This window comes from Streptomyces sp. JH14 (assembly GCF_029428675.1).
Taxonomy (GTDB): Bacteria; Actinomycetota; Actinomycetes; order Streptomycetales; family Streptomycetaceae; genus Streptomyces.
This window is the reverse complement of record NZ_JAJNEL010000001.1, coordinates 4,919,019-5,033,609: the sequence shown is the minus strand read 5'-3', so window position 1 is coordinate 5,033,609 and position 114,591 is coordinate 4,919,019. Positions and strand designations below refer to the sequence as shown.

Below are 114,591 nucleotides of genomic sequence, written 5' to 3'. Positions count from 1 at the left end.
CCTCGTACCTCGCGAACGTCAGTCCGTACGGTTTGACGACCGCGTCGACCTCGGCGAGCAGGATCTGCTGCGCACGCATGATCGAGGTGATCGCCCCCATCGAGGGGACCGGACCCCAGCGCTGCTGCCAGAGCTCGTCGGCGCGGGCGATGGGGTCGAACGGGAGACTGAGCGGCTTCGGCACGGCACCGACCTTACCCACTGGTCATATGCTGGTCAGCCCCGTCTCGAACTTCGGTCCGATCATCGTCCGAGTGCGCTGCCGCCCGAACGCCGCGAACCCCCGGCCTGGCGGCGCGGGGGTTCGCGGACGGTGCTGCGGTACGAGGAGTGTCAGCCGGCGAGGTGGCGCTCGATCGTCTCGACCTTGGAGGTCAGTCCGTCGGTGACACCGGGCCGGATGTCGGCCTTCAGAACGAGGGAGACGCGCCCCGCGCGGGCCTCGACGGCAGCGACGGCCCGCTTGACGACGTCCATGACCTCGTCCCACTCACCCTCGACGGAGGTGAACATGGCGTCCGTGCGGTTGGGCAGTCCGGACTCGCGGACGACCCGGACGGCGTCGGCGACATACTCACCGACGTCCTCGCCGACACCCAGCGGACTGACGGAGAAGGCGACGATCATGCGCCGACCACGCCTTCCCGGCGGGCCCGGGCGGCGATGACGCCGTCGGCCTCGTAGCGCTTCAGCACCTTGTCGCCGTACAGCCCGCCGAACGGGAGCACCGCCAGCAGGAAGAAGAACGCGATCCGCTTCAGCGGCCACTTGGTCTTGGACCAGACGTCCAGCAGCAGAAGGACGTAGATCACGAAGAAGACGCCGTGCAGCATGCCGAGCGGCATCATCAGGAAGTCGATGTCCGAGACACGGCTGAGGATCGAGCCAAAGATGATCAGCGCCGGGAAGGAGAGCGCCTCGGGAACCGAGATGAGGCGCAGCCGGTGCAGGGCGGTGGCGGTCTTGATGTCCACGAGGGCACCTTCGGTGGGAGGGTCGTGACAGCTTGTGAATACAGGCACAAGCGTCCCCCATTGTGGCATCGCGCCCCACCGGCCCCGGGGGCGGGGGCCGGTACCCACCCCGGGGCACGTATCGGCGCATATCAGGGTCGGCTCAGGGGCCGGACAGGACTACAGACCCTGTCCGGAGCCCGGCCCGGGCCGCTACCGTCTCTGCGTGGCAATGTTCCGACTCCAAGGCAGCAAGACGCTCGCCGTCGACCTCACCGGCGATGCCGTCAAGGCGAAGAACGGCTCGATGGTCGCGTACGACGGCCGGATGGCGTTCAAGAAGATGTCCGGCGGCGGTGAGGGCATCCGCGGCATGGTGACCCGCCGGCTGACCGGCGAACAGATGACCGTGATGGAAGTGACAGGTCAGGGCACCTGCTACTTCGCCGACCGCGCGAGTGAGATCAACCTCGTCTCGCTGCGCGGCGAGAAGCTCTACGTGGAGGCGAGCAATCTGCTCTGCACCGACGCCGGGCTGCGGACCGGCACCGCCTTCACCGGGCTGCGCGGCGGAGCGACCGGCAACGGCCTGTTCACCACCACCGTCGAGGGCACCGGCCAGGCGGCGATCATGTCGGACGGCTCGGCCGTGGTGCTGCGGGTGACGCCCCAGTACCCGCTGTGCGTCGACCCCGGCGCGTACATAGCCCACCAGGGCAACCTCCAGCAGCACTTCCAGTCGGGGGTGAACTTCCGGACCCTGATCGGGGAGGGCTCGGGCGAGTCGTTCCAGATCCGGTTCGAGGGCGAGGGGCTCGTCTACGTCCAGCCGAGCGAGCGGAACACCATCGGGGGCGATGTCTGATGCCGTTCCGCGAGATCAACTCGAAGATGGTCGAGGCGACGGTCGTCCCCGGCCAGAAGATGTACAGCCAGCGCGGCGCGATGCTCGCGTACCGCGGCGAGGTGTCGTTCACCCCGAACATCCAGGGCGGCCAGGGCGGCCTGATGTCGATGATCGGCCGGCGGGTCGCCAACGAGGCGACCCCGCTGATGACGGTCGAGGGCAACGGCACGGTGATGTTCGGCCACGGCGGCCACCACATCCAGGTCATCAACCTGGCCGGCGACACCCTCTATGTGGAGGCGGACCGGCTGCTGGCCTTCGACGGAACGCTGCAGCAGGGCACGATGTTCATGGGTGCGCAGGGCGGGGTCATGGGCATGGTGCGCGGCCAGGTGACCGGTCAGGGCCTGTTCACCACGACGCTGAAGGGCCATGGCGCGGTCGCGGTGATGGCGCACGGCGGGGTCATCGAGCTGCCGATCACTCCCGGCCGCGAGGTACATGTGGACCCGCAGGCGTATGTCGCGCACCACGGCGACGTACGCAACAAGCTCTCCACCGCGCTCGGCTGGCGCGACATGGTGGGGCGCGGCTCCGGTGAGGCGTTCCAGCTGGAGCTCAGCGGCAGTGGCGCGGTGTACGTCCAGGCGTCGGAGGAGAAGCTGTGAGCACGCCCGTGATTTTCGACCCGATGACGCTGCCGTCGGACGACAACGTCAATGCGTACACCTTCTGCGTGGAGCTCAAGGGGAGCCAGTGGTTCCTGCAGAAGGGCAAGATGATCGCCTATTACGGGCGGATCGACTTCAACGGCATCGGCCACGGCCGCTTCGAGCGGCTGATCCGTACGAGTTTCCACTCGCCGCTGCACGCGAGCGACTGGGTGGTGGCCGAGGGCAGCGGAAAGATGCTGCTCGCCGACCGCGCCTTCGACGTCAACTCGTACGACCTGGAGGACGGGAACCTGACGATCCGGTCCGGCAACCTCCTGGCGTACCAGCCGACGCTGGCACTCAAGCAGTCGATCGTGCCGGGATTTCTGACGCTGATCGGTACGGGGAAGTTCGTGGCCGCCTCCAACGGTCCGGTGGTCTTCATGGAGCCGCCGCTGAGGGTCGACCCGCAGGCGCTGGTGGGCTGGGCGGACTGCCCCTCGCCGTGCCACCACTACGACCACGGCTACATGACCGGGGTGATGGGCGGCCTCAGGTCGCTGACCGGGATAGGAGGGACCTCGGGCGAGGAGCACCAGTTCGAGTTCGTCGGCGCCGGTACGGTCCTGCTCCAGTCGACGGAGGTCCTGATGCCCGAACAGGCGACGGGGACGACTCCGCACCAGGCGGGTGTGCCGGGCGGCGGTCCGCATGCACCCGGCGCAGGTCAACCCGGCTCCACGCCCCGTCTTCCGGGGCAGCTGGGGGACCTCCAGCGCCGCTTCGGTTTGTGAACGGTAGTCTGCGGAGTGTGACGTCGAACGTCTGCGCCCAGCCCTGGAGCGGATTCCCGACCCGGCTGCGGGGCCGGTGCCGGACGTCACGCCTCTCGCACTTCGTCCAGATTTCAACTTCTTAGGTAGAATCCATACATGGAGACCGAGACCGCCACCCGTTGGCTGAGCGACGCGGAGCAGCGCGCCTGGCGCACCCACCTGGACGTCAGCAGGCTGCTGATGCACCAGCTGGAAAAGGATCTCCAGCCGTTCGGGCTGACCAACAACGACTACGAGATTCTGGTGAACCTCTCGGAGTCGGACGACCACCGCATGCGGATGAGCGACCTGGCCGCGGCGACACTGCAGTCCAAGAGCAGGCTCTCGCACCAGATCACGCGGATGGAGTCGGCGGGGCTGGTCCGCCGCGAGAACTGCGAGTCCGACAGGCGCGGGCTGTTCGCGGTGCTCACGGAGGCCGGCGCGGAGATGATGCAGAAGGTGGCGCCGCACCACGTCGCTTCCGTGCGCAAGCACTTCATGGACCTGCTGACGCCGGAGACGCTGGAGGATCTGTACGCGGCACTGGCGCCGGTCGCGGATCATCTGCGGGGGCGGCGGGGCAAGGGGTAGCGCCGGCGCGGTTCCGGTCTGCGGGGTTGCGCAGGGCCGACCCCGCTCCGTCCTCGATCGCCGGGCGGCTCGATCCCGCCCGGCGTGACTGCGGGCTCACGCATGTGCCGCGAGGCTCATCGGCAGGCGCAGCTCGAAGCGGGCACCGCCTTCGCGTGCCCGGGTCACGGTCAGGGTGCCTCGATGCCTGTGGGCCACGTCTCTGGCGATGGCCAGCCCCAGGCCCGCGCCGCCCTCGTCGCGGCTGCGGGCGTCGTCCAGGCGCACGAACCGCTCGAAGATCCGCTCGCGTTCGGGCTCCGGGACCCCCGGCCCGTCGTCGCTGACCGCGACCACCACCCAGTCGGGTTCCGTACGCACGGAGACGGTGACGGAACTCTCCGCGTGACGCTCCGCGTTGTCCAGCAGATTGCCGACGACTCGCGCCAACTGCCCACGTGAACCCGTGACTTCGAGAAGTGCCTCAGTCGTCACATGCACTGCCACCGGTATCCGGTCGCCGGTGCGCTGCGAGACCTCCTCGTGGACCAGCGCGCCCACGTCGAGCCGACTGCTCCCGGGCTGCTCCCCCGCGTCCAGCCGGGCCAGCAGCAGCAGGTCCGCGGCCAGCGCCTGGAGCCGGACGGTGTCCGTGACCGCGCCCGGCACGTCCAGCAGGTCGGGATGGGCCGCGCCCACCTCCAACTGGGTGCGCAGCGAGGCGATCGGGCTGCGCAGCTCGTGCGAGGCGTCCGCGACGAAACGCCGCTGACGCCCGACCGAGGCTTCCAGCGCGGTCAGGGTCTCGTTGGTGGTACGGGCCAGCCGGGCGATCTCGTCACGCGAACCGGGCTCCGGCACCCGCCGGGAGAGGTCCTGGGATGCCGTGATCGCGGCCAGCTCCGCCCGGAGGCCCTCCACCGGACGCAGCGCGCGCCTCGTCACCAGCAAGGTCACAGCGGCGACGATCAGCAGCATGACGGGCAGCCCGATCAGCATCGCGCCGCGCACACTGCCCACCGCTTTCTGCTCGGTGGCCAGCGGGGCCCCCGCATGGACGGTCAGCGTCACACCGGCGCCGGTGGTCGCGGACACGGCGGCGAAGCGGTAGTCGGCCGTGTGTCCACCGACGGTGGCGGTGCCGTTGGTGAAGTCCGGGTCATCGGTGGAGACTTCGCCGCGGGCGGGGGTGCTCCCGTTCGCGTGGTCGTCGTCGCCGCGGTTCTCGCCGCCGTGGCGGTCGCCGCTGCCGTCGTCGTCGCCGCTGCCGTCACCGCCGCCGTCGCCGGCAGCCGTGCTCGTCGGCGCGGCGGACGCCTGGGGGGTGACCCGGCCGGTATCCGTACCGGTGATCGCCTTCAGGTCCTTGGACACGGCCACCAGCTGCCCGTCCTCGTCGGTCACCTGGACCGGATGCTCCGCCACGTCGGGCAGGTCCAGCTGGTCGTACGGCACGTCGAGGGCCAGCCGGCCGGCGACCTCGCGGGCCGCCACCTCCGCCTGGAGGCCCGCCTGGTCGGTGAGGTTGGCACGCAGGACGAGGAGTACGGCGAGCCCGGCGCCGATCAGTGCGACCGCGACGACCACCGTTGCACCGAACGCGGCCCTGGCCCGTACCGATCTCACAGCGCCTCCAGCCGGTAGCCCGCGCCGCGCACCGTGTGGATGGCCGCCGGGGAGAGCTTGCGCCGCAGCGCACTCACGTACACCTCGACGATGTTCGGGTCCCCGTCGTACGCGAAGTCCCAGACGTGCTCCAGGATGTCCGCCTTGCTGACCACCTGTCCCGCCCGCAGGGCCAGCTGCTCCAGCACAGCGAACTCCTTGACCGTGAGGGCGACTTCGTCCTCGCCGACGTGGACACGGCGGGCGGCGGTGTCCATCCGCAGTGCGCCGGCGGTGAGCACCGGCGAGGCGGAGCCGCCCCGGCGCCGCAGCAGTGCCCGGATCCGGGCGACCAGCACCACGTACGAGAACGGCTTGGTCAGATAGTCGTCGGCGCCGGTGTCGAGTCCCTCCGCCTCGTCGTACTCCCCGTCCTTCGCCGTCAGCATCAGGATCGGCACCTCGTGGCCGGCGGCGCGCAGTGCGGCGCAGACCCGGTAGCCGTTCATCCCCGGCAGCATGATGTCGAGGACGACGAGGTCGTACACGCCCTCACCGGCCCGGTGCAGCCCTTCGAGGCCGTCGTGCACGACGTCCACGGCGAAGCCCTCGGCGGTGAGTCCCCCGGCCAGGGACATCGCCAGCCGCTTCTCGTCCTCCACGATCAACAGGCGCATACGCACAGAGTGGCAAAAGGAACCTGAAGACGTCTTCAGGTCGCTTCAGGCTGCGTTCAGCATCACCGCGGCAGAGTGGATGACATCGCACGACAGGCCAACTCATCGGGGAGGAAACCCTCATGAAGCGCAGCATCGCCATCGCCGCCGTCACCGCGGCCGTACTCGTCGGCGGCGGGACCGTCACGGCCGTCGCCTTCGCGGACGGCAGCGGCCGGAGCAGCCACGAGATCAGCCACGGGAACAGCCGTGGGAGCAGCCACGGCGAGGTCCGCGGCAGCAACGTGTCGCGGGTCGGCGTCAAGGACGCCGTTGCCGCGGCGGTGAAGGCCGTACCCGGCACCGTCACCGAGGCCCGTCTGGACGACAGGAACGGCAGGAACGTCTGGCAACTCGATGCGTACGGCTCCGACCGCGTCCGGTACGACGTGACGGTCGACGCGGACACCGCGAAGGTGCTCGGCAGGCACACCTCCGACGACCGCGGACGGCGTACGCCCCCGTCGGCCCCCGTCACGCTCTCCGCGGCCGTGGACGCCGCACTGCGCACGGAGGCGGGCACCGTCACCTCGATCGAGCTCGACGACGCCGACCGCAACGGTCGTGCGCTGCACTGGGAGGTCGACGTCAGGGACGCGAACGGCATGCACCACGAGCTGAACGTGGACGCAAGGACCGCCCGGGTCACCGCGGACGACCCGGGCGACGGCCGGAACGGGGACGACAGCCGCAACAGGACCGCTCCACAGGGGGACGACCGGCCCGGGGACGACCGGCGCCACGGCTCCCACGCCGACGACTCCCAGGCGGACGACCGGGGCACCAACAGCCCGCACGCCGACGACTCCCAGGCGGACGACCGGAACAACAGCTCGCACGGGGACGACCGGCCCGGGGACGACCGGCACCACGACTCCCACGACGACGACTGATCAGCGCGTGCGCCGACAGCACCGGCCGCCGGCGACGGTCACGGACACCGAGTCACCGTTCGCGACCGGCCCGGGCCCGGTCCTCACGGGTGGCCGGCCGGGAGCAGCGCCCGGGGCGTGCGGGAAGCGGCCCGCACGCCGCTCCCGCCCCGCCCCCGGGATCACGCTCCGCCGGTGATGCCCGCCACGAGTTCGTCCGCCGCCGCGTACGGATCCAGACGGCCCGCCACGATGCGTTCGGCGAGGGCGTCCAGGCGGCGGTCGCCGTGGAGGTCGCCGATGCGTTCGCGGAGTCTCGTGACGGCGATCGTCTCGACCTCGCCCGCCGCACGCGCCGTGCGGCGATCGGTCAGGACGCCGTGCTCCTCCATCCACGCCCGGTGCTTCTCCAGAGCCTCGACGACCTCGTCGATGCCCTCGCCCCGGGCGGCGACCGTCTTCACGATCGGCGGCCGCCAGTCGCCGGGCCCTCGGGACTCCCCCAGGCCCAGCATGTGGTTGAGCTCACGCGCAGTGGCGTCCGCACCGTCCCGGTCGGCCTTGTTGACGACGTACACATCGCCGATCTCCAGGATTCCGGCCTTGGCCGCCTGGATGCCGTCGCCCATGCCCGGGGCGAGCAGGACGACGGAGGTGTCGGCCTGGGAGGCGATCTCCACCTCCGACTGGCCGACGCCGACGGTCTCCACCAGGATCACGTCGCAGCCCGCCGCGTCGAGCACCCGGATGGCCTGCGGAGCCGACCAGGCGAGGCCGCCCAGATGCCCGCGGGTGGCCATGGACCGGATGTAGACCCCCGGGTCGGAGGCGTGCTCCGACATCCGGACCCGGTCTCCGAGGAGCGCGCCCCCGGAGAACGGCGACGACGGGTCGACGGCCAGCACGCCGACACGCTTGCCGGCCCGCCGGTACGCCGAGACGAGCGCCGACGTCGAGGTCGACTTGCCGACACCGGGCGAGCCGGTCAGGCCGACGACGTACGCGTTCCCCGCCAGCGGCGCGAGGGCCGCCATCACCTCGCGCAGCTGCGGCGACGCCCCCTCCACCAGCGAGATGAGCCGGGCCACGGCCCGCGGCCGGCCCTCGCGGGCCTGCTCGACCAGGGTGGGGACGTCCACCATTACCGCTCCGTTCGGTTTCGCTCTGCAGCTGCGTACGTACGACTACTTCTTGCCCGGAACCCGGATGATCAGCGCGTCGCCCTGGCCGCCGCCACCGCAGAGTGCCGCCGCACCCGTGCCGCCGCCGCGCCGCTTCAGCTCCAGCGCCAGGTGCAGCACCACGCGGGCGCCGGACATCCCGATCGGGTGGCCGAGCGCGATCGCGCCGCCGTTGACGTTCACCTTTTCCGGGGAGACGCCGAGGTCCTTCATCGACTGGACCGCGACGGCCGCGAACGCCTCGTTGATCTCGATGAGGTCGAGGTCCTCGACGGCCAAGCCGCCCTTCTTCAGCGCGTGCTTGATCGCGTTGGACGGCTGCGACTGCAGCGAGTTGTCCGGGCCCGCGACATTGCCGTGCGCGCCGATCTCGGCGAGCCACTCCAGGCCCAGCTCCTCGGCCTTGGCCTTGCTCATCACGACGACCGCCGCGGCGCCGTCGGAGATCTGCGAGGAGGTGCCCGCGGTGATCGTGCCGTCCCTGGTGAAGGCCGGGCGCAGCTTGCCGAGGGACTCCGCGGTCGTCTCGGGGCGGATGCCCTCGTCCTTGGCGAAGAGGACCGGCTCGCCCTTGCGCTGCGGGATCTCCACCGGGGTGATCTCGGCGTCGAAGAGACCGTTCTTCTGGGCGGCGGCGGCGCGCTGGTGGGACAGGGCGCCGATCTCGTCCTGGTCCGCGCGGCTCAGGCCGAGGCGGGTGTTGTGCTTCTCAGTGGACTCGCCCATCGGGATGTTCTCGTAGGCGTCGGTGAGACCGTCGTACGCCATCGAGTCGAGCATCTCGATCGCACCGTACTTGTAGCCCTCGCGGGACTTCGGGAGCAGGTGCGGGGCGTTGGTCATGGACTCCTGGCCGCCGGCGACGACGACGTCGAACTCGCCGGCGCGGATCAGCTGGTCGGCCAGCGCGATCGCGTCGAGCCCGGACAGGCACACCTTGTTGACGGTGAGCGCGGGAACGTTCAGCGGGATGCCGGCCTTGACGGCGGCCTGGCGTGCCGGGATCTGCCCTGCCCCGGCCTGGAGCACCTGCCCCATGATCACGTACTCGACCTGGTCGCCGCCGATGCCGGCCCGGTCCAGCGCGGCCTTGATGGCGAAGCCGCCCAGCTCGGCTGCGGAGAAGCTCTTCAGGGAGCCGAGAAGACGCCCCATGGGCGTACGGGCGCCCGCGACGATCACTGAGGTGGTACCGGTCGTTCCAGACATGAGGCACGGCCCCTTGGATTAGATGTGAACGAGGGTTTACTCGAATGTACTGAGCGGTACCCCGCCCGTCATCCGGCAGCCAGTGTGATCGCGCGCACGTTGCGTAACCATCGGCGTAGCGCTCCACTGGTGTCCATGCTGACGCGAATCGACCACATCGGGATTGCCTGTTTCGACCTCGACCGCACGGTCGAGTTCTACCGCTCGACCTATGGCTTCGAAGTGTTCCACTCCGAGGTGAACGAGGAGCAGGGCGTCCGGGAGGCCATGCTCAAGATCAACGAGACCTCGGACGGCGGTGCCTCGTACCTCCAGCTGCTCGAGCCCACCCGTGAGGATTCGGCCGTCGGTAAATGGCTGGCCAAGAACGGCGAAGGGGTGCACCACATCGCGTTCGGCACCGCGGACGTCGACGCGGACGCCGCGGACATCCGGTCGAAGGGCGTCAGGGTGCTGTACGACGAGCCCAGGACCGGATCGATGGGGTCCAGGATCACCTTCCTGCACCCCAAGGACTGCCACGGCGTGCTGACCGAACTGGTCACGTCCCGGGCGGAGCACTGACCTCCGGATACCTGGGCCGGTAGAGTGGGCGGTTCCGGGCCGGGGCCGGGTCGGGGCCGCACCGCGTCCCCAGCCGTTGATCTGTCACCATTCCCCGGGGGACCGTTCGCCGGCGAACGGTACTCGTTTGGAGAGTTGCGACCAGGGGACGGATGGGACCGCGCAGTGCGGGGCTACGAACGCCAGGAGAGCCACCGAGCTGACGACGACCACCTCTCGCGGTTCGAAGCCGAGATGGATCGGCTGAAGACCGACCGGGAGAAGGCCGTCCAGCACGCCGAAGACCTCGGTTACCAGGTCGAGGTCTTGCGCGCCAAGCTGCACGAGGCTCGGCGCAATCTCGCGACCCGTCCCGCGTACGACAGCGCGGACATCGGCTATCAGGCCGAGCAGCTGCTCCGTAATGCCCAGATCCAGGCCGACCAGCTGCGCACCGACGCCGAGCGCGAGCTCCGCGACGCCCGGGCGCAGACGCAGCGGATCCTGCAGGAGCACGCCGAGCACCAGGCCCGGCTGCAGGCCGAGCTGCACAACGAGGCCGTGCAGCGGCGCCAGCAGCTCGACCAGGAGCTGGCGGAGCGCCGCCAGACCGTCGAGTCGCACGTCAACGAGAACGTCGCCTGGGCCGAGCAGCTGCGCGCCCGGACCGAGTCCCAGGCCCGCCGCCTGCTCGACGAGTCGCGGGCCGAGGCCGAGCAGTCCCTGGCGGCCGCCCGCGCCGAGACCGTCAGGCTCGCGGACGAGACCCGGCAGCGGCTCGGCTCCGAGGCGGAGTCCGCCCGCACCGAGGCCGAAGCGCTTCTGCTGCGCGCCCGCAAGGACGCCGAGCGGCTGCTCAACGCCGCATCCAGCCAGGCCCAGGAGGCCACCAGCCACGCCGAGCAGCTGCGCTCGTCGACGAGCGCGGAGACCGAGCAGACCCGGCAGCGGACCACCGAACTGAACCGGGCCGCCGAGCAGCGCATGCAGGAGGCCGAGACGCAGCTGCGCGAGGCCCGCCTGGAGGCCGAGAAGGTCCTCGCCGAGGCGAAGGAGGCCGCGGTCAAGCGGCTGGCCGGCGCCGAGTCGCAGAACGAGCAGCGCACCCGTACGGCCAAGTCGGAGATCGCCCGGCTGGTCGGCGAGGCCACGAAGGACGCCGAGGCACTGAAGGCGGAGGCCGAGCAGGCGCTCGCCGACGCCCGCGCCGAGGTGGACCGGATCACGTCCGAGGCGACGGAGAACGCCCGTACGGCGGCCGCCGAGGACACCGCGGCCCAGCTCGCCAAGGCCGCCAGGTCGGCCGAGGAGGTGCTGACCAAGGCGTCCGAGGACGCGAGGTCCACCACCCGGGCGGCGAGCGAGGAGGCCGACCGGATCCGCCGTGAGGCGGAGACCGAGGCGGACCGGCTGCGCGGCGAGGCGGCCGAGCAGGCCGACCAGCTCAAGGGCGCGGCCAAGGACGACACCAAGGAGTACCGGGCCAAGACGGTCGAGCTGCAGGAGGAGGCGCGCAGGCTGCGCGGCGAGGCCGAGCAGCTGCGCTCCGAGGCGGTCGCCGAGGGCGAGCGGATCCGGGGCGAGGCCCGCCGCGAGGCCGTCCAGCAGATCGAGGAGGGCGCGAAGACCGCCGAGGGGCTGCTGGCCAAGGCGAAGGCGGACGCGGAGGAGCTGCGGACCGCCGCGGGCACCGAGAGCGAACGCGTCCGTGCCGAGGCGATCGAGCGTGCTGCGGGCCTGCGCAAGCAGGCCGAGGAGGCCCTGGAGCGTGCCCGGGCCGAGGCCGAGCAGCTGCGCACGGAGTCCGAGGAGCAGGCGGCGTCCACCACGGCCGCGGCCGAGCAGGCGGCGGCGGATCTCCATGCCGAGACCGAGCGTGCGGTCGAGGCCCGCCATGCCGAGGCGGCCGACGATCTGACCCGGCTGCACACCGAGGCCGAGACCCGCGTCACCACCGCCGAGCAGGCGCTCACGGATGCGCGCGCCGAGGCGGAGCGGATCCGGCGGGAGACGAACGACGAGTCCGAGCGGCTGCGCGCGGAGGCCGCCGAACGGCTGCGCGCCCTGCAGGAGCAGGCGGAGACCGAGGCCGAGCGGCTGCGCGACGAGGCCGCGGCGGACGCGTCGCGGTCGCGTGCGGAGGGCGAGGCCGTCGCCGTACGGCTGCGCACCGAGGCGGCCACCGAGGCGGAACGGCTCAGGACCGAGGCGCAGGAGAGTGCCGACCGGGTGAGGTCGGAGGCCTCGGCCGCCGCCGAGCGGATCGGCACGGAGGCCGCCGAGGCGCTGGCCGCCGCCCAGGAGGAGGCGAACCGGCGTCGCCGCGAGGCCGAGGAGACCCTCGACGCGGCACGCACGGAGGCGACTCAGGAGCGTGAGCGGGCCCGCGAGCAGAGCGAGGAGCTTCTCGCCTCCGCCCGCAAGCGGGTCGAGGAGGCGCAGGCCGAGGCCCAGCGCCTGGTCTCCGAGGCGGATGCCCGGGCGACCGAGATGGTTTCCGCGGCCGAGCAGACCGCCCAGCAGGTGCGGGATTCGGTCTCCGGGCTCCAGGAGCAGGCCGAGGCGGAGATCGCCGGGCTGCGCTCCACCGCCGAGCATGTCGCGGAGCGGACGAAGGCCGAGGCGCAGGAGGAGGCGGACCGGGTCCGCGCCGACGCGTATGCGGAGCGGGAGCGAGCGGGCGAGGACGCGGGCCGGATGCGCCGCGAGGCGCACGAGGAGTCCGAGGCCGCGAAGGCGATGGCCGAGCGGACCGTCAGCGACGCGATCACGGAGTCGGAGCGGCTGCGCGCGGACACCGCGGAGTACAGCCAGCGGATGCGCACCGAGGCGTCGGACGCGCTGGCCTCGGCCGAGCAGGACGCCGCGCGCAGCCGGGCGGAGGCCCGCGAGGACGCCAACCGGATGCGTTCGGAAGCCGCGGCCCAGGCCGACCGGCTGGTGGGCGAGGCGACGGCCGAGGACGAGCGGATCCGTACCGAGGCGGCGCAGCAGGCGGCCGAGGTCACCGCGGACGCCACGGCGCGGGCCGACCGGCTCGTCGGCGACGCGACCGACGAGGCGGAGCGGCTGCGCGCGGAGGCGGCGGCGACCGTCGGCTCGGCGCAGGAGCACGCGGCCCGTACCCGCGAGGAGTCGGAGCGGGTGCGCGCCGACGCGGAGGCGGCGGCCGAGCAGATGCGTGCCGAGGCCCGCGAGGAGGCGGACCGGCTGCTCGACGAGGCGCGCGAGGCGGCGTCGAAGCGCCGCGCCGACGCGGCCGAGCAGGCCGATCAACTGGTCAACAAGGCCCAGGAGGAGGCGTTGCGCGCCGCCACCGAGGCCGAGAAGCAGGCCGACACGATGGTGGGCGCGGCCCGCCAGGAGGCCGTGCGGATCACCTCGGAGGCGACCGTCGAGGGCAACTCCCTGGTGGAGCGGTCCCGCGCCGATGCGGACGAGCTGCTGGTGGGCGCGCGCCGGGACGCGACGGCCATCCGGGAGCGGGCCGAGGAGCTCCGTGCCCGCCTGGAGAGCGAGATCGAGGAGCTGCACGACCGGGCACGCCGCGAGACCGCCGAGCAGATGAAGACGGCGGGCGAGCGGGTCGACAAGCTGATGAAGGCAGCGACGGAGCAGCGCGAGGAGGCTGCGGCGAAGGCCAAGGAGCTGCTGTCGGAGGCCAATTCCGAGGCGAGCAAGGTCCGGATCGCCGCGGTGAAGCGGGCCGAGTCGCTGCTGAAGGAGGCCGAGCAGAAGAAGGCCAGCATGGTCCGCGAGGCCGAGAAGCTGCGGGCCGACGCCGCAGAGGAGGCGCAGCGGACGGTGGACGAGGGCCGTCGCGAGCTCGACGTGCTGGTGCGCCGGCGTGAGGACATCAACACGGAGATCTCCCGTGTCCAGGACGTGCTGGAGGCGTTGGAGTCCTTCGAGGCGCCGGGCGGCGGCAAGGGTGCGGGCGGCGGTAGCGCCGGCGGCGTCAAGGCCGGGGCCTCGGCCGGCACTCGATCGAGTGGCAAGTCGTCCGAGGGGTAGTCGGCCGCCCGTGTCCCATGCCTTCGACAAGGACGTTCAACCCTCCGGGTGGCAAGGGTTCCGGGGGTTAGCCACTCAAAAGGGGTGTCATTCTCCAGATCAAACGGGCATCCACTCGATGACACGCCGCTCAGGCCCCTAGGATTCCCTCTATCACCTCACCGGTCTTACTTCGACAGGAACCCCATGAGTGACCCTTCCTCCCCCTTCGGCTTCGAGCTCGTGCGGCGTGGTTACGACCGCGGTCAGGTGGATGACCGCATTACCAAGCTCGTCGCCGACCGTGATAGTGCACTGACCCGCATCACGTCTTTGGAAAAGCGCATCGAGGAGCTCCACCTCGAAACGCAGAACGCCCAGGCCCAGGTGAACGACGCCGAGCCGTCGTACGCGGGTCTCGGCGCGCGCGTCGAGAAGATTCTCCGCCTCGCCGAGGAAGAGGCGAAGGACCTGCGCGAGGAGGCCCGTCGCGCCGCCGAGCAGCACCGCGAGCTCGCCGAGTCGGCCGCCCAGCAGGTGCGCAACGACGCCGAGTCGTTCGCCGCCGAGCGCAAGTCGAAGGCCGAGGACGAGGGCGTACGCATCGTCGAGAAGGCCCAGGGTGAGGCCACCGGGCTGCGTACCGAGGCGCAGAAGGACGCCGCGCAGAAGCGCGAGGAGGCGGACGCCCTCTTCGAGGAGACCCGCGCCAAGGCCGCCCAGGCCGCCGCGGACTTCGAGACCAACCTGGCCAAGCGCCGCGACCAGTCGGAGCGCGACCTCGCGTCCCGTCAGGCCAAGGCCGAGAAGCGCCTCGCCGAGATCGAGCACCGCGCCGAGCAGCTCCGCCTGGAGGCCGAGAAGCTCCGTACGGACGCCGAGCGCCGGGCGCGTCAGACGGTGGAGACCGCGCAGCGTCAGGCCGAGGACATCGTCGCCGACGCGAACGCGAAGGCCGACCGGATCCGCAGCGAATCGGAGCGCGAGCTGGCGGCGCTCACCAACCGCCGCGACTCGATCAACGCGCAGCTGACCAACGTCCGCGAGATGCTGGCGACGCTGACCGGTGCCGCGGTGGCCGCCGCTGGTGCGCCGGTGGACGACGAGCCCGTCACCCGTGGGGTTCCGGCGCAGCAGACCCGTTGATCCCGCAGCACCCCGGCCGTACCCCTTGCGCGCCCGGTTCCGCCTTTGTGGTGGCGCCGGGCGCGCAGGCGTTCTAGCGTGTCCGCATGATCGAGCTTGATGGCCTCACCAAGCGTTTCGGCAGCAAGGTTGCGGTCGACCGGCTCTCGTGCCGGATCAGACCAGGAATGGTGACGGGCTTTCTGGGCCCGAACGGGGCGGGCAAGTCCACCACGATGCGGATGATGCTCGATCTCGACAATCCGACCAGCGGATCGGTGCGGATCGACGGCAAGCACTACCGTGAACTGTCGGAACCCCTGAAGCACATCGGTGCGCTGCTCGAAGCCAAGTCGATGCACGGCGGCCGCAGCGCCTACAACAATCTGCTGTGTCTCGCGCAGAGCAATCGCATCCCGGCGAGCCGCGTCGCGGAAGTCCTCGACACCGTCGGGCTGAGCGCGGTGGCGAAGAAGAAGTCCAAGTCCTTCTCCCTCGGTATGGGCCAGCGTCTCGGAATCGCGGCCGCGCTGCTCGGTGATCCCGAGATTCTGATGTTCGACGAACCCGTCAATGGTCTGGACCCCGAGGGAATTCACTGGATCCGCAATCTGATGAAGACGCTCGCCGCGGAAGGCCGGACGATCTTCGTCTCCTCGCATCTGATGAGCGAAATGGCGCTCACCGCGGAGCACTTGATCGTCATCGGTCAGGGCCGGCTGCTCGCCGACACGTCGATGGCCGACTTCATTCACCAGAACTCGCGCAGTTATGTACGGATGCGCTCACCGCAGCAGGAGCGGCTGCGCGATGTGCTGCACGCGGAGGGCATCATCGCGGTCGAGTCGGGAAGCGGTGTGCTGGAGATCGACGGCGTCGCCAGTGAGCGGCTCGGGGAACTGGCCGCGCAGCACCAGATCGTGCTGCATGAGCTGAGTTCCCAGCGGGCCTCGCTGGAGGAGGCATTCATGCAGATGACGGCGGACTCCGTGGAGTACCACGCCCATGCGGATCACGTCGGGGGGGCCGCCGCCCGGGGGCCCTCAGTGGGGCGACCAGTGGAACCAGCAGCCCGGCACCCCCGGCCCCGGAAAGGGTGCGTGACGACGATGGCATCGGTACCCGCGGTCCTGAACTCCGAGTGGACCAAGATCCGCACGGTCTCCTCGACCACCTGGACCCTGATCTCCGCGTTCGCCGTCACCGTGGCGATGAGTGCGGCCCTGTGCGCACTGATGAACTCCCAGTTCGACGATCTCCCCGCGCCGGAGAGGGCCACCTTCGACCCGACCCTGCTGAGCTTCTCCGGCATGATCCTCGGTCAGCTGGCGATGGTCGTCTTCGGTGTCCTGGTGGTCGGTACGGAGTACAGCTCCGGCATGATCCGCACCTCGCTGGCCGCCGTACCGCAGCGCGGCTCGTTCCTCTTCGGCAAGATCCTGGTCGCCGGGGTCCTCGCCCTGGCGGTCGGCCTCGCCACCAGCTTCGTGACGTTCTTCCTCGGCCAGGCCCTGCTCGGCGACCACCGTACGGACATCGGCGCGGAACACGTGCTGCGCGCGGTCTTCGGCGGCGGCCTCTACATGGGCCTGATCGCCGTCTTCTCCATGGGTGTGGCCACGATGCTGCGCAGCTCGATGCTGTCGCTCGGCATCCTGATGCCGTTCTTCTTCCTGGTCTCGCAGATTCTTTCGGCGGTCCCGGGCGCCAAGGACGTGGCCCGTTACTTCCCCGACCAGGCCGGCTCGAAGATCATGCAGGTGGTTCCGGAAGCCATGAACAGCGATCCGGCCCCGTACGGCCCGTGGGGCGGGCTGGGCATCATGGCGGCGTGGGTGGTGGCCTCGCTGATCGGCGGCTATCTCGTACTGAAGAAGCGGGACGCGTGACCCGCCGGAAGCGGACGAAAGCAGGAGAAGGAGACCCGGCCCGGTCCGTCGCGGGGAGGACGCGCCCCCGCAACGGCTTGGCCGGAACCGTCAAGGCCTGGATATCCTCCTAACTCTTACGGGGGGCGTGCGGCCGGACGGCCTGTGCCCCGACGACAGATAAGTCGATGGGGCTGGAGCATGATCGAGGCAGTCGGCCTGACCAAGCGCTACGGCGCGAAGACGGCCGTGTACAACCTTTCCTTCCAGGTGCGGCCGGGTGCCGTCACCGGATTCCTCGGTCCGAACGGGTCGGGCAAGTCCACCACCATGCGCATGATGCTCGGCCTGGACCGGCCGACGTCGGGTCATGTCACCATCGGCGGGCACCCCTTCCGCAGCCTGCCGAACGCCCCGCGCCAGGTGGGCGCGCTGCTGGACGCCAAGGCGGTGCACGGCGGCCGCAGCGCGCGCAACCACCTGCTCTCGCTGGCCCAGCTCGCCGGCATTCCGGCCGCCCGGGTCGACGAGGTGCTCGGCGTCGTCGGCCTCCAGGATGTCGCGAGGAAGCGGTCCAAGGGCTTCTCGCTCGGCATGGGGCAGCGGCTCGGGATCGCGGCGGCGCTGCTCGGCGACCCGCAGGTGCTGCTCTTCGACGAGCCGGTCAACGGCCTCGACCCCGAGGGCATCCTCTGGGTCCGCAACCTGATGAAGATGCTGGCGGCCGAGGGGCGCACGGTCTTCGTCTCCAGCCACCTGATGAGCGAGATGGCGCTCACCGCCGATCATCTGATCGTGATCGGGCGCGGGCAGCTGCTCGCCGATATGAGCGTCACGGACTTCATCTCCGCCAACTCGGCCGATTTCGCCCGGGTGCGGGTCCCGGACGCGCAGCCGGAGCACCGGGAGAAGCTGACCGCCTCGCTCACCGAGGCGGGCGGCCGGGTCATGCCCGAGCCGGACGGGGCCCTGCGGGTCACCGGACTGCCGCTGCCGCGGATCAGCGACCTGGCGCACGAGTCTGACGTCCGGCTGTGGGAGCTCTCGCCGCACCAGGCCTCACTGGAGGAGGCGTACATGCGGATGACGCAGGGCGCCGTGGACTACCGCTCGACCGTGGACCAGAAGGCCGGGCTGCAGCAGCCCGTGCCGGTCGGGGGTCACGTGCAGCCGCCCGTCCACGAGGTGCCGCAGCAGGGCTGGTACGCCCCGCCGCCGCCCGGAGAGAACCCGTACGCGACAGCCCCCGTGGCCCCGGCCGCAGCCGCCCGCCCCGCAGACCCGACCCAGCGCGACACCAGCGAGGACGCCCGATGACAACGCCGCCGACCCCGCAGGCGCCGTACCAGCAGCAGGCGCAGCCGTACCCGCAGCAGCCCCCGGCCGCGCAGCCGATCCGGCAGGGGGCGGTTGCCGCCCACTACGCCTCGCCGATCCCGCAGCGCCGGGCCACCCTCGGCGACGCGCTCGCCTCCGAGTGGACCAAGATCCGTTCCGTGCGCTCCACGATGTGGACGCTCGGCGTCATGAGCGCGCTGCTGTTCGCCATCGGGCTTCTGTCGGCCATCGCCGTCAACGCGTCCGGCATGGCGCTCAACGAGACCCCGGTGCTCAGCTTCGGCTTCTTCGGGGTGCTCCTCGGTTCGATCTGTGTGATCACGCTCGGTGTGATGACCATCGCCTCCGAGTACGGCACCGGCATGATCCGTACGACGCTGACGGCCTGCCCGAGCCGCGCCCGGGTGCTGACCGCGAAGGCGATCGTCTTCTTCCTGCTCACCTTTGTGATCACGACGGTGATGACCGCCCTCGTCGGCGTGCTGCAGACGGCCGTCCTGGACGGTGTCGAGCCCAGCGGCGGCGAGTGGCTGCGCGCCACGGTCGGTGTCGGCCTCTACATCGCGACGCTGGGGCTTCTGTCGCTCGCGGTCGGCGCCCTCATCCGGCACTCCGCCGGTGCGATCACCATCATGATCGCCGTGGTGCTGCTGCCTCTGGTGCTGGCGATGTTCATGTTCTCGCAGTCGCTCGCCGACGTGCAGCAGGCGCTCTTCGAGTACTCGATCCCCAACCAGCTCGGCGCGTTCTACGACGCCTCGGTCGCCTCGTCGGGGCCGTCCGGCTGGGAGCCGCTGTGGATCATGCTCGGCGTCACGGCCGTGGCCATGGCCGGCGCCTTTGCGGCGCTGGACAGGCGCGACGTCTGACCGTCGCCCGCCGGCCCGGTCCGCTCAGTAGCGCGGCGCGTTCCTGGACCGCTGCACCCGTGTGGTGCGGCGGTCCTTCGCGTTCCAGCAGGCCTTGTGCCAGTGTCTGCGGTCGTCGATCCCGCCGTACTCGGACCAGGCGACGAGGTGGGGGACCCCGGACGGGATCTCCTGGTCGCAGCCGGGGCAGCGGTACCGCTTGCCCGCCGCACTCGCCCCGCTCACCGGGCGGACCGACCACTGCTCGCCCTGCCACTCCTCGGCGCGCCCTCCCCCGCCGTACCGGTCCCAGGACTCGCTTGCGCTGTCGGTGGGACTCTCGCCGCCTCGGGGGCGGTTGCGGCGCGGGGACACGTGACACCTCACTGGGCAGACTCGGAAGTTCCCGTCCAGCGTAGGGCCATTCGGTGGGGGCAGGCGTCCAGTGGGGGGACAGGACGGAGCCCGGGACAGGACGGGTTACCGGAAAATCGCAACAACTTCGCCGTGGACCGTGCCTTTGGCACGTGTCAGACGTTGTTGCCAGTAGGGGAGAGCCGCGTCGGCCACAAGGAGGTAATTGGCGATGCGTGTAGGAACGTTCGTACTGGCAGCCCAGTTTCCGGGCCAGGGGCCGGGGGAAGCGCTGCATCGCGCCGTCCGGTCGGCCGAGGTCGCGGAGGAGTCCGGACTCGATGCGGTCTGGCTGGCAGAACATCATTTCGTGCCGTACGGGGTCTGCCCGTCCGCGGTCACCCTGGCCGCGCTGCTGCTCGGCCGCACCCGCAGAATCCGGGTCGGCACAGCGGTGAGCGTGCTGCCGAGCCAGCACCCGGTCGCGCTCGGCGAGCAGGCCGCGCTGCTCCACCTCACCAGCGGGGGCAGGTTCTCCCTCGGCGTGGGTCGGGGCGGCCCCTGGGTGGACCTGGAGGTGTTCGGAGGGGGCCTGGAGGCGTACGAGAAGGGCTTCCCCGAGTCGCTGGAGCTGCTGCTCGACTGGCTCCGCAAACCGCGTGTGGCGGGCCGTGGGGAGCGATTCGGCTTCCGCGAGGTCGCGGTGGTCCCCCGGCCCGACGACCTGCTCGACGAGCCCGGCGGGGACGTACCGCGGGGATCGGGCGGCCCCGAGGTGATCGTCGCGTGCACCTCGCCGAAGAGTGTGAAGCTCGCCGCCGAGAAAGGCCTGCCGATGCTCCTCGGGATGCACTGCGGGGACGAGGAGAAGGCCGAGATGGTCGCCCTGTGGCGCTCCACCGCGCTGGCCGCGGGCCGTTCCCCGGAGAGCGTCCGGGACGCGGGCCATGTCTCCGCGGGCGTCGCCCAGATCGGGGACCGCCGCGAGGAGGCCGTGGAGACACTGGTGAAGGCGATGCCGGGCTGGCTGCGGCAGGGGCTCGGCGCCCATGTGACGGTCGACGGCCGGCACCGGGTGATGCGCGATCCCGTCGCGTACACGGAGCTGCTGTGCGGTCTTCATCCGGTGGGCCCGCCCCGGCTCGCGGCCGACCGGCTCGCCGCCACTGCCGAGCGGACGGGCATCACCAGGTTCGCGCTCCTGGCGGAGGGTTCGGGAGATCTCGCGGCCACGGAGGAGAACGTAGCGCGGCTGGGCACCGACGTACTGCCACTACTGACATGACCACCCGTAGGAGTACGGGGGAGCTGCCGCCCCGGGCCAGTTGCACCTCCCGCGGCCCGGAGCGGCAGCAAAAGCGTTCAGCAGTCCCGTAGTTCGGGCGACTGGTTGAGCAACTGGCCTCTCACCGAGGTGAATCGGGCCAACCGCTCGTCGACCGAGGCGTCCAGCGGGAACACCGCGACGCGGTGGCAGTTCTGGAATGCCAGGCGCACCCCGAAGTGCCGCTGCAGAGCGCCGCGTATCGCATCACTCGCGAGCGCGCGCAGCAGCTGACCACGTGCCTGCTCGTCCGGCGGCGGCGTCTGGTTGTCGGCGAACTCTCCGCCGTCGACCTTCAGCTGGGCCACCAGAGAGCTGATCATCTCCCATGCGTAGGGCAGGGAGGTCCGGACGCAGTCGACGAAGTCGGCTTCGTCGACCTCGCCTCGCTCGGCCTGTTCCAACAGCGCCGGTGAGACGTCGAGCGACATGGGTACTCCTCTCGCGACCCCGGCGAACGGCCGGGACCTTACGGGCAGGGAAGGAGGACGGCGACGCAGCGTACACACACGGCGACCTCCTGCTTCCACGGTAAGGGCGCAGTCCGGGCCGCACCAGGAGATTGGGAACACAACCGGCCAATAACGAAGGTGCGCAAAGAGGGGCAAGCCCACGGGGCGCACAGGGGTGGGGCGGGCGGTGATGGTGGGTTGCCGGAGGGAGAATCGCGTGGAGCGCCCCTCGTCGAGTAGCGTTGCCGACCATGCGTCTCGTCATCGCCCGCTGCTCCGTGGACTACGCGGGCCGGCTCACGGCCCACCTGCCCTCCGCTCCCCGTCTCATCCTGGTCAAGGCGGACGGGAGCGTCTCGATCCATGCCGACGACAGGGCGTACAAACCCCTCAACTGGATGTCACCGCCCTGCACGCTGAAGGAGGGCGCCGACGACAACGAGGGCGTCTGGACCGTGGTGAACAAGGCGGGCGAGAAGCTGATCATCACGATGGAGGAGATCCTCCACGACTCGTCGCACGAGCTGGGCGTCGATCCGGGCCTCATCAAGGACGGCGTGGAAGCGCACCTGCAGGAACTGCTCGCCGACCGGATCGAGATCCTCGGTGAGGGCTACACACTGATCCGCCGCGAATATCCCACCGCCATCGGCCCGGTCGACATCCTCTGCCGGGACGCCGACGGGAAGACGGTGGCCGTCGAACTCAAGCGCCGCGGCGACATCGACGGGGTGGAGCAGCTGACCCGCTACCTGGAGCTGCTCAACCGCGATCCCCATCTCGCCCCGGTGAAGGGCATCTTCGCGGCGCAGGAGATCAAGCCCCAGGCCCGGGTGCTGGCGACGGACCGCGGAATCGGCTGCGTGGTGCTCGACTACGACGCCATGCGTGGCATCGAGGACGACAAGCTGCGCCTGTTCTGACCCGAGTCACCCGCATGCGCGAGGCCCCGGACCGCCGATGTGCGGTCCGGGGCCTCGCGCATGAGCGGCCCCGCGACGGGCTCCCCATGGGTCGTTCCCGCTCAGGCCACCGTCGGCTCCACCGTCGTACCGGACGCGCTCGCCGTCGTCGACGGGCCGCTCGCCGAGTCGGACGTGGCCGGCGAGGTCGTCGGCGGGCCCGTGGGTTCCGAGGTGTCGGTCGGATCCGGCTCCGGCGTGGGCGGCGGCGACGAGAGGGTCGGGGGCTTGCTGGTCGTGGGCGACGTCCCGGTGGGCGTGCTCGACGTGGTGGGCCGGCCGGTCGGCGGCCTGCCCGTCGACGAGGGGCTGTCGCCCGGCCCGGCCTCTCCCGTGGACTGCGTCTGACCGGCGCTCGGGACGGTCGGGCTGCCGGACGGGCCCGGCGCCGACGACTTCCCGCTCGGCGAGGCCTTGCCCGGCGCCGTGGCGCCCGTCGGCTCGTCGGCCGGGAACCCGTTCTCGGTGTCGTCCTCGTCGGCCGGCTGCTCGGTCGTGACGGAGCCGCCGTCCCGGGCGTCGCTGCTGGACGTCATACCGAGCGTGACCACCGTGCCGAGCACCCCGGCCAGCAGGACGCCCGCCCCCGCCGCGACGAGGTTGCGCCGGGCACCGCCGAGCAACGCCGCCTTGCGGCCGCCGGACGCACCGGGGCCGGCCGCCGGGGCGATCCGGGATATCAGCGCGGTCTCGTCCTCGGACGTACGCCGCGCGGCCGTGGCCCCGGCCACCGACAGGCCGACGGGCGACGCCGGCTCCTCGTACCGCGAGGCCGGCATGTCCTCGCCCGCCGCGATGAGCCCGCCGGAGACCGGTCCGCCGGAGCGGTCCGCGACCAGGGCCAGCGCCCGGCGTCCGGCCACCGCACCGGACTTGTCGGCGAGCGCCCCGCGCATGCCGATCGAGGCCTCGAGCTCGGCCCTGGCCCGGTCGAGATTGCCGGTGCAGAGCGCGAGCACACCCAACTCATGGTGGAAGTACGCCTCTTCGGCGACCTCGCCGCTGATCCTGGCGGCCTCCTGGCCGAGCCGCAGGGCCTTCTCCCAGCCGCTCCAGTGCAACCCCGCGGCGAAGGCGGGGGCGGCGCTGCGGGCCAGCAGAACGGCGGCGCTGGCCTGTCCGGCCGCATCGCCGGGGACCAGCCGCGCCATGGCCGCGACGATCGCGTCGGCCTCGGCGACGACGCGGGCGGGGACGACCGAGGGATGCCCGGCCCACCACGCGTAGTGCTGGGCCGCCGTACGGGCACGGTCGGCGGCGTCCTCCCCGTACCCGGCGGCCTCCAGCTGCGCGACGACACCGGCAGCCAGCCGGTAACGGGAACCGGCGGGGGAGAGCAGTCCGCAGCCGGCCAGCTCGCCGAGCGCGGCATCGGCGTGGGTGTCCCCCACGAGCGCCGGCAGATGCGCCTGGTGCGGCACCTCGCCACCGAGCGCCACCGCGAAGTGCAGGGTGTCGCGGGCGGGCCCGCTGAGCCGGGAGGCGAGCAGAGCGGCAGGTGCCGCACCCTCGCCGAGGCTGGGCAGGGGTATGTCGTGGGGTGTTTCGTCGCTGTCCTGCCCGAAGGAGTCGTCGACGGGCCGGCCGTCGAAGTAGCCGAACTCGTCGTACGCGGCGGGGTCGGTGTGCAGCATGTCGCGCTGGCGCAGCAGGGCGCCCGCCTGGACGAACCGCAGCGGCAGCCCCTCGGACTCGAACCAGAGGTCGCCCGCCCAGTTCGCCTCCTCCTCGGTGAGCGGCCGCTCGACGACGTGTTCCAGGAGTTCGACCGAGGCACTGCGGTCCAGCCCGGCGAGGAAGACCTCCTCGAGGTGCGAGTCGGCACCGGGAGCGGCGACGTCGGGAGTCGCGGCGAAGAGGAACGCGCACTCGGGGGTCGCGTCCAGCAGCTCCTCCAGCGGTGCCCCGCCGAACTCCAGGTCGTCGAGGACCACGACGGCGCCGATGCCCTTGACCTTTTCCAGGAGTTCGGCGCGGTCCGGGCGCAGCAGCGGTGCGTCGAAGACCGCCTCGAAGAGCCCGTACAGCAGGTCCGTTGCGGTGCGCTTGTGGCCGGAGAGCCGTACGACTCCGTCCGGTGCGAGGTCCGCGCAGTCGGTGGCGACGGCGTTCAGCAGCGCGGTACGCCCGGAGCCGGCCGGTCCGGTGACCCGCACCGATCGGCCGCGTGCCAGCAGACGCACCAGCCGCTCACGCTCCTGGGAGCGTTCCAGGAGTGGCACCTGGGGAACGGGCGGACCGGGCGGTACGGGCGGTGCGGCGGCGCGCTCGCGGTCGGTGCGCTCGGCGGCGGTGCGCCGGACCGGATCGGCGGGCTGCTCCCCCGGCGGGCACAGCTCGACCTCGCTGCCGTCGACCGGATTGACGGTGAGGAGGAAGTCTCCGGGGAAGAGCTGCACGATGCGGGCCTGCTGCAGGGACTGCTGGCCGAAGTCGGCGATCAACGGCTCGCGGGACTGCCGCCGCCGGCCGCTGTCCTCTCCGTAGCCGTCCATGTCATGACCGAAAACCTCCGGCCCCCGGTGTGTCGGGTCCATCGCCAAAGCCCCCCAGACGCGTCGCGCACGGTTGCCCCTCCGGCCTCGCACGCCCTGCTGTCGCCTCTGGTCCGGTGTCCGCCCCTTGGGTTGTGTCAATCGGCGGACGGCCGAACCCTAAACCTTCGCACAGTATCTACGCACCATCGGGGTGCCGCGCCGCCCGGGACATCACGATCCGGTGGGGATTGTGTGTGTTCGTGCACCCGGCTCGAACCGAAGGGAAGGCTCTACACCCGCGGCAGGGAGTCTGCGGCGATTCCGCCCTCGATGGCCAGGATGCGGTGCAGTCGCGTTGCCACCAGCAGGCGCTGCATCTGCGGCGGTACACCGCGGAGCACCAGCCGTCGTCCGGCCCGGCCGGCCCGCCGGTGCGCACCCATGATGACACCGAGTCCGGTGGCGTCCCAGGAGTCCAGCTCGGTCAGGTCGAGGATGAGGTCGCCGACCCCGTCGTCCAGGGCCGAGTGCAGGACCGTACGGGCGTCCGCCGCGCTGCGGACGTCGAGGCGGCCCCCGACGACCAGCTCGGCATGGTCGCCCCTGATGTGCATAGCTGCTCCCCTGGAATGCTCCATGGACGGTCGTCTGTCTGTTTCTGTCTCTGCCACAACTGACTGCGGCAACGACAGGGAGGTTTCCGTCTGTGAGCGAACCGATATCTAATTCACTCCGTGGAGTGACAACGGCCCGCTGCACGCCCACCGCCGCCGGGGCGTGACCCCCGGCCGCCCCGGGCGTGATCGACGGCAGATCAGGCGCCCGGGGACCGGAAACGATCAGTAGGTATAGAAGCCCTGCCCGCTCTTGCGCCCGATGTCACCTGCATCGACCATCCGGCGCATCAGCTCGGGTGCGGCAAACTTCTCGTCCTGCGACTCGGTGTAGATGTTGGACGTGGCGTGCAGCAGGATGTCCACGCCGGTGAGGTCCGCCGTCGCGAGGGGACCCATGGCATGGCCGAAACCGAGCTTGCAGGCGATGTCGATGTCCTCGGCCGAGGCGACGCCCGACTCGTACAGCTTGGCGGCCTCGACGACGAGCGCCGAGATCAGCCGGGTGGTGACGAACCCGGCGACGTCCCGGTTGACGACGATGCAGGTCTTGCCGACCGATTCGGCGAACTCCCGTGCGGTGGCAAGGGTTTCGTCGCTCGTCTTGTAGCCGCGCACCAGCTCGCAGAGCTGCATCATCGGGACCGGCGAGAAGAAGTGCACACCGACGACGCGCTCCGGGCGCTCCGTGACGGCCGCGATCTTGGTGATCGGGATGGCGGAGGTGTTCGAAGCGAGGACGGTGTCGTCCCGCACGATCTTGTCGAGGGCGCGGAAGATCTCGTGCTTGACCTCGAGCTTCTCGAAAACGGCCTCGACGACGACATCCGCGTCGGCGACCGCGTCGAGGTCGGTGGTCGTGGTGATCCGGGCGAGCGCGGCTTCGGCGTCGGCCGCCTCCAGCTTCCCCTTGGAGACGAACTTGTCGTAGGAGGCCTTGATGCCGTCGCGCCCACGGGTCAGGGCCTCGTCGGTCACATCGCGCAGCACGACGTCCCAGCCCGCCTGGGCAGAGACCTGCGCGATACCGGACCCCATGAGTCCGGCGCCGATGACGGCGAGCTTCCTGGCCACGTTCGCACCCCTTTTGTGTCAGTCCTCGACGGCCGTCGTCCGTGACGGCTCCCCGGACGATCCCTTAACAGTTGTTCACATGCTCTCCGGCGGACATTAGTACCCGTGAGGCACGCTGTGGCCGCGAAGAGATGCGCGTCACGTCTCACATGACGGACATCACATCGGGACGCGTCATGCGGCGGCGCTCCGCGCGCAGTTGAGCGCCCGACCGCTCGGGACCGCGTGAGCACCGGCACACGCGCGCTCCGGACCGCCGGAGACCGAACCGCCCCCGATAGTCTCGGCCACATGGTCAATCTGACGCGTATCTACACCCGTACCGGCGACCAGGGCACCACCGCCCTCGGCGACATGAGCCGCACCGCCAAGACCGATCTGCGGATCTCGGCGTACGCCGACACCAATGAGGCCAATGCCGTCATCGGTACGGCGATCGCACTCGGGCAGCTGCCGGAGGAGGTCGTGAAGGTCCTCGTGCGCGTGCAGAACGACCTGTTCGACGTGGGTGCGGATCTGTCGACTCCGGTCGTCGAGAACCCGAAGTACCCGCCGCTGCGGGTCGAACAGCACTACGTCGACCGACTCGAGGCGGACTGCGACCACTTCCTGGAGCAGCTGGAGAAGCTGCGGAGCTTCATCCTGCCGGGCGGTACGCCGGGGGCCGCGCTGCTGCACCAGGCGTGCACGGTGGTCAGGCGGGCCGAGCGGTCCACCTGGGCGGCGCTGGAGGTGCACGGCGACGTGATGAACGCGCTGACGGCGACGTATCTCAACCGCCTCTCCGATCTGCTGTTCATCCTTGCGAGGACGGCGAACAAGGAGGTCGGCGACGTGCTGTGGGTGCCGGGCGGCGAGCGGTGAGCTCGCGCCGGCCCGGCGGTCGGGGCCACCGCCGGGCCGGCCGCGACTGACGGCGCCCGGCCCGTCCGGCGAGGTGCCCGTTCCAGGAAGAGCCTGCCGCTCCCGCCGTGATCACATCTGCGGCGACCCCCCGCACCGTCCTCCGTCGCCGGGCCGCCGGCGAAGCGGGCTCCCCGCCGCCGCCGCACCGGACCGCCGTCTGCAGCGCCACCGGCGCGATCGCCACGGCGGTCACCCGCCGCGCCGTCTCCCGTCCCGCGCGGACGACCCGTGCCGCACCTCGGCGATCCGGCGGCTACGGGCCGAACTGCCCTACAGAGAGGCGGCGGACGGCGCGGCGACGATGCGGCCCGCCCATGAACTGAACCCGCTTCCCGCGCTGATGGTTGTTCAGGCGCCCGCACCGGCAAGGGTGTCGGCGACACGGCGGATGCGGCCGGAGGGCCCGTCCCCGTTCCGGTTCTTCCATCGCCTGCGATCCGGGCGAGTACCTCTTCGGCGTGCGGACGACGCACGTCAGACGGCCGCAGCGAAGGTTCTGGCTGCGCGACCGGACCCAAGCGGCATTGCTCGCACAGGAGTTGGGCATTCGAGGTTTACTTCCGATCTTTGGTCCAGACCTCTTGACGATTGGTCCAGACCTTCCTAACCTCACCGAACACACTGCGGTGAGCTCGCCATGACAAAGCGGGCTCAGGGCGGCGCAGGGTTTGCAGTCCACGGACCACCCCCCGTTTGTCCGGACCTCACCCGAGGAGCACCGTTGACCACCGAAACCCCCCAACGCCGATCCAGATTCAGATTCGGCGTGGCCACCACCACCCGTACCCGAGCGATGGCAGGCCTCACCGCGCTGCTGCTCCCCCTCGCCGCAATGGTCGGACTGGCCTCACCCGCCGAGGCCGCCACGTCGGCCACCGCCACCTACGTCAAGAAGTCCGACTGGGGCACCGGCTTCGAGGGCCAGTGGACGGTGAAGAACACCGGTACCACCTCCCTCAGCTCCTGGACCATCGAGTGGGACTTCCCCTCCGGCACATCGGTCACCTCCGCCTGGGACGCCACCGTCACCAGCTCCGGCACCCACTGGACCGCCAAGAACGTCGGCTGGAACGGTACGGTCGCCCCCGGCGCCAGCGTCAGCTTCGGCTTCAACGGCGCCGGCCCCGGCGCCCCCAGCGGCTGCAAGCTGAACGGCGCCTCCTGTGACGGCGGCAGCGTTCCCGGCGACAACGCGCCCTCCGCACCCGGCACTCCGACCGCGAGCAACATCACCGACACCGGTGCGAAGCTCACCTGGTCGGCTGCCACCGACGACAACGGCATCAAGAACTACGACGTGCTGCGCAACGGCAGCAAGGTCGCCACGGTCACCGGCCTGACCTACACCGACAGCGGGCTGACCGCCGGCAGCGACTACTCGTACACGATCCAGGCGCGTGACACCGCCGACCAGACGGGCCCGGCCAGCGGCTCGGTGTCCGTCCACACCACGGGCGGCGGCACAAACCCCGACCCCGGCAGCAAGGTCAAGCTCGGTTACTTCACCAACTGGGGCGTCTACGACCGCAACTACCACGTCAAGAACCTGGAGACCAGCGGCAGCGCCGCCAAGATCACGCACATCAACTACGCCTTCGGTAACGTCACCAACGGCCAGTGCGCGATCGGCGACGCCTACGCCGACTACCAGAAGACCTATGACGCGGCCTCCAGCGTGAGCGGCGTCGCCGACACCTGGGACCAGCCGGTGGCCGGCAGCATCAACCAGCTGCGCGAGCTCAAGGCCAAGCACCCGGGCCTCAAGGTCATCTGGTCCTTCGGCGGCTGGACCTGGTCCGGCGGCTTCGGTGCGGCTGCGCAGAACCCCACCGCCTTCGCCAACTCCTGCTACAACCTGGTCGAGGACCCGCGCTGGGCCGATGTCTTCGACGGCATCGACATCGACTGGGAGTACCCCAACGCCTGCGGTCTGTCCTGTGACAGCAGCGGCGCCTCGGCCTTCAAGAACGTGGTCTCCGCACTGCGGACGAGGTTCGGCAGCTCCAACCTGGTCACCGCGGCCATCACCGCCGACGCCTCGTCGGGCGGCAAGATCGACGCGGCCGACTACGCGGGCGCGGCGCAATACGTCGACTGGTACAACGTGATGTCGTACGACTTCTTCGGCGCCTTCGACGCGGACGGCCCGACCGCTCCGCACTCCCCGCTCACCTCGTACAGCGGTATCCCGCAGGAAGGCTTCAACACCGACGCCGCGATCACCAAGCTCAAGGGCAAGGGCATCGCGGGCAGCAAGCTGAACATCGGCATCGGCTTCTACGGGCGCGGCTGGACCGGCGTCACCCAGGCCACCCCGGGCGGCACCGCGACCGGTCCCGCCCCCGGCAAGTACGAGCAGGGCATCGAGGACTACAAGATCCTCAAGACCAGCTGCCCGTCCACCGGAACCATCGCCGGCACCGCCTACGCCAAGTGCGGCAGCAACTGGTGGAGCTACGACACCCCGGCCACCATCGCCGGGAAAATGACGTACGCGAAGAACCAGGGCCTCAAGGGCGCGTTCTTCTGGGAGTTCAGCGGGGACACCAGCAACGGTGAACTCGTCAGCGCGATCGACAGCGGTCTGAGGTAGTCACCGCGGTCCCCGTTCCGTTCAGCGCGTGACCCCGCACAGCAGCCGGGGAGACAGGTCCGCCCCCTGTCTCCCCGGTTTTCGTCGTGTCCGTACGGGTGCCCCTGATCGGGCCCGTACGGTACGGGCCTCAGGCCACGTTCACTCTCTGGCCGGGCGGAGCCGCCTCGAGCCAGGCGAGAAAGCCGGTCAGCGCGTCCTCGCTCATCGCCAGCTCCAGACGCGTCCCCCGGTGGAGACAGCCGAGCACGATGGCGTCGGAGAGCAGCGCCAGCTCCTCCTCGCCCTCGGGCAGCCGGCGGGCGACCACCTCGATGGCGGAACGCTCGAGAACCCGGCGGGGCCGGGGAGCGTACGAGAAGACCCGGAACCAGTCGATGCGGTCGCCGCTGTAGCGGGCGACGCCGTACACCCAGCCCTTGCCCGAGACATCGGGCTCGTCCGACACATTCCACCGCACACTGCAGTCGAACGTGCCGCCGGAACGCTGGATCAGCCGTCGGCGCAGGCCGAAGACGAAGAGACCCACCGCGACCAGCACGACGACCAGGCCGCACACCCACAAAGCGAGGACCATCTCCACCGACCTCCTCGCATCGTCGAGTAACGGATACCTTCAGGACTGCACCTGCAACTGCACCTGCATCGCCTCAGCCGCGGCACGGTCTGGAGAATTCCAGCTCGGGCCGCGGCTGAGGGTAAAGACACTCGGCGGGGTGCTTAATGCACCGCCACCGCACGGAGTCGCACTTCGGCGCGCCGCTCGGAAGCAGCGTCCGTGTCCGACTTCGCACGCTCCAGCGCACGCTCGGCGCGCTGGACATCGATCTCGTCCGCCAGCTCCGCGATCTCCGCGAGCAGCGAGAGCTTGTCGTCCGCGAACGAGATGAAACCGCCGTGCACAGCGGCGACCACGGTCCCGCCGTCGCTCGTACGGATCGTCACCGGGCCCGATTCCAGCACACCCAGAAGCGGCTGGTGACCGGGCATGACGCCGATGTCGCCGGACGTGGTGCGCGCGACGACCAGGGTGGCCTCGCCGGACCAGACACTGCGGTCCGCGGCGACCAGCTCGACGTGCAGCTCAGCAGCCAAGGGTGGCTCCTCGGGTCACCACCCGGCCGTTCATGCCGGGTGTTGGGTCAATTCTACGGGGCGTGGTGAGGGGGACGGGACGCACCCGCCCCCCTCGGTGAGCCATGGGCTCAGGAGACGCCGAGCTCCTTGGCGTTGGCCTTGAGGTCCTCGATGCCACCGCACATGAAGAACGCCTGCTCCGGGAAGTGGTCGTACTCACCGTCGCAGATCGAGTTGAACGCGGCGATCGACTCCTCGAGCGGAACGTCCGAACCGTCCACGCCGGTGAACTGCTTGGCGACGTGGGTGTTCTGCGACAGGAAGCGCTCGACACGACGGGCACGGTGGACAACGAGCTTGTCCTCCTCGCCCAGCTCGTCGATACCGAGGATCGCGATGATGTCCTGGAGATCCTTGTACTTCTGGAGGATCCCCTTGACACGCATGGCCGTCGCGTAGTGGTCCTCCGCGATGTAACGCGGGTCCAGGATCCGGGACGTGGAGTCCAGCGGGTCCACGGCCGGGTAGATGCCCTTCTCGGAGATCGGACGGGAGAGAACCGTCGTCGCGTCGAGGTGGGCGAAGGTGGTGGCCGGGGCCGGGTCGGTCAGGTCGTCCGCGGGGACGTAGATCGCCTGCATCGAGGTGATCGAGTGACCGCGGGTCGACGTGATGCGCTCCTGCAGCAGACCCATCTCGTCGGCCAGGTTCGGCTGGTAACCCACTGCGGACGGCATACGGCCGAGCAGCGTGGAGACCTCGGAGCCGGCCTGGGTGTACCGGAAGATGTTGTCGATGAAGAAGAGCACGTCCTGCTTCTGCACATCGCGGAAGTACTCCGCCATGGTCAGACCGGCAAGCGCGACCCGAAGACGGGTGCCCGGGGGCTCGTCCATCTGGCCGAAGACAAGCGCCGTCTTGTCGATGACGCCCGAGTCGGCCATTTCCTCGATGAGGTCGTTGCCCTCACGGGTGCGCTCGCCGACACCGGCGAACACCGACACACCATCGTGGTTGTTGGCCACGCGGTAGATCATTTCCTGGATCAGAACGGTCTTGCCGACACCGGCACCACCGAACAGACCGATCTTTCCACCCTTGACGTACGGGGTGAGAAGGTCGATGACCTTGACGCCGGTCTCGAACATCTCGGTCTTCGACTCGAGCTGGTCGAAGCTGGGCGCCTTGCGGTGGATCGGCCAGCGCTCGGTGACCTCGGCCTCGGCCTCGGGCTTGTTCAGGATCTCACCGAGGGTGTTGAACACCTTGCCCTTGGTCATCTCGCCGACCGGCACCGTGATACCGGCGCCCGTGTCGGTCACCGGGGCCTGGCGGACCAGACCGTCGGTGGGCTGCATCGAGATCGCGCGGACCAGGCCGTCGCCGAGGTGCTGGGCGACCTCGAGCGTCAGCTTCTTGAGCTTGCCGTCCTCGGCCGGGTCGGCCACCTGGACGGTCAGCGCGTTGTAGATCTCCGGCATTGCGTCGACGGGGAACTCCACGTCGACGACCGGGCCGATGACCCGGGCGACGCGGCCCGTGGCAACGGCCGTCTCAACTGTGGTCGTCATTACTTGTCACTCCCCGCGGTCGCGTCGGCCAGCGCACTGGCACCACCGACGATCTCGCTGATTTCCTGGGTGATTTCGGCCTGGCGGGCCGCGTTGGCAAGCCGGGAGAGGCTCTTGATGAGCTCTCCGGCGTTGTCGGTGGCCGACTTCATCGCGCGGCGACGGGCAGCGTGCTCGGAAGCAGCGGCCTGCAGCAGTGCGTTGTAGATCCGGCTCTCGACGTACCGCGGAAGCAGGGCGTCGAGGACGTCCTCCGCCGACGGCTCGAAGTCGAAGAGCGGCAGGATCTCGCCCTTGCCCTCTTCGCCCTTCGTCGTGTCGAGGCTGAGCGGCAGCATCCGGTCGTCCACCGGGTTCTGCGTCATCATCGACACGAACTCCGTGAAGACGATGTGCAGCTCGTCCACGCCGCCCTCGGCGGTCTCCTGGGTGACCGCTTCGATCAGCGGGGCCGCAGCCCGCTTCGCATCCGCATACGTCGGGCTGTCGGTGAAGCCGGTCCACGAGTCCGCGATCTTGCGCTCACGGAAGCCGTAGTAGGCGACACCCTTGCGGCCGATCACATACGTGACGACCTCCTTGCCCTCACCGCGCAGACGCTCGGTCAGTCGCTCCGCCGCCTTGATGGCGTTGGAGGAGTAACCGCCGGCCAGACCGCGGTCGCTCGTGACGAGCAGGATCGCGGCCCGCGCCGGAGCGTCGGCCTCGGTGGTCAGCGGGTGCTTGGTGGTGGAGCCGGTCGCCACCGCGGTCACCGCACGGGTGAGCTCGGTCGCGTACGGCGTCGACGCCGCCACCTGGCGCTGCGCCTTGACGATGCGCGAAGCGGCGATCATCTCCATCGCCTTGGTGATCTTCTTCGTGGCGGTGACGGAGCGAATGCGGCGCTTGTAAACGCGAAGCTGAGCGCCCATCGATCAGCCCTCGCCCAGGAGCTTGCCGTCCGAGGTCTCGAACTGCTGCTTGAAGGCCGTGATGGCGTCAGCGATCGACTGCAGCGTGTCGTCCGACATCTTGCCGCCCTCGACGATGCTGGTCAGGAGCTCCTTGCGCTCGCGGCGCAGGTACTCCAGCAGCTCGCTCTCGAAGCGGCGGATGTCCTCGACCGGGACGTCGTCCATCTTGCCGGTGGTACCGGCCCAGACGGAGACGACCTGCTCCTCGACGGGCATCGGCTGGTACTGGCTCTGCTTCAACAGCTCGACCATGCGCTTACCGCGCTCCAGCGAGGCCTTCGACGCGGCGTCCAGGTCGGAACCGAAGGCGGCGAACGCCTCCAGCTCGCGGTACTGGGCGAGGTCGACGCGGAGTCGGCCCGAGACCTGCTTCATGGCCTTGTGCTGGGCGGAGCCACCGACACGGGAGACCGAGATACCGACGTTCAGAGCCGGACGCTGGCCGGCGTTGAACAGGTCGGACTCCAGGAAGCACTGACCGTCGGTGATGGAGATGACGTTGGTCGGGATGAACGCCGACACGTCGTTCGCCTTGGTCTCGACGATCGGGAGGCCCGTCATCGAACCGGCACCCATGTCGTCGGAGAGCTTCGCGCAGCGCTCCAGCAGACGCGAGTGGAGGTAGAAGACGTCGCCCGGGTAGGCCTCACGGCCCGGCGGACGGCGCAGCAGAAGCGACACGGCGCGGTAGGCGTCGGCCTGCTTCGAGAGGTCGTCGAAGATGATCAGGACGTGCTTGCCCTGGTACATCCAGTGCTGACCGATGGCCGAACCGGTGTACGGCGCCAGGTACTTGAAGCCGGCCGGGTCGGACGCCGGGGCGGCGACGATGGTCGTGTACTCGAGCGCGCCGGCCTCTTCGAGGGCACCGCGCACGGAGGCGATGGTGGAGCCCTTCTGACCGATGGCGACGTAGATGCAGCGCACCTGCTTGTTCACGTCGCCCGAGCGCCAGTTGTCGCGCTGGTTGATGATCGTGTCGACGGCCAGAGCGGTCTTACCCGTCTGACGGTCACCAATGATCAGCTGACGCTGGCCGCGGCCGATCGGCACCATGGCGTCGACGGCCTTGTAGCCGGTCTGCATCGGCTCGTGCACCGACTTACGGACCATGACGCCAGGGGCCTGCAGCTCGAGGGCGCGGCGGCTGTCGGTCGCGATCTCGCCGAGACCGTCGATCGGGTTGCCGAGCGGGTCGACGACGCGGCCGAGGTAGCCCTCGCCGACACCGACGGAGAGCACCTCACCGGTGCGCTGCACCGGCTGGCCCTCCTCGATTCCGCTGAACTCGCCGAGCACGATCGCACCGATCTCGCGCTCCTCGAGGTTGAGGGCGAGACCGAGGGTTCCGTCCTCGAACTTCAGCAGCTCGTTCGCCATGGCCGAGGGAAGACCCTCGACCTTCGCGATGCCGTCGCCGGCAACGCTGACCGTACCGACCTCCTCGCGCGAGGCCGCGTCCGGCTTGTACGACTGGACAAAGTTCTCCAGCGCGTCCCGGATCTCCTCCGGCCGGATCGTGAGCTCCGCCATCTGGGTTCCCTGCTCTCCTTGTTGGGCCCGAAGTTTCTTAAGGGGGTCTGGGGGCCGACCCCCAGGAATCTTCTGCAATTTCTGCACGGCCCAACCGGGCCGCTGGTCTTGCTTGTTCTGTTGCTGCGCTTGTCAGCCGGCCATGCGACGGGTCGCCTCGTCGAGGCGCTCCGCGATGGTGCCGTTGATCTGCTCGTCACCGACGCGCACCGCGATCCCGCCGAGGACCGTCGGGTCCACATCGAGATTCAGGTGCATCGGCCGACCGTAGATCTTCGCCAGTGCGGCACCGAGGCGCTGCTTCTGCTGATCGCTCAGCGGCACTGCCGACGTGACCACGGCGACCATGCGGTCCCGGCGCTCCGCGGCAAGCTTGGAGAGGGACTCGAGTCCCGCTTCCAGGCTACGTCCCCGGGGCTGGGTCACAAGCCGCACGACGACGCGCTCGGTGGCGGGCCGCGCCTTGCCGCCGAGCAGGCTGCGCAGCAGCTGGCCCTTGGCAGCGGTGGACGCGGACCGGCTGGTGAGCGCGGCGCGCAGCTCGTTGTCGGACGCGACGATCCGGCCGAACCGGAACAGCTCGTCCTCGACGTCGTCGAGGTCTCCGCTGCGCTGGGCAGCGGTGAGGTCTGCGATGTTCGCCAGTTCCTCGACCGCGTCGACCAGGTCGCGCGACTGCGACCAGCGGGAGCGGACCATGCCGGAGATCAGGTCGACGGTCTCGCCGCCCACCTGACCGCGCAGCAGCCGTCCCGCCAGCTCCGCCTTGGCCTCTGCGGCCTGCGACGGGTCGGTCAGGACCCGGCGCAGTGAGACCTCGCGCTGGAGCAGCGCCGTGACGGCGGCCAGCTCCTCGGCGAGCTTCGCCACGTCGACCGACGTGCTGTCGGTCAGCGCGTCGAGACGCTCACGTGCGGCAGCCAGTGCCTCGCGGCTCGCGCCGTTCATCGGACGGCCTCGGCCTTCGCCTCGAGCTCGTCGAGGAAACGGTCGATGGTGCCGCTCTGCCGGGCGTGGTCCTCGAGGGACTCGCCGACGAGCTTGCCGGCCAGGTCGGTGGCGAGCTTGCCCACGTCCTGACGCAGCGCGGAAGCCGCGGCCTTGCGGTCGGCCTCGATCTGGGCGTGACCGGCAGCGATGATCTCCTCGCGCTGCCGCTGGCCTTCGGCCCGCATCTCCTGCAGGATCACGGCGCCCTGCTCCTGAGCCTCCTGGCGCAGGCGCGCGGCCTCGTGGCGGGCCTCGGCGAGCTGAGCCTTGTACTGCTCAAGAACGCTCTGGGCCTCGGTCTGGGCCGCATCGGCCTTTTCGATACCGCCTTCGATGGCCTCGCGACGCTCGTCCAGAACCTTGTTGATGTTCGGGAGGAGCTTCTTGGCGAGGAAGCCGAAGACGATGAGGAAGGCGATGAGGCCGATGACGAGCTCGGGAATCGGCGGGACGAGGGGATTCTCCATCTCCTCGGCCGCGACCGTAAGCAGCTGGCTCACATCAGTGCCTTTCGTCTGAGTGGCTGGTCGTGGATCCGAAGATCACTTGCCGTAGACGAACGGCATGACCAGACCGATGAGGGCGAGCGCCTCACAGAAGGCGAAGCCGAGGATCTGGTTGGCGCGGATGAGACCCGCAGCCTCGGGCTGACGGGCGAGAGCCTGGGTGCCGTTACCGAAGATGATGCCGACGCCGACGCCGGGGCCGATGGCGGCGAGGCCGTAACCGATGGAGCCGAGGGAGCCGCTGACGGCAGCAAGGGTCTGGGACATGCCAGTTCTTCCTTCTCTTTCACGGACCGGTGGGGGTTGGCCACCGGACGAATAAGGGTCGGAGCGCGAGATGCTCAGTGGTGCTTGGCGAGCGCGCCCTGGATGTAGGTGCAGGTCAGCAGTACGAAGACGTACGCCTGAAGCGCCTGGATGAAGAGCTCGAAGGCGGTCATCACGATGGTCATCACGAAGGACACGCCGGCATAGGCGATACCGATGCCGTTGAGCAGATACCAGCTGGCGATCGTGAACAGCAGCAGCAGGGTGTGGCCTGCAAACATGTTCGCGAAGAGTCGCACCGCGTGGGTGAACGGCCGGACCAGCAGGTTCGAGAAGAACTCGATGGTCATGGCCAGCGGCAGCACCGGGCCGAGCGACTTGTCGTACCCGGTGAAGTTCTTGAAGGCACCGACGAAACCGTGGCGCTTGAAGGTCAGGCTCACCCACAGGACGTAGACGATCACCGCCAGCACGGCCGGGTACGCGATGATCGCCGTCACGGGGAACTGGGCGACGGGGATGATCGACCAGAGGTTCATCATCCAGACGAAGAAGAACAGCGAGACCACGAGCGGGACGTACTTCTCGCCCTCGCGCTTGCCGATCGTCTCGTAGACGATGCCGCGGCGGATGAAGTCGTAGCCGGCCTCGGCGACCATCTGCAGCTTGCCCGGGACGACCTTCGGCTTACGGAAGGCGGCCCAGAAGAAACCGACGATGATGATCGAGCCGAGCAGAGCCAGCAGCATCGGCTTGTTGAAGTACAAGTTGCTGCCCGCTTCACCCCACAGGGGCTCGAACAGGAACGAGTGCAAGCCGGGTGCCGGGAAACCACAACCGTCGAAGATGTGGCAATCGGTCTCGAAGGCGAGCACCTGTGTCGGGTCAGCACTCACCGCGGGCTCCTTCAGCGTGGCGCATAGGTACGGCATCCTCGTTGTGTCGGCGCGGCGCGCAGCCGCGGTTCGGCACTGGACTGGTGTTACGGATGTGTGAGCGGCAGTCAGGCATTGAGCCTCGCGATCGAGCAGGCGTCAGCTCTCATGCCCGCGCCCGCAGTGCCGCAGTTGGAACCGGACGATAGCAGGGTCCCGAACGTGCACTTATTCCGCCCCTACCTTTCACGTCTTCGAGCCCGTGTTCTTGGGCTTGTCACCCTGTTCGGACTCGGGTTCGACGTAAAGGATCTTGGCCTTCATGTGCGCACGCGCCTGTGCGCCGATCCACACGAGTGTCGTCGCGACCAGTGTGATCGCGAAGGCCTTCGGGTTGAACAGCGTCGTGTTCTTGAATGCGGCGACAAAGATGAACAGCAGCAGGAGCTGAGCCGTATACAGCATCAGCCCCATCGCCTGGAACAAGTGGGGCAGGGACTTCGCGGTCCGTTGCAGGACCACGAGGCCGATCCCCATGAAGAGGATCACCACGATCGTCGCAACGACCGCGCCCAGGGCACCCTTGCCGCCGGCGACGCCACCGCTGATGGCGGCGGCAACAGCGCCGGCGACAGCGGTGGGTACGGCGGCGTGAAGGAGAGTCCGGACGTCGTTGGACGGCATGGCGGCAGCTCCGCTTGCAGGGGGTGGGCAGTGTGTCGTCATGGACGAGCGTAGGCCCGGTCCGGGGCGATACCTCGGGCCGATGGACCGTCTCACTTGGGTCCTTCGGCTCCGTCACCGGGCTTAGTGAACGGTATCACAAACTATTTGATGAGGTCTTTACCAAGAAAGTGTGGTCGCCGTCACACATGAGTGTGAACCCGCGCGTGTGAGCAAGACAACGCGGCACCCTGTCTGATATGGCCGGTGATGCCCGAATTGTCAGCGGGCTGAATCAGCCTTGTGCCTGTTCGGGAAACGCGAACGGGGGCCGATCGCGGTCGCTCCATTGACGCCCGAGACCCCGACGACGACCGGAGCCCGGTCGTGGGGATCGTCCATGTCCTGGTCCATCCGGGTTTCCCGGGACTCCTGCTCCTGTTGGGCCCCGTGCGCCGCCGCGGGGGCCGCTGCGCGACGGTTCCGGCGGCGGTACCGGGGCGGAACGAAGCGTTCCGCCCAGCGCGGTGCACGCGGGGTGAAGCGGGGCATCAGCAGCAGGATCAGACCCACCGCGCTGAGCCCGACGATCACCAGCACGATCCACAGCGACGCCGAGTGCACGGAGTAGCCGACCGTCCCGAAGGCGATCAGGGCCGACCAGAAGTACATGATCAGCACGGCTCTGCTGTGCGAATGGCCGATCTCCAGCAGCCGGTGGTGCAGATGGCCGCGGTCCGCCGCGAACGGCGACTGGCCGTTCCACGTACGCCGCACGATCGCCAGCACCAGGTCGGCGGCCGGGATCGCGATGATGGTCAGCGGCAGCAGCAGCGGGATGAACACCGGCAGCATCGCGTGGGTGGCCTCGCGCTCACTGCCCGCGAAGAGCTTCATCGCGTCGGGGTCGACCTGCCCCGTGACGGAAATCGCACCGGCCGCCAGCACCAGACCGATCAGCATCGATCCGGAGTCGCCCATGAAGATCCGGGCGGGGTGCATGTTGTGCGGCAGGAAGCCGAGACACATGCCCATCAGGATCGCGGTGAACAGCGTCGCGGGGGCGGCCGCCTCGATCATGTGCCCGTACCAGAGCCGGTACGTGTAGAGGAAGGACGCGGCGGCGGCGATGCACACCATGCCGGCCGCCAGGCCGTCCAGACCGTCGACGAAGTTGACCGCGTTGATCGTGATGACGACGAGCGCGACGGTGAGCAGCGTGCCCTGCCACTGGGTGAGGGCGACCGTGCCGATGCCGGGGATGGGCAGCCACAGGATCGTCAGACCCTGGATGACCATGACCGCGGCGGCGATCATCTGCCCGCCGAGCTTGATCAGCGCGTCGATCTCGAACTTGTCGTCGAGGACGCCGATCAGCCAGATCAGGGCGGCGCCGGAGAGCAGCGCCCGGGGTTCGTTGGAGAGCTGGAAGACGCCGTCGAGGTTGTACAGGTGGTCGGCGACGATCAGTCCCGCGCACAGCCCGCCAAACATCGCGATGCCACCGAGTCTCGGTGTCGGTTCGCGGTGGACGTCACGCGCCCGGATCGCGGGCATCGCTCCGACCGCGATGGCGAACTTCCGCACCGGACCGGTCAGCAGATAGGTCACCGCGGCTGTGACACACAGTGTCAACAAGTAATCACGCACGGGCTGCCCCACAGATTTCGCCGGCCATCTCAGCCCACACCTTAACCACGTCGGCCTCATGGTTGAGGACACACAGGTACCGGTGAAGGTTGCACAGGCCGCGTCTACCCCGGATAGGGAGGATATTTCCCTGACAGTTCCTTCACCTCGGTGTGGACGTCACCTTCCTCACGTACGGCCGCGCCGAAGAGCACCGCGATCCGTGCCATGTCGGCCTCGTCCATGCCCTGGGTGGTGACGGCGGCGGTGCCGAGCCTGATGCCCCGGGCGTCGCCGTACGGCAGGGCGCAGGTGTCCAGCACGACGCCCGCCGCCGCGAGCCGCTCGCGGGCGGTACGGCCGTCGACACCGAGCGGCGCCGGGTCCGCGACGATCAGATGGGTGTCCGTGCCGCCGGTGGTCACGTCGAACCCCTCGGCCTCCAGACCGGCCGCCAGCACCCGCGCGTGCGTCACCACCCGATGGGCGTACGACGCGAAGGCCGGTGTGGCCGCCTCGCCGAATGCCACCGCCTTGGCCGCGACCGTGTGCATCTGCGCGCCGCCCTGGGTGAACGGGAAGACCGCCCGGTCGATCCGCTCGGCCAGCTCCGCGCCGCACAGGATCATCCCGCCGCGCGGCCCGCGCAGCACCTTGTGCGTGGTGGCGCACACCACGTCGGCGTACGGGACGGGACTGGGCGCCGCTCCCCCGGCGATCAGCCCCATCGGATGCGCGGCGTCGGCGATCAGATACGCACCGACCTCGTCGGCGATCTCGCGGAACGCCTCGTAGTCGGGGTGGCGGGGGTACGAGATCGAGCCGCTGACGATCGCCTTGGGGCGATGGGCCCGGGCCAGGGTGCGCACCTGCTCGTAGTCGATCAGGCCGCTGTCGGAGTCGACCCCGTAGCCGACGAACTCGAACCAGCGTCCGGAGAAGTTGGCGGGCGAGCCATGGGTGAGGTGTCCGCCGTACGGGAGCCCCATCGCGAGGACCGTGTCGCCGGGCCGCAGCAGCGCCGCGTACGCCGCGAGGACGGCCGAGGAGCCGGAGTGCGACTGGACGTTGGCGTGCTCGGCGCCGAAGAGGGCGGTGGCACGCTGGACGGCGATGAGTTCGGCGGCGTCGGCCAGCTCGCAGCCGCCGTGGTGGCGGGCGCCGGGATAGCCCTCGGCGTACTTGTTGGCGAGCGGAGAGCCGAGGGCGGCGAGGACCGCGGGCGAGGTGAAGTTCTCGGCGGCGATCAGCTGCAGTGTGCTCGACTGCCGGTACAGCTCCCCCAGCAGCACATCGGCGATCTCCGGGTCCTGCCGGACGAGGGCGCCGAAGTCCTGCGGCAGGGCGGTGACGGGGGCGGAGGTGGGTGCGGCGGGGGTGGTGACCGACATCGGACGGCTCCGGGCCTCGGGAGGGGAGTGCGTGGCGTCGCATCCAATGTAGGCCGGTACCCGCGCGGCCGCCCGCTGCCCCGATGCGTCAGTGCGGCGCCGGTACACCCGTCAGTGCGGTGACCACCGGGTCGAGGGCCTGGTTGATCTCGTCGCCGATGGAGCGGAAGAACGTGATCGGGGCGCCGTACGGGTCGTACACCTCGTCGGCCTCGGCCGTGGGTGCCAGCAGCCAGCCGCGCAGCGCGGCCGCGGCGCGGACCAGCGCGCGGGCACGTTCGACGACACCCTCGTCGCGCGGATCGGGCAGGGTCGCGGGGTCTATGGCGCGGACCAGCCGGGTGAATTCCTTCAGGGTGAAGGTCCTCAGGCCGGCCGAGTGACCCATCGAGATCACCTGGGCGCGGTGGTCGCGGGTGGCGGTGAGGACCAGGTCGGCGCGGATCACGTGTTCGTCGAGCAGTTCGCGGCCGACGAAGCCGGAGGCGTCGGCGCCGAAGTCCGCGAGGACGATCTCGGCGTTGGCCTCCATCGGGGCGCCTTCGTGCCCCCAGGTGCCGGCACTCTCCACGATCAGGCCGCCGCTGAGCGGGTCGCCGAGGCGGTCCACGAGGGCATGGCGGGTCAGCCGCTCGGTGATCGGCGAGCGGCAGACGTTGCCGGTGCTGACGTGGAGGATGCGGAAAGTGTCGGCCTGCCCCGCTATGCCACGCCCCTCAGGGGCGGTCAATTGGCCACCTCGAGGTCGGGTACCACCTTGCGGAGTTCCTCGACGGAAAGCGCACCGGCGCGCAGCAGTACGGGCACCTTGCCGGTGACGTCGACGATGGAGGACGGCACGATGCCGGGCGTCGGGCCCCCGTCGAGGTACACGGAGACGGAGTCGCCGAGCATCTCCTGGGCGGCGTCGCAGTCCTCGGGGGACGGGTGTCCGGTGAGGTTGGCACTGGAGACGGCCATCGGGCCGACCTCGGTGAGCAGCTCGATGGCGACCGGGTGCAGCGGCATCCGGATGGCGACGGTGCCGCGGGTGTCGCCGAGGTCCCACTGCAGCGAGGGCTGGTGCTTGGCGACGAGCGTGAGGGCCCCGGGCCAGAAGGCGTCGACGAGCTCCCAGGCCTGCTCGGAGAAGTCCGTGACGAGGCCGTGCAGGGTGTTCGGGGAGCCGATCAGGACAGGGGTCGGCATGTTGCGGCCGCGGCCCTTGGCGTCGAGCAGGTCGGCGACGGCCTCGGCGCCGAAGGCGTCCGCACCGATCCCGTACACGGTGTCGGTGGGCAGCACGACCAGTTCGCCGCGGCGGACGGCGGACGCGGCTTCACGCAGACCCGTCGTACGGTCGGTCGCGTCGTTGCAGTCGTATCGCCGTGCCATCAGCCGGCCTCCTCAAGCGTGTACGTGTAGGGCGGGTACGGGTGGTGCGGGGCACCGGTCACGGCATGGCCTTGCGGGCCGTGGCGAACCGGGGGCGCCCGTTCAGGTCGGGGTGGTCGGCCGCGTCAGCCCAGCCCCGCTCCTCGGTGAAGATCCACGGCACCTGGCCGCCCTGGGTGTCGGCGTGCTCGACGACCACGAGGCCGCCGGGGCGCAGCAGGCGGTGCGCGGTGCGCTCGATCCCGCGGATGGTGTCCAGGCCGTCCTCGCCGGAGAAGAGCGCCATCTCCGGGTCGTGGTCACGGGCCTCGGGGGCCACGTACTCCCACTCGGTGAGCGGGATGTACGGCGGGTTGGAGATGACCAGGTCGACCTGGCCGTCGAGCTCGGGAAGGGCCGTCAGGGCGTCTCCCCGGTGCACGGTGACCCTGGACCCCTCGGCGTTCTTCCGCGTCCAGGTGAGGGCCTCCTCGGACAGCTCCACGGCGTGCACGCGCGAGCGCGGCACCTCCTGGGCCATGGCGAGGGCGATGGCACCCGAACCCGCGCAGAGGTCGACGATCAGCGGCTCGACCACGTCCATCGCACGGACGGCGTCTATCGCCCAGCCGACGACCGACTCGGTCTCCGGGCGGGGGACGAAGACGCCGGGACCGACCTGGAGCTCCAGATAGCGGAAGAAGGCGCGGCCGGTGATGTGCTGGAGCGGTTCGCGGGCCTCGCGGCGGGCGACCGCCTCCCAGTACCGGGCGTCGAAGTCCGCGTCGGGCACCCGGTGCAGCTCGCCCCGCTTGACGCCGTGCACGAACGCGGCGAGTTCCTCGGCGTCGAATCGCGGTGAGGGCACACCGGCGTCGGCCAGCCGCTGGGTGGCCTGGGCCACCTCGGCGAGCAGCAGGTTCATCGCGGTTCTCCGTACGGGTTCACGGGCGGGGCGGGGTGGGGCTCATGCGGCAGCGAGCTTGGCGGCGGAGTCGGCGTCGACACAGGCCTGGATGACCGAGTCCAGGTCCCCGTCGAGCACCTGGTCCAAGTTGTACGCCTTGAATCCGACGCGGTGGTCCGAGATCCGGTTTTCCGGGAAGTTGTACGTACGGATCTTCTCGGAACGGTCGACGGTGCGCACCTGGCTCCGGCGGACGTCCGAGGCTTCCTGCTCGGCCGCCTCCTGGGCCGCTGCCAGCAGTCGCGACCGCAGGATACGCATGGCCTGCTCCTTGTTCTGGAGCTGGCTCTTCTCGTTCTGGCAGGAGGCGACGACACCGGTCGGCAGGTGCGTGATGCGGACGGCGGAGTCCGTGGTGTTGACGGACTGGCCGCCGGGGCCCGAGGAGCGGTAGACGTCGATACGGAGATCGTTGGCGTGGATCTCGACGTCGACCTCCTCCGCCTCGGGCGTGACGAGGACACCGGCGGCGGAGGTGTGGATACGCCCCTGGGACTCGGTGGACGGCACCCGCTGCACGCGGTGCACGCCGCCCTCGTACTTCATCCGGGCCCACACGCCCTGGCCGGGCTCGGTGGCGCCGTTGCCGCCCTTGGTCTTCACTGCGACCTGGACGTCCTTGTAACCGCCGAGCTCGGACTCGGTGGAGTCGATGATCTCGGTCTTCCAGCCGACGCGCTCGGCGTACCGCAGATACATCCGCAGCAGGTCACCGGCGAACAGGGCGGACTCGTCGCCGCCCGCGCCCGCCTTGATCTCCAGAAGCACGTCCTTGTCGTCACTGGGGTCGCGCGGGACCAGCAGGAGGCGGAGCTTCTCGGTGAGCTCCTCGCGCTGCTTCTCCAGCTCCTTGACCTCGGCGGCGAAGTCCGGGTCGTCCGCCGCGAGCTCGCGCGCGGTCTCGATGTCGTCCCCGGTCTGCTTCCAGGAGCGGTACGTACCGACGATCGGGGTCAGCTCGGCGTAGCGCTTGTTGAGCTTGCGCGCGTTGGCCTGGTCGGCGTGGACCGCGGGATCCGCGAGCTTCTTCTCAAGATCGGCTTGTTCGCCGATCAGTTCCTCGACCGCCTCGAACATCGGTGGCTCCTGGGGTGGGGTGTCCCCTGCTCGTGAGAGCTCGGGGAAGTGACTCGACGTGCCTGCTGGACGACGTGGGGCTGTCCGGGCGGGGGGACGGGGACGGCCCCGTACCCCCGGCCGGAAAAAAAACGCCGGTCCTGGCGCCCCCGGGAAGAGGACGCCAGGAACCGGCGCAAGGGCTCGCTACTTGCTGGCGGAGCCTGCAGCCTTGCCGAAGCGGGCCTCGAAGCGGGCCACGCGGCCACCGGTGTCGAGGATCTTCTGCTTGCCCGTGTAGAACGGGTGGCACTCGGAGCACACGTCGGCGCGGATGGTGCCGCCGTCGATGGTGGACCGGGTGGTGAACGACGCGCCACAGGTGCAGCTGACCTGCGTCTCGACGTACTCGGGGTGGATGTCGCGCTTCAAGGGTGTCTCCTAGGTTCGGGAGGGCGCCGGGTCGTACGCGCGGATTTGCGCATCCGTGAACCGGGGCCGACGTACCAGTCTGCCAGGACCGGCCGTATCTCCCAAAACCGGGGTCGGGCCGCAACTATTCCCGGACGTCCGGAATCGTTTATTCCCGGACGTCCGGAATCGTTCCCTCCCGGCCGGACCACCGTACTGGGGGCCGTCCGTCATCCCTGGCGGGCGCACGACGACAGCGGCGGCACCTCGCCGCATTGACGGACGCCCTGATACGCCCCATATGGGGAAGCTCCTCCGCCGTACGGTGCACCGCATCCGACGCCGCGCCCCGGTCCACCGGGGATGACGGGACTGCCCTCAGCGCACGACCTTGCCGGCATCGCCCTTGTCGCCCGCCGACTTCGCGGTGGCGGAGGCGGGGATCGGCCTGTCCTGCTCGAGCGCGCTCCACACCTGCTTGGCGGACTCCTCCAGCGGCACGACGCGGTTCGGGTCGGCCGGATCGTACTGCACGGGCAGCGTCACCATGCTGACGTTCCTCGCTCCCAGGCCCTTGAGGCCGTTGGCGAAGCCCGTCAGCTTCTTGACCGAGCCCAGGTCGGAGTCGGTGGTGAGGGCCTTCGTCGCCGTGTCCGCGAGATCGAACAGCGTCTTCGGGTTCGAGAACACCCCGACGCTCCTGGCCTGTTCCATCAGCGCCTTGATGAAGGCCTGCTGAAGCTGGATACGGCCGAGGTCACTGCCGTCGCCGACACTCTTGCGGGTACGGACCAGGCCGAGCGACTGCTCGCCGTCGAGCGTGTGGGTACCGGGCTGCAGATGCAGATGGCTGTGGGAGTCATCGATCGCCTCGGTGGTGGTGATCCCGACACCACCCAGCTCGTCGATGAGCTGCTTGAAGCCGGTGAAGTCGACCTCGACGTAGTGGTCCATGCGGATACCGGACATCGATTCGACGGTCTTGACGGCGCAGGCCGGCCCGCCGACCTCGTACGCGGTGTTGAACATCGCGCGCTGCTCGCCCGCGACGGCCTCCCCGCTGGTGTCGCTCGTGCAGTCCGGGCGGGTCACGAGGGTGTCGCGCGGGATGGAGACGACACTCGCCGTCCGGTGGCCCTTGTTGAGGTGGACGACCATCGCGGTGTCCGACCGGGCGGTGCCTTCGTCCGCGCCGTACTCCGCGTTCGCGCCGGAGCGCGAGTCGGAGCCGAGGACGAGGATGTCCTGCGAGCCGTTGTCGACGTCGGCCGGGCGGTTCTTGCCGAGCGCGGCGTTGATGTCGACGGCCTTGAGATTGCCGTTGAGCTTGGCATACGCGTAACCCAGCCCCGTACCGCCCACGACGACCGCACCCGCCAGGGTCCAGGCGGCCACGACCGCCGCCCTGCGACGGCGGGACTGCTGCTTCCGGCGCTTGCCGGTGCCCCGTATTCGGCCGCTGCTGTTCGCACTCCGCCCGGTCATCCGTCTCCTCGCTCCTCGCCTGCTCCCGGCTACCCCCTGCAGTGGTGCGGGCACTGGTTTTATCGCTTTGCCGACACTTTGTACGACGTGGGGACTCGAAGAAGGGTTGCACAGCGACATGTCGTGACGAGATGAGGGCGAACGCCGCACATGGCGACCGGGAACCACCGGTCACACCTCGCTCACCTGCGGTTTCTTGCCCGATACAGGCATCGCCGGGGCGGACGGCGCCGCGGTCGCCGTGTGGCAAAGGTCTCGGGCCGGGCGGAGAAGGACCGGAAAAGGGCCGGCCCCGTCACCGAAGTGACGGGGCCGGCCCTGTGACGACTGTCCGAGCGGTACGACGTCAGTCGTTGCCGTTGCCCGGGGCGGGCGTCGTCTTCTGGATCTGGAGCAGGAACTCCGCGTTGGACTGGGTCTTCTTCATCCGGTCCAGGAGCAGCTCGATCGCCTGCTGCTGGTCGAGCGCGTGCAGCACCCGGCGCAGCTTCCAGACGATGGCCAACTCGTCGCTGCCGAGCAGGATTTCTTCCTTACGGGTGCTGGACGCGTCGACGTCCACCGCCGGGAAGATGCGCTTGTCCGAGAGCTTCCGGTCGAGCTTGAGCTCCATGTTGCCGGTGCCCTTGAACTCCTCGAAGATCACCTCGTCCATGCGCGAGCCGGTCTCGACGAGCGCGGTGGCCAGGATGGTCAGCGAACCGCCGTCCTCGATGTTGCGCGCGGCACCGAAGAAGCGCTTCGGCGGGTACAGCGCGGTCGAGTCGACACCACCGGACAGGATGCGGCCCGATGCCGGGGCCGCGAGGTTGTACGCGCGGCCGAGGCGGGTGATCGAGTCCAGCAGGACGACCACGTCGTGACCCAGCTCGACGAGACGCTTGGCGCGCTCGATGGCCAGCTCGGCGACGGTGGTGTGGTCCTCTGCGGGACGGTCGAAGGTCGAGGAGATGACCTCGCCCTTCACCGACCGCTGCATGTCGGTGACCTCTTCCGGACGCTCGTCGACGAGAACGACCATCAGATGGCACTCGGGGCTGTTGACGGTGATCGCGTTGGCGATCGCCTGCAGGATCATGGTCTTGCCGGTCTTCGGCGGGGCCACGATCAGGCCTCGCTGGCCCTTGCCGATCGGCGCGACCAGGTCGATGATCCGCGTCGTCAGGACGTTGGAGTCGGTCTCCAGGCGGAGCCGGTCCTGCGGGTAGAGCGGGGTCAGCTTCTGGAACTCCGGGCGGCCGCGGCCGCTTTCGGGCGCCATGCCGTTGACCGAGTCGAGGCGCACCAGCGCGTTGAACTTCTCGCGGCGCTCGCCGTCCTTGGGCTGACGGACCGCACCCGTGACGTGGTCACCCTTGCGCAGGCCGTTCTTGCGGACCTGGGCGAGCGAGACGTACACGTCGTTCGGGCCCGGCAGGTAACCGGAGGTCCGGATGAACGCGTAGTTGTCGAGGATGTCCAGGATGCCCGCGACGGGGATCAGGACGTCATCGTCGGAGACCGGCGGTGCGTCGCTCGCGAAGTCGTCGCGGCCACGGCGGCCACGGCGGTCGCGGTAGCGGCCGCGGCGACCGCGACGACCGCCTGCCTCGTCGTCGTAGCCGTCGTCCTGCGGGCCGCCGCCACCCTGCTGGCCCTGGCCCTGGCGCTGCTGGCGCTGGCCGCCCTGCTGGCTCTGGCCGCCGCCCTGCTCGTCGCCCTTGCCGCGGCGGTCGCGCTGACGGTCACGACGGTCGCCGCGCTCACCGCGGTCGCCTCGCTGGCCGCGGTCGCCCCGACGGCCCTCGGCGGTGTCCACGGCGGCTTCGGCCTTCGCTTCGGCGCGGTCGTCGCTCTTCGGCTCGGCCTGCGTCTCCACCTTGGCCTCGGCCTTGGTCTCCGACTTGACGTCCGGGCTGCCCGCCTGCGCGGTCGCACGGCGCCGGCGACGCTCACCCGTGGGCTGGTCGTCGCTGGCCGGCTGGCCGGGGATGTCGATCTGCTGCTGAGCCGTGGCCTTCTCGGCGGGCGCGGCGGCGGACTCGTCCCCGGTGCGCGCCTTGGAGGTGGTGCGGCGCTTCGGCTTGGTCTCGGCGTCCGCGGCGGCGGGCGCTGCGGCGGCCTTGGGCGCGCCGCTGCCGGCCTGCGCCTCCTTGATGACCTCGATCAGCTGGCCCTTGCGCATCCGCGCAGTGCCCTTGATGCCGAGGCCGGACGCGACCTGCTGCAGCTCGGCCAGGACCATGCCATCGAGGCCGGTGCCGGAGCGGCGGCGCCGTGCGGTGGTGCCAGTGGCAGCACCTTCGGCGGGCGCGGCGCTGTCGACACTCTTGTCGGCAGTCACGCCCATCAGATCGGTGGTGTCGCTCACGAAGGGTCCTTCCCTGGAGCGGACGTCGGCCTTCTGGCTCGGCGACCGGTTGTGCTGTCCGACTGCGGTCTTTTGATCTTGCGGACCGTGCCGGGGCGGTGGTCCGCCGGGTACGGCGGAGAAATGAATGTGCAAGGGTCCGACGCGAGCATCCCCCTGCTCGGCCCACTCCTGGACGAGCGAGGGGTGTCGTGCCGGTTCCGGAGCGTGCTCGAAACTGCTCAGGCAGGCTGCTCAGGCAGTTGGGGAGGCTCTCGGAAGAAATGGTGGCCCCTGAAAGGGACACGAAGCAACGCGCCAATTAGACGTCGGTTGCAGACTTGAGGTTAACACTACCGGGTCCAACAAACATTCCCCCTCTCACTCACCGGCAATCACTTCTCGCTACGGGGCGAGCGGCAGAACGCTCGCGCCCGCGGCGTCGAGAGTGAGCCGATTGGCCGCCCAGCCCTCGCCCGCCAGCCGTGCGACCTTGTCGGCCGCACCGTCCTCGGCCAGCGCGAGCACGGTCGGCCCGGCACCGGAGATGACTGCAGGGACGCCGTCGGCGCGCAGTCGGTTCACGAGTTCCACGCTCTCGGGCATCGCGGGGGCCCGGTATTCCTGGTGCAGCCGGTCCTCGGTGGCGGCGAGCAGCAGCTCGGGGCGCCGGGTCATCGCCTCGACGAGAAGCCCGGCGCGTCCGGCGTTGAAGGCGGCGTCGACATGCGGGACGGTGCGCGGCAGCAGTCCACGGGCAGTCTCGGTGAGCACCGGTTTGCCCGGGACGAAAACCACCGGAACGATGGAATCGGAGGGATCCATCTTGATCGCGCGTGCGGACGCGCCGTCCATCCAGGCCAGCGTGAAGCCGCCGAGCAGGCACGCCGCGACATTGTCGGGGTGGCCCTCGATCTCGGTCGCGAGCTCCAGCAGCGCCGCATCGTCGAGCCGGGCGTCGCCGCCGGTCGTGACGGCGCGGGCCGCGACGATGCCGGCGCAGATGGCGGCGGAGGAGGAGCCGAGGCCGCGCCCGTGCGGGATGCGGTTGGCGCAGACGATCTCGAGACCGCGCGGCTGTCCGCCGAGCAGGTCGAAGGCCGAGCGCAGGGAGCGTACGAGGAGGTGGCTCTCGTCGCGGGGCAGCGTGTCCGCGCCCTCGCCGGCGATGTCGATGTGCAGCCCGGAGTCGGCGACGCGGACGACGACGTCGTCGTAGAGCCCCAGCGACAGGCCGAGGGCGTCGAAGCCCGGGCCCAGGTTGGCGCTGGTAGCGGGGACGCGCACCCGGACGGCGGCGGCTCGGAAGGCGGGACCGGCCATCGCTTCGACGACTCTCCTTATGAGGCAGTGGGGGCTGTTGCTGCGGGGATTTCTGCGGGGAAGGGTGGTGCCCGTACTGGAGTGGCGCAGGGGGTGTGGCGGTGGATATGTCGCACGCCGGTGGAGAACCCGATGGCCACGGCCTCACCACCGCGGCAGGTGCGGCGGGGCGGGTTGAGTACAGCTTATCGAAGGAAGGTTCTGTGTCGACATAGGGCGCACGGGAGGCGCACGATGCGTGTCGCGCACCTCCCATGCGCTCTCCACCCCGGAAAAGGGCGGTTGAGCTGCCGATGTCGGTTTTTTACGCGAGGCCCAGCTTCTCCGCGGCGGCGGCCGCGTCGACCGGTACGGTGACCGGCTGCGGGGCGCCCGCGACAGCCCAGTCGGGGTCCTTGAGGCCGTTGCCGGTGACCGTGCAGACGATCTTCTGGCCGCGGTCGACCTTGCCCTCTTCGGCGGCCTTGAGCAGACCGGCCACCGACGCGGCCGAGGCGGGCTCGACGAAGACGCCCTCCTGAGAGGCCAACAGGCGGTAGGCGGCCAGGATCTGACGGTCCGTGACCTCGTCGATGAAGCCACCCGACTCGTCGCGGGCGGCCAGCGCGTACTGCCAGGAGGCCGGGTTGCCGATCCGGATCGCGGTGGCGATGGTCGACGGATCCTTGACGATCTCACCGCGGACGATGGGCGCGGAACCGGATGCCTGGAAGCCCCACATGCGCGGCGTGTGCGTGGACATGGCGTCCGCCGCGTACTCCGTGTAGCCCTTCCAGTACGCGGTGATGTTGCCCGCGTTGCCGACCGGGAGGACATGGATGTCGGGCGCGTCGCCGAGCGCGTCGACGATCTCGAACGCCGCGGTCTTCTGGCCCTCGATACGGACCGGATTGACCGAATTGACCAGCGCCACCGGGTAGTTGTCCGAGAGCGAGCGAGCGAGCGTCAGGCAGTCGTCGAAGTTGCCGTCGACCTGCAGGATCCTGGCGCCGTGGACGAGCGCCTGGCCCATCTTGCCGAGTGCGATCTTGCCCTGCGGCACGAGGACGGCGCAGACCATGCCGGCCCGCACCGCGTACGCGGCGGCGGAGGCGGAGGTGTTGCCGGTGGAGGCGCAGATGACGGCCTGCGCGCCCTCCTCCTTGGCCCGGGTGATCGCCATCGTCATGCCGCGGTCCTTGAAGGACCCGGTGGGGTTGGCGCCCTCCACCTTGAGGTGCACCTCGCAGCCCGTGCGCTCGGAGAGGACCTGAGCGGGGACGAGCGGCGTACCGCCCTCACGAAGCGTGACGACCGGCGTCGTGCTCGTGACCGGAAGACGGTCCCGGTACTCCTCGATGATGCCGCGCCACTGGTGGGTGCCCTTGCTGGTCATGGGTCCTTACTCCCCTTCAACACGCATGATGCTGGCGACACCGCGCACGGTGTCGAGCTTGCGCAGCGCCTCGACGGTCGCCGAGAGGGCGGCGTCGGGCGCGCGGTGGGTGACGACGACGAGAGAAGCCTCGCCGCCTCCGTCCTGGCGGCCTTGCTGGCGGACCGTATCGATGGATACGCCCTGTCCGGCGAAGACCGTTGCCACCTGGGCGAGTACGCCAGGCTTGTCGGCCACGTCGAGACTGATGTGGTACCGCGTGACGACCTCGCCCATGGGGCTGACCGGCAGCCGCGTGTACGCGGACTCGCCGGGGCCGGTGGCCTCGCCGAGCTTGTTGCGGCAGACCGCGACCAGGTCGCCGAGGACCGCGGAGGCGGTCGGCGAACCACCCGCGCCGGGGCCGTAGAACATCAGCTGCCCGGCGGCCTCCGCCTCGACGAAGACCGCGTTGTACGCCTCGCGGACGGAGGCCAGCGGGTGGCTGAGCGGGATCATCGCCGGGTGCACGCGTGCGGTGACGGACTGGCCGTCGGCGGCGCGCTCGCAGATGGCGAGGAGCTTGACGGTGCAGCCCATGCGGCGGGCCGAGGCGATGTCGGCGGCGGTGACCTCGGTGATGCCCTCGCGGTGCACCTCGCCGATCTTCACCCGGGTGTGGAAGGCGATGCCGGCGAGGATCGCGGCCTTGGCGGCGGCGTCGAAGCCCTCGACGTCGGCGGTCGGGTCGGCCTCGGCGTACCCGAGGGCCGTGGCCTCGTCGAGCGCCTCTGAGTAACCGGCACCGCTGGTGTCCATCTTGTCGAGGATGAAGTTCGTCGTGCCGTTGACGATGCCCAGCACCCGGTTGACCTTGTCGCCGGCGAGGGACTCGCGCAGCGGCCGTACCAGCGGGATGGCACCGGCGACGGCCGCCTCGTAGTAGAGGTCCCGGCCGTACTGCTCGGCGGCGGCGTGCAGGGCGGCGCCGTCCTCAGCGAGCAGCGCCTTGTTGGCGGAGACGACGCTCGCGCCGTGCTCGAAGGCGGTGGTGATGAGCGTGCGGGCCGGCTCGATGCCGCCGATGACCTCGATGACGACGTCGATGTCGCCCCGTTTGACCAGGGCGGTCGCATCGGTGGTGATCAGCGCGGGGTCGATGCCCTCGCGCACCTTGGAGAGCCGGCGGACGGCGACGCCGGCGAGCTCCACCGGCGCGCCGATGCGCGCGGCGAGGTCGTCGGCGTGCGTCGTCATGATGCGCGCCACCTCTGAGCCGACCACACCACAGCCCAGCAGCGCCACCTTCAGCGGACGCGTACGCATCATCCGACCTCGTTTCTCATGCATGCTCATGTGTGGACCAGTCTCACTCACCGGACGGGAGTTTCTGCTACGCGTCCGGATCCTGAGACATCTATTTCATCAACCGACATCGAGACGCAGGAGATCTTCCTCCGTCTCGCGCCGGACGATGACCCGCGCCTCGCCGTCGCGCACGGCGACGACGGGCGGGCGCAGCGCGTGGTTGTAGTTGCTCGCCATCGAGCGGCAGTAGGCGCCGGTGGCGGGTACCGCGATCAGATCGCCGGGCGCGAGGTCGGACGGCAGGAACGCGTCCTTGACCACGATGTCCCCGCTCTCGCAGTGCTTGCCGACGACACGTACGAGCATCGGCTCGGCATCCGAGCGACGCGAGACCAGCGCGACGGAGTACTCGGCGTCGTACAGCGCGGTGCGGATGTTGTCCGACATGCCGCCGTCGACGCTGACGTACGTACGCAGCCCTTCGAGGTGCTTGACGGTGCCGACCTCGTACAGCGTGAACGCGGTGGGGCCCACGATGGCGCGCCCGGGCTCGACCGAGATCCGCGGAGTCGCGAGGCCGGCCGCCTCGCACTCGCGGCTGACGATGTCGCCCAGCGCCTTGGCGATCTCGTGCGGCTCGCGCGGGTCGTCGTCGGAGGTGTACGCGATGCCCAGGCCCCCGCCGAGGTCGATCTCCGGCAGCTCGACACCGTGCTCGTCGCGCACCTCGGTGAGCAGCTGCACCACGCGCCGGGCGGATACCTCGAAACCGGCCATGTCGAAGATCTGCGAGCCGATGTGCGAGTGGATGCCGACGAGTTCGAGGCCGTCGAGGGTGAGCGCCCGGCGGACCGCCTCGGCGGCCTGTCCCCCGGCCAGCGCGATACCGAACTTCTGGTCCTCGTGGGCGGTGGCGATGAACTCGTGGGTGTGCGCCTCGACACCGACCGTCACCCGGATCTGTACGCGCTGGCGCCTGCCGAGCTGCTGCGCGATGTGCGAGACGCGGACGATCTCCTGGAACGAGTCGAGGACGATCCGCCCGACACCGGCCCGGACGGCCCGCTCGATCTCGGCGACCGTCTTGTTGTTGCCGTGGAAGGCGATGCGCTCGGCGGGCATTCCGGCGTCCAGCGCGGTGGTCAGCTCGCCGCCGGAGCAGACGTCGAGGTTGAGCCCCTCCTCCTTGAGCCAGCGCACGACGGCGCGCGACAGGAACGCCTTGCCGGCGTAGAAGACATCGGCGTCCGCTCCGAACGCGTCGGCCCAGGCGCGGCAGCGGGCGCGGAAGTCGCTCTCGTCGAGGAAGTAGGCGGGCGTGCCGAATTCCTCGGCCAGCCGGGTCACTTCGATCCCGCCGACGGTGACGGCGCCGTCGTCGCCACGGGAGACGGTGCGGGCCCAGACCTTCTCGTCGAGGGCGTTGAGGTCGGCGGGCGGGGCTGCGTAGTGCCCCTCGGTCAGGACGTCGGCGTGACGGGGACCGGCGGGGTGTGCGGATCGGCTCATGGTGTTGCTCTGCTCTCTCGGATCTCTCAGAGGTGTTCGGGTGCGCGGATACCGAGCAGGGACAGGCCGCCGGCCAGCACCGTCCCGGCGGCCTCGGCGACGGCCAGCCGGGAGCGGTGGGCGGCCAGGGGTTTCTCGTCGCCGACGGGCAGCGGGGATGCGCAGTCCTGGAAGTCGAAGAAGGCGTGCGCGAGGTCCTCGAGCTGCCGGGCGAGCCGGTCGGGCGCGCGGTGGCGGGCAGCGGCGGCGAGGGCGTCGGGGTAGTCGGCCAGCGCGCGCATCAGTGCGGGTGCGTCGACGTCCTCGTCGTACGAGCCCTCGAAACCCAGGAGCGCGGCGCCACGGGTGAGGGCGCGGATCCGGGAGTGGGCGTAGCGGACCAGGAACAGCGGATTGGCGACCGTCTGCACCAGCAACTCGTCGCCGAGCGTGGCCCGGTCGTGCCCGGCCGGGCGCAGCAGTCCCCACCGGGCGGCATCCGGTCCGAGCCGCTCCAGCAGGTCGGCGGCTCCGGCACCGGCCGGTACCGGCCGGACGACGGTGAGGGTCCCGTCCGGCTCCCCTGCGGCGTCGGCGCTCACACCGAGCCGCGCCCAGTCGGGGTCGGGCGTCCCGTCGCAGCCGGTGCGCGCCAACGCGCCCTGGGAGCGCGCGATCGCTCCCAGCGCGTGGGCGGTGACCGCGGCCCGGGCCTCGCGGGCGTGGCGCAAGTGCAGGCGGTGCCCGGCGAGCGCGTCTGCGTGCCCGTAACGGGCCCCACGCTCCCGTACGTCATGGATGAGCGCTTCCCGCACGCGGGCGTCGGCCGTCGCGTCGAGCGTGAAGTTCAGGAACCCCGGTCCGGTGACCTCGACCCGCCCGATCCCCGGCACACCGGCCACCCGGTCCCGCAGGATCGCGGCCACTTCCCGGGCCGGCCGCGCGGCGGCCCCGGCCAGCTGGAGAGCGACGGCGCAGGCGTAGTCCCCGCTGCCGCCGGGCCGTGTCCGCTCCACCCGCACGCGCGCGGGCACGGGCGCGCGCAAGGCGTCCTCGTCGACCGCGCGGCGCACAGCGTGCAGCACGGTCCTGGAGAGATCGGCGGGGGTCACGGGACAAGCCTAGAGGAGAAAGGGGGGCGTTCCGCGACCCGGTTTCGCCATGCGGTCAGCCCGCGGCGCTCTCGGCCCTTCCGGCACCGTGTCTGCCGTCGAGCGGCGTCGGCTCCTCCTGGTTCGCCAGCTGCCGTACGAGCCGCACCAGTTCGCTCGGCTCGAAAGGCTTCGCCAGGAACGCGTCGACCCCCGCTGCGACACCGTTGTCCACCTCGTACTGCGTACAGGCGCTGACGATCGCGACGGGCAGATGTCTGGTCCGCGGGTCGGACCGGAGCCGGGTGGCGGTCTGCAGGCCGTCGAGCCGGGGCATGACGACATCGAGAGTGATCACATCGGGGCAGACCCGATGCACCAGATCCAGGCACTCGACACCATCGGCCGCGGTCACGACCTCGAAGCCCTCCAGCTCGAGATTGACCCTGATCAACTGCCGGATGACCTTGTTGTCGTCGACAACAAGCACGCGGCCACACGCCCCTGACACACTCCGAGGGTAGGCGGGGCGTAGGGGCTGCGTCCGGGTTTTGCCCATTTCCGGCCTCGGACGGGTGCCGGTCGGGGGGCTCCGCTGCAGGTACGGCGACGCTCCCGCGCAGGCGGGCCGACGCCGCAAAGACTGCCGGAGCCGGGGCGCGGCGAACGGGAGGACGCGGATGGTGACCGCGTGGAAATACCTGTTCACGGACACCCTTCGGAAGCTGGTAGTGTTTCACCTGTCGCCGAGCAGTACAGCGATACGCCCCCGTAGCTCAGGGGATAGAGCATCGGCCTCCGGAGCCGGGTGCGCAGGTTCGAATCCTGCCGGGGGCACCGCAGTCCGGACAGCGTGATCAAGCCGCTGACCAGGCAAAGTGCCAAGTACAAAGGGTCGGACCCAGTCTCACTGGGTCCGACCCTTTGTCGTTGTGCGTCACTGGTCACGAGTGAGTGGCGAGCGGGCGCATCTCACGTACGGCTGAGACCCGCCCGGGCGGGCGACGGTACGGCAGGCAGGGCGTCGGTCTCCTCGGCACTGCCCTCGGCCGCCGCGCGGCGCCGCGCCACGTACGCGCTCGCGACGAGCAGGAGTGCGACGGTCCCGGAGAGCGCCGGCCAGTACACGTAGCGGAAGTTGGACTCGGGCGCCGTGGGCAGGTAGGCGAGGATGTACACGAGCGAGCTGGCCCCGATGAGCCGCAGCTCTCTGCTGTAGGGGCCCGGCCGGCGGCGCAGCACGAGCGCCAGGGAGACGGCCAGCCAGAACCAGCCCTGGAAGAGCATCGGCAGGTCGCGGACGGAACCGGTCACATAGTTCTGCAGGGCGGACCTCAGCGACTCGTTGACGGGATTCGCCGCCGCGATCTCGTGCAGGCGGCCGCCGGGCTCGGGATAGGTGCCGTTCTGGAAGAACTGGTTGTCCTGGAAGAGCAGCTTGCTGAAGACCCGGACCCGGTACTCGGCATAGCCCTTCCAGTGCTTCGGCATCTGCTGCGTCCACATCCGGACCAGCACGTCGGCGTGCCGGCTCAGCTCCGTCGCGTCGAACGGCCGGTCGTAGGGAAAGCACTGCAGGTACGCGTCGGACGGGATGTTCCGCTTCCGGCAGTCGAGGGCGGCGGTGACCATACGGTCGCGGAAGTCCGCGCTCCCGCCGGCCTGTTCGGCGGCGGTGCGCACCTGGGCCGGGGTGAGCACATGGACGAGGTCGTCCACCGGGATCACCGCGTACACGCGGGTGGCCAGCGGATGAGTGGCCGCGGACACACCGACGCTGCCGGCGACCGTGACCGCGGCGAAAACACCGATGGCGGCCAGCCAGCGGCGCCGGCCCGGGGCCGGCCACATCGCGAGGACCAGCAGGGCGAAGACCGGGAGCACGGCGGGGAATCCGTTCTTACGGACCATGCCGGCGTACACGATGAAGAGCACGCCGAGCACCAGCAGGGCCCAGCGGGGCCTGGTCCGGCCCTCCGGCAGCTCACGTGCGGTGAGCGCGACCGCGCAGGCCGCGAGGAGTGCGTACGCCAGGTGCACGTCCTTCCACACCACCCCCGTGAAGTTCATGATGTGGGGCGCGAGGCCGACGGCCAGCATCGCCAGGGAGAGGCCGCGGCTGCCGGTCTTCTTCCAGACCAGGCGGGCGAGCACCCACAGCGACCCCCACAGCACGGCGGTCTGCAGGGCGGCCATGGCCGAGACGGCTCCCGTGGTCTGGATGAGGATCCGCCACACCAGTGCCAGCACCGGCGGATGCCAGTCGCTCACCGGCTGCTCCCCGAGCGCCTGCAGCAGCTGGTATTTGCTGTCCCTGCTGAAGTATCCGGGGTGGAAGACGGTGGCCACGGCGTAGCCGCAGACCGTCGCGACGGCCGCCAGGCACCATGGCCACAGCGTGCCGTGCCGCCAGGCCCCGCGCAGTGCCGTGGTCACCTGATCGATCGTTCTGGGCATGGGGGCCGAGACCTCTCCGGGGTGGGTGACGAAGCGCAACCGGGCGTCGGCGTGCAGGCGCTCCGACGCGGTGGCGGATCCACCGCGACACGTCCAACTGCCCGTTATCGCACGAGTTGTCCGCATCACCACAACGTCACGCGGAGGTGCGAACGGGGTCACCCCTTCGGCCCAACGGGCTCGAAAACCACACCCACCCCCCTCCCGTCCCGGGCAACCGCGTGTGACTCCCCGTGCGCCCCCGTTGTCGGCGCGGGAGTTCAGCGGCACCGGGCGCAGGCATCCGGAGCGGTCCGTACGGCCCTACCCCAGGCCCGTCTGCGGAGTGCAGACCGGGCACGGCTCGATGTCCGGCTCGTTCATCGCGATGATCGCCTCCTCGCGGTTGATGAACCCCATCTGCGCGGTGTACGCCGCGCAGCCACCGCGGTGCAGCAGCGCAGGACCGCCGGACCGTTGGGGCTGGAGCTTCCACGACAGCTCGGCCCTCGCCCGCTCGCGGCGCTGCTGCTCCTGCCGCTCCTGGACCTCGAGCTCGCGGACCCGGTTCCGGGTCTGGCGCAGCTGCCAGTCCAGCCACTCCTCAAGAGCCCGGAGCTTGTCGAGGCGGGATATCGACCCCGGATCGGGCACGGCTACACCGCCTCGTCCGCGGTCTCGTGGGCGTGCTTGAGAGCCATCCGGGCGTCCACTACACCGTGGTCGAGCGTCGCCCAGTACGGGTGGGTGGCCACCTGGGTGCTCAGCCGGAGCAGCTCCGCCTGATAGCGGGCCACGTCCGCGGCCTGCTCCGCCGTGTACCCGGGGCTGTCGGCCTTGCCGGAGCGGAAGCTGGTGTGCGACTGCTTCTCGCCCTCCCAGCCCGGCATCGGCTCGGCCGACCACGGCAGACCGGCGGCGTACTGCTCGTATGCGGCGCGGGTCCGGTGCAGCGCGAGCTGGGCGTCGCGCAGGTCCTCGGGGAAGTCGTACGTGGGCACACGCGAATGGTACGCGTGTTCGATTTTGAGATGCGAGCGGCGCGCCGCGTGCGCAGGTGCGAAACCTGGAGGGGCACCGGAGAATCGGGTGCCGTGCAGAACCTCCGATCAGCCGAGAGGCTGTACGGGGGTGTGCATCATGCACCCCTGCAGAGCATCCTGGTCCCGTCCCGCTGAGGTTGTACGCACTCCCCCGCCGGACCACGCCTGATCGCCTCCACGACTGCGTCCCGTCGATGGAGTGCTGGGTATCCGGTTCGGAGAGACGATGGAGGAGGCCGCAGCGAGGTGGGAGAGGCAGGGCGCGGCCGGGCCGGGCCGGCACGAGGCTGCCGTGCAGGTGAGCGGAAGGAGTGCCGGGGATGAGTACGGCCGACGCGTTCCGGGCCGGGCTCCGCCAGGCGGGTGTGTCGGCGCCCGGGGGTCTGCTGGATGTGTTGAGCCTTGCCGCGGTGGTGCTGGACGACCGCGGACGGATCGTGTTCTGGAGCCCGCAGGCCGACGACCTGTTCGGCTACTCGGCCGAGGAGGCGCTGGGGGAGTACGCGGCACGGCTGCTGGTGAGCGAGCAGGATCTGGAGACGGTGATCGAGCTGTTCGCCAGGGTGCTGGAGAGCGGGCAGCCCTGGGCGGGGAGTTTCCCGATCCGGCACAAGGACGGCACCACCCGGCTGGTGGAATTCCGCAACACGCGGCTGCAGGACGAACAAGGGAGCCTCTACGCGCTGGGCATCGCCACCGACGAGGGCACGCTGAACCGCGTGGAGCAGAACCTGTCGCTCTCCATGCGGCTGGTCTCGCAGTCCCCGTTCGGTCTGGGCGTCATGGACACCGAACTGCGGTTCGTGCTGGTCAACCCGGTGCTTGCGCGCATCGACGGCCTGCCGCCGGCCGTGCTGGCGGGGCGCCCCGCCAGCACGGCGCTGCCCTTCCTGAACGAGGCTTCCATCGAGTCGGACATGCGCGAGGTCCTGTCCACCGGTGTACCGCTGCTGGACCGGTTCGTGGCCGGCCGCAGTCTGGGCGACCCCGGCATCGACCACGCCTGGTCGGTGTCGTTCTACCGGCTGGAGGATCCCGGCGGGCGGGTGCTGGGGCTCGCCACCTCGGTGGTGGACGTCACCGAGCAGCACCGGGCGGCCGCCGACGCCGCCCGGGCCCGGCGCAGGCTGGCTCTGATCGCCGACGCCTCCGTGCGGATGGGCACCACCCTCGACCTGGAACAGACCGCCCGCGAGCTGGCCGAGGTGTGTGTACCGGAGGTCGCCGACCTGGCCACGGTGGATCTCCTCGACTGCGTCGTACTCGGCCACCGCACCAGCGCGGACACCTTCGGCCCGGCGCGGTTCAGGGCGCTGGCGGTGGCATCGGCCTACCCGACCGAGGCGACGCGGGCCGTCGATCCCCCCGGCGACATGGCCCAGTACGACGCCGACCGGTTGATCACTCAGACCGTGCTCACCCGCCGTCCCGTTCTCAGGGCGAAGGTGACCGGCCACGATCTGCGCCGCGTCGCCCGGGACCACGAGGCCGCGGCGCTCCTGGACACGGCCGGGGTGCACTCGTATCTGGCGGTTCCGCTGATCGCCCGCGGCGAGGTGATCGGGGCCGTCGGCCTGATGCGTGCCCGCAACCCGGCGCCCTTCGACGAGGACGACACCGTCCTGGCCGGGGAGCTGGCTGCCCGCGCGGCGGTGTCCATCGACAACGCGCGCCTGTTCCAGAGCCAGCGGCACGCCGCCCTGACCCTCCAGCGCAGCATGCTTCCGCAACGGCCGGCCGACCGGCTGGGCCTGGAGATCGCCCAGCGCTACCAGCCCGCCGGCGCCACCAGCGAGATCGGCGGCGACTGGTTCGACGTCATCGCCCTGACCGATGACAAGACCGCCCTGGTCATCGGCGATGTCATGGGCAGCGGCATCGACGCCGCCGCCACCATGGGCCAGTTGCGCACCGCCACCCGCACCCTGACGCAGCTCGACCTCGATCCGGCCGATGTCCTGCACTATCTCGACCGGGCAACCGCCGATGTGGAACACACCATCGCCACCTGCGTCTACGCGGTCTTCGATCCCCACAGCTCGCTGTGCCGCATCTCGCTGGCCGGCCACCTGCCACCGGTCCTCATGCGGCCGGGTCACGCCCCCGAGCTGCTCGATCTGCCCACCGGCGCCCCCCTCGGAGTGGGCGGCGTCCCCTTCCACACCACGTGCATCGATCTGGATCCCGGTGATCAGCTGGTCCTGTACACCGATGGCCTGGTCGAAACCCGCGACCAGGCCATCGACGACCGGCTCGATCTCCTGCTGTCCCTGCTCGCCGGCGCCCACCGCGACCTGGAGGAGACCTGCGACCTGCTCCTGCGGGCACTGCGCCGCCCCGGTGATCCCGATGACGTGGCCCTGCTCATCGCCCGGCTGCCCGCGGATGCGGCGCCCGGGGCCGGTCAGCCGACCGGCAGTCCCGGTGCCGGGTAGGCGTCCATCAGGTTCTTCACCTCGGCGCGCACCTTCTCGACGGCGGCTTCGTCGCCCGTGCGCGCCGCCTCCACCACCCGGTCGATCCACTCCGCGACCGTGCCCATCTCCTGGACGGGGATCCCGCGCGAGGTGAGGGCCGGGGTGCCGATGCGGATGCCGGACGGGTCGAAGGGCTTGCGGGGGTCGTACGGAACGGTGTTGTAGTTGACGACGATCCCGGCCCGGTCCAGGGCCTTCGCCGCGATCTTGCCCGGCACGTCCTTGCCGGTGAGGTCGATCAGCAGGAGGTGGTTGTCCGTGCCGCCGGAGACCAGGTCGAACCCCCGGGACGCCAGCTCCTCGCCGAGGGCGCGGGCGTTGGAGACCACCTGGTGGGCATAGGCGCTGAAGTCGGCGGTCGCGGCTTCCTTGAGAGCCACCGCAATCGCCGCCGTCGTCTGGTTGTGCGGGCCGCCCTGGAGGCCGGGGAAGACGGCGCGGTCGATGGCGCGGGCGTGTTCCGCCCGGCTCAGCAGCATCGCGCCGCGCGGGCCCCGCAGGGTCTTGTGCGTGGTGGTGGAGACGACGTCGGCGTACGGGGCGGGTGAGGGGTGGGCGCCGCCCGCGATCAGGCCGGCGATGTGGGCGATGTCGGCGACCAGGACCGCGCCGACCTCGTGGGCGATCTCGGCGAAGGCGGCGAAGTCGATCGTCCGGGGCACGGCGGTGCCGCCGCAGAAGATCATCTTGGGACGCTCGGCTCGGGCCAGGTCACGGACCTCGTCCAGGTCGATCCGGCCGGTGTCACGCCGGACGCCGTACTGCACCCCGCGGAACCAGGTGCCGGTCGCGGAGACGCCCCAGCCGTGCGTGAGGTGACCGCCCATCGGCAGCGACATGCCGAGCACGGTGTCGCCCGGCTCGAGGAACGCCAGGTACACGGCGAGGTTGGCGGGCGAGCCGGAGTACGGCTGCACATTGGCGTGGTCCATGTGGAAGAGGGACGTGGCCCGTTCGACGGCCACCGTCTCCACCTGGTCGATGACCTGCTGGCCCTCGTAGTACCGCTTGCCGGGGTAGCCCTCGGAGTACTTGTTCTGAAGCACCGTGCCGGATGCCTCCAGCACGGCCGCGGAGACGTAGTTCTCACTGGGGATCAGGCGCAGGGTGTCGGCCTGGAGCTGCTCCTCCGCGGTGACGAGGGCGGCGAGCTCCGGGTCGGTGGCGGCGAGCGCGGGGCGGCGGTTTTCGGGTGTCGTCACGGGATCCTCCCGGGTCTGGGCGCATTGCTGCGGCATGGACCCGGATGCCCAGGCGGACGGCTCTCCGGTGGTGACGCCTCCGGGCACGCCCGGAGTGTGCCGCTTCCTCGTGGTCGGTTCCACGGAGCACCCCTGCCGGGATGCGCGCCAGTCGCAGCGCCTCCGAGTCTACTGATGGATGCCGGAACCGCGACATATCAGGCTCGATTGACACCCTTTCCGGTGGCGAGGACGGTGGTGGTGCCGGGCGGGGTGAGCGGTGCCGCGCCCAACGGTTGGGGGGCCGGGATGAGTTGGGACGATCGACCGTTCGGACCGGATGCCTCCCCTCCGGTACCGCCACCGCCTTCCCACCCGCCCACCGCCGGACCGCCGCCTCCGGGGGCGGCGCTGCGCGGCGTGGCGGCCGGGCTGCTCAATCTCAGCGGCCTCGGGCTCGGCTATGCCCTGATGCGACGGTGGTTCAGAGCCGTTCTCTGCTGGGCGGCGACGGGGGCGCTGCTGCTCGTGGCGCTGCCCGCCGATCCGGATGGCCCGCCCGCGGGTCCGGTCGTCGCGTACGCGGTCGTGCTGGCGGCGGCCGCCGTGGACGGGGCACGGATCGCGCGGCGCACCGCCGTCGGCGGATCGTGGCGGCCGGTGGTGGCGGCCGGGGCCGGGCTGCTGCTGCTGGCGGTGCCGGCGGGCGGCGTGGTCCTCTACGGCTCCGCACAGGACGAGGCCGTCGAGCGGATGCTGCTCGACCGGCTGGGTGAGGGCGACCGGACCGTGCGGGCCGCCTCCGGCCGGACCTTCGACGCCGCGCGGGCCGACTACCGTTCCGCCCTGGCGGTCTACCGGGACCTCGGTGAGGACCATCCGGGCTCGCGGGCGGGCAGGCTCGTACCGGCGCGGCTGCACGCGTACTACGAGGCGGTCGCCACTCCCTACCGTCAGGGCAGAAGCTGCGAGGCCGTCGCACCGCTGACGTATCTGCGGACCGTGCCCGAGTCGGTCGACCCGAAGCTGCTGGGCGACCTCGCCGACTGGCCCGACGGGCCGCTGGCCGAATCGCTGTACGCGTGCGGGGTGTCGAGGCTGGGCGGACCGGCCGTGGAGCCGTCGGGCGGCGAACTGGCCGAGCTGCTGCGCACGTTCCCCCGTTCGGCGCAGGCCGGGAAGGTGGGCCCTGCGGTCTCCAGGACGATCTCCGAGCAGGTCGCGGCGGTGGGCAAGGGGAGTCCGTGCGCAGCCACCGAGTCACTGCGCGAGCTCCGGACGACCGTCGCGGCGATGCCGGTGACGTCGGTGTCCTCGCGGGCCCGCGAGGCCGACCGCGGGATCGAGAACGGAATGTACGCGTGCGGGGTGGACCAGTTCCGGTCCCGGCAGTTCGCCGAGGCGCGCAGGACGCTGACGGAGTTCGCCGCCACGTACGGCAAGGACAGCCGCAGGGCGCGGGCCCGGGACATCGCCATCGCCGCGGAGATCGCCGCCGCCCGGCCGGCGGCGGGCGAGCGGCTGCCGCCGGCGGGAAGTCCGGGCGGTTCGCGGATGGAACTCGTCATCAGCAACGACGCCCCGAGCGGTGTCGAGATCCTCTACACCGGGCCGGTCACCGGCCGCGTCTCGCTGAAGGCGTGCGGCAGTTGCAACCGGTTCGCCTCGGAGGCGTCCGGGTCCGCGCTCGCCTGCAAGGCCGGGGGCGGGAGTTATCCGAAGGTACGGCTGCGGCTGCCGGCGGGCGAGTACCACTTCCTGTACAAGCACGGCACGGGTACGGGCACGGGCGTCGAGAGCTACGCGTCGGGGTCGCACATCCAGCCCGGCTACACGTACACGAGTTGTACGTATGTCGTCGATAGTCCCTACGGGATCGACCCGCCGTCGGCGTCCGAGCCGGTGAGCGTCGCTCCCGTGCTCCTTCCCGCGCTCGTCTCCCGGTGATCCCGGGGGACCATCGGGTACGTTTCTACCCTTCTCTGCCCGAACTGCCCCTCCGACAGCTCCTCTTGACAGTTTCTTGGTGAACGCATGCCCCTTACATAAAGGGTTCCTCGCCAGAGTGACGGATTACATGTGCACATCATCCGGCACATGCTCCACACGCGAAGAACCTCATCGCAGGGGGTTACATGAGAATCAGCCGCGCCAGACGTCGCGCCGGGCTGAGCATGGCAGCGACACTGCCGCTGCTCGCCGGTGCGCTCGCCCTCGGCATACCGTCCGCCAGTGCGGATTCGGCGCCCGGCGGGCGCGACGCGCTGCAGGGTTCCAAGCCGGCCTGGGCCAGCGCCGAGGCCGACCAGGGTGCCACGGCCGACAACGGCAAGGTGAGTGTCCGGGTCCACCTGGCCGGGCGGGACGCGAAGGGGCTGGCCGCCTACGCCGCCGCCGTGTCGGACCCGCAGTCCTCCTCGTACGGCAAGTATCTGAGCGCCGGGGAGGCGCAGGCCCGATTCGGGGCGACCCAGCAGCAGATCGACCAGGTCAGCCAGTGGCTGGAGTCGAACGGACTGACCGTCACCGGTGCCAACCAGCACTACGTCTCCGCCACCGGCGATGTCGCCGCGGCCGAGAAGACGTTCAGCACCCAGCTGCGCAACTACCGCAAGGGCAGCCGGACCTACCGCGCCCCGTCCTCGACCGCCTCGGTGCCGGCCGGGCTGAGCGACGCCGTCCTGGCGGTCTCCGGTCTGGACAACGCGCCGCACAAGTCGAGCCACGACGAGACGCTGCCGCCGCCGGACGCGGTGTTCCGCAACGCCGGTCCGTTCTCCTCGTACTTCGGCTCGAAGACCGCCTCGGCACTGCCCAGCGCCTACGGGTCCAAGGCGCCGTACGCGATCAAGGGCTACACCGGCAAGCAGCTGCGCGCCGCGTACGGTGCGGGCAGCTGGACCGGCAAGGGCGTGACCGTCGCGATCACCGACGCATACGCTTCGCCGACCATCGCGAAGGACGCCGCCGAGTACGCCAAGCGCAACGGCGACGCCTCGTACCGTAGCGGGCAGCTCAGCCAGGTGCTGCCGGACGACTACACGAAGACCGAGGAGTGCGGGGCTTCCGGCTGGTACGGCGAGGAGACCCTCGACGTCGAGGCCGTGCACGCGGTCGCGCCCGCAGCCGACATCGTCTACGTGGGCGGCGCGTCCTGCTACGACGCCGACCTGCTGGACTCGCTCAACAAGATCGTCGACCACCGGCTCGCCGACATCGTCTCCAACTCCTGGGGCGACGTCGAGGCCAACGAGACCCCTGACGTCGCGGCCGCGTACGACCAGGTGTTCAAGATGGGCGCGGTCGAGGGCATCGGCTTCTACTACTCCTCCGGCGACGCGGGCGACAACGTCGCGTCCACCGGTACGAAGCAGGTCGACGTCCCGTCCAACTCCGCCTGGGTGACATCGGTCGGCGGCACCTCGCTGGCCGTCGGCAAGCGCGACGCGTACCAGTGGGAGACCGGCTGGGGCACGCTGAAGGCCAACCTCGCCGAGGACGGCAGGAGCTGGACCGACTTCCCCGGCGGATACACCTCGGGCGCGGGCGGCGGCACCAGCTCGACCGTGAAGCAGCCGTTCTACCAGCGCGGTGTCGTCCCTGACGCGCTCGCACAGGCGAACGGCAAGCGCCGGATGCGTACCGCCCCGGACATCGCGGCGGTCGCCGACCCGAACACCGGCTTCCTGGTCGGCCAGACCCAGACGCTGCCCGACGGTTCGCTCGGCTACGACGAGTACCGCATCGGTGGTACGTCGCTGGCGGCCCCGGTCATCGCCGGCGTCCAGGCCCTCGCGCAGCAGGCCCAGCACGGCCGGCCGCTCGGCTTCGCCAACCCGGCCATCTACGCCCGGTACGGCTCGGCGACGTACCACGACGTCACCGACCACCCGCTGGGCGCGGGCCGTGATCTCGCGGTGGCCCGGGTCGACTTCGCCAACGGCTTCGACGCGGCGGACGGCCTCCTGACGTCGCTGCGCAGCCTCGGCAAGGACGCCTCGCTCAAGGCGGTCAAGGGGTACGACGACGTGACGGGTGTCGGTACTCCGGCGGCCGGATACGTGAACTCGTACCGCTGACACCGGCGCACGGCCCGATCCGACGGCTGCCCCGGAGCTCCGGCTCCGGGGCAGCCGTCCGCGTACGCCGGTCCATGACCCGCAGCACCCCTGCGATGACCGGGACGCAGGCCGTGATCACGCCGTCGGGACCGGCGACGTGCCCCGGCTGCGAGCCGTGGGCTGCGGGCCGTGGGATCCCCCTTCCCGTCAGGCCGAGGCGCGCTTCTTGGCGGAGGTCTTCTTGGCCGCCGGCTTCGCGGCCGACGACGACTTCGCCGTCTTGGCCGCCGAGTTCGACGCCGTCTTCTTGGCGGCCGACTTCGTGGTCGACCGGGCGGCGGTCTTCTTGGCGGGCGTTCTGCCCGGTGTGGTCTTCTTCGCGGCGGTCTTCCGGCCGGCGCCGGCCGGGGCCGCCTTCTTCTTCGCTCCGGTTCCGCCGCTCTTCTTGCGTCCGGCGAGCGAGGTGACCTTGGCGACCGGCGCTTCGGCTCCCTCCTGCGCCTCCTCCGTCTCCTCCTCGCCGCGGGCCTTCTTCGCCGCCCGGACGCTGTTCTCCAGCGCCGCGATCAGGTCGATCACCTTGCCGCCGCCGCGCTCGTCGGCCGCCGCGGGTTCCAGCGCCTCGCCGGAGGCCTTCGCCGCGATGAGGGCCTCGACCGCCTCGCGGTAGTCGTCGTGGAGCGTGTCCATGTCGACCTTGCCGAGGGTGGCCATCAGGGCGTCGGCCAGGTCGAGTTCGGCGTCACGGACCGTGACCTCGGTCTCCGGGGCCACGCCGTCGGTGGCGCGGATCTCGTCGGGCCAGAGCAGGCCGTGCATCGCGATCACGTCGTCGACGACGCGCAGCATGCCGAGCCGTTCACGGCCGCGCAGGGCGTACTTGGCGACCGCGACCTTCTTGCTCCGCTTCAGGGCCTCGCGCAGCAGGGTGTACGGCTTGGCGGCCGGTACTCCATTGGCGGAGAGGTAGTACGCCGCGTCCATCTGGAGCGGGTCGATCTCGGAGGCGGGGACGAACGCGACGATCTCGATCGTCTTGGCCGTGGGCAGCGGGAGCGAGGCGAGGTCCTCGTCGGTGATCGGGATCATGGTGCCGTCGGCGTCCTCGTACGCCTTGCCGATATCGGCGGCCGTCACCTCCTCATCGTCGAGTTCGCAGACCTTCCGGTAGCGGATCCGGCCGCCGTCGGCGAGATGGACCTGACGGAAGGAGATCGAGTGGCTCTCCGTGGCATTGACCAGCTTGATCGGGATACTGACCAGCCCGAAGGAGATCGCGCCGTTCCAGATGGATCTCACCGTTCACCCCTGTCACCGAAGACACCGATACATACCGATTGATCCTGTAGATCCTGAATTCATGTGATTCTTATCGTATGACGCCGATCACTGAGGTGGAGGGGCGGCGCCTGGCGCTCAGCAACCTCGACAAGGTGCTGTATCCGGCCACCGGCACCACCAAGGGCGAGGTTCTCCACTACTACGCGGCCACGGCTGCCGGGGCCCTGCTCGCGCATCTGCACAACCGGCCGGTGTCCTTCCTGCGCTATCCGGACGGCCCGGACGGGCAGCTGTTCTTCACCAAGAACCCGCCGCCCGGTACGCCGTCCTGGGTACGGATCGCCGAGGTGCCGCGACACGTGGCGCAGCGGGCCGGACAGGTGGTCGTGCAGGATCTGGCGTCGCTGATGTGGGCGGCGAACCTGGTGGTGGAGTTCCATACGCCGCAGTGGCAGGCCGATACTCCGGGGATCGCCGACCGGATGGTGTTCGACCTCGATCCCGGCTCCCCGGCGACCGTCGTGGAGTGCTGTCAGGTGGCGCTGTGGCTGTGCGAGCGGCTGGCGGCGGACGGGCTGCCCGGGTACGCGAAGACCTCCGGGTCGAAGGGGTTGCACGTCCTCGTACCGCTGGAGCCGACCCCCGCCGATCGGGTGTCGGCGTACGCGAAACGGCTGGCGGTGGAGGCGGAACAGGAGCTTCCGGGCCTGGTCGTGCACCGGATGACCCGGGCACTGCGGCCGGGAAGGGTGTTCGTCGACTTCAGCCAGAACGCGGCGGCGAAGACGACCGCCACCCCGTACACCCTGCGCGCCAGAACCGAGCCGGCCGTCTCCGCACCCGTCACCTGGGCGGAGATCGAGGGCTGCCGGACCCCTGCCGAGCTGGTCTTTCTGGCCGCCGACATGGCGGGGCGGCTGGAGCGGCACGGGGATCTGCTCGCCCCCCTGATCGATCCGAACCGGGCCCGGCCGCTGCCTGCCGCGCCCTGATCGGAGCCTTTGGGGCCGGGTCCGCGGCCGCCCCGCCCGCCGTTGCCGCCCGCGCAGCAAAAGGCCTGCATGGGGCGGGTGGATCGGCCGAGCCGTGGTGCACACTCTGCGCAGACACTGCTGCGTGAGATCGCGTGGGGAGGCGAGGGCGTGTTCGCAGGGATCGACGAGGTCGACTGGGCCTCGATGGAGCATGCCTACGGGCCTGCAGGTGATGTGCCCGGGCTGCTGCGGGGCCTGGCGTCCGCCGATCCGGCGGACCGCGAGGGTGCACTGGACGGCATGTACGGGGCCGTTCACCACCAGGGGGATGTGTACGACTGCACGCTGGCCTGCATTCCGTTTCTCTTCGAACTGGTCGCGGACCCGGGGATCCAGGACCGGGGCAGCCTCGTCGAGCTGCTCACCAGCATCGGCGGCATCGATCTGGACGAGGACGACGAGGACGAGATCGACGAGGACGAGATCGAGGGCGCGGCGAACTACGCCATGGCGGCCGCCGCCGTCACCGCGGGCGCCGGGGTGTTCTTCGAGCTGATCGCCGACGAGGACCCGGGGGTACGGCTCGCCGTGCCCCCGGCGCTCGCCACGCTGCACGGCCACCCGGTACGGGTCCTCGCACTGCTGCGGGAGCGGCTGCCGGTGGAACCGGACGAGGAGGTGCGGCTCGCACTGGTGGAGGCCGTCGGCCGGGTCGCGCTGCGGCACCGTCCGCTGGCCGGGCAGGCCGCGGACTGGCTGAGCCGGCTCGTCGCGGAGTCGCATGCCCCGGGGCTGCGGCTGGCCGCGATCGCCCAACTGGCCCGGTGCGCGCCGGACGCGCTGCCGGGTGACGTCGTGCCGGTGGTGACCGGGCTGCTGCGCGAGCTGCGCACGGCACCGGCCGGCGCGGCGGACCCGGTGGACGCCACGGAGCCGCTCGACGCATCCGGTGCGGCCGCCGAGTCCGCCGAGGAGCGGGGTGCGCCGGTGACCCTGGTGGGGCAGTTGCGTGCGCTGGCCGCCGCGGAGTCCGCGGGGCGCACCGCCCCCTGGACCGCCGATCTGCTGCGGACCTTGCACATCGGGCTCGACGACCGCGTCGCCGACCGGACCGCGCTGCTGACCGACCAGCTGCGCAGCCCCGATCTCCGCCAGCGGATCGACGCCGTGCGGATGAGCGCCGGGCTGATACGGGCCTGGCGGGGACCGTACGAGGAGCTGGTCCGGCTGGTGGGCGAACAGCTCGCCGCCCCGGAGCCACGACTGGCCAAGGCCGCCTCGCATGTACTGGAGGAGCTCTTCGGCCTCGCCGCACCTGCCGCGGACGCGCTGGCGGCGCGAGTGGCGGCGGATCCGGCAGCCTGGGTGACGGAGTGGGAGAGCGGGCCGCCGGGGCTGGGCAGCGCGGTGAAGGCGCTGGCCCGGCTGGGTGACGCCCGGGCCGTGCCCGCGCTGGCCGCCGCCCTGGAGCGGCCCGAGGTGCCGCACGACGCGGGGTTCGCCATCGGGCATCTCGGGGCGGCGGCGGCCCCATTGGCCGCGGTGCTGCGCCGCAGGCTCGGCGAGATCCCGCTCGACGAGGGGGCGTACGACCGGGCGAATCCGCTGCTCGGCGGGCTGACCGCACTGCGGGCGGGCGAGGCCGCGCCGCAGGTGCTGCGGGTGCTGCGCGGGGCGCCGGAGTACCGCGGGGAGTGGCTGCGGACATCGGCGCTGCAGGCGCTCGGTTCGTTCGGACCCGCCGCGCGGTGCGCCGTACCGGAGCTGCGTGCGCTGATACGCCGCCCCGGGACCGCGGCGGCGACGGAGGCGGCGCGGGCACTGTGGGCGGTCGACGGGGACGCGGAGGCCGTGCTGCCGGTACTCGTCGAGGGCCTGCGGGCGGAGCAGGTGCACGAGCGCCGGTCGGCGGTGCGCGCGCTGGGCGCGCTGGGAACGCACGCACTGCGGGCGGCACCGCTGCTCCGGGCACTGCTGTCGCACGACGAACCGTGGCTGCGGGTGGACGCGGCGATCGCGCTGTGGGAGGTGTCCGGGCGGGCCGGGGAGTCCGTGCCGGTCATGCTGGCGGCCTGGGAGAACAACCGTCATGTCAGGGTCCGGGTGGCGGAATGCCTGGCGCGGATGGGTGTGGCTGGTGCAGGGTCGGATGCGGCACATGCGCTGCGTGCCGAACTCGCCTCCGTACGCCGTCACAACGCGATGGACGGCGGGTACGGCAGCCACGACACCTATGACGACGAAAAGCTGCTGGCGCTCTGCCGGCAGGCACTTCCGGTGCACACGGGGAAGGGACCCACAACATGATCATCTTCGGCACGCGAGGTTATCTCTACCAACTGGCCGTTCTGACGCTGGTCTGCGGATGGTGCGGCAACCCGGCGGCGCACACGCTGCGCAAGCGGGTCACGAAGTTCACGCTGTTCTTCGTGCCGCTGTTCCCGTTCTCGACGAAGTACGCAACGCAGTGCACGTTCTGCGGCGGGGAGCAGAAGATCCCGAAGGAGCAGGCCGATCAGCTGCTGGCGCAGCACCTGGCGTCGCAGGACGGCAATCCGTTCGGGCAGGCGCAGCAGCCGGGGTATGCGCAGGGCGGGCAGAACCCCTACCAGAACTGAACCATCACCTCTCCAACCGCATGAAAACGGCATAAGGGACTTCCTTCCGAATAAGGTCGATGGATCACGGGTCTGCGGACTCATGGGCCGGACGGCCGGGAAGGGAGGGAGCGATGCGCCCGCACCGCCGGGTGACGCACCGGGCTTCGGCGGTCCTCGTGGCCGCCGTCGGCGCCGCGTCGCTGGCCGGCTGCGGCACCGACGGCGGACAGCTGCAGAGCGCCGGACCGGCCCCGACCGCCATCGGGCCCGCCCGGCTCTGGCCCCAGTTGCCACCCGCCTCCGCTGCTCCGTACGACTACGGCGAGGGCGCGACGGCGCGCATCCCCGGAATCACGGTCCCGCACGACGATGTGCACACGCTGGACCCGGTCGCCGTGGTGCAGGCCGACCTGATGGCCACCACGAGCCGGTCCAGCGGTTCGGACGAACTCCCCGCCGACACGGTCCGCAGGATCACCGCGTGCCGCACCGCGCCCACGGCCTGCCCGGTCCTTCAGCCCTACTACCGCGACCTGACGGGCAACGGCCGGGACGACATGGTGCTCGGCGTGCGGCGGAGCGACGGGCGGCTCTCCGTACGGGTCTACATGGCGAACTCGGACGCACTGACCCGGATCATGGCCGTCTCGGACGCGGTGATCAGCGTGGAGCTGGCCGGGCGGGACGTGATCATGCGGGTGCCGTCGGCGATCGCCGGGTACGAGTACCGGACGGTCTGGTCCTGGGACGGCCGGCAGCACGCGATGCTGCCGACGCAGGACGAGATCCTGCGCAAGACCTCGGAGACGTCACCCAGCGCCCGGCCGAGCGCGGAGCCCAGCCCCCGGCCGACCACGATGCCGCCGTCGCCCACCGTCTCCGAGGGACGGCGATGAGACGGCACAGCCTGCGCGCGCCCGCCTGGACCGGGACACTCACCTGGAAGGCCGCGGTGTTCATCACCGTGATGTGCTGCGCCCTCGCCGCACTGCTCGGCGTACTGGTGCACACGGCGGTGACCCGGCGGACCGTCAGCGAGGCCCGCGCCAAGGCGCTCTCCCGGCTGGACGGCGTGACCAAGGCGTACGAGGAGGGCGAGGCACTCCCGGCGGATTCCGGTATCGACCCGCCCGGTCTGCCCGCCTCCCTGCGCCACCTGGCCGAGCACGGGCGGCGGGGCACCGTCGTCGCCGACTCCCACGGCCGGGCGGCCATGTGGGCCGCGGGCCCGGCCGACGGGCGGGCGCTGGCGACCGAGATCGACTACAGCATGAGCGCCCACACCATCAACGGTCTCGACCGGGCCATCGTCGGCTCCTCGGCGCTGGCGATCGGCGCGACGCTGCTGGTCGGCGCATTCGCCGTCACCCGGGTCACCCGGCGGCTGCACCAGACGGCCCGGGTGGCCCGCCGGATCAGCGCGGGCGATCTCGACGCCCGTGTCGACGACCCGCGCGCGTCGGACCCTTCGCGCCCGCAGGACGAAGTGGCGATCGTCGCCGGTGCGCTGGACACGATGGCGTCCACGCTCCAGAGCAAGCTGCTGGCCGAGCAGCGCTTCACCGCCGACGTGGCGCACGAGCTGCGCACCCCGCTGACCGGCCTCTCGGCCGCCGCCGAGCTGCTGCCGCCCGGCCGCCCGGCCGAGCTGGTGCAGGACCGGGTGCGCACCATGCGGGCGCTGACGGAGGATCTGCTGGAGATCTCCCGGCTCGACGCCCGCACCGAGGAGGTCGACCTCGCGGTGCACGAACTGGTGCCGCTCGCCGAGCGGACGGTGAGCGCGTCGGGGACGGAGACCGTGATCCGCGTCGTGGGGGCGGGCGCCGGGGCGAGGGCCGTGCAGGTCGAGACGGACAAGCGGCGACTGGAGCGGGTCCTGGGCAATCTGATCGCCAACGCGCACCGGCACGGCCGCCCACCGGTGGTCCTGACGGTCGACGGGCCGGTGGTGACCGTACGCGACCACGGGCCCGGCTTCCCCGACTATCTGCTGACCGGTGGTCCGCAGCGGTTCCGCACCGAGGGCGGCGGCAAGGGCCACGGGCTCGGACTGACCATCGCCGTCGGGCAGTCGGCGGTCATCGGCGCCGAGCTGGTTCTCTCCAATGCGCCGGACGGCGGGGCGGTGGCGCGGCTGACGCTCCCGGAGTACGTACCGTTCGACACGGACGAACCCGCAGGCGGCGACGGCCTGACCGGACCGACATAAGCGAATATCGACATAAGGGAAATAACGCCCACCGCTTGCTACGTTGCGTGCCATGACCGCACCGAGGCCGGACACGCCTCCGCCCGAGCTACGCCTGCCCAAGCGGCGCGGGGTCGAGCTCTCGCTCCTCGTCGGGGCCGTCCTCATCTCCGTCTTCGGCTACGCCGACGTCGGCCTCGCACGCGACGACGCGGTCCCGCCCGATGTCGCCGGCTACGGTGCGGGTCTCGGCCTGCTCGCCCTCCTCGCCCATCTCGCCGTCCGCTTCCGTGCCCCGTTCGCCGATCCGCTGCTGCTGCCCATCGCGGTCCTGCTGAACGGGCTCGGCCTCGTGCTGATCTACCGGCTCGATCTGGAGACGCCGAAGGACCAGGCGGCGCCCACCCAGCTGATCTGGTCGACGCTCGGCGTCGCGTTCTTCATCGTGGTCGTCGTCTTCCTCCGCGACCACCGGGTGCTCCAGCGGTACGCGTATCTGTCCGTCGCCGCCGCCCTCGTCCTGATGATCGTGCCGATCTTCTTCCCGGCGGTGAACGGCGCCAAGATCTGGATCCGGATCGGCGGATTCTCCTTCCAGCCCGGCGAGTTCGCCAAGATCCTGCTCGCCGTCTTCTTCGCGGCGTACCTCTCCGCCAACCGCAACGCCCTCGCCTACACCGGCCGCAAGATCTGGAAGCTCCAGCTCCCCACCGGCCGGGTGCTCGGCCCGATCGTGGCGATCTGGCTGCTGAGCGTCTGCGTGCTGGTCCTCGAACGCGACCTCGGCACCTCGCTGCTCTTCTTCGGCCTCTTCGTGATCATGCTGTACGTGGCGACCGGCCGGACCGGCTGGATCGCGGTGGGCCTGCTGCTCGCCGCCGTCGGCGCATTCGTCGTCGGCTCCTTCGAACCCCATGTGCACAGCCGGGTGAAGGACTGGCTCGACCCTTTCGCCACCATCGCTGCGGGCCAGGGGGCCGGCCAGCTCGCCCAGTCACTGTTCGCGTTCGCCGCGGGCGGGATGCTCGGCACCGGGCTCGGGCTCGGCCACTCCATCCTCATCGGCTTCGCCGCCAAGTCCGACTTCATCCTGGCCACGGCGGGCGAGGAGCTCGGGCTGTCCGGGCTGACCGCGATCTTCCTGCTGTACACGCTGCTGGTCGCCCGCGGCTACCGGGCCGGCCTCGCCCTGCGCGACCCCTTCGGGCGGCTGCTTTCGATCGGGCTCGCCTCGATCCTGGCCCTCCAGGTGTTCGTGATCGCGGGCGGTGTGATGGGGCTGATCCCGCTGACGGGCATGGCGATGCCGTTCCTCGCCCAGGGCGGTTCGTCCGTCGTCACCAACTGGATCATCGTGGCGCTGCTCATCCGGATCAGCGACCTCGCCCGCAGACCCCACCCCGACCAGGTGGAGACCGGGGTCGTCGCACCGGTCGCGGAGGACCGGAAGTGACCGCGCACGCGCCCGAACGACCGGAAGGACGCGCCGTGATGCGCCACACCCCGCAGCGCCGGGAGGACGCGTGATCCGCTACATCCGGCGGGCCGCCGCCTTCTGCCTGCTGCTGCTCATGGCGCTGTTGCTGAACGCCGCCCGCATCCAGGTGTTCCAGGCCGACGAGCTGAACGACAATCCCGCCAACCGCCGTCAGACGATCGCCCGTTACAGCCAGCCGCGCGGCGACATCCTGATCGGCGGGAGGTCCGTCACCGGCTCCAGGAACACCGACGAGCAGCTCAGGTACGAGCGCACCTACACCGACGGCCGGCTGTACGCGCCGGTGACCGGCTATGCCTCGCAGACGTACGGCACGACGCTGATCGAGAACGCCGAGGACGACATCCTGTCGGGCACCGACCCGATGCTGGCCCCGCTGCCGCTGTGGAACGAGATCACCCGCAGCCAGCAGCCCGGCGGCGACGTCCGCACCACCATCAAGGACTCGATGCAGCGCGCGGCGTACGACGGTCTGGGCGGGCGGCGGGGCGCGGTCGCCGCCCTCGAACCGTCGACCGGCAAGATCCTGGCGCTGGTCTCCACCCCGTCGTTCGACCCCGGGCGGCTCTCCGGCACCGGCTCGTCGGTCACCGACGCCTGGCGACAGCTCAACGCGTCGAAGAGCCAGCCGATGCTGAACCGGGCGATCCGGCAGACGTATCCCCCCGGCTCCACCTTCAAGATCGTGACGGCGGCGGCCGCACTCGACGCCGAAGTGGTCACGGACCCCGACGCCTCCACCGACACGCCGTCCCCGTACGTGCTGCCGGGGACCGACACCGAGCTCCCGAACGAGGCGCGCGGCTGCGAGGAGGCATCGCTCTCGGAGGCGATCCGGGTGTCCTGCAACACGGTGATGGCCCATCTCGGCGTGGAGGTGGGCCTCGACGGGATGGTGGACGCGGTGCGGAAGTTCGGCTTCAACGACACCGGGTTGAAGATCCCCTCCGGGGTGGCCAAGAGCAACTTCGACACCGATATGAGCGACGACCAGCTGGCCCTGTCGTCGATCGGCCAGTTCGACACGACGGCGACTCCGCTGCAGATGGCGATGGTGGCGTCGGCCGTGGCGAACGGGGGCGACCTCATGTACCCGTATCTGGTCGACCGTACGACCACCAAGGACGGTACGACCGTCCATCAGAACACCGCGCGCCCGTACCACCGGGCGATGACCCCGCAGACGGCCGCGCAGCTGCAGCAGATGATGGTCGACGTCGTGGAACGGGGCACGGGGTCGAACGGGGCGATCGACGGGGTGACGGTCGGAGGCAAGACCGGCACCGCCCAGCACGGCATCGACAACACGGGTACGCCGTACGCCTGGTTCATCTCCTGGGCCCGGGACCCTCGCTCCGGGCGGCCGGCGGTCGCGGTCGCGGTGGTCGTCGAGGACGCCGCCGCGAGGCGGGCGGACATCAGCGGGGGCGGCAGTGCCGCCCCGATCGCCCGGTCCGTCATGGAGGCGGCGCTGCGGGGCTGACGGAGCGGACGCGAGGTGCCGCGGGTCCCGGTGTGCCGCGCGGTGGACCGGGCCCCGGCAGCCGGCCGATCAGCCGATCGGCTTGCGCGACTCGGCCCTGACCTGGGCCGTGTCGGCCGCCACCTGCTCCAGGTCGACGCTCTCCGGGTCCTGGGCCGCGATCTCGGCCGTGACCAGACCGACGAAGGCCGCCGTGTTGTCGTCTCCCCAGGCACACATGGGGATGGTGCTGGTCCGTCCGGCGTCCTTCGACGTCACGACCTGGCAGGACACCGTGATGTCGTATCCGTCGGGGGTGAACTCCTTGGCGGGGACGACGACGGTCATGCCCTTCTCCCCCGCAGCCCCTTCGAGGATCTTGTCCCGGGTGAACTCGGGCGCCTTGATCCGGCCCCACATACCGGAGATGACCAGGACGCCGCCCTTGGCGGAGGTGTACTGGGTGACGACGGCCTTCACATCGCGGACGCTGAGGTCGGGGACCTCCTCGACCTCCTTCCCGTCGGTCGACGAGGTGTCCTCGGCGAGGGTGTACTCCTCGTCCAGCAGCTTCTTGGGCACGGTGAGCTGATACGTGGCGTCGGGGAAGCCGCCCGCGACCGACTTTCCGGCTCCGACCACCTGGGAGACGGTGTAGGCGAGGGCGCCGACCGCCACCAGGGCGGCGGCCGCGATCCCGATGATCAGGCCGGTCCGCTTCTTCCTCGGCGGCTGCGCACCGGGCGGAGCGGGCATGCCGGGCTGCCCCCACGGCCCCTGCGGCGGTCCCTGCGGCGGCAGTTGCTGCTGCGGGTATCCGTACGGGGGCTGCCGGCCGGGCGACTGGTGCGGCGGCTGCTGACCGTACGGGCTGTTCGGCTGCGCGTACGGGTTGTTCTGCTGGGGCGGCTGCGGCCCGTACGGGCCCTGCGGCGGCTGAGGCGGCATGGTCATGGCACCCAAGTTACGTCAGGCATGTGAACGCGATTTCGATACGAGGCGGCCGTCTCAGCTCAACGGCTCGCGGCTGCGCAACCACTGGGCGGGCACCCCGTCGACCCCGGTCGCCGCGGCGACGACCCCACCGGTGATGGCGCAGGTGGTGTCGACGTCGCCGAAGCCCTCGGCCGTGGCCCAGAGCGCCGCTTCCAGATCGTCCGGGTGCCGGGCCGCGGTCCACAGCGCGAACGGGACGGTGTCGTCCGCCCGGATGCGCTGCCCGTTGCCGAGCAGATCGGCGGCCCTCCACGGCTCGGTGCCGAACGGCACGGAGGCGGCGCGCCGGATCCCGTCCCGTACCGGCCCCTCAGGTGTACGGTCCGCGACCGCCGTCAGCGTGAACTCGCCGCGCACCTGCAGGGCCGCGGCGACGGCCACGGCAACCGCGCCCGCGATCCCCTGCGGGTGGGCGTGGGTGACCTCGGCCGACAACTGCGCCTGCCGGGCCGCATGGCCGGGGTCCGCGTGGAACCGGGCGCCGAGCGGTGCGACGCGCATGGCGGCGCCGTTGCCGAGGCTGCCGCCCTCGAACAGTTCGGGCGCGAGGATGCGCCAGTCGGCCGGGGCGGTCAGCGGCGCCGGCAGCAGGATGTGCATGCCGTGGCCGTACCCGCGGGCCGGGTCGACCTCGTACGCCAGAGCGAAGCAGGCGGCGAGCCGGTCCTGCTCCACCTCGCCGTGCTCGTCGAGTACGCGCTGCAGGGCGCGGGCCATGGCGGTGTCGTCGGTCCAGTGCCAGACCGGCTCGGCGGGGGTGCGGCGGGCGCGGACCTCGTTGAAGGCCTGCCGGGGAGCGCGGAAGAGCGGGAACCACCGCTCCCCGAACGCATCGCCGAGCGCGAGTCCTTCGAGACTTCGGCGGGCGGCCGCCGCGTCTGCGGGCGTGGACGGAGGCGTCATGCGGGCGAGTCTGCCGCGCCCCCGGAGTCCGCGCCCTCGGAAATCGCGTCCTCGACCTCCGCGACCCGGGCCTGCTCCTCCGCCGCGAACCGCTCCCGGTCCAGCTGTTCGGCGATCTCCTCGTCCTGGGCCATCAGCAGGTCCAGGTTGGAGTCGCCGAGCTCGAAGACGCCCATGTCGACGTAGGCCTTCTGGAGCCGTTCGCCCCACAGCCCGATGTCCTTGACACACGGCACGATCCGGCTGAACAGCAGCTTGCGGAAGAGCTGCAGATACTCCGAGTGCTCGGAGAGTTCCTTGGCCTCCTGCTTTCCGATGCCGAAATTCTGCAGCACCTCGACGCCGCTGAGCCGGTCCCGCATCAGGTAGCAGCCCTCGATGACGAACTCCTCGCGTTCACGCAGTTCGGCGTCGCTCAGCTGCTTGTAGTAGTCGCGCAGGGCCATCCGCCCGAAGGCGACATGGCGGGCCTCGTCCTGCATCACGTACGCGAGGATCTGCTTGGGCAGGGGTTGGGTCGTGGTGTCGCGGATCATGCCGAAAGCGGCCAGGGCGAGTCCTTCGATGAGGACCTGCATGCCGAGGTACGGCATGTCCCAGCGCGAGTCGCGGAGGGTGTCGCCGAGCAGCCCCTGGAGGTTGTCGTTGATCGGGTAGAGCATCCCGATCTTCTCGTGCAGGAACCGGCCGTAGATCTCCGCGTGCCGCGCCTCGTCCATGGTCTGGGTCGCGGAGTAGAACTTCGCGTCCAGGTCGGGGACCGACTCCACGATCCGGGCGGCGCAGACCATGGCGCCCTGCTCACCGTGGAGGAACTGGCTGAACTGCCACGAGGTGTAGTGCTTGCGCAGCTCGCCCCGGTCCTTGTCGGTCATCTTCGCCCAGTGCGGCGTGCCGTAGAGCGTGAGGGCCTCGTCCGGGGTGCCGAGCGGGTCGGCGGGGTCGACCTCCAGGCTCCAGTCGATGCGCTTGTTGCCGTCCCACTGCTTGTCCTTGCCCTTCTGGTAGAGGGCCAGCAGGCGCTCGCGGCCGTCGTCGTAGTCCCAGCTGAAGCGGGCGGCGCCGGAGGCGGGCACCTGCCACAGCGGTTCCTCGGGGGCGGTGGTGTAGAGGTCGTGTGTCGACACGGACGGCTCCTTCGCCTCGCATGCTTCGATAAGTTCCGTGGCGCTTGCGTCAATTGGCAGGTTCACACGTTGGTAGACGCCGGGTCAACAAGTCACGCACAAGGGATTGACGGTCTTGCTGACAAGCAGTCTCATAAGAAGTGACCGCCGGTAACCCATGTGTGAGGTGCCTTCAGCCATGACGACCGTGACCGAACGCGACGTGCAGACGCTCCGCGACGCACTCGGCCCGCTCCGGGACCGCGAGCAGATCGCCGAACGCCTCCTGGAGTCCTCGGCCAAGCACTCCTTCGACCCGGACACCGAGCTCGACTGGGACATGGCCATCGAGGACGGCAAGTGGTTCTGGCCGCCCGAGCTCGTCTCGCTCTACGACACCCCGCTGTGGCGCAAGATGTCCGAGGAGCAGCGGATGGACCTGGCCCGGCACGAGGCGGCGTCGCTGGCCTCGCTCGGTATCTGGTTCGAGATCATTCTGATGCAGCTGCTGGTCCGGCACATCTACGACAAGCCGGTGACCAGCAACCACGTCCGCTACGCGCTGACCGAGATAGCCGACGAATGCCGGCACTCGATGATGTTCGGCCGCATGATCCAGTGGGGCCGGGCGCCCAACTACCCCGTACCGCGCGTCTACCACAACCTCGCACGCGTGCTGAAGACCGTGTCCACCACGCCCGGTTCCTTCGCCGCCACCCTGCTCGGGGAGGAGATCCTCGACTGGATGCAGCGGCTGACGTTCCCGGACGAGCGCGTCCAGACACTGGTGCGCGGCGTGACCCGGATCCATGTGGTCGAGGAGGCACGGCACGTCCGCTACGCCCGCGAGGAGCTGCGCCGGCAGATGGTCACCGCACCTCGCTGGGAACGCGAGTTCACCCGGCTGAGCTGCGGAGAGGCGGCGCGCGTCTTCTCCGTCTGCTTCGTCAACCCGCAGGTGTACGAGAACGTCGGCCTGGACCGTCGCGAGGCCGTCGCCCAGGTGAAGGCGAGCGGTCACCGGACGGAGGTCATGCAGACCGGCGCGAAGCGGCTGACGGACTTCCTCGACGACATCGGTGTGCTGAACGGGGTCGGGCGCAGGCTGTGGAAGAGCTCGGGCCTGCTGGCCTGAGCCGGCTCCCCCTACCGGGGGGACCGCTTACGCTTCGCGGTATGACCTCTGCCGCCGCAGCCCCGCAGAACCGTGCGTACCGACGGCTCAGCGTCGAGGAGCGCCGTACGCAGCTCCTCGGCGCCGCCCTCTCCCTCTTCGCACACCGGGCCCCCGACGAGGTCTCGCTCGACGAGGTCGCGGCGGTCGCCGGAGTCTCCCGCCCGCTCGTCTACCGCTACTTCCCCGGTGGGCGGCAGCAGTTGTACGAGGCGGCGCTCCGGTCCGCCGCCGACGAGCTGAAGCTGTGCTTCGCCGAACCGCCCGTGGGGCCGCCCACGGAGCGGGTGACCCGGGTGCTCGGCCGCTACCTCACGTTCGTCGACGAGCACGACGCCGGGTTCAGCGCGCTGCTGCGCGGCGGCAGCGTCGCCGAGACCTCCCGGACGACGGCGATCGTCGACGGGGTACGGCGGGCGGCGGCCGAACAGATCCTGCTCCACCTCGGCCGGGGAGACACCCGCGCACCGGGAGCACGGCTGCGGATGATGGTGCGGACCTGGATCGCGGCCGTCGAGGCGGCCTCCCTGATCTGGCTGGACGAGGAGAAGCAGCCCCCTGCGGACGAGCTCCGCACCTGGCTGGTCGACCAGCTGATAGCCATGCTCGCGGCCACCGCCACCACGGACCCGGAGACCGCGGCCGCAGTGGCCGACCTGCTGCCGCTGGAAACCGTCGAAGGCCCTGCCGGGCGACTGGCGGACCGGCTCGTCCCGGTGGTCACCGACGCGGCACACCTGCTGCCGCCGGACTGAGCCACCGCGCACCCTCTGGGTGACACTGGGGCCGTGAGAAGCGAGAACACCACCTTCAGGGGCGGCCCGCTGGACGGGCGGGTCCTGCCCGTCCTCGTCGGCGCGACCGGCCACCCGCCCAAGTGGTACGAGGTCCCGGTGCCGGACGCCGACGGCGGTCCCGCCACCGTGTACACGTACCGGCGCGTCCCGGCCGGATACTCCAAGCGGCTGGGAGTACAGCGCGGCTGGGTGTACGAGTACGCCCCGGAGGGCCGCGAGCGCCACACTCCCAAGTGGCCCTGGTCGAAACCGAGCTGACCCGCGCGGGGGTCCGGGCTGAGCGGGTCCGCCGGTCTAAGATCGACGGATCCATGGTCACGAGAACGGTCATAAGGGGGTGCGCCATGGAGGCGCTGCGTCAGAACGATCCACGCCGCTTCGGTGCGTACACCGTGGCGGCACGGTTCCGCGAGACCGCGAGCGCCGTGCAGTACCTGGCGCGCGACACGGTCCTCGACGACACCGTCGTGATCACCGCGGCCCGGCCCGAACTCGCCGCGCTGCCCGCCTTCCGCCGCCGCTTCCAGGCGGAGGCACGCACGGCGGACCGGCTGGCCGGCGGCTGGGTCCAGCCCCGGATCGCCACCCGCGCCGACGAAAACGCCGACGACTTGCTCTGGACGGCCGTGGCGTACGTACCGGCGCTGACACTCGCCGAGGCCATCGACTTCGCGGGCCCGCTCCCCGAGCGTGCCGTGCGGATACTGGGCGCGGGCATCGCCGAAACGCTCTCCCGGGTGCACGCCACCGGGGCCGTGCTGGAGGGGCTCGCCCCCAGAACGGTGCTGCTGGCCGAGGACGGGCCCCGGCTCACCGCCTTCGGGCCGCTGGGTGCGGCGGCCGAAGCGGAGGCCCGGACGGGCGGGCAGCTGTCCGTACGGCTCGGCTATCTCACCCCGGAACAGGTCGGGGGCCAGGCGGCCGGACCGGCCTCCGACCTCTTCGTGCTGGGCCTCCTGCTGGCGTATGCGGCGACCGGGACGACCCCGCTCGCCGACGGCCCGGCGGCGGAGGCGGCCGAACGGATCGCCCGCACAGAACCGGAACTGGACGGGGTTCCGGAGGAGTTGCGCGGCCTGATCGCACGCTGCCTGGCCAAGGATCCGGCCGACCGGCCGACCGCGGGAACGGTGGCGGCGGAACTGGCGCTGGAGGGTGCGGCGGGCCTCGCCAAGGGCGGCTGGCTGCCGGAACCGCTGTCGCGGGCGGTCAGGGAACAGGCCGACCGGGTGAGGGAGCTGGCCGCCGGGACGGAAGCCGCGGCCGACCCGCCCGGCGACAGCCCGGCCGACACGCCCACCGACGCGCTGCACGACACGCCCGCCGACGACCTGGCCGACACGCCCACCGAGGATCCGGACGGCACGCCCGCCGGCGCCCCTGCCGACTCCCCCACCCACCCCCTGCTCGGCGCGCTCGGCCACGGGCCCACCGACTCCCGCCCCGACAGCCCCACCGGCGGGGACGACGACCCCCGGACCACCCGTATCGGCAGCGTCGGCAGCCCCCGTGCGCCGGAGCCCGACCGGCCGACCACCCAGCTGTCCATCCCGCGCGAACGCAGCGGTCCGCCGGCCGAGCTGCCCACCGGACTGCCGCCCGTCGCACCGCTCGTGCCGCGGCCCCTTCCCGCCCCCGGGGACCAGGCCGCCACCCCACCGGTATCGGCCACTCCGGCACCGGCCACTCCGGCACCGGACCCCACCGCGCCCGCCGCGCTCCCTGCCCTTCCCCCGGCCCCGGCTCCCGAAGGCCGCGCCCCGCTCACCTTCGACCGCCGCACCCTGCTCCTCGGTGGCGCCGCCGGGGCTGCCGGGCTCGCCATCGGGGGCGGGGCCGTGTTCGTCCTCGGGTCCCACGATTCCGGGCCCGCCGACGATGCCAAGCCCGCGCCGACCCCCAGCCGCCCCACCGTGGCCGGGCTGCCGCCGCGCCCGCTCTGGGTGTACACGCACCCCGACGCCGAACCGGCGCCGCTGACCGCCGCGCTCTGGCTCGACCGGCTGCTCGTCCTGACGGGCGACACCCAGGCCGTCGGGATCGATCTGCGTACCGGACGCCGCGCCTGGGAGTGCCCGGACGGTGCCAAGGGGCAGGCGGCCCTGCCGGCGGGGGACGATCTCTGCTTCATCGCCGGGCCGTCCGAGTTCCTCTGGCTGTCGCCCAAGAACGGCGAGGTCGCGCACCGGGTGGCGTACGAGGACCAGTTCGAGGACGCGCCGTATCTGAAGGTCTCGGACATCGTCGGCCAGTCCGGCGCCGTCGTCTGGTTCACCGGCTCCCACCAGGTCACCGTCAAGGCCCAGAAGCCGAAGAAGGGCAAGAAGCCCGGGAGGGACACCCAGGTCACCGTGTCGTTCCTGTTCGCGTACGACGTCGTCCAGCGCAAGGAGCTGTGGCGCACCCGCGTACCGACCGGACGCGAATCGGCCGCCCCCGCCTATCGCTTGATCGCCGTCAGGCCGGACGACATCGTCGTACGGCAGAAGAGCGCGACGCTCACTCCCGGCGACGTCAGGGCCGCCAGGGGCAGGGCGGTCTTCCGCAGTTTCGACCAGCAGACCGGAAGGCTGCTGTGGACCGGGTCGTTCGGCAGGGTCCGGCCGGACGGGGCGGCCGCCGGTGACGGCCAGGGGCTGCTGTACGCGGCGGTGGGCGACGATCTCCAGTCGTTCGACATGCCCGGCGGCAAACCTGAGTGGACCCTGAACGGCACCGCCGGCTCCGTGTTCGGTACGCCGGTGCCTGCCGGAACACTCCTGCACACCACGAACGTCAACCAGGAGGTCGGCGCGGTCGACCGGGCCACCGGAAAGCTCCGCTGGCAGCGGTCCACCGAGGCGGCGCTCGGGGACTTCGCGCCGCCCGTCACCCTCAGCCGCTCCGGCAAGACCCTGCTGGCGGCGGGCAGGACGCAGGTCACCGCGTTCGCGGCGGCCGACGGACGGCGGCTGTGGAAGTTCCAGGACATCGGGGCGCAGGATCCGAAGGGAGCCACGGTCACCGCTCCGTACCGGGTACTGGCGTTCGGGAAGACCGCCGTGGTCCAACGCGACCGGATCTTCTACGCGTTCCCGGTGGCGTGAAACCCCGGGAACCCGGCCCGAATCCGAAAGAGGACACCCTGCACCCGCCTTCCGGGGGAACCCCGCGGCCGCCACGCCGCGGGGTTCTTGCATCGTCCGGCACCCGGTGACGGTATGGATGCCTTGCGCTCACTCATGGGGTAGTCCCACGCGATCGCCCCTTCACCGGAGGTGATTCCGTGTCAGGCACGGTCCTGCGCACCGTCTGCTCAGCGGCACTCGTCGCCATCGTCGCGGCCTCGCCCGCCGTGGCCGTCCCGGCGAAGCCGGAGCCCGGCCCCTCGGGCGTGGCCACCGGCGGCGGCCCGGACTCCACCAAGACCATTTCCGAGCTGCTGGCCGAACTGCGGAAGCTGTACCAGCAGGCGGAGGAGGCCACCGAGACCTACAACGGGACGGCAGCGGATCTCAAGAAACGGACCGCGCAGGCGAAGAAGCTCGGTTCCGCCCTCGCCACCGCCAGGCGCACACTGGCCCGCAGCCGCGACGACGCAGGACAGCTGGCCCGTGAGCAGTACCAGGGGCGGTCCGACTTCTCCTCGTATGTACAGCTGCTGCTGGCCCGCGATCCCGAACACGCCCTGGAACAGGGGCATGTGATCCAGCGGGTGGCCGCCGGCCGGGCGGCCGCCGTCAAGCGGCTCACGGGGGCGGAGAAGCGCGCCGACGAACTGGCCACCGCGTCCCGGAAGGTGCGCGACAAGCAACGGGCGCTGGCTGCACGGCAGAAGAAGCAGCGCGACACGGTGAAGGCGCGGCTGCGGAAGGTCGAGGCACTGCTGGCGACGCTCTCCGCCGAGAGGATCGCCCAGCTGTCCCGGCTGGAGCAGCAGGCCACGGCGAAGGCGCAGGACGCCCTGCTCGCCTCGGGGGCCCTGTCCTCGTCCCGCACACCGTCCGAGGAGGGCGGCGAAGCGGTGAACTACGCGGTCCGGCAGCTCGGCAAACCGTATGTGTGGGGCGCGGAGGGGCCCGGCTCGTTCGACTGCTCCGGGCTCACCTCGCAGGCATGGGCGGCCGCGGGCCGGGCCATTCCGCGGACGTCGCAGGAGCAGTGGCGCCAACTGCCGAAGGTGGGGCTGAACGCGCTGCGCCCGGGTGACCTGGTGATCTACTTCCCGAAGGCCACACATGTGGCGCTGTACATCGGCAACGGCCTGGTGGTGCAGGCGCCCCGGCCGGGGACGCGGGTGAAGGTCTCGCCGGTGGCGTCGAACCCTCTGCTCGGTGCCGTACGGCCGGATCCGCAGAACAGGCCGCTGCACACCTACCGGCTGCCGCAACTGGCCCAGGGCTCGTCGGGCGGCTCGGACACGGGGTACAGCGCGTCGTCCGCGCCGGTCGGCGCGTAGCCGGACTCCGTCGTCGCGCAGCGCAGCCGGACCCCGTGGGCATGCCGGCCGAGGCGTTTCCGCCCGGGTCTCCCCGAGGGAACGTGACTCGGCCGACGTGCGCGTTCGGGCGGTGCGCGACGGTCAGGCCGCCGATGCCGCCCCGGCCATCTCGGCAAGGTGCCGTGGCAGAGGTACGTCGTGGCCGGGGCGGTCGGCTCACGGCATTACGCAGCCCCTTTGGCGCGAGCCGCGACGATCAAGGCCCCGACGTCGTGCTGTACCGGGCAGGTCAGGCGGTACCGGCACGTCCTGTGCGACGGCGCACGATGCGCAGTGCGCTGTGGGCGAGCGCTGCGGTGAGTGCCAGGACCAGGGCGGTCTGGGCGAGTTGGTAAGGCCAGTAGTCGCCGGGGGTGAGCGAGTTCACCAGGTAGTCGTCCTTCGGGAGCAGGTGGAAGAACTGCAGGCCGAGGACGCCGCCCGCGTGGAAGCCGTGGGTCTCGGAGAAGACCGGGTAGTCGAGCAGGGCGGCCAGCCGGGCGCGGACCAGGACCCCGACCAGCAGCCAGAGCAGGGCCGGGGCCGCCAGCAGCGCGGGAAGGGTGCGGCGCAGGGCCGTACCGACAAAGGCTCCGGCGGCGACGCCGAGCAGGACGTAGGCCAGGGTGACCGGGCCGACGATGAAGTACAGGGTGGCCTGGTACGCGCCGTGCACCAACAGGTCCTCGTGGTAGGCGTGGGCCGCGTTGAGGCGGTAGAGCACGACCAGCGGCATCGTCAGCGCGAGGGTCAGGGCCGCCTGCACCCCCCAGTGCACAGTGAACCAGCGTATCGGGGAGACGGACTGGGTGAGCGTCACGGCCACCCGGCGGGACTCCCACTCGCGCGCGGTCAGGATCGCGGTGAGCGCCGCCGCGCACAGCGCCGGGACGAAGGCCACGAACTGCCCGTCGGCGAACAGGCGGTCGGTCAGGGTGTGCGCGTTGTAGGGCACGTCGGTGAAGTGGTAGGCGTAGTTGCCGACGCGGGCGCGCGCCGACTCGGCGTCGCTCCACTCGCTGTAGCGGTGGAGCAGGGTCGCGGCGATCTCCCCGACCGGCAGGAGCAGCACCAGTGCGAGCCACCGCAGCTGCCGCGCCGCCAGCCGGGCGATCGGCAGGCGGCCCGCCGGTCGGCGGTACGCGGCGGGGCGCTTGACGAGGTTGACGGCGGTGGCGCTCATGCGGCGTGCTCCTGGTGGTGATGTGCGCGGGGGGCGAGGTGCGCGAGGACCAGTTCTTCCAGTGACGGCTCGCGGACGTCCCAGTCGGAGGGCAGTGGCCCGGAGGGGCGGATCAGCGCGCTGGTGCCGCGCCCGGCCGGGCGGCTCTCGACCACGGTGTGCGCGGCGATCCGCTCCGGGCCGCCGGGCAGGGTGACCACCGCGTGGGCGGCGGTCAGCTCGTCGATGCCGCCGCAGAGCCGGACGTGGCCGCGGTCCAGCAGCAGCAGGTGTTCGCAGGCGTCGGCCAGCTCCGAGATGATGTGCGAGGACATGACGACGGTGCAGCCGGTTGCGGCGGTGTGAGACATGAGCAGGCCCATCAGCTCCTGACGGGCCAGCACGTCCAGGTCGGCCATGGGTTCGTCGAGCAGCAGCAGGTCGGCCCGCTTGCCCAGGGCCAGAGCCAGGGCGACGCGGGTGCGCTGGCCGCCGGACAGGTCGCGGATGTGATCGTCCGGGCGGATGCGGCCCAGGTCGACGGCACGCTCGGCGAGCTCGGCGTCCCAGCTGCCGGGGTTGGTGCGCGCACCGAAGTGCAGCACCCCGCCGACGGTGCTGTAGCGGTTCAGCGGGCGGTCCTGGGCGAGGTAGGCGATGCGGGGGTTGCCGCCGTACGCGGGCTCGCCGAAGACCTCGACCGCACCGCCGGTCGGCTGTTCGATCCCTGCTGTCAGCTCCAGCAGCGTCGACTTGCCCGCGCCGTTCGCGCCGACCAGGGCGCAGACGCTGCCCGCGGGGATCTCGAAGGTGCAGTCGCCGAGCGCCTCCGGGCCGCGGCGGCGGTACCGCTTGCCGAGGCCGCGGGCGACTATCGCGGGCGTGTCACTGCTGGACATCGGTGGGGTCCTCCCCGGGGTAGAGATCGTCAAGCACGGCCGTGAACAGGGCTGCCAGGTCGTCTCGTTCGAGCCCGTCGTCGCGGGCGCGGGCGGCCGTCGCGGCCAGCTCGTCCCGCCAGGGCGAGTCGGCGACCGCGGGCGAGCCGAGGGTGCCTGTCACGAACGTCCCGTGCCTGCGCCGGGACTCGACCAGGCCCTGGGACTCCAGTTCGCGGTAGGCCTTGAGGACGGTGTTGGGGTTGAGCGCGGTCGCCTCGACGACGGCCTGCGCCGTGGGCAGCCGGTCGCCCGGCGCCAGCAGGCCCAGTCGCAGGGCCTGCTGCACCTGCTGCACGATCTGCAGGTAGCTGGCCACACCGCTGCGCCGATCGATCCGGAAGGCGAACTCCGCCACTGCGCCCGCCCCTCATTCCATCACTCAAGTAGTGGAATCATGCACGACGGTTCCTGTACGGGTCAATCCCGCGCCGGCCGCCGCCGTGTGACGGCCGGGTGTGCCGCCGTGCCGCCGCTTCGCAGGTGATCATTGGCGACTCCCTCAGGACGCGCCGGCGCTTCGGGCCCCTGAGGAGTGGCTGGACCGGCAGCTGAGGAGTGGCTGGACCGGCAGCTGCGCCGGACCCGGAACCGGGTCCGCGAACTCGAGGTCCGGGAGCGACAGGAGCAGCAGCGCCGGATGCGGGCGCGGCCGAGCTGCCGTGGAAGCTCCAGCCCCAAGGCGCCGCCAGTCGTGCGCTGCCGCACCGTGGCGGCATGGAGCTGCTCCCGGGGGACGGCCCTCGACGGCGAGGCGGTGGTCCGGAGAGACGGCCGTCCGGACTTCGGCGCAGCCCGGTCCAGGGCCGCCTCGCCCCTGACATGGGCACGGGCGCCGGCCGCCCGATACCCCGCTTCCTGCGCGGTGCGGGACGCCGATCCAGGCCGCGCCCGCCACGGACGATCGCCTACCAGAAGGCCTTCGCCTCCTCGCAGTACAGCCTCGGCTCGGCGGTCGGCATCGTGATGCTGCTGATTCTGCTGGCCGCTTCGCTCGGCTATCTGCGGCTGCTGCGACGACAGGGAGAGCAGCTGTGAACTTCTTGGGCCTGCGCAGGCCGTGGCGGTTGGCCGCCGAGGCATCGACCCTGCTCATCGCAGCCGTCGTCGCCTTCCCCCTCTACTGGATGGTGCTGTCCGCGTTCAAGCCGGCGGACGAAGTGCAGTCCGCACACCCGCGGCCCTGGACCCTCCACCCCTCGCTGGAGGCGTTCCGCCGGGTATTCGAACAGCACGATTTCGGCCGCTACTTCCTCAACAGCCTTGTCGTGGCTGTCGTCGCGGTGGTCGCCTCCGGCCTGATCGCCTTTCTCGCGGCGACGGCGGTCGCCCGGTTCCGCTTCCGGTTCCGGTTCCGTACGACGCTCCTCGTGATGTTCCTCATCGCCCAGATGGTGCCGATCGAGGCACTGACGATTCCCCTCTTCTTCATGATGCGGGACTTCGGGCAGCTCAACACGCTCGGCGCCCTGCTCCTGCCGCACATCGCCTTCTCCCTGCCCTTCGCGATCTGGATGCTGAGGGGCATCGTGAAAGCGGTACCGGAGGCCATCGAGGAGGCGGCGTACATCGACGGCGCGAGCCGCGCCCGCTTCCTGTGGCAGATCCTCTTCCCGCTGGTGACCCCGGGCCTGGCCGCGACGAGCGTCTTCTCCTTAATCGCCACGTGGAACGACTTCCTCTTCGCCAAGTCCTTCATCATCAGCGACACCTCGCAGTCGACGCTCCCGATGGCCCTCCTCGTCTTCTTCAAGCCCGAGGAGAACGACTGGGCGGGATCATGGCCGGGTCCACCGTCATGACGGTCCCCGTACTGATCTTCTTCGTACTCGTACAACGCCGCCTGGTCTCCGGCCTCGGCGGCGCAGTGAAGGACTGATCTCCATGACGCAGCAGTCATCCACCGGTCTCGTGCCCGTCCCGCGCACGGTCACCGAATCCGGCCGGCACGGCCCGTACCACGACGACGTACGGACGCGCATCGCCCCTGAACTCTCCGAACGGCTCGGACCGAGGGCTATCGGCTCACCGTCGACGAGAACGGCGTGGACATCGAGGGCGGTGGCGAAGCAGGCATCTTCTGGGGCCGGCAGACGCTGCGCCAGCTGCTCGGCCCGGACGCCTTCCGCAAGGCACGCATCCGGCCGCCGGGCCAGGCGCCGACCGTGCCGTACGTGACGGTGGAGGACGCGCCGCAAGGAGCTCGGGCTCGCGGACGAGGACGAGCTGCAGAGCTGGTTCATCCGGCACTTCGACCGCTGGCTGGCCGACCGGGGCCGTTGCCTCATCGGCTGGGACGAGATCCTCGAGGGCGGTCTGGCCGACGGGGCCGCCGTGTCGTCCTGGCGCGGATACGCGGGAGGAATCGCGGCCGCGCGGGCGGGTCACGACGTCGTCATGTGTCCCCACCAGGAGGTGTACCTCAACTACCGCGAGGCTCCGGGGGACGACGAGCCGATGCCGCTCGGCTACGTCCGCACCTTGGAGGACGTCTACCGTTTCGAGCCGGTGCCGCCCGAGCTGACCGAGACCGAGGCGGCCCACATCCTGGGGGCCCAGGCCAATGTATGGACCGGGATGATGGAGACGCAGCAACGCGTCGACTACCAGACGTTCCCCCGCCTCGTCGCTTTCGCCGAGGTGGCCTGGTCCACTCTGCCGACGCCGGACGAGCGGGACTACGAGGCGTTCACGTCGAGGATGAGCGCCCACTACCCGCGCCTCGACGCCCTCGGCGTCGACTACCGGACGGCGTCCGCCTCGGCAATCCACTGGACGGTGCGCCGCCGCTCGACTGAGGCGCCCGTCCCCGCTGTCGTTCCGCCGGGACTGCAGGGACACATCTGGTTGCGACCTGCGGCGATACGCAAGGGCCGCCGCCTGGTCGCCGCCGCGCCCTGGCCACTTCCCGTGCGGCCAGGGTGATGTGTCCCTGTAGTACCGGTCAGCCGCGCATCGCGGTGCTGTAGACGTACAGGGCGATCACGCCGGCGATACAGGCGAGGATGACCCATGAACCGAAACCGGTGTGTTTCCCACTGCCTTTGGGCCGCGCGGCCTTGCCGGGCCGCTTGGACCGCCCGGGCGCTGCCCGTCCCGGCGCGACCGGTGCCACATCGGCCGCCGCCTCGGCGAGCAGACGACGGCAGGTCGCGGCAAGCACGCCGGTACCGGCGGAGAGGGGCACCACGGCCTCCGAACGGGCAGGAGCGGTGGTGCCGCCGTCCAGGATGCGACCCGCGCGTACGAGGACCTCGTCCCGGCCGCCCGCCGGAGCGAGGCTGATCCACCGCCGTACATGCTCACCCCGGATGACCACACCGCCGGACCGCTCCCGGTACACGGTGTGTTCCCGCCACAGCACCTCCGCCAATTCCCCTGCGGTGTCTCTCAGTTGTGCGCTCACGACCCCTCCCCCTTCGCCCCGCGGCGAATCGAACAAGCATCGCACTTTAGCGGCAGGCGCAAAGTTCGACGTACTGAGAGCCCAGCAGAGGAGCGCGTTCGCCGCCGACGGCTGTTCGTGGTGCCGGTCGTGGGCGCCCGACAGTCGCCCACCGAAAGGCGGTCCTTCTCGTCTTCAGGGAAGGTGGCGCCCATACCCGAATGGGCCCCCTTCACCGCCCGAGGATGCGTGGACCAGCCGCCGACTACGTGGGAGAGGCGAAAGAGTTCCCGTCGGGAACCGGTGGGCTGTTCAACTGCGCCCCAGGAACGAGGACAGGTGCCCAATCCGGGCCGCGGTGGTCCAGCCACCACCTGTCGATGGTGTGGAACTTCTCCTCGAACCCGCGGTCCCAGCAGAGGAACCCGGTGATCGGTGCCCGAAGGCGGGTACGACGGCCACCCGCTTCGTAGATCACAACGATTCGGGCCCCTTGGAAATTTTCGACGCGGATGGCCTGGACGTTCGACCACTGGATGGTCCGGTGGCGGAGGCTGTGCACGATGGCCGTCGACTCCGTGAGAGTGACGCCGAAGTACTGCCCGAGGATCAGCAGCACGATCAGCAGGGCGGCCCACGTACCCAATGACTCGGCTATCTCAGACCCGGCGCGCTTCAAGGTCATCCAATCGATGACCGTCGTGCCCCCGACGACGACAAGGAGGGGCAGAACAGGCAGTACGCCTTGGAGACGCGTATACCGGTAACGGATGCGCTCCGGCGGCACAGCCTCGACCTGCGCATGCTCCACAGTCCCCACCCCTCACACAATGCAGCCGCCGCGGGCGCATGATCGCCAAGGCAGCATGGCGGAACGGGGGCGCGCCGTCCATCGTTTACGGCTGCTGGCCGGAGCGGGTCAGCAGGGTCACTCGCAGCCGTCGGCCGTGAGTCCCTCCTGCGGGCGAGCCACGCATGACCGTGAACCCGCACGAACAGGGGGACCCAAATCACCGAGCACGTACTTCAGGCGCTATCCGCTAGCAGCCTGATCAAACGTCGTTCTGGTCGCCATCAGGTTGCTGGCGAGAGCAGCCTGCAGGGCCGTCTGTGGGCCGTCCGAGGACGGCCCACAGACACCGATGTTGACCAAAGCCAACCACTGCTTCGCAGGTCAGGCGGCCGATGCGGCCCCAGCCACCTCGGCGAGGTACGCGTTGGTCTTCTCCGGGTCGAAGAAGAAGTTGTCGAAGTCCGCCGGGTTGTTGAACCCGTTGGCGAAGCGGTCGGCGACCGACTGGAGCTGGCCGGCGGCGCCGATCAGGTTCAGCACGTGCTCCGGCGGGACGCCGAGCATCGCGTTCGTCCACTTCACGACGTGCTGCGCGGTGTCCCAGTAACGGTCGAACGTGGACTGCATCCAGTCCGCGTCGAACGGCCGGTCACCGTGCTCGATGATCGACTGCAGATACGCGTTCGCGCACTTCGAGGCCGAGTTGGAGCCCTGACCGGTGATCGGGTCGTTGGCGACGACCACGTCCGCGACACCGAGCACCAGGCCGCCGCCGGGCAGCCGCCCGATCGGCTTGCGGACGGTCGGTGCGTAACGGCCCGCCAGGGTGCCGTTGGCGTCCGTCAGTTCGACCTTGGTGGCACGCGCGTACTCCCACGGCGTGAACCGCTCCATGAGCTCCAGCGTCTTCGCGAGGTGCTCGGAGGGGTCCTTGATGCCCTGGAAGACGTCCAGCGGTCCTCCCGGAATGCCTTCCCAGAACAGGATGTCGGCACGGCCGGACGTGGTCAGGGTCGGCATCACGAAGAGCTCGCCGACGCCGGGGACCAGGTTGCAGCGGACCGCGTCGAACTCGGGGTGCTCGGGACGCGGGCCCATGCCGTGGACGTACGCGACGGCCAGCGCGCGCTGCGGGGCGTCGAACGGGGAACGGGACGCGTCCCGGCCGAACATGGAGACCAGCTCACCCTTGCCCGCGGAGACCATCACCAGGTCGTAGGTGCGGGAGAAGTAGTCCAGGTCGGAGACGGCGGCGCCGTGGATGACGAGCTGGCCGCCGCGCTGGGCGAACGTCTCCATCCAGCCGGCCATCTTGACGCGCTGGTCGACGGACTGGGCGAAGCCGTCCAGCTTGCCGACCCAGTCGATGGGGCGCGAGGAGTCGGGGGCCGCGACCGAGACGCCGAGGCCCTCGATGCGCGGGGCCTGGGACTCCCAGAAGTTGAGCTGGAGGTCACGCTCGTGCTGCAGCGCGGTGTCGAACATGCACTGCGTCGACATGACCCGGCCGGACCGGATCTCGTCGGCGGTGCGGTTGGACATCAGGGTGACTTCGTACCCACTGGACTGCAGTCCGAGGGCGAGCTGGAGACCGGACTGGCCGGCGCCGACTATCAGTATTTTCCGCATCGCGGTTCTCCGTTACATCTGCGTGTTCGAGCGCGTGGTCTGTCTATGCGGGTGCGACGTCAAGAGCGTGGCCCACCAGGGCCAGCAGCGACTCGACGACAGTGATCCTGTTACGCGCGTCCATGATCACAACGGGTACGTGCGGGGGCACGGTCAGAGCCTCCCTGACGTCCTCCGCCTCGAAACCGGGCGTCCCCTCGAAGTGGTTGACGGCCACGATGTACGGCAGTCCGCAGCTCTCGAAGTAGTCGAGCGCGGGGAAGCAGTCGGCGAGCCGCCGGGTGTCGGCGAGCACTATCGCGCCTATCGCGCCGCGCACCAGGTCGTCCCACATGAACCAGAAGCGCTGCTGTCCGGGCGTGCCGAACAGGTACAGCACGAGGTCGTCGTCGAGCGTGAGCCGGCCGAAGTCCATCGCGACGGTCGTGGTGACCTTGTCGGGCGTCGCGGCGAGATCGTCGGTCTCCTCGCTGGCCTGGGTCATCAGCGCTTCGGTCTGCAGCGGGGTGATCTCCGAGACCGAACCGACGAGGGTCGTCTTGCCGACGCCGAACCCGCCCGCGACCACGATCTTCGTGGCGATGGGGGCTCTGGTGTGATCCAGCTGCCAGGCTTGCAACGACTCCCCGGCCTGGTCCTCCGGTCCCGGCTGACGCGGGGCGGACAGCAGCGAATCAGAGACGACGGAGTCCATTCAGCACCCTTTCGAGCAGTGCGCGGTCGGGCTGACCGGTTCCGTGACCGGTTCCGTACACGCGGATCTTTCCCTGGTCGGCCAAGTCGCTGAGCAGCACTCGGACCACGCCGAGCGGCATCTTCAACAGGGCCGAGATCTCCGCGACCGTACGCATGCGGCGGCAGATTTCGACAATGGCCCGGAGCTCCGGCATCACGCGCGTCGTGAGACTGCCGTTGGTGAGCTCGCGGCGCTCCTCGGGCGCTTCCAGCGCTGCCACGAACGTCTCGACCAGGAGGACGTGACCGAAGCGGGTGCGGCCGCCGGTGAGCGAATACGGGCGGACCCGGGCGGGCCGGCGGTCGGCTCCGCGGACGGGCAGCCTGCGGGCGGGTTCAACGGCGGGGGTCACTGGGCGCTCTCCATCGATTTGCGCAGCTCACTGCGGAGTTCGGGGGTGAGTACGTGTCCGGCACGGCCGACGAAGAGCGCCATGTGGTAGGCGACGACGCTCATGTCGCAGTCAGGGGTGGCGTGCACGCCGAGCAGGGAGCCGTCACTGATCGACATGACGAAGACGCTGCCCTCCTCCATGGCGACCATGGTCTGCTTGACGCCACCGCTGTCCATCAGCTTCGCGGCACCGATGGTGAGGGAGCCGATACCGGAGACGATGGTGGCGAGGTCGGCGCTGGAGCCCCGGGGGCCGTCCTGTCTGCCCGCTGCTTTCGCTGCGTGGTGGCCGGGATCGGAGGAGAGCAGCATCAGTCCGTCGGACGAGACGACCGTGACCGAGTGGACCCCTGGCACCTCCTCGACGAGATTGCTCAGCAACCAGTGAAGGTTCCGGGCCTCGGTACTCAGCCCGAATGTGCTGGGCGCAGTCAACTGCGTGCCTCCTCGACTGTGTCCCCCGTGTCATCGGTTCGACCGCCGGAGCGGTCTGCCAGTTCGGTGTGCGGGGTCTGCGCGGTGCGCTCGTGCGGGCCGGCTCCGAGGGCGGGGCCGGCGCCTTCGGCGATCTCCGCCTCGACATCGCGGCGTCCGTCCATCGCGCCACGGTGGAAGCCGCCGAGGCGGCGGCGCAGGGCGTCCTTGTCCAGGCTGCCCTTGCGCTCGGCGGACGGGGCGGTGGCGGGCTTCGCGATCTTGGGGGTGCGCTTGGGCAGCCCCTTGTCGGTGAGGCGGTCGGGCTGCGGCTGGTCCGGCTCCGGGCTGCGGGGGCCGGGGAGCGTCGGCTCGGCCACGGGTGCGGCAGGGACGGGAGCGGCGAAGGGCTCGGAGATCTCGTCCGCGGTGCGCTCGTGGCGGTCGGGGCCGATGGCGTACGGGTCGGACTCCGCCGGGGCCGCAGGCGGCTGCGGGACCTCCCGGAAGTCGGGGAGCCGGAACTGCATGGTCTTCTCGGCGTCGGTCTCGGCGGCGAACGGCTCGGGGGCGGGCGGCTCGGCGGCGAACGGCTCGGCGACCGGCGGCTCGGCGACCACGGGCGGCGCCGGCGCGAACAGCTCGGACGCGACCGGCTCAGCAGGTGCCTCGGCCGCGAACGGCTCGGGTGCGGGCACCTCGGTGGCGGGTGCTTCCGCCGCCGGCGGCCCCGGTGCGGCCGCCTCGGCCGCAGGCGTGTCACGGATCGTCTGCTCGGCCGCGGCGATCAGCGGGTCGTCGGACAGCGCGAGCGTCCGGCCCGGCAGCGAGTTGGAGTTGGCCTCCGCGACCGAACCCGGCAGGTTCAGCGCGGGCGCCGCCCCCGGCACCGGTACGGGCGGCGGGGTCGCGGTCGCCGGCGCCTTCGGCAGCAGCGCCTGCGGCACGACGACGACCGCCGTCACCCCGCTGCCCTTCTGCTCGCGCAGCTGGACCCGCACCCCGTGGCGCGCCGCCAGCATCGACGTCACCCGAAGCCCGAGGCCCGCGCCGTCCGCGCTCTGTTCACCCGACTCGAACGAGGAAGGGTCGGCCAGCCGGGCGTTGAGCTCGCCCATCCGGACCGGCGACATCCCGATGCCCTCGTCCTGCACGGAGAGCATCACCTCACCGGTCTCCAGCAGCCAGCCGGAGAGCTGGACATGCGAGTCGGGCGGCGAGAAGGAGGTCGCGTTCTCCAGGAGTTCGGCGACCAGGTGGCTCAGGTCGTCGGCGGCGAAGCCGGCGATCTGGGCGTGCGGCGGCAGCGACTGGATGGTGACCCGCTCGTACCGCTCGATCTCGCTGACGGCCGCGCGCAGGACGTCGACCAGCGGGATCGGTCCGGCGTGCCCGTGGCCGTGCTCGGCGCCCGCGAGGACCAGCATGTTCTCGCTGTGGCGGCGCATGACCGTGGCCATGTGGTCGAGCTTGAAGAGGGTGGAGAGCCGCTCCGGGTCCTGCTCGCGCTCCTCCAGGCTCTCGATGACACCGAGCTGGCGCTCGACGAGGCCGAGGGTCCGCAGCGAGAGGTTGACGAAGGTGTGGTGGACCGTGTTCCTCAGCCGCTCCAGCTCGGCGGTCAGGTCGGCCGTGCGGTGCTGGAGTTCGGTGCGCTGAAGGGTGAGGGCCTCGCGTCCGGCGATCAGCTCGCCGCGCTCGTGGTCCAGGTTCGCGAACCGGCCGTTGAAATCCTGCAACAGCCCGTGCATCTTGCCGTGCAGGGCGTTGAGGTTCCGTACGACCTGGGCGAACTCGTCGTTGCGGCCGGTGTAGCGGACCGGCTCGGCGGTGCCGGGCTCGGCGGCGAGGCGGGCGGCGCCGATCCGCAGGACGGCCAGCGGCTGGGTGAGCGTGCGGGCCACGGCGGTGGAGACGCCGACCGCGATCAGCAGGCAGCCGCCGAGGAGCGCGATGTGCAGTTCGAGCGCGGTGACGTCGTCGTCGCGCAGCTGCTCCAGACGCTGGATACGGGCGGTGCTGAGGGCGGACTCCACGCTGCGCATGCGGTCGACCCGGGCGGAGAGCGCCGCGGCGACCTTCTTCCGGCTGGCCCGCTGGTCGGCGTCCGACAGCTCGGGGCGGTCGGTGAGCGAACCGAGGTACTTCTCCGCGCTGGTGACCTCGGGGCCGGTGACCGTCGAGGAGAGCTTCTCGCGGGCGGCGGAGCCCGCCGCCTGGTCGAAGTCGGCGAGCGAGGCGAGCTCGCCGACCCGGGCCTGCTGGGCGGCGGCGCTCAGCTCGTCACGGTTGCGGTCGTCCTCGGTCGGACCCTCGTCCTGGGGCTGCACGGGCAGCCCGGTGAACGGGTCGATCTGCGGGACCGGGTCCTCCTCGCGGGGCACCGAGAGCGCGGCGATCAGCAGCCCACGGGTGGCGGAGGCCTGCTCGGTGGCCCGGCCGAGGGCGAGCGGCGCGCGGGTGGCGTCGGCGGCGCGCGGCGGGGTCTTCTCGGCGAGTTCGTCGGCGAGGTCCTGGAGCTTGGCGATGACCTCGGAGTACGCCTGGTGGGCCGCGAGCGCCGAGCCCTTGCCGGTCAGCGCGGTGCGGCGCACCGAGGGGATCGTGGAGAGGTCGCGGCGCAGCCCTGCGGGGGCCGTGGCGCGGATCTCGTCGATCTGCTGGTCGACGCGGCCGCTGCGGCTGCTGGGCCCCTCGCTCACCTTGCCGGACTTCTCGTCGCGGCCGCCGGCGATGTACGCGGTCACCTCGTCGCGCTCGTCCGCGAGGGCGTGCGCGAGGGCCACCGCCTGCTGGTTCAGCTCGGCGAGCGTGACCAGCCGCTGGGACTCGGTCAGTTCGGAGGATGCGCCGAGGGCCGCGGGTGCGCCCGCGGCGATGACGGTGATGCCGACGACCGCGACGCCGGCGACCAGCCGGCTGCGTACGCGTACGGCGCGCCGAGTGGGCTCACCTTCGGCCGGAGGCAGTGGTGTCGCCCCGGAACCGCTTCGCTTGCTGCCCTTGCTCCGAGGCCGCTTCTTCTGCACCGGTGCTCGCAATCTTGACTCGTCCACCCATGAAGCAGAGGTGACGCTCGGTCACATGGAACGGCACCCCGCCCCCCTGGTACGGCTTCCGACCATTCCAGTGCTTTTGAGAGGGGGGCGCGCATCAACCGCTCCGCCACCCGAACGAGTGAACATCACTCCCGAGTTGGCGAACAAGTCTCCCCCCGGGCGCGAATTCGCACACCCGGGCCATGGGCTGGAACTTCCGCGCAGGCTTTGGCAGGATGCCCGCCCGCACCCGCACGGAGCCGTTCGTTCCGCTCGACGCGGACCGCTGACCTGCCGGTACGGCCCAACGCCGGGCCATGCAGGACTGGTGAAGACGTCGTGCAGACTTGCCGCATGCGTATCGACTTCGCCACCGCTCCCGGCCGGCCCGAACGCCCCAACGAGGACTGGGCGGCCACCGTACTTCCGGCGTCCGGCCAGGGCGGGGTGCTGGTCCTGCTCGACGGCGTCACCCCGCCGCAGGGCGGGAGCGGTTGTGTGCACTCCGTCCCGTGGTTCACCGCGCGACTGGGTGGATCGCTGGCCGAACTGTCCGGTTCGCGGCGGGATCTGACCCTCAAGGAGATCCTGTCCGAGTCCATCCGGCGCACCGCGGACGCACACCGCTCCTCGTGTGACCTTTCTCACGTGCGTACGCCACAGGCGACCGTCGTGATGGCGCGTTGGAGCGAACGCGAGATCGAACACCTGGTCCTCTCCGATTCGGTGCTGCTGCTCGAATCGCCGGACGGATCGGTGCGCGCACTGCTCGACGACCGGCTCGACCGGCTACCTCCGGGCTCTCTGGCCACCGAGGCGATCGCCGACGCACAGGCGCGGAACAAGGAGGGCGGCTTCTTCACCGCCGCCGCCGATCCGGAGGTGGCGGCCCGCGCGGTGACCGGCCGGACGCCACGCGCAGAGGTACGGGCGGTGGCCGCGCTGACGGACGGCGCGAGTCGCTGGACCGAAATGTTCCGCGAAGGGGACTGGTCGGCCTGCCTCGGGGTGCTCCACAAGGAGGGCGCGCAGGAGCTGATCGACCGGGTCAGGGCGCTGGAGGACGCGGACACGGAGCGTACGTATCTGCGCCGCAGCAAGACGCACGACGACGCGACGGCCCTCTACGCGGTGCTGTAGGTCGCCCGGGTGGAGGGGCGGCCGGGGACGTGGGGGGGCGCTCCCCGGTGTGGGTGGCTTCCAAGGGAGCGGGGTCCGAAGAGCGCCCGAGGACGCCGGTCCGGGCCCGCGCCTGCCGGGGTCAGTCCTCGGCCCGGGCATTCAAGTGGTGCAGCAGCCTGGCCAGTTCCGCCACCTCGGCCCGGTCCCAGTCGGCCAGTTTGCGTACGTACCGCTCGCGCCGGGCGTCGCGGACGCTCCGGTAGCGGGCGAGACCCTCCTCGGTGAGATGCACGAGAAAGGCCCGCCCGTCGGCCGGGTCGGGCTCGCGCGCCACCAGTCCGAGGTCCTCCAGGGCCCGCAGCTGACGGCTCATGGTCGCCTTGCCGACCCCGAAGTACCCCGCGAGATCGGTGGCCCGCTGCTGCCCCGCCGACTCCAGCCGCACGAGGAGTCCGTACGCCGCGGCCTCCAGGTCGGGGTGGACCTCGCGCGCCATTTCGCCGGAGTTGGACCGTGCGCGACGCAGGAAAACGGCCAACTCCCGCTCCAGCGCCAGGAATTCCTGGTCCACACCACTCGACCCGGCCGCGCCGGGGTCACTCCCGCTCTCGCTCCCGTGCACGTCAACACCCCTCATGAGCTTTCCTGCCGCTGAAAGTTTCTTTCACCACCGGCCATCGCCGCAGCTCGGTCAGTATTTCGCAGGCGTAGACCAACGGCAGCGCCCAGGCCCTCTTCCGCCGTGCGGGTCTACGTGCGTAGCGTCATGAATGACATGTCCACACCATGACATGTCATGGGGCGCGCCGAGCCGCACCCCCCGGTCGACAGATCCCCCCACCGAGGCCTCGGAGGCACGCAATGCCCGTGCACAGATCCGGATCCGGAACGACCCGACGCTCACGCTTCGCGGCGATGGGCACTCTCCTCGCAGCCCTCTCGCTTCTGCTCACCCTGCCCGGCGCGGCCACCGCCGCCAACTCCCCCGCCGGCGTCACCCTCCCCGCACGCGGGACAGCCAGGATGGGCATGGGCGTCGTCGCCCATGACGGCCAGGGCGGACTGCCGCGCGACACGAGGGCCGTGCAGACCGAAGGCGTGGACGTCGCCAGCTACCAGGGCAACGTCAACTGGGCGACCCTCTGGAACAGCGGCGTGAAGTGGGCCTATGCCAAGGCCACCGAAGGCACGTACTACACCAACCCCTACTTCGCCCAGCAGTACAACGGCTCGTACAACATCGGCATGATCCGGGGCGCATACCACTTCGCCACCCCGGACACCACGAGCGGCGCCACCCAGGCCAACTACTTCGTGGACCACGGCGGCGGCTGGTCGAAGGACGGCAAGACGCTGCCCGGCGTCCTCGACATCGAGTGGAACCCGTACGGCGACCAGTGCTACGGCAAGACCGCGGCGAGCATGGTCTCCTGGATCCGCGACTTCGTGAACACGTACAAGTCGCGCACCGGCCGCGACGCGGTGATCTACACCGCGACCAGCTGGTGGCAGACCTGCACCGGCAACAACGCGGGCTTCGCCGCCACCAACCCGCTCTGGGTGGCCCGCTACAACACCACCGTCGGCACGCTCCCGGCCGGCTGGACCTACTACACGATCTGGCAGTACACGTCGTCCGGCCCGACCGTCGGTGACCACAACCACTTCAACGGCGCCCTCGACCGCGTACAGGCTCTCGCCAACGGCTGAGCCCCCGCCTCACGGAGCCCCGGTGACGCACCCCGTCACCGGGGCTCCGTCGTGTCCACCGCACCGGCACCCCCGACAGACCCCGGCACGGACCAGGCATTTCACGCCGCAAGCGGGTTCCCGGGCCCCACTATGCACTCGACGTATACATCGTGTGTATAGTCCTGCTCGTCGCACGTCGCGTGTGCCGTTCAGCCATGAGGGAGTGACCCGCCTTGCGCAGGAAGACGAAGTCGATCGGTACGGGGTTGGCCGCCACTCTTGTGACGGCACTCACACTGACGCTCAGCGGCTGCTCGACGCAGACCGTCGCCCCGGCCTCGCAACGGGCGTCCGCGGCATCCGATGCCAAGGGCTCGTTCGGCCCGGTGGACTGCCGCGAGGCGAAGTGCATAGCGCTGACCTTCGACGCGGGTCCGGGCGACGACACCCCACATCTCCTCGACATCCTCAAGGAGAAGAGGGTGCACGCCACCTTCTTCCTGCTGGGCAGGAACCACGTGCTCAAGCACCCCGACACCGTGCGCCGCCTCCAGGCGGAGGGCCACGAGGTGGCCAACCACACCTGGTCGCACGAGATCCTGACGGACAGGAAGCCCGCCGAGATACGCGCCGAGCTGGAGAAGACGCAGGACGCGATCGCGGAGATCACCGGTAGGAAGCCGCGGCTGATGCGCCCGCCGCAGGGCCGGACCGACGACACGGTCTCCGGCATCAGCAAGGAGCTGGGGCTCTCACAGATCCTGTGGAGCGCCACCGCCAAGGACTACTCGACGACCGACTCCGCACTGATCAAGAAGCGGATACTCGACCAGGCGAGCAAGGACGGCATCATCCTGCTGCACGACATCTACAAGGGGACCGTGCCCGCGGTGCCGGGCATCATCGACGAGCTGAGGAAGCGCGGCTACACCTTTGTGACCGTCCCGCAGCTGATGGCACCCGCCGAGCCGGTGCCGGGGGCCGTCTACCGCCCCTGAGCACGACCGGTCAGCACACACGGCAGGGCCCCGGCAGCGGTGCGCCGGGGCCCTGCCGCTCAGCTGCCGCTACCCGCAGAAGCCCGCGGGGCGTTCGCCGGTCACCGGGTCCGTCCAGCTGGTGGCGCCGTCGATCCACACCACCCGCCTGCCGGTGTCCGCCGCTGCGTACGACTGCCCACCGCCGTTCGCGCCCCGGACATGCGGAACGGCCCGCACCGCCCTCTCGGGGGTGCGGGCCGTCCGACCGGCCGCGCACGTCATGCCACGCCCGTCACGCCATGGCGCTCACGCCGCGGCCGGGATCCTCTCCTCCGGCGCCCTGGACGAAGCCGGGGCGAGGGCGATCTCCAGCACCTGACGGACATCCGTCACCGGGTGGACCTCCAGCCTGTCGAGGACCTCGGCCGGGACATCGTCCAGATCCGCCTCGTTCCGCTTCGGGATCACCACGGTCGTGATCCCCGCCCGATGGGCGGCCAGCAGCTTCTGCTTCAGCCCGCCGATCGGCAGTACCCGCCCGGTCAGCGACACCTCACCGGTCATCGCCACATCCGTACGGACCAGCCGCCCGGAGAGCAGCGAGGCCAGTGCCGTCGTCATCGTGATGCCGGCGCTGGGGCCGTCCTTCGGGACCGCGCCCGCCGGGAAGTGGATGTGCACTCCGCGGTCCTTGAGGTCGGCGACGGGCAGTTCCAGTTCGGCGCCGTGCGACCGCAGGAAGCTCAGCGCGATCTGCGCGGACTCCTTCATGACGTCGCCGAGCTGACCGGTGAGGGTCAGTCCGGAGGCACCGGTCTCCGGATCGGCCAGCGACGCCTCCACGAAGAGCACATCGCCACCGGCACCGGTCACCGCGAGTCCGGTCGCCACGCCCGGCACCGCGGTGCGGCGCTCGGCCGGGTCCTGGGCGGACTCGGGAACGTGGTGCGGCCGCCCGACAAGACCCCGCAGGTCCTCGTCGGTGATGGTGAACGGCAGCTCCCGGTCGCCCAGTTCGTGCTGGGCCGCGACCTTGCGGAGCAGCCGGGCGACGGCCCGTTCGAGGTTGCGCACGCCCGCCTCGCGGGTGTACTCGCCGGCCAGCTTGCGCAGCGCCGACTCGTCGAGGGTGACCTCGCCCTTCTCCAGACCGGCCCGTTCCAGCTGGCGCGGGAGCAGGTGGTCGCGGGCGATGACGACCTTCTCGTCCTCGGTGTAGCCGTCGAGCCTGACCAGCTCCATGCGGTCGAGCAGGGCCTCCGGGATGGCCTCCAGGACGTTGGCGGTGGCCAGGAAGACGACGTCGCTGAGGTCGAGCTCGACCTCCAGATAGTGGTCGCGGAAGGTGTGGTTCTGCGCCGGGTCGAGGACTTCGAGCAGCGCCGCGGCCGGGTCGCCGCGGAAGTCGGAGCCGACCTTGTCGATCTCGTCGAGCAGGACGACCGGGTTCATGGAACCGGCCTCCTTGATCGCGCGGACGATGCGTCCGGGGAGGGCGCCGACGTACGTACGCCGGTGGCCGCGGATCTCCGCCTCGTCCCGCACACCGCCGAGCGCGACGCGGACGAACGTGCGCCCCATGGCGTGCGCGACGCTCTCGCCGAGGGACGTCTTGCCGACGCCGGGGGGACCGACGAGGGCCAGCACCGCACCGCCACGGCGTCCGCCGACGACCCCGAGGCCCCGGTCGGCACGGCGTTTGCGTACGGCGAGGTACTCAGTGATCCGCTCCTTCACATCCTCCAGGCCCGCGTGCTCGGCGTCGAGGATCTCCTTGGCGGCCCGGATGTCGTACGCGTCCTCGGTGCGTTCGTTCCACGGCAGTTCGAGGACGGTGTCCAGCCAGGTCCGGATCCAGGAGCCCTCCGGACTCTGGTCGGAGGAGCGCTCCAGCTTGTCGACCTCCTTGAGCGCGGCCTCGCGGACGTGCTCGGGAAGGTCGGCGGCCTCGACGCGCGCCCGGTAGTCGTCGGACTCGTCCTCGGGGTCACCGTTGAGCTCGGACAGCTCCTTGCGCACGGCTTCGAGCTGCCGCCGCAGCAGGAATTCGCGCTGCTGCTTGTCGACGCCCTCCTGGACGTCCTTGGCGATGGACTCGGCGACGTCCTGCTCGGCGAGGTGTTCGCCCAGCCACAGGATGGCGAGCTTCAGCCGGGCGACCGCGTCCGCGGTCTCCAGGAGCTGCACCTTCTGAGCGGTGGTGAGGAAGGGGGAGTATCCGGAGTTGTCGGCGAGCGCGGAGACGTCGTCGATCTGCTGGACCCGGTCCACGACCTGCCAGGCGCCGCGCTTCTTCAGCCAGCTGGTGGCGAGGGCCTTGTACTCCTTGACCAGCTCGGCGGCGGCACCGGGAAGCGGCTCGGGGACGGACACGTCCACCCGGGTCCCCTCCACCCAGAGGGCGGCCCCGGGTCCGGTGGTCCCGGCCCCGATCCTCACCCGGGCACGGCCACGGATCAGTGCACCCGGGTCGCCGTCCGAGAGCCGGCCGACCTGCTCGACGGTGCCGAGCACACCGGTCCCGGTGTACGTCCCGTCGATCCGCGGCACGAGCAGCACCTCGGGCTTGCCTCCACCCGGCCGGACGGCTGCCTGAGCGGCCTCGACGGCTGCCCGCACATCGGTGTCTGACAGGTCGAGCGGAACCACCATTCCAGGCAGCACGACCTCGTCGTCGAGCGGCAGCACGGGCAAGGTCAGCGGAGTGACCGCGTTGGACTCAGTAGCCATGATCTCCCCTTCGGCATTCAAGTTGAGCTATGCAGACTCAATGCTGCTGACTGCCTGTATGTTCCCGGGGCCGCGTTCGCTCTGAGCGATCTTCTTCCGCCGCATCCGTCACCTGCGAAAACCGCTCGCGGCCGACCGCACTCCGGGGGGAGAGTGCTCGTATGGGTGACACAGAGCCGCGCGACAGAGGCCTCGCCGAGGACGGGACGATCAGACGCGAGGGCTCGCTGAGCCACGTGACGGCAGCGTTCGCCCCCGTGGTCGAGGCGGCCCGCTCCCGGATCGCCGATGCCTTCGGCGCCGCGCGGCTGCACAGCGCCTACCTCTACGGCAGCATTCCGCGGGGCACCGCCATTCCCGGCGTCTCGGACCTGGACCTGCTGCTGGCCCTGCGCGACGAACCGACCGAGGGCGACCGGGCCGCCGCCCGCTCCGTCGAGGCCGCACTCGACGCCTCGTGCGACCCGATCGACGGCGCCGGCATCCTGCTCTTCGGCGCCGGCACCCTCCTCAGCCGACTCGAACGCAACGACATGGGCTTCTTCGTCGCCTGCCTCTGCACCCCTCTTCTGGGCGACGACCTCGCCACGCAACTGCCCCGCTACCGCCCCACTCCCCTGCTCGCCCGTGAGACCAACGGCGATCTGCACCTGTCGCTCCCCCGCTGGCGCAGCCGGGCCGCCGGGGCCACCACCGACGCGGAACGCAGGAGCCTCAGCCGCGGCGCCGCCCGCCGTGTCGTGCGGTCCGGTTTCACGCTGGTCATGCCGCGCTGGGACGGCTGGACCAGCGACCTCGGTGAGTCGGCGGAGATCTTCGGCCGCTACTACCCGGAGCGGCTCGACCAGATGCGCATCGCCGCGGCCACCGCACGCACCCCGTCGGCGGACCCGGCGGTCCTCACCCTGCTCATCGACGATCTGGCGCCGTGGCTGGCAGCCGAGTACGTCGCGGTGCACGGCGAGAAGGCCCCCCGCCCCTACTGACCCAACCGGACACGCCCTCCCGAGGCTCCGGCAGCGGCGGCCGGGGAGCGGCGTCGAGCCATGGGGCGCATCGACCGGAAGCGCGGCGCGCGGCCGGAATCACGTGACCATGTCCCTCGACTCCTCACGCCCCGCCCGGAGCCGCCCTCCTGGCCCCGGCCGCACCATCCGGCAAGGATGGTGGAAACCCGTCCGCCACCTACCGGAGACCGAGGACATGCCCACCGCCTACCGCCACACCGCTCACAGCCCGGTCACGCTCGACCGCCGCGAAGGAGCGTACGGGGAGGTCGTCCTGCGGGAGCGGGGGGACGACTTCGAGATCATCGCCAATGGCTGCTTCCTGATGGACACCGCGGACGGGCGCTCCGAGCGACTGCTGATCGACGCCGCGCTCGCGGCGCTGCCCGCCGGGCCGACGCGCCCCTCGGTGCTCATCGGGGGACTCGGGGTCGGCTTCTCGCTGGCGCATGCCGCCGCCGAGCCGCGCTGGGGGCGGATCGCGGTCGTCGAGCGGGAACAGGCGATCATCGACTGGCACCTGGACGGTCCGCTGGCCCGGATCTCCGGTACGGCGCTCGCCGATCCACGCACGGCGATCCTGGCGACGGATCTCGTCGCGTATCTGCACACGACTACGGACCGTTACGACGCACTGTGTCTGGACATCGACAACGGCCCGGACTGGACGGTCACCGAGGAGAACGGAAGCCTGTACTCCGCCGCGGGCCTCGCGGACTGCCGGGAACGGCTCAATCCGGGCGGGGTACTGGCCGTATGGTCCGCGCAGCCGTCCGCCGCCTTTGAACAGGCCTTGCGAAATGCCGGATTTGATGGCGTAAGAACAGAAGAGGTACATGTCGCCCGAGGTGTGCCCGACGTGGTTCATCTCGCACTTCGGGCCGGCTGAGGTTCCCCCACCGGGTATGCGGGGCCCCCGGACGCCCAGGGGCCAAGCGCCACAAGGCAGACACTCCGCCGCCTGCTCGCGTCCAACCCGTTCCCCTGCCGTTACACCCTGCGTAGCCGGGAGCAGCCCACTGCCTTTACGCTGCTGAGCGGCAAACAGGATCACCCACGAAATTCACAAGCGAAGACCGTGCGTCCGGGGGAATGACCTCCGCGAGAACGGGCAGGGGCGGGGCGATGGAACAGACACACACCACCCACAACGGTGTCGCGGCCACCCCGGGCGCGCAGCGCCGGGTCCTGGTGGTCGAGGACGACGCGACAATTGTCGACGCCATTTCCGCCCGCCTGCGGGCGGAAGGCTTCCTGGTGCAGACGGCGCTCGACGGCCCGGCGGCCGTCGACGCGGCCGAGGCCTGGCAGCCGGATCTGATGGTGCTCGACATCATGCTTCCGGGCTTCGACGGCCTGGAGGTCTGCCGCCGGGTGCAGGCCACACGGCCGGTGCCGGTGCTGATGCTGACCGCCCGGGACGACGAGACCGACATGCTGGTCGGCCTCGGTGTCGGCGCCGACGACTACATGACCAAGCCGTTCTCCATGCGGGAACTCGCGGCCCGGGTGCATGTCCTGCTGCGCCGGGTGGAGCGCGCGGCACTGGCCGCGGTGACGCCGCGCAGCGGCATCCTGCGCCTCGGCGAGCTGGAGATCGATCACGCGCAGCGCCGGGTCCGGGTACGCGCCGAGGACGTCCACCTGACGCCGACCGAGTTCGACCTGCTGGTCTGCCTGGCCAACACGCCGCGCGCCGTGCTCTCCCGCGAGCAGCTGCTCGCCGAGGTCTGGGACTGGGCGGACGCCTCCGGCACCCGTACCGTCGACAGCCACATCAAGGCGCTGCGCCGGAAGATCGGCGCGGAGCGGATCCGTACCGTGCACGGTGTCGGTTACGCCCTGGAGACCCCGGCGCCATGACCCGGCCCGGTTCCGGACTGCGCCCTTTCTCGATCAAGGCCAAACTGGGCACGCTCGTCGTGGTCTCGGTGTTCATCACGACCGGGCTGCTGATGGTGGCGGTGCGTACCAGGACCGAGCTGCGGTTCATCACGGTGTTCTCGGTGATCGCGACGCTGCTGATCACCCAGTTCGTGGCGCACGGTCTGACGGCGCCGCTGGACGAGATGACGCGGGTGGCCCGGTCGATCTCGCAGGGCGACTACACCCGGCGGGTGCGGGGCGCCGGCCGGCGCGACGAGCTCGGCGACCTGGCGCAGACGATCAACCTCATGGCGGACGACCTGGAAGCCGTGGACCTGCACCGCAAGGAGCTGGTGGCCAATGTCTCGCACGAGCTGCGCACTCCCATCGCGGCACTGAGAGCCGTCCTGGAGAACGTCGTGGACGGCGTCTCCGCCGCCGATCCCGAGACCATGCGCACGGCACTGAAACAGACGGAGCGCCTCGGCAGGCTGGTGGAGACGCTGCTGGACCTGTCCCGGCTGGACAACGGGGTGGTCACCCTGAAGGCCCGCCGCTTCGAGGTGTGGCCGTATCTCTCGGGCGTGCTGAAGGAAGCGAACCTCGCCGCCTCGTACCGCCGGCTGTCCTCCGGTTCCGGGAACCACACCCGTACGGACGTACATCTGCACCTGGATGTGTCGCCGCCCGAGCTGACCGCGCACGCGGACGCGGAGCGGCTGCACCAGGTGGTGGCCAATCTGATCGACAACGCCGTCAAGCACAGTCCGCCGCACGGCCGGGTCACGGTGCGCGCGCGGCGCGGGGCGCTGCCGGAGTCGCTGGATCTGGAGGTCCTGGACGAGGGCCCCGGCATTCCGGAGTCCGAGCGGCGCCGCGTCTTCGAGCGTTTCAACCGTGGCGTCGTGCCGTCCCCGCACGGTCCGGGCAGCGACGGCGGCACGGGCCTGGGGCTGGCCATCGCCCGGTGGGCCGTGGATCTGCACGGCGGTCGCATCGGAGTGGCCGAATCAGCTCGCGGTTGCCGCATCCAAGTCACCCTTCCGGGGATCCCTCAGTCACGCAGTTGACATAGGGTTCGAAGCGGAAGGGCACGTTCTACGTCTCGTCCCACGCGGGGATACGGTCCATGGGGCCGTAACCACGATCCCGCGTACCCGGAGGAAGCGGAACCAGGCTTGTTTCCCGCCATTTCGTGCGCCGAAACCCGCTCTTTGATGTGACTTGCACGACGAAGACCGGCCCGGTCTGCATGGAACGGTCAAGGAGGCGTAGCCTTGATTTCCGCTGTCCATCACCTTGTGAAGCGGAAGAGGGCGGTTGCCGCCGTGTCGTCTCAGTCCCCCAGTAACTCGAGCATCTCGACCGACCAAGCCAGCCCGGGCTCGAACCCGGCTGCCGCTTTCGGCCCCAATGAGTGGCTCGTCGACGAGATCTACCAGCAGTACCTCCAGGATCCCAATTCGGTCGATCGCGCCTGGTGGGACTTCTTCGCCGACTACAAGCCGGGTACGTCCGGCACGGCGGACAAGCCCGTTCCCGGTGCCGCAGCCGCGGGGGCTGCGGTGACCGCGGCCCCGGCTGCCACCGCACCGGTCCAGGTCGACCACGCCGCACCGGCACAGCCCGCGGCACCGGCCCCGGTCGCTGCACCTGTCGCACCGGCGAAGGCCGCGCCTGCTGCACCTGCCGCGCCTGCCGCACCGGCGAAGGCCGCACCGGCCGCGCCGGCTGCTCCCGCCGCTCCGGCCGCGAAGGCCCCCGCCAAGGCGGCCCCGGCCACCGCGGCGGCCGCAGGCCCCGAGTACGTGACGCTGCGCGGCCCGTCCGCCGCCGTTGCGAAGAACATGAACGCCTCGCTGGAGCTGCCGACGGCCACGTCCGTCCGCGCCGTTCCGGTGAAGCTGCTCTTCGACAACCGCATCGTCATCAACAACCACCTCAAGCGCGCCCGCGGCGGGAAGATCTCCTTCACGCACCTCATCGGGTACGCGATGGTGCAGGCCCTCAAGGCCATGCCGTCGATGAACTACTCCTTCGCGGAGAAGGACGGCAAGCCGACGCTGGTCAAGCCGGAGCACGTCAACCTCGGCCTGGCCATCGACCTGGTGAAGCCGAACGGCGAGCGCCAGCTGGTCGTCGCGGCCATCAAGAAGGCCGAGACGCTCAACTTCTTCGAGTTCTGGCAGGCGTACGAGGACATCGTCCGCCGCGCCCGCATCGGCAAGCTCGGCATGGACGACTTCACCGGAGTCACCGCCTCGCTGACCAACCCCGGCGGCATCGGCACCGTCCACTCGGTGCCCCGCCTGATGCCCGGCCAGGGCCTCATCATGGGTGTCGGCGCGATGGACTACCCGGCGGAGTTCCAGGGCACCTCCCAGGACACCCTGAACAAGCTGGGCATCTCCAAGGTCATGACGCTGACCTCGACGTACGACCACCGGGTCATCCAGGGCGCCGCCTCCGGCGAGTTCCTGCGGATCCTGGCCCAGCTCCTGCTCGGCGAGAACGAGTTCTACGACGAGATCTTCAAGGCGCTGCGCATCCCCTACGAGCCGGTCCGCTGGCTCAAGGACATCGACGCCTCGCACGACGACGACGTCACCAAGGCCGCCCGGGTCTTCGAGCTGATCCACTCCTACCGGGTCCGCGGCCACGTCATGGCCGACACCGACCCGCTGGAGTACCGCCAGCGCAAGCACCCCGACCTGGACATCACCGAGCACGGCCTCACCCTGTGGGACCTGGAGCGGGACTTCGCGGTCGGCGGTTTCGCCGGCAAGACGATGATGAAGCTCCGCGACATCCTCGGTGTGCTGCGTGAGTCGTACTGCCGCACCACCGGCATCGAGTTCATGCACATCCAGGACCCGAAGCAGCGCAAGTGGCTCCAGGACCGGGTGGAGCGTCCGCGCCCGAAGCCTGAGCGCGAGGAGCAGCTGCGGATCCTGCGCCGCCTCAACGCCGCCGAGGCGTTCGAGACGTTCCTGCAGACCAAGTACGTCGGCCAGAAGCGGTTCTCGCTGGAGGGCGGCGAGTCCGTCATCCCGCTGCTCGACGCGGTCATCGACTCCGCCGCCGAGGCCCGCCTCGACGAGGTCGTCATCGGCATGGCCCACCGCGGCCGGCTGAACGTCCTGGCGAACATCGTCGGCAAGTCCTACGCGCAGATCTTCCGGGAGTTCGAGGGCAACCTCGACCCGCGGTCGATGCACGGCTCCGGCGACGTCAAGTACCACCTGGGCGCCGAGGGCACCTTCACCGGTCTGGACGGCGAGCAGATCAAGGTCTCGCTGGCCGCCAACCCCTCGCACCTGGAGGCGGTCGACCCGGTCCTGGAGGGCATCGCCCGCGCCAAGCAGGACATCATCAACAAGGGCGGCACGGACTTCACGGTCCTGCCCGTCGCGCTCCACGGCGACGCGGCCTTCGCGGGCCAGGGCGTCGTCGCCGAGACGCTCAACATGTCGCAGCTGCGCGGCTACCGCACCGGCGGCACCGTGCACGTGGTGATCAACAACCAGGTCGGCTTCACCGCCGCCCCGGAGTCCTCGCGCTCCTCGATGTACGCCACGGACGTGGCGCGCATGATCGAGGCGCCGATCATCCACGTCAACGGCGACGACCCCGAGGCCGTCGTCCGGGTGGCCCGTCTCGCGTTCGAGTTCCGCCAGGCGTTCAACAAGGACGTCGTGATCGACCTCATCTGCTACCGCCGCCGCGGTCACAACGAGGGCGACAACCCGGAGTTCACCAACCCGCAGATGTACACCCTGATCGACAAGAAGCGCTCGGTGCGCAAGCTGTACACCGAGTCCCTCATCGGTCGCGGCGACATCACGCTGGAAGAGGCCGAGCAGGCGCTCCAGGACTTCCAGGGCCAGCTGGAGAAGGTCTTCGCGGAGGTCCGCGAGGCCACTTCGCTCCCGACTCAGACGCATGTCCCGGAAGCGCAGCCCGAGTTCCCGGTGGCCGTCACCACCGCGGTCTCCGCGGAGGTCGTGAAGCGCATCGCCGAGTCCCAGGTCAACATCCCCGAGCGGATCACGGTCCACCCGCGCCTGATGCCGCAGATGCAGCGCCGCGCCGCCTCGGTGGAGAACGGCACGATCGACTGGGGCATGGGCGAGACCCTGGCCATCGGTTCGCTGCTGATGGAGGGCACCCCGGTCCGGCTCGCCGGCCAGGACACCCGCCGCGGCACCTTCGGTCAGCGTCACGCGGTCCTCGTGGACCAGGTGACCGGCGAGGACTACACCCCGCTGCTCTACCTCTCCGACGAGCAGGCCCGTTACAACGTCTACGACTCGCTGCTCAGCGAGTACGCGGCGATGGGCTTCGAGTACGGCTACTCGCTGGCCCGCCCGGAGTCGCTGGTCATCTGGGAGGCCCAGTTCGGTGACTTCGTCAACGGCGCTCAGACCGTCGTCGACGAGTTCATCTCCTCGGCCGAGCAGAAGTGGGGCCAGACCTCCGGCGTCACGCTGCTCCTGCCGCACGGCTACGAGGGCCAGGGCCCGGACCACTCGTCCGCCCGCCCGGAGCGCTTCCTCCAGATGTGCGCGCAGGACAACATGACGGTCGCCATGCCGACGCTCCCGTCGAACTACTTCCACCTCCTGCGGTGGCAGGTGCACAACCCGCACCACAAGCCGCTGGTCGTCTTCACCCCGAAGTCGATGCTCCGCCTCAAGGCGGCGGCGTCGAAGGTGGAGGAGTTCACCACCGGCGGCTTCCGCCCGGTCATCGGCGACGAGTCCGTCGACCCGAACGCGGTCCGCAAGGTCGTCTTCTGCGCCGGCAAGGTCTACTACGACCTCGAGGCCGAGCGCGAGAAGCGCGGCGTCACGGACACCGCGATCATCCGTCTGGAGCGCCTGTACCCGCTGCCGGGTGCCGAGCTCCAGGCCGAGATCGCCAAGTACCCGAACGCCGAGAAGTACCTGTGGGCCCAGGAGGAGCCGGCCAACCAGGGTGCCTGGCCGTTCATCGCCCTGAACCTGATCGACCACCTGGACCTGGCCGTCGGCGCCGACGTCCCGCACGGTGAGCGCCTGCGCCGCATCTCGCGGCCGCACGGCTCGTCCCCGGCGGTCGGCTCGGCCAAGCGGCACCAGGCGGAGCAGGCTCAGCTGGTCGCCGAGGTCTTCGAGGCCTGATCAGCGGCTGTACGAACCGGAGGGCCCGGCCCCGCGAGTGATCGCGGGGCCGGGCCCTCCGGCGTGTGCGGGGTGCGGCCCGCGCCGGCCTCGGATGATCTGCGGCTCGAAGTCCCGGAACGGACGGGTCCGCGAACGCTCCGAGACCGTGCGCACGTGCTGGCGCCCAGCGTGGCGACGAGGTCGTCCAGCGCCTCGGTCTCGGCCTTGTCGGCCCGTTGGCTGTCCCGGATGCCCCGCAGATCCGCCGCGTGCGCGATCCGGGCGGAGAGCGTCAGCGGATGGGTCCGGCCGAGCGTCCCGGTGGCCCGCGCGGCACAGGCGTCGGTCAGCGCGGCGGCGGATTCCGGGTCGCCGACCATGTTGCGCAGCGCCGAGGTGTTGACCGCACATCCCAGCGTCCACGGGTCACGCGATACGGGCCTCACTGTCGCTCATGACACCCCCCGTTCCCCCAACTCACGGAGGACTGACGGCAGTACGCAGCCGATGCGAGACACATGGCCCATGACGCCGGGACCGGATGCTGCGGTTCTCGGCCGCCTCCCGGCGCCCCGCGGACGGCCCCGCCCGTCCTCCCTCCCGCCCCCCTCGGGGCGCCCACCAGGCATTAAACTGGCCGCCATGTACTTCACCGACCGTGGCATCGAGGAGCTGGAGAAGCGACGCGGCGAGGAGGAGGTCACCTTCGAGTGGCTCGCCGAGCAGCTGCGTACGTTCGTCGATCTCAACCCCGACTTCGAGGTGCCCGTCGAGCGCCTCGCCACCTGGCTGGCCCGGCTCGACGACGAGGACGAGGACGACGAGTAGGCGCAGGCCCTCCTAAGGGCTGTCCCGCGTTCCGGCGTCGCCCCGGATCCGGTCGTACGCGAGGCCGGCCGCGCCGTGCACGATCAGCAGCACCCCCGCGAAGGCCCACCCTCCGCTGCGCCGGCCCATGCCCCAGGCGACGAGCGGGAGGCCTGCGGCCAGCTGGGCGACGGCGAGTGCGCGGGCCCTGGGGCCGCGTACCCACGGGCCGAGGCCGCCGCCCTCGACGGCGTCGAGTTCCAGCCTCACGGCGTCGCGCCAGCCCGCCCACGCGATCCGTTCCGTCCCGGCCCCACGGCCGGCCGCAGCGTGCAGCCGGCCGGCGGGTTCGCCGGGTTCGAGACCCGGTGGGAGCTCCAGCCCGAGACGGGTGAGGACGGCGAGCAGTCCACGCAGCCGGGTGCGGGCGTCCGCATCGGGGTCGGGGCGGGTCAGCACCTCAAGCCCCTGGACGTCCAGGACGGGATCGAGACCGAGCCGTGCGGCGAACGTCCACATCGCCTCGTCCTCCCCGGCGGGGGTGCCGTCCGCCAGCCAGACGTAGCCGACGGGCCGGCGGAAGCCGGACGCGAGAGTG

General features: G+C 70.6%; 98 protein-coding genes, 1 tRNA gene and 5 pseudogenes (2 of these 104 running past the window's edge). 44 read left to right on the top strand and 60 right to left on the bottom strand.

The window, feature by feature from the left end:
* The 3 genes from LRD69_RS22910 to LRD69_RS22900 form a co-directional block, all read right to left on the bottom strand.
* Positions 1-184, bottom strand: the start of a protein-coding gene (locus tag LRD69_RS22910) for a MarR family transcriptional regulator (protein ID WP_277328418.1). The gene continues 326 nt to the left of window position 1, outside the view; the window shows 184 of its 510 coding nt (coding positions 1-184); the start codon lies at positions 182-184; the stop codon falls past the left edge of the window.
* 149 nt (positions 185-333) lie between these two features.
* Entirely contained in the window at positions 334-627 is a 294-nt protein-coding gene (locus LRD69_RS22905; protein WP_277328417.1) for an MTH1187 family thiamine-binding protein, read from the bottom strand.
* Entirely contained in the window at positions 624-974 is a 351-nt protein-coding gene (locus tag LRD69_RS22900; RefSeq protein WP_277328416.1) for a DUF3817 domain-containing protein, read from the bottom strand. Before LRD69_RS22900 ends, LRD69_RS22905 begins: the two co-directional genes overlap by 4 nt.
* Before the next feature lie 211 nt (positions 975-1,185).
* Between LRD69_RS22900 and LRD69_RS22895 the strand changes: the two genes are divergently transcribed.
* The 4 genes from LRD69_RS22895 (at position 1,186) to LRD69_RS22880 (ending at position 3,862) form a co-directional block, all read left to right on the top strand.
* Complete coding sequence (locus tag LRD69_RS22895; RefSeq protein WP_346771938.1) at positions 1,186-1,818, top strand: AIM24 family protein; 633 nt, start codon at positions 1,186-1,188, stop codon at positions 1,816-1,818.
* Positions 1,818-2,468 carry an AIM24 family protein gene (locus LRD69_RS22890; protein WP_277328414.1) on the top strand — a complete coding sequence of 217 codons (651 nt, stop codon included), beginning with the start codon at positions 1,818-1,820 and terminating at the stop codon, positions 2,466-2,468. Before LRD69_RS22895 ends, LRD69_RS22890 begins: the two co-directional genes overlap by 1 nt.
* Entirely contained in the window at positions 2,465-3,247 is a 783-nt protein-coding gene (locus tag LRD69_RS22885) for an AIM24 family protein (RefSeq protein ID WP_277328413.1), read from the top strand. The genes LRD69_RS22890 and LRD69_RS22885 overlap by 4 nt, the downstream gene beginning before the upstream one ends.
* Before the next feature lie 138 nt (positions 3,248-3,385).
* Complete coding sequence (locus LRD69_RS22880) at positions 3,386-3,862, top strand: MarR family transcriptional regulator (RefSeq protein ID WP_277328412.1); 477 nt, start codon at positions 3,386-3,388, stop codon at positions 3,860-3,862.
* A 96-nt stretch (positions 3,863-3,958) separates the two neighbouring features.
* Here LRD69_RS22880 and LRD69_RS22875 read toward each other — a convergent pair whose 3' ends face one another.
* Together LRD69_RS22875 and LRD69_RS22870 are read right to left on the bottom strand one after the other, a co-directional pair.
* The gene (locus tag LRD69_RS22875; RefSeq protein WP_277328411.1) at positions 3,959-5,467 is read right to left on the bottom strand and encodes a HAMP domain-containing sensor histidine kinase; all 1,509 of its coding nucleotides are present in this window, start codon (positions 5,465-5,467) and stop codon (positions 3,959-3,961) included.
* Entirely contained in the window at positions 5,464-6,123 is a 660-nt protein-coding gene (locus LRD69_RS22870; protein ID WP_277328410.1) for a response regulator transcription factor, read from the bottom strand. The genes LRD69_RS22875 and LRD69_RS22870 overlap by 4 nt, the downstream gene beginning before the upstream one ends.
* 122 nt (positions 6,124-6,245) lie before the next feature.
* Here LRD69_RS22870 and LRD69_RS22865 point away from each other — a divergent pair, with 122 nt between their 5' ends.
* Positions 6,246-7,055 carry a PepSY domain-containing protein gene (locus LRD69_RS22865; protein WP_277328409.1) on the top strand — a complete coding sequence of 270 codons (810 nt, stop codon included), beginning with the start codon at positions 6,246-6,248 and terminating at the stop codon, positions 7,053-7,055.
* A 161-nt stretch (positions 7,056-7,216) separates the two neighbouring features.
* On the opposite strand, the gene meaB is transcribed toward LRD69_RS22865, so the two are convergent.
* Both meaB and LRD69_RS22855 read right to left on the bottom strand, forming a co-directional pair.
* Positions 7,217-8,176, bottom strand: coding sequence for a methylmalonyl Co-A mutase-associated GTPase MeaB (meaB, locus tag LRD69_RS22860; RefSeq protein ID WP_277328408.1), 960 nt, complete (start codon positions 8,174-8,176; stop codon positions 7,217-7,219).
* A gap of 42 nt (positions 8,177-8,218) precedes the next feature.
* The gene (locus LRD69_RS22855; RefSeq protein ID WP_277328406.1) at positions 8,219-9,424 is read right to left on the bottom strand and encodes an acetyl-CoA C-acetyltransferase; all 1,206 of its coding nucleotides are present in this window, start codon (positions 9,422-9,424) and stop codon (positions 8,219-8,221) included.
* A gap of 135 nt (positions 9,425-9,559) precedes the next feature.
* On the opposite strand from LRD69_RS22855, the gene mce reads away from it, so the two are divergent.
* From mce to LRD69_RS22820, 7 genes and pseudogenes are all read left to right on the top strand, one after another.
* The gene (mce, locus tag LRD69_RS22850; protein ID WP_277328405.1) at positions 9,560-9,988 is read left to right on the top strand and encodes a methylmalonyl-CoA epimerase; all 429 of its coding nucleotides are present in this window, start codon (positions 9,560-9,562) and stop codon (positions 9,986-9,988) included.
* A 165-nt stretch (positions 9,989-10,153) separates the two neighbouring features.
* Positions 10,154-13,981 (top strand): polarized growth protein Scy, encoded by a 3,828-nt coding sequence (scy, locus tag LRD69_RS22845; protein ID WP_277328404.1) that lies wholly within the window; start codon positions 10,154-10,156, stop codon positions 13,979-13,981.
* Between the two features lie 186 nt (positions 13,982-14,167).
* The gene (locus LRD69_RS22840) at positions 14,168-15,106 is read left to right on the top strand and encodes a cellulose-binding protein (RefSeq protein WP_277328403.1); all 939 of its coding nucleotides are present in this window, start codon (positions 14,168-14,170) and stop codon (positions 15,104-15,106) included.
* 86 nt (positions 15,107-15,192) lie between these two features.
* A pseudogene (locus LRD69_RS22835) lies at positions 15,193-16,189 on the top strand (ATP-binding cassette domain-containing protein).
* 5 nt (positions 16,190-16,194) lie between these two features.
* On the top strand, positions 16,195-16,974 hold the full coding sequence (locus tag LRD69_RS22830) for an ABC transporter permease subunit (protein ID WP_346771920.1): 780 nt from the start codon (positions 16,195-16,197) through the stop codon (positions 16,972-16,974).
* Between the two features lie 180 nt (positions 16,975-17,154).
* The gene (locus LRD69_RS22825; RefSeq protein WP_277328401.1) at positions 17,155-18,270 is read left to right on the top strand and encodes an ABC transporter ATP-binding protein; all 1,116 of its coding nucleotides are present in this window, start codon (positions 17,155-17,157) and stop codon (positions 18,268-18,270) included.
* A complete protein-coding gene (locus LRD69_RS22820) occupies positions 18,267-19,160 on the top strand; it encodes an ABC transporter permease subunit (protein ID WP_277328400.1) in 894 nt (297 codons plus the stop codon). The genes LRD69_RS22825 and LRD69_RS22820 overlap by 4 nt, the downstream gene beginning before the upstream one ends.
* Positions 19,161-19,184: 24 nt before the next feature.
* Here the strand turns inward: LRD69_RS22820 and LRD69_RS22815 are convergent, their stop codons facing one another.
* A complete protein-coding gene (locus LRD69_RS22815) occupies positions 19,185-19,514 on the bottom strand; it encodes an ATP/GTP-binding protein (protein WP_277328399.1) in 330 nt (109 codons plus the stop codon).
* Between the two features lie 211 nt (positions 19,515-19,725).
* Between LRD69_RS22815 and LRD69_RS22810 the strand changes: the two genes are divergently transcribed.
* Positions 19,726-20,778, top strand: coding sequence for an LLM class flavin-dependent oxidoreductase (locus tag LRD69_RS22810; RefSeq protein WP_277328398.1), 1,053 nt, complete (start codon positions 19,726-19,728; stop codon positions 20,776-20,778).
* Between the two features lie 77 nt (positions 20,779-20,855).
* Here LRD69_RS22810 and LRD69_RS22805 read toward each other — a convergent pair whose 3' ends face one another.
* The gene (locus LRD69_RS22805; RefSeq protein WP_030971516.1) at positions 20,856-21,248 is read right to left on the bottom strand and encodes an SCO5389 family protein; all 393 of its coding nucleotides are present in this window, start codon (positions 21,246-21,248) and stop codon (positions 20,856-20,858) included.
* Positions 21,249-21,520: 272 nt separating this feature from the next.
* Between LRD69_RS22805 and nucS the strand changes: the two genes are divergently transcribed.
* Positions 21,521-22,192: an endonuclease NucS gene (nucS, locus tag LRD69_RS22800; protein WP_277328397.1), complete on the top strand. Its 672-nt coding sequence runs from the start codon at positions 21,521-21,523 to the stop codon at positions 22,190-22,192.
* A 101-nt stretch (positions 22,193-22,293) separates the two neighbouring features.
* On the opposite strand, the gene LRD69_RS22795 is transcribed toward nucS, so the two are convergent.
* From LRD69_RS22795 to LRD69_RS22785, 3 genes are all read right to left on the bottom strand, one after another.
* Positions 22,294-24,768: an ATP-binding protein gene (locus tag LRD69_RS22795; RefSeq protein WP_277328396.1), complete on the bottom strand. Its 2,475-nt coding sequence runs from the start codon at positions 24,766-24,768 to the stop codon at positions 22,294-22,296.
* Positions 24,769-24,998: 230 nt separating this feature from the next.
* Positions 24,999-25,322, bottom strand: a complete 324-nt coding sequence (locus LRD69_RS22790; RefSeq protein ID WP_030916001.1) for an STAS domain-containing protein — start codon at positions 25,320-25,322, stop codon at positions 24,999-25,001.
* Between the two features lie 225 nt (positions 25,323-25,547).
* Positions 25,548-26,396 (bottom strand): 3-hydroxyacyl-CoA dehydrogenase family protein, encoded by an 849-nt coding sequence (locus LRD69_RS22785; RefSeq protein ID WP_277328395.1) that lies wholly within the window; start codon positions 26,394-26,396, stop codon positions 25,548-25,550.
* Positions 26,397-26,687: 291 nt separating this feature from the next.
* On the opposite strand from LRD69_RS22785, the gene LRD69_RS22780 reads away from it, so the two are divergent.
* Positions 26,688-27,260, top strand: coding sequence for a cob(I)yrinic acid a,c-diamide adenosyltransferase (locus LRD69_RS22780; RefSeq protein ID WP_277328394.1), 573 nt, complete (start codon positions 26,688-26,690; stop codon positions 27,258-27,260).
* Between the two features lie 763 nt (positions 27,261-28,023).
* Entirely contained in the window at positions 28,024-29,895 is a 1,872-nt protein-coding gene (locus LRD69_RS22775) for a glycoside hydrolase family 18 chitinase (RefSeq protein WP_277328393.1), read from the top strand.
* Between the two features lie 130 nt (positions 29,896-30,025).
* On the opposite strand, the gene LRD69_RS22770 is transcribed toward LRD69_RS22775, so the two are convergent.
* The 25 genes from LRD69_RS22770 to LRD69_RS22650 all read right to left on the bottom strand — a co-directional run bounded on the left by LRD69_RS22770 (position 30,026) and on the right by LRD69_RS22650 (position 56,077).
* A complete protein-coding gene (locus tag LRD69_RS22770; RefSeq protein WP_277328392.1) occupies positions 30,026-30,472 on the bottom strand; it encodes a DUF2550 domain-containing protein in 447 nt (148 codons plus the stop codon).
* A 143-nt stretch (positions 30,473-30,615) separates the two neighbouring features.
* Positions 30,616-30,990: a F0F1 ATP synthase subunit epsilon gene (locus tag LRD69_RS22765; protein ID WP_277328391.1), complete on the bottom strand. Its 375-nt coding sequence runs from the start codon at positions 30,988-30,990 to the stop codon at positions 30,616-30,618.
* Between the two features lie 110 nt (positions 30,991-31,100).
* Positions 31,101-32,543 (bottom strand): F0F1 ATP synthase subunit beta, encoded by a 1,443-nt coding sequence (gene atpD, locus LRD69_RS22760; RefSeq protein WP_277328390.1) that lies wholly within the window; start codon positions 32,541-32,543, stop codon positions 31,101-31,103.
* Complete coding sequence (locus LRD69_RS22755) at positions 32,543-33,457, bottom strand: F0F1 ATP synthase subunit gamma (protein ID WP_277328389.1); 915 nt, start codon at positions 33,455-33,457, stop codon at positions 32,543-32,545. Before LRD69_RS22755 ends, atpD begins: the two co-directional genes overlap by 1 nt.
* Positions 33,458-33,460: 3 nt before the next feature.
* Complete coding sequence (atpA, locus tag LRD69_RS22750; protein ID WP_277328388.1) at positions 33,461-35,032, bottom strand: F0F1 ATP synthase subunit alpha; 1,572 nt, start codon at positions 35,030-35,032, stop codon at positions 33,461-33,463.
* 132 nt (positions 35,033-35,164) lie between these two features.
* Positions 35,165-35,980, bottom strand: a complete 816-nt coding sequence (locus LRD69_RS22745; RefSeq protein ID WP_277328387.1) for a F0F1 ATP synthase subunit delta — start codon at positions 35,978-35,980, stop codon at positions 35,165-35,167.
* Positions 35,977-36,522, bottom strand: coding sequence for a F0F1 ATP synthase subunit B (locus tag LRD69_RS22740; protein WP_277328386.1), 546 nt, complete (start codon positions 36,520-36,522; stop codon positions 35,977-35,979). The genes LRD69_RS22745 and LRD69_RS22740 overlap by 4 nt, the downstream gene beginning before the upstream one ends.
* A 42-nt stretch (positions 36,523-36,564) precedes the next feature.
* Positions 36,565-36,795 (bottom strand): ATP synthase F0 subunit C, encoded by a 231-nt coding sequence (gene atpE / locus LRD69_RS22735; protein WP_024884520.1) that lies wholly within the window; start codon positions 36,793-36,795, stop codon positions 36,565-36,567.
* Positions 36,796-36,869: 74 nt separating this feature from the next.
* Positions 36,870-37,727 (bottom strand): F0F1 ATP synthase subunit A, encoded by an 858-nt coding sequence (gene atpB / locus LRD69_RS22730; RefSeq protein ID WP_277328385.1) that lies wholly within the window; start codon positions 37,725-37,727, stop codon positions 36,870-36,872.
* 189 nt (positions 37,728-37,916) lie between these two features.
* On the bottom strand, positions 37,917-38,354 hold the full coding sequence (locus LRD69_RS22725) for a hypothetical protein (RefSeq protein ID WP_277328384.1): 438 nt from the start codon (positions 38,352-38,354) through the stop codon (positions 37,917-37,919).
* A 261-nt stretch (positions 38,355-38,615) separates the two neighbouring features.
* Complete coding sequence (locus LRD69_RS22720) at positions 38,616-39,995, bottom strand: MraY family glycosyltransferase (protein WP_277328383.1); 1,380 nt, start codon at positions 39,993-39,995, stop codon at positions 38,616-38,618.
* Positions 39,996-40,087: 92 nt separating this feature from the next.
* Positions 40,088-41,353, bottom strand: a complete 1,266-nt coding sequence (gene glyA / locus LRD69_RS22715) for a serine hydroxymethyltransferase (RefSeq protein WP_277328382.1) — start codon at positions 41,351-41,353, stop codon at positions 40,088-40,090.
* Positions 41,354-41,441: 88 nt separating this feature from the next.
* Positions 41,442-42,083: a protein-tyrosine-phosphatase gene (locus tag LRD69_RS22710; RefSeq protein ID WP_277328381.1), complete on the bottom strand. Its 642-nt coding sequence runs from the start codon at positions 42,081-42,083 to the stop codon at positions 41,442-41,444.
* Positions 42,080-42,727 (bottom strand): L-threonylcarbamoyladenylate synthase, encoded by a 648-nt coding sequence (locus tag LRD69_RS22705; protein ID WP_277328380.1) that lies wholly within the window; start codon positions 42,725-42,727, stop codon positions 42,080-42,082. The genes LRD69_RS22710 and LRD69_RS22705 overlap by 4 nt, the downstream gene beginning before the upstream one ends.
* A gap of 58 nt (positions 42,728-42,785) precedes the next feature.
* A complete protein-coding gene (gene prmC / locus LRD69_RS22700) occupies positions 42,786-43,631 on the bottom strand; it encodes a peptide chain release factor N(5)-glutamine methyltransferase (protein ID WP_277328379.1) in 846 nt (281 codons plus the stop codon).
* Between the two features lie 42 nt (positions 43,632-43,673).
* Positions 43,674-44,750, bottom strand: a complete 1,077-nt coding sequence (gene prfA / locus LRD69_RS22695; protein WP_277328378.1) for a peptide chain release factor 1 — start codon at positions 44,748-44,750, stop codon at positions 43,674-43,676.
* 186 nt (positions 44,751-44,936) lie between these two features.
* Positions 44,937-45,161, bottom strand: a complete 225-nt coding sequence (rpmE, locus tag LRD69_RS22690; RefSeq protein WP_019764351.1) for a 50S ribosomal protein L31 — start codon at positions 45,159-45,161, stop codon at positions 44,937-44,939.
* Between the two features lie 357 nt (positions 45,162-45,518).
* Positions 45,519-46,625, bottom strand: coding sequence for an LCP family protein (locus LRD69_RS22685; RefSeq protein ID WP_277328377.1), 1,107 nt, complete (start codon positions 46,623-46,625; stop codon positions 45,519-45,521).
* A 346-nt stretch (positions 46,626-46,971) separates the two neighbouring features.
* The gene (gene rho / locus LRD69_RS22680) at positions 46,972-48,975 is read right to left on the bottom strand and encodes a transcription termination factor Rho (protein WP_277328376.1); all 2,004 of its coding nucleotides are present in this window, start codon (positions 48,973-48,975) and stop codon (positions 46,972-46,974) included.
* Between the two features lie 384 nt (positions 48,976-49,359).
* Complete coding sequence (gene thrB, locus LRD69_RS22675; RefSeq protein ID WP_277328375.1) at positions 49,360-50,277, bottom strand: homoserine kinase; 918 nt, start codon at positions 50,275-50,277, stop codon at positions 49,360-49,362.
* Between the two features lie 304 nt (positions 50,278-50,581).
* Positions 50,582-51,652 carry a threonine synthase gene (gene thrC, locus LRD69_RS22670; RefSeq protein ID WP_277328374.1) on the bottom strand — a complete coding sequence of 357 codons (1,071 nt, stop codon included), beginning with the start codon at positions 51,650-51,652 and terminating at the stop codon, positions 50,582-50,584.
* Positions 51,653-51,658: 6 nt separating this feature from the next.
* Positions 51,659-52,960 (bottom strand): homoserine dehydrogenase, encoded by a 1,302-nt coding sequence (locus tag LRD69_RS22665; protein WP_277328373.1) that lies wholly within the window; start codon positions 52,958-52,960, stop codon positions 51,659-51,661.
* Positions 52,961-53,056: 96 nt separating this feature from the next.
* The gene (lysA, locus tag LRD69_RS22660) at positions 53,057-54,448 is read right to left on the bottom strand and encodes a diaminopimelate decarboxylase (RefSeq protein ID WP_277328372.1); all 1,392 of its coding nucleotides are present in this window, start codon (positions 54,446-54,448) and stop codon (positions 53,057-53,059) included.
* A 26-nt stretch (positions 54,449-54,474) separates the two neighbouring features.
* Positions 54,475-55,539 carry an ArgS-related anticodon-binding protein NrtL gene (gene nrtL, locus LRD69_RS22655; protein ID WP_277328371.1) on the bottom strand — a complete coding sequence of 355 codons (1,065 nt, stop codon included), beginning with the start codon at positions 55,537-55,539 and terminating at the stop codon, positions 54,475-54,477.
* Between the two features lie 55 nt (positions 55,540-55,594).
* Positions 55,595-56,077 (bottom strand): response regulator, encoded by a 483-nt coding sequence (locus LRD69_RS22650; RefSeq protein ID WP_277328370.1) that lies wholly within the window; start codon positions 56,075-56,077, stop codon positions 55,595-55,597.
* Positions 56,078-56,283: 206 nt separating this feature from the next.
* On the opposite strand from LRD69_RS22650, the gene LRD69_RS22645 reads away from it, so the two are divergent.
* Positions 56,284-56,355: transfer RNA gene (locus LRD69_RS22645), tRNA-Arg, on the top strand.
* A gap of 135 nt (positions 56,356-56,490) precedes the next feature.
* Here the strand turns inward: LRD69_RS22645 and LRD69_RS22640 are convergent.
* The 3 genes from LRD69_RS22640 to LRD69_RS22630 all read right to left on the bottom strand — a co-directional run bounded on the left by LRD69_RS22640 (position 56,491) and on the right by LRD69_RS22630 (position 58,955).
* Positions 56,491-57,975, bottom strand: a complete 1,485-nt coding sequence (locus LRD69_RS22640) for a hypothetical protein (protein ID WP_277328369.1) — start codon at positions 57,973-57,975, stop codon at positions 56,491-56,493.
* Positions 57,976-58,278: 303 nt separating this feature from the next.
* Positions 58,279-58,608, bottom strand: a complete 330-nt coding sequence (locus LRD69_RS22635; RefSeq protein ID WP_277328368.1) for a DUF6233 domain-containing protein — start codon at positions 58,606-58,608, stop codon at positions 58,279-58,281.
* Positions 58,609-58,610: 2 nt separating this feature from the next.
* The gene (locus tag LRD69_RS22630; protein WP_277328367.1) at positions 58,611-58,955 is read right to left on the bottom strand and encodes a hypothetical protein; all 345 of its coding nucleotides are present in this window, start codon (positions 58,953-58,955) and stop codon (positions 58,611-58,613) included.
* Between the two features lie 362 nt (positions 58,956-59,317).
* Between LRD69_RS22630 and LRD69_RS22625 the strand changes: the two genes are divergently transcribed.
* A complete protein-coding gene (locus LRD69_RS22625) occupies positions 59,318-61,432 on the top strand; it encodes a SpoIIE family protein phosphatase (protein ID WP_277328366.1) in 2,115 nt (704 codons plus the stop codon).
* Here the strand turns inward: LRD69_RS22625 and glyA (LRD69_RS22620) are convergent.
* Positions 61,402-62,676: a serine hydroxymethyltransferase gene (glyA, locus tag LRD69_RS22620; RefSeq protein ID WP_277328365.1), complete on the bottom strand. Its 1,275-nt coding sequence runs from the start codon at positions 62,674-62,676 to the stop codon at positions 61,402-61,404. The two genes, LRD69_RS22625 and glyA (LRD69_RS22620), sit on opposite strands and share 31 nt — an antisense overlap.
* 288 nt (positions 62,677-62,964) lie before the next feature.
* Between glyA (LRD69_RS22620) and LRD69_RS22615 the strand changes: the two genes are divergently transcribed.
* Positions 62,965-64,602: a hypothetical protein gene (locus LRD69_RS22615; RefSeq protein ID WP_277328364.1), complete on the top strand. Its 1,638-nt coding sequence runs from the start codon at positions 62,965-62,967 to the stop codon at positions 64,600-64,602.
* A 188-nt stretch (positions 64,603-64,790) separates the two neighbouring features.
* Complete coding sequence (locus LRD69_RS22610; protein WP_277328363.1) at positions 64,791-66,734, top strand: S53 family peptidase; 1,944 nt, start codon at positions 64,791-64,793, stop codon at positions 66,732-66,734.
* Positions 66,735-66,923: 189 nt separating this feature from the next.
* On the opposite strand, the gene LRD69_RS22605 is transcribed toward LRD69_RS22610, so the two are convergent.
* Complete coding sequence (locus LRD69_RS22605) at positions 66,924-68,015, bottom strand: Ku protein (RefSeq protein ID WP_277328362.1); 1,092 nt, start codon at positions 68,013-68,015, stop codon at positions 66,924-66,926.
* 77 nt (positions 68,016-68,092) lie between these two features.
* Here LRD69_RS22605 and ligD point away from each other — a divergent pair, with 77 nt between their 5' ends.
* The 7 genes from ligD to LRD69_RS22570 all read left to right on the top strand — a co-directional run bounded on the left by ligD (position 68,093) and on the right by LRD69_RS22570 (position 76,743).
* Complete coding sequence (gene ligD, locus LRD69_RS22600) at positions 68,093-68,989, top strand: non-homologous end-joining DNA ligase (protein ID WP_277328361.1); 897 nt, start codon at positions 68,093-68,095, stop codon at positions 68,987-68,989.
* Positions 68,990-69,139: 150 nt separating this feature from the next.
* Entirely contained in the window at positions 69,140-71,278 is a 2,139-nt protein-coding gene (locus LRD69_RS22595; RefSeq protein WP_277328360.1) for a HEAT repeat domain-containing protein, read from the top strand.
* Entirely contained in the window at positions 71,275-71,589 is a 315-nt protein-coding gene (locus LRD69_RS22590) for a zinc-ribbon domain-containing protein (protein WP_277328359.1), read from the top strand. The genes LRD69_RS22595 and LRD69_RS22590 overlap by 4 nt, the downstream gene beginning before the upstream one ends.
* Positions 71,590-71,702: 113 nt before the next feature.
* Positions 71,703-72,467 carry a hypothetical protein gene (locus tag LRD69_RS22585; RefSeq protein WP_277328358.1) on the top strand — a complete coding sequence of 255 codons (765 nt, stop codon included), beginning with the start codon at positions 71,703-71,705 and terminating at the stop codon, positions 72,465-72,467.
* Positions 72,464-73,783, top strand: coding sequence for an ATP-binding protein (locus LRD69_RS22580; RefSeq protein ID WP_277328357.1), 1,320 nt, complete (start codon positions 72,464-72,466; stop codon positions 73,781-73,783). Before LRD69_RS22585 ends, LRD69_RS22580 begins: the two co-directional genes overlap by 4 nt.
* Before the next feature lie 52 nt (positions 73,784-73,835).
* A complete protein-coding gene (locus tag LRD69_RS22575) occupies positions 73,836-75,215 on the top strand; it encodes an FtsW/RodA/SpoVE family cell cycle protein (protein ID WP_277328356.1) in 1,380 nt (459 codons plus the stop codon).
* 70 nt (positions 75,216-75,285) lie between these two features.
* A complete protein-coding gene (locus LRD69_RS22570; protein ID WP_277328355.1) occupies positions 75,286-76,743 on the top strand; it encodes a penicillin-binding protein 2 in 1,458 nt (485 codons plus the stop codon).
* A 69-nt stretch (positions 76,744-76,812) separates the two neighbouring features.
* On the opposite strand, the gene LRD69_RS22565 is transcribed toward LRD69_RS22570, so the two are convergent.
* The 3 genes from LRD69_RS22565 to LRD69_RS22555 are packed head-to-tail and all read right to left on the bottom strand — an operon-like array spanning position 76,813 to position 79,748.
* Positions 76,813-77,676 carry a hypothetical protein gene (locus LRD69_RS22565; protein WP_277328354.1) on the bottom strand — a complete coding sequence of 288 codons (864 nt, stop codon included), beginning with the start codon at positions 77,674-77,676 and terminating at the stop codon, positions 76,813-76,815.
* Positions 77,677-77,730: 54 nt separating this feature from the next.
* Positions 77,731-78,621: an ADP-ribosylglycohydrolase family protein gene (locus LRD69_RS22560; protein ID WP_277328353.1), complete on the bottom strand. Its 891-nt coding sequence runs from the start codon at positions 78,619-78,621 to the stop codon at positions 77,731-77,733.
* Entirely contained in the window at positions 78,618-79,748 is a 1,131-nt protein-coding gene (locus tag LRD69_RS22555; RefSeq protein WP_277328352.1) for a ferritin-like domain-containing protein, read from the bottom strand. Before LRD69_RS22555 ends, LRD69_RS22560 begins: the two co-directional genes overlap by 4 nt.
* A gap of 178 nt (positions 79,749-79,926) precedes the next feature.
* Here LRD69_RS22555 and LRD69_RS22550 point away from each other — a divergent pair, with 178 nt between their 5' ends.
* The 5 genes from LRD69_RS22550 to LRD69_RS22530 all read left to right on the top strand — a co-directional run bounded on the left by LRD69_RS22550 (position 79,927) and on the right by LRD69_RS22530 (position 86,136).
* Entirely contained in the window at positions 79,927-80,862 is a 936-nt protein-coding gene (locus LRD69_RS22550) for a diiron oxygenase (protein ID WP_277328351.1), read from the top strand.
* 41 nt (positions 80,863-80,903) lie between these two features.
* Positions 80,904-81,656 carry a TetR/AcrR family transcriptional regulator gene (locus tag LRD69_RS22545; RefSeq protein ID WP_277328350.1) on the top strand — a complete coding sequence of 251 codons (753 nt, stop codon included), beginning with the start codon at positions 80,904-80,906 and terminating at the stop codon, positions 81,654-81,656.
* Positions 81,657-81,689: 33 nt separating this feature from the next.
* Positions 81,690-81,956: a hypothetical protein gene (locus LRD69_RS22540; RefSeq protein ID WP_277328349.1), complete on the top strand. Its 267-nt coding sequence runs from the start codon at positions 81,690-81,692 to the stop codon at positions 81,954-81,956.
* Positions 81,957-82,042: 86 nt separating this feature from the next.
* Positions 82,043-84,784: a PQQ-binding-like beta-propeller repeat protein gene (locus LRD69_RS22535; RefSeq protein ID WP_277328348.1), complete on the top strand. Its 2,742-nt coding sequence runs from the start codon at positions 82,043-82,045 to the stop codon at positions 84,782-84,784.
* A gap of 179 nt (positions 84,785-84,963) precedes the next feature.
* The gene (locus LRD69_RS22530) at positions 84,964-86,136 is read left to right on the top strand and encodes an NlpC/P60 family protein (protein ID WP_277328347.1); all 1,173 of its coding nucleotides are present in this window, start codon (positions 84,964-84,966) and stop codon (positions 86,134-86,136) included.
* Positions 86,137-86,407: 271 nt separating this feature from the next.
* Here the strand turns inward: LRD69_RS22530 and LRD69_RS22525 are convergent, their stop codons facing one another.
* The 3 genes from LRD69_RS22525 to LRD69_RS22515 are packed head-to-tail and all read right to left on the bottom strand — an operon-like array spanning position 86,408 to position 88,615.
* Entirely contained in the window at positions 86,408-87,340 is a 933-nt protein-coding gene (locus tag LRD69_RS22525) for a hypothetical protein (protein ID WP_277328346.1), read from the bottom strand.
* A complete protein-coding gene (locus tag LRD69_RS22520; RefSeq protein WP_277328345.1) occupies positions 87,337-88,218 on the bottom strand; it encodes an ABC transporter ATP-binding protein in 882 nt (293 codons plus the stop codon). Before LRD69_RS22520 ends, LRD69_RS22525 begins: the two co-directional genes overlap by 4 nt.
* Positions 88,205-88,615 carry a GntR family transcriptional regulator gene (locus LRD69_RS22515; protein WP_277328344.1) on the bottom strand — a complete coding sequence of 137 codons (411 nt, stop codon included), beginning with the start codon at positions 88,613-88,615 and terminating at the stop codon, positions 88,205-88,207. The genes LRD69_RS22520 and LRD69_RS22515 overlap by 14 nt, the downstream gene beginning before the upstream one ends.
* 548 nt (positions 88,616-89,163) lie before the next feature.
* Here LRD69_RS22515 and LRD69_RS22510 point away from each other — a divergent pair.
* From LRD69_RS22510 to LRD69_RS22500, 3 pseudogenes are all read left to right on the top strand, one after another.
* Positions 89,164-89,295: pseudogene (locus LRD69_RS22510) on the top strand (sugar ABC transporter permease); the annotation flags it as partial.
* Positions 89,292-90,136: pseudogene (locus LRD69_RS22505) on the top strand (carbohydrate ABC transporter permease). The pseudogenes LRD69_RS22510 and LRD69_RS22505, both read left to right, overlap by 4 nt.
* A gap of 317 nt (positions 90,137-90,453) precedes the next feature.
* Positions 90,454-91,005, top strand: a pseudogene (locus tag LRD69_RS22500) (family 20 glycosylhydrolase); the annotation flags it as partial.
* A 196-nt stretch (positions 91,006-91,201) separates the two neighbouring features.
* Here the strand turns inward: LRD69_RS22500 and LRD69_RS22495 are convergent.
* From LRD69_RS22495 to LRD69_RS22465, 7 genes are all read right to left on the bottom strand, one after another.
* Entirely contained in the window at positions 91,202-91,663 is a 462-nt protein-coding gene (locus LRD69_RS22495; RefSeq protein WP_277328343.1) for a hypothetical protein, read from the bottom strand.
* A 244-nt stretch (positions 91,664-91,907) separates the two neighbouring features.
* Positions 91,908-92,453 (bottom strand): hypothetical protein, encoded by a 546-nt coding sequence (locus LRD69_RS22490; RefSeq protein WP_277328342.1) that lies wholly within the window; start codon positions 92,451-92,453, stop codon positions 91,908-91,910.
* 363 nt (positions 92,454-92,816) lie between these two features.
* Complete coding sequence (locus LRD69_RS22485) at positions 92,817-94,064, bottom strand: styrene monooxygenase/indole monooxygenase family protein (RefSeq protein ID WP_277328341.1); 1,248 nt, start codon at positions 94,062-94,064, stop codon at positions 92,817-92,819.
* Between the two features lie 43 nt (positions 94,065-94,107).
* On the bottom strand, positions 94,108-94,758 hold the full coding sequence (locus tag LRD69_RS22480; RefSeq protein ID WP_277328340.1) for an ATP/GTP-binding protein: 651 nt from the start codon (positions 94,756-94,758) through the stop codon (positions 94,108-94,110).
* Entirely contained in the window at positions 94,739-95,152 is a 414-nt protein-coding gene (locus tag LRD69_RS22475) for a DUF742 domain-containing protein (protein ID WP_277328339.1), read from the bottom strand. Before LRD69_RS22475 ends, LRD69_RS22480 begins: the two co-directional genes overlap by 20 nt.
* Positions 95,149-95,628, bottom strand: a complete 480-nt coding sequence (locus LRD69_RS22470) for a roadblock/LC7 domain-containing protein (RefSeq protein ID WP_277328338.1) — start codon at positions 95,626-95,628, stop codon at positions 95,149-95,151. Before LRD69_RS22470 ends, LRD69_RS22475 begins: the two co-directional genes overlap by 4 nt.
* The gene (locus tag LRD69_RS22465) at positions 95,625-98,636 is read right to left on the bottom strand and encodes a nitrate- and nitrite sensing domain-containing protein (protein ID WP_277329845.1); all 3,012 of its coding nucleotides are present in this window, start codon (positions 98,634-98,636) and stop codon (positions 95,625-95,627) included. Before LRD69_RS22465 ends, LRD69_RS22470 begins: the two co-directional genes overlap by 4 nt.
* A 363-nt stretch (positions 98,637-98,999) precedes the next feature.
* Here LRD69_RS22465 and LRD69_RS22460 point away from each other — a divergent pair, with 363 nt between their 5' ends.
* Positions 99,000-99,785, top strand: a complete 786-nt coding sequence (locus LRD69_RS22460; protein WP_277328337.1) for a protein phosphatase 2C domain-containing protein — start codon at positions 99,000-99,002, stop codon at positions 99,783-99,785.
* A 121-nt stretch (positions 99,786-99,906) separates the two neighbouring features.
* Here the strand turns inward: LRD69_RS22460 and LRD69_RS22455 are convergent, their stop codons facing one another.
* On the bottom strand, positions 99,907-100,389 hold the full coding sequence (locus tag LRD69_RS22455) for a MarR family transcriptional regulator (protein WP_277329844.1): 483 nt from the start codon (positions 100,387-100,389) through the stop codon (positions 99,907-99,909).
* Between the two features lie 239 nt (positions 100,390-100,628).
* Here LRD69_RS22455 and LRD69_RS22450 point away from each other — a divergent pair, with 239 nt between their 5' ends.
* Entirely contained in the window at positions 100,629-101,477 is an 849-nt protein-coding gene (locus LRD69_RS22450) for a lysozyme (protein WP_277328336.1), read from the top strand.
* A 215-nt stretch (positions 101,478-101,692) separates the two neighbouring features.
* Positions 101,693-102,457, top strand: a complete 765-nt coding sequence (locus LRD69_RS22445) for a polysaccharide deacetylase family protein (protein WP_277328335.1) — start codon at positions 101,693-101,695, stop codon at positions 102,455-102,457.
* Between the two features lie 69 nt (positions 102,458-102,526).
* Here LRD69_RS22445 and LRD69_RS22440 read toward each other — a convergent pair whose 3' ends face one another.
* Complete coding sequence (locus LRD69_RS22440) at positions 102,527-102,721, bottom strand: hypothetical protein (RefSeq protein WP_277328334.1); 195 nt, start codon at positions 102,719-102,721, stop codon at positions 102,527-102,529.
* A gap of 24 nt (positions 102,722-102,745) precedes the next feature.
* Complete coding sequence (gene lon, locus LRD69_RS22435) at positions 102,746-105,169, bottom strand: endopeptidase La (protein ID WP_277328333.1); 2,424 nt, start codon at positions 105,167-105,169, stop codon at positions 102,746-102,748.
* A 161-nt stretch (positions 105,170-105,330) separates the two neighbouring features.
* Between lon and LRD69_RS22430 the strand changes: the two genes are divergently transcribed.
* The 5 genes from LRD69_RS22430 to LRD69_RS22410 all read left to right on the top strand — a co-directional run bounded on the left by LRD69_RS22430 (position 105,331) and on the right by LRD69_RS22410 (position 113,204).
* Entirely contained in the window at positions 105,331-106,155 is an 825-nt protein-coding gene (locus tag LRD69_RS22430; RefSeq protein WP_277328332.1) for a nucleotidyltransferase domain-containing protein, read from the top strand.
* A gap of 217 nt (positions 106,156-106,372) precedes the next feature.
* Positions 106,373-107,065, top strand: a complete 693-nt coding sequence (locus LRD69_RS22425) for a spermidine synthase (protein ID WP_277328331.1) — start codon at positions 106,373-106,375, stop codon at positions 107,063-107,065.
* 236 nt (positions 107,066-107,301) lie between these two features.
* Positions 107,302-108,039, top strand: coding sequence for a response regulator transcription factor (locus LRD69_RS22420; protein ID WP_267001914.1), 738 nt, complete (start codon positions 107,302-107,304; stop codon positions 108,037-108,039).
* Positions 108,036-109,112 (top strand): HAMP domain-containing sensor histidine kinase, encoded by a 1,077-nt coding sequence (locus LRD69_RS22415; RefSeq protein WP_277328330.1) that lies wholly within the window; start codon positions 108,036-108,038, stop codon positions 109,110-109,112. The genes LRD69_RS22420 and LRD69_RS22415 overlap by 4 nt, the downstream gene beginning before the upstream one ends.
* A 258-nt stretch (positions 109,113-109,370) precedes the next feature.
* A complete protein-coding gene (locus tag LRD69_RS22410) occupies positions 109,371-113,204 on the top strand; it encodes a multifunctional oxoglutarate decarboxylase/oxoglutarate dehydrogenase thiamine pyrophosphate-binding subunit/dihydrolipoyllysine-residue succinyltransferase subunit (RefSeq protein ID WP_277328329.1) in 3,834 nt (1,277 codons plus the stop codon).
* A 99-nt stretch (positions 113,205-113,303) separates the two neighbouring features.
* Here the strand turns inward: LRD69_RS22410 and LRD69_RS22405 are convergent.
* Positions 113,304-113,611: pseudogene (locus LRD69_RS22405) on the bottom strand (ATP-binding protein); the annotation flags it as partial.
* Positions 113,612-113,828: 217 nt separating this feature from the next.
* Between LRD69_RS22405 and LRD69_RS22400 the strand changes: the two are divergent.
* Positions 113,829-114,014: a DUF6104 family protein gene (locus tag LRD69_RS22400; protein ID WP_007266501.1), complete on the top strand. Its 186-nt coding sequence runs from the start codon at positions 113,829-113,831 to the stop codon at positions 114,012-114,014.
* A gap of 12 nt (positions 114,015-114,026) precedes the next feature.
* Here LRD69_RS22400 and LRD69_RS22395 read toward each other — a convergent pair whose 3' ends face one another.
* A protein-coding gene (locus LRD69_RS22395) for a hypothetical protein (RefSeq protein ID WP_277328328.1) crosses the window boundary here: on the bottom strand, positions 114,027-114,591 show its 3' portion. Its footprint extends 290 nt past the window's final position; only the last 565 of its 855 coding nucleotides appear in the window; the start codon falls outside the window, past its right edge — the gene reads right to left on this strand; the stop codon is at positions 114,027-114,029.

Excerpts from the sequence above, each read along its gene's own strand:
- LRD69_RS22580 (WP_277328357.1), top strand. The coding sequence starts at position 72,464 with ATGAGACGGCACAGCCTGCGCGCGCCCGCCTGGACCGGGACACTCACC.
- LRD69_RS22585 (WP_277328358.1), top strand. The coding sequence starts at position 71,703 with ATGCGCCCGCACCGCCGGGTGACGCACCGGGCTTCGGCGGTCCTCGTG.
- LRD69_RS22890 (WP_277328414.1), top strand. The coding sequence starts at position 1,818 with ATGCCGTTCCGCGAGATCAACTCGAAGATGGTCGAGGCGACGGTCGTC.
- LRD69_RS22450 (WP_277328336.1), top strand. The coding sequence starts at position 100,629 with ATGCCCGTGCACAGATCCGGATCCGGAACGACCCGACGCTCACGCTTC.
- ligD (WP_277328361.1), top strand. The coding sequence starts at position 68,093 with ATGACGCCGATCACTGAGGTGGAGGGGCGGCGCCTGGCGCTCAGCAAC.
- LRD69_RS22485 (WP_277328341.1), bottom strand. The coding sequence starts at position 94,064 with ATGCGGAAAATACTGATAGTCGGCGCCGGCCAGTCCGGTCTCCAGCTC.
- lysA (WP_277328372.1), bottom strand. The coding sequence starts at position 54,448 with ATGAGCCGATCCGCACACCCCGCCGGTCCCCGTCACGCCGACGTCCTG.
- atpD (WP_277328390.1), bottom strand. The coding sequence starts at position 32,543 with ATGACGACCACAGTTGAGACGGCCGTTGCCACGGGCCGCGTCGCCCGG.
- lon (WP_277328333.1), bottom strand. The coding sequence starts at position 105,169 with ATGGCTACTGAGTCCAACGCGGTCACTCCGCTGACCTTGCCCGTGCTG.
- thrB (WP_277328375.1), bottom strand. The coding sequence starts at position 50,277 with ATGGCCGGTCCCGCCTTCCGAGCCGCCGCCGTCCGGGTGCGCGTCCCC.
- atpA (WP_277328388.1), bottom strand. The coding sequence starts at position 35,032 with ATGGCGGAGCTCACGATCCGGCCGGAGGAGATCCGGGACGCGCTGGAG.
- LRD69_RS22430 (WP_277328332.1), top strand. The coding sequence starts at position 105,331 with ATGGGTGACACAGAGCCGCGCGACAGAGGCCTCGCCGAGGACGGGACG.
- meaB (WP_277328408.1), bottom strand. The coding sequence starts at position 8,176 with ATGGTGGACGTCCCCACCCTGGTCGAGCAGGCCCGCGAGGGCCGGCCG.
- LRD69_RS22440 (WP_277328334.1), bottom strand. The coding sequence starts at position 102,721 with ATGACGTGCGCGGCCGGTCGGACGGCCCGCACCCCCGAGAGGGCGGTG.
- LRD69_RS22820 (WP_277328400.1), top strand. The coding sequence starts at position 18,267 with ATGACAACGCCGCCGACCCCGCAGGCGCCGTACCAGCAGCAGGCGCAG.
- LRD69_RS22770 (WP_277328392.1), bottom strand. The coding sequence starts at position 30,472 with ATGGTCCTCGCTTTGTGGGTGTGCGGCCTGGTCGTCGTGCTGGTCGCG.
- LRD69_RS22810 (WP_277328398.1), top strand. The coding sequence starts at position 19,726 with ATGCGTGTAGGAACGTTCGTACTGGCAGCCCAGTTTCCGGGCCAGGGG.
- LRD69_RS22685 (WP_277328377.1), bottom strand. The coding sequence starts at position 46,625 with ATGACCGGGCGGAGTGCGAACAGCAGCGGCCGAATACGGGGCACCGGC.
- LRD69_RS22725 (WP_277328384.1), bottom strand. The coding sequence starts at position 38,354 with ATGCCGTCCAACGACGTCCGGACTCTCCTTCACGCCGCCGTACCCACC.
- LRD69_RS22590 (WP_277328359.1), top strand. The coding sequence starts at position 71,275 with ATGATCATCTTCGGCACGCGAGGTTATCTCTACCAACTGGCCGTTCTG.
- glyA (WP_277328382.1), bottom strand. The coding sequence starts at position 41,353 with ATGTCGGTCACCACCCCCGCCGCACCCACCTCCGCCCCCGTCACCGCC.
- LRD69_RS22795 (WP_277328396.1), bottom strand. The coding sequence starts at position 24,768 with ATGGACCCGACACACCGGGGGCCGGAGGTTTTCGGTCATGACATGGAC.
- LRD69_RS22545 (WP_277328350.1), top strand. The coding sequence starts at position 80,904 with ATGACCTCTGCCGCCGCAGCCCCGCAGAACCGTGCGTACCGACGGCTC.
- LRD69_RS22480 (WP_277328340.1), bottom strand. The coding sequence starts at position 94,758 with ATGGACTCCGTCGTCTCTGATTCGCTGCTGTCCGCCCCGCGTCAGCCG.
- prfA (WP_277328378.1), bottom strand. The coding sequence starts at position 44,750 with ATGTTCGAGGCGGTCGAGGAACTGATCGGCGAACAAGCCGATCTTGAG.
- LRD69_RS22805 (WP_030971516.1), bottom strand. The coding sequence starts at position 21,248 with ATGTCGCTCGACGTCTCACCGGCGCTGTTGGAACAGGCCGAGCGAGGC.
- atpE (WP_024884520.1), bottom strand. The coding sequence starts at position 36,795 with ATGTCCCAGACCCTTGCTGCCGTCAGCGGCTCCCTCGGCTCCATCGGT.
- LRD69_RS22665 (WP_277328373.1), bottom strand. The coding sequence starts at position 52,960 with ATGATGCGTACGCGTCCGCTGAAGGTGGCGCTGCTGGGCTGTGGTGTG.
- LRD69_RS22625 (WP_277328366.1), top strand. The coding sequence starts at position 59,318 with ATGAGTACGGCCGACGCGTTCCGGGCCGGGCTCCGCCAGGCGGGTGTG.
- nucS (WP_277328397.1), top strand. The coding sequence starts at position 21,521 with ATGCGTCTCGTCATCGCCCGCTGCTCCGTGGACTACGCGGGCCGGCTC.
- LRD69_RS22400 (WP_007266501.1), top strand. The coding sequence starts at position 113,829 with ATGTACTTCACCGACCGTGGCATCGAGGAGCTGGAGAAGCGACGCGGC.
- LRD69_RS22865 (WP_277328409.1), top strand. The coding sequence starts at position 6,246 with ATGAAGCGCAGCATCGCCATCGCCGCCGTCACCGCGGCCGTACTCGTC.
- LRD69_RS22575 (WP_277328356.1), top strand. The coding sequence starts at position 73,836 with ATGACCGCACCGAGGCCGGACACGCCTCCGCCCGAGCTACGCCTGCCC.
- LRD69_RS22790 (WP_030916001.1), bottom strand. The coding sequence starts at position 25,322 with ATGCACATCAGGGGCGACCATGCCGAGCTGGTCGTCGGGGGCCGCCTC.
- LRD69_RS22425 (WP_277328331.1), top strand. The coding sequence starts at position 106,373 with ATGCCCACCGCCTACCGCCACACCGCTCACAGCCCGGTCACGCTCGAC.
- LRD69_RS22535 (WP_277328348.1), top strand. The coding sequence starts at position 82,043 with ATGGAGGCGCTGCGTCAGAACGATCCACGCCGCTTCGGTGCGTACACC.
- LRD69_RS22905 (WP_277328417.1), bottom strand. The coding sequence starts at position 627 with ATGATCGTCGCCTTCTCCGTCAGTCCGCTGGGTGTCGGCGAGGACGTC.
- thrC (WP_277328374.1), bottom strand. The coding sequence starts at position 51,652 with ATGACCAGCAAGGGCACCCACCAGTGGCGCGGCATCATCGAGGAGTAC.
- LRD69_RS22640 (WP_277328369.1), bottom strand. The coding sequence starts at position 57,975 with ATGCCCAGAACGATCGATCAGGTGACCACGGCACTGCGCGGGGCCTGG.
- LRD69_RS22565 (WP_277328354.1), bottom strand. The coding sequence starts at position 77,676 with ATGACCATGCCGCCTCAGCCGCCGCAGGGCCCGTACGGGCCGCAGCCG.
- LRD69_RS22780 (WP_277328394.1), top strand. The coding sequence starts at position 26,688 with ATGGTCAATCTGACGCGTATCTACACCCGTACCGGCGACCAGGGCACC.
- prmC (WP_277328379.1), bottom strand. The coding sequence starts at position 43,631 with ATGAACCTGCTGCTCGCCGAGGTGGCCCAGGCCACCCAGCGGCTGGCC.
- LRD69_RS22870 (WP_277328410.1), bottom strand. The coding sequence starts at position 6,123 with ATGCGCCTGTTGATCGTGGAGGACGAGAAGCGGCTGGCGATGTCCCTG.
- LRD69_RS22840 (WP_277328403.1), top strand. The coding sequence starts at position 14,168 with ATGAGTGACCCTTCCTCCCCCTTCGGCTTCGAGCTCGTGCGGCGTGGT.
- LRD69_RS22615 (WP_277328364.1), top strand. The coding sequence starts at position 62,965 with ATGAGTTGGGACGATCGACCGTTCGGACCGGATGCCTCCCCTCCGGTA.
- LRD69_RS22895 (WP_346771938.1), top strand. The coding sequence starts at position 1,186 with ATGTTCCGACTCCAAGGCAGCAAGACGCTCGCCGTCGACCTCACCGGC.
- LRD69_RS22825 (WP_277328401.1), top strand. The coding sequence starts at position 17,155 with ATGATCGAGGCAGTCGGCCTGACCAAGCGCTACGGCGCGAAGACGGCC.
- LRD69_RS22705 (WP_277328380.1), bottom strand. The coding sequence starts at position 42,727 with ATGGCACGGCGATACGACTGCAACGACGCGACCGACCGTACGACGGGT.
- LRD69_RS22610 (WP_277328363.1), top strand. The coding sequence starts at position 64,791 with ATGAGAATCAGCCGCGCCAGACGTCGCGCCGGGCTGAGCATGGCAGCG.
- LRD69_RS22550 (WP_277328351.1), top strand. The coding sequence starts at position 79,927 with ATGACGACCGTGACCGAACGCGACGTGCAGACGCTCCGCGACGCACTC.
- LRD69_RS22880 (WP_277328412.1), top strand. The coding sequence starts at position 3,386 with ATGGAGACCGAGACCGCCACCCGTTGGCTGAGCGACGCGGAGCAGCGC.
- LRD69_RS22415 (WP_277328330.1), top strand. The coding sequence starts at position 108,036 with ATGACCCGGCCCGGTTCCGGACTGCGCCCTTTCTCGATCAAGGCCAAA.
- LRD69_RS22830 (WP_346771920.1), top strand. The coding sequence starts at position 16,195 with ATGGCATCGGTACCCGCGGTCCTGAACTCCGAGTGGACCAAGATCCGC.
- mce (WP_277328405.1), top strand. The coding sequence starts at position 9,560 with ATGCTGACGCGAATCGACCACATCGGGATTGCCTGTTTCGACCTCGAC.
- LRD69_RS22525 (WP_277328346.1), bottom strand. The coding sequence starts at position 87,340 with ATGAGCGCCACCGCCGTCAACCTCGTCAAGCGCCCCGCCGCGTACCGC.
- LRD69_RS22755 (WP_277328389.1), bottom strand. The coding sequence starts at position 33,457 with ATGGGCGCTCAGCTTCGCGTTTACAAGCGCCGCATTCGCTCCGTCACC.
- LRD69_RS22650 (WP_277328370.1), bottom strand. The coding sequence starts at position 56,077 with ATGGGCAAAACCCGGACGCAGCCCCTACGCCCCGCCTACCCTCGGAGT.
- LRD69_RS22460 (WP_277328337.1), top strand. The coding sequence starts at position 99,000 with ATGCGTATCGACTTCGCCACCGCTCCCGGCCGGCCCGAACGCCCCAAC.
- LRD69_RS22560 (WP_277328353.1), bottom strand. The coding sequence starts at position 78,621 with ATGACGCCTCCGTCCACGCCCGCAGACGCGGCGGCCGCCCGCCGAAGT.
- LRD69_RS22855 (WP_277328406.1), bottom strand. The coding sequence starts at position 9,424 with ATGTCTGGAACGACCGGTACCACCTCAGTGATCGTCGCGGGCGCCCGT.
- atpB (WP_277328385.1), bottom strand. The coding sequence starts at position 37,727 with ATGCCGTACCTATGCGCCACGCTGAAGGAGCCCGCGGTGAGTGCTGAC.
- LRD69_RS22745 (WP_277328387.1), bottom strand. The coding sequence starts at position 35,980 with ATGAACGGCGCGAGCCGCGAGGCACTGGCTGCCGCACGTGAGCGTCTC.
- LRD69_RS22520 (WP_277328345.1), bottom strand. The coding sequence starts at position 88,218 with ATGTCCAGCAGTGACACGCCCGCGATAGTCGCCCGCGGCCTCGGCAAG.
- LRD69_RS22420 (WP_267001914.1), top strand. The coding sequence starts at position 107,302 with ATGGAACAGACACACACCACCCACAACGGTGTCGCGGCCACCCCGGGC.